111 protein-coding genes and 2 pseudogenes (1 of these 113 cut by a window edge) are annotated in these 110,083 nt (G+C 71.0%); 49 read left to right on the top strand and 64 right to left on the bottom strand.

What is annotated here, in order from left to right:
* Positions 1-89 precede the first annotated feature (89 nt).
* The gene (locus J5V16_RS19010; protein ID WP_208498526.1) at positions 90-1,280 is read right to left on the bottom strand and encodes an ROK family transcriptional regulator; all 1,191 of its coding nucleotides are present in this window, start codon (positions 1,278-1,280) and stop codon (positions 90-92) included.
* A 59-nt stretch (positions 1,281-1,339) separates the two neighbouring features.
* On the opposite strand from J5V16_RS19010, the gene J5V16_RS19015 reads away from it, so the two are divergent.
* Positions 1,340-1,966 (top strand): HAD-IA family hydrolase, encoded by a 627-nt coding sequence (locus tag J5V16_RS19015; protein ID WP_208498528.1) that lies wholly within the window; start codon positions 1,340-1,342, stop codon positions 1,964-1,966.
* On the top strand, positions 1,956-3,068 hold the full coding sequence (locus J5V16_RS19020) for an MFS transporter (protein ID WP_208498530.1): 1,113 nt from the start codon (positions 1,956-1,958) through the stop codon (positions 3,066-3,068). The genes J5V16_RS19015 and J5V16_RS19020 overlap by 11 nt, the downstream gene beginning before the upstream one ends.
* 44 nt (positions 3,069-3,112) lie before the next feature.
* Here the strand turns inward: J5V16_RS19020 and J5V16_RS19025 are convergent, their stop codons facing one another.
* The 9 genes and pseudogenes from J5V16_RS19025 to J5V16_RS19055 all read right to left on the bottom strand — a co-directional run bounded on the left by J5V16_RS19025 (position 3,113) and on the right by J5V16_RS19055 (position 9,712).
* Positions 3,113-4,117: a TerC/Alx family metal homeostasis membrane protein gene (locus J5V16_RS19025; protein WP_208498532.1), complete on the bottom strand. Its 1,005-nt coding sequence runs from the start codon at positions 4,115-4,117 to the stop codon at positions 3,113-3,115.
* Positions 4,118-4,285: 168 nt separating this feature from the next.
* Complete coding sequence (locus J5V16_RS19030; RefSeq protein WP_208498534.1) at positions 4,286-5,563, bottom strand: glycoside hydrolase family 1 protein; 1,278 nt, start codon at positions 5,561-5,563, stop codon at positions 4,286-4,288.
* Between the two features lie 40 nt (positions 5,564-5,603).
* Positions 5,604-6,173: a hypothetical protein gene (locus tag J5V16_RS24645; protein ID WP_243901464.1), complete on the bottom strand. Its 570-nt coding sequence runs from the start codon at positions 6,171-6,173 to the stop codon at positions 5,604-5,606.
* 85 nt (positions 6,174-6,258) lie between these two features.
* The gene (locus tag J5V16_RS24650; RefSeq protein ID WP_243901465.1) at positions 6,259-6,450 is read right to left on the bottom strand and encodes a hypothetical protein; all 192 of its coding nucleotides are present in this window, start codon (positions 6,448-6,450) and stop codon (positions 6,259-6,261) included.
* Between the two features lie 64 nt (positions 6,451-6,514).
* Positions 6,515-6,703: pseudogene (locus J5V16_RS25815) on the bottom strand (short-chain dehydrogenase); the annotation flags it as partial.
* A gap of 20 nt (positions 6,704-6,723) precedes the next feature.
* Entirely contained in the window at positions 6,724-7,284 is a 561-nt protein-coding gene (locus tag J5V16_RS19040; protein ID WP_307793019.1) for a TetR/AcrR family transcriptional regulator, read from the bottom strand.
* Positions 7,285-7,378: 94 nt separating this feature from the next.
* Positions 7,379-7,783 carry a YchJ family protein gene (locus J5V16_RS19045; RefSeq protein ID WP_208498536.1) on the bottom strand — a complete coding sequence of 135 codons (405 nt, stop codon included), beginning with the start codon at positions 7,781-7,783 and terminating at the stop codon, positions 7,379-7,381.
* A gap of 171 nt (positions 7,784-7,954) precedes the next feature.
* Positions 7,955-8,767, bottom strand: coding sequence for an SGNH/GDSL hydrolase family protein (locus J5V16_RS19050; protein ID WP_208498538.1), 813 nt, complete (start codon positions 8,765-8,767; stop codon positions 7,955-7,957).
* 123 nt (positions 8,768-8,890) lie between these two features.
* The gene (locus tag J5V16_RS19055) at positions 8,891-9,712 is read right to left on the bottom strand and encodes an SGNH/GDSL hydrolase family protein (RefSeq protein WP_208498540.1); all 822 of its coding nucleotides are present in this window, start codon (positions 9,710-9,712) and stop codon (positions 8,891-8,893) included.
* Positions 9,713-9,969: 257 nt separating this feature from the next.
* Between J5V16_RS19055 and J5V16_RS19060 the strand changes: the two genes are divergently transcribed.
* Entirely contained in the window at positions 9,970-11,001 is a 1,032-nt protein-coding gene (locus J5V16_RS19060) for a LacI family DNA-binding transcriptional regulator (RefSeq protein WP_208498542.1), read from the top strand.
* Between the two features lie 17 nt (positions 11,002-11,018).
* Here the strand turns inward: J5V16_RS19060 and J5V16_RS19065 are convergent, their stop codons facing one another.
* Positions 11,019-12,182 (bottom strand): MFS transporter, encoded by a 1,164-nt coding sequence (locus J5V16_RS19065; protein WP_208498544.1) that lies wholly within the window; start codon positions 12,180-12,182, stop codon positions 11,019-11,021.
* Between the two features lie 76 nt (positions 12,183-12,258).
* Between J5V16_RS19065 and J5V16_RS19070 the strand changes: the two genes are divergently transcribed.
* From J5V16_RS19070 to J5V16_RS19080, 3 genes are all read left to right on the top strand, one after another.
* Positions 12,259-13,029 carry an AraC family transcriptional regulator gene (locus J5V16_RS19070; protein WP_208498546.1) on the top strand — a complete coding sequence of 257 codons (771 nt, stop codon included), beginning with the start codon at positions 12,259-12,261 and terminating at the stop codon, positions 13,027-13,029.
* A gap of 203 nt (positions 13,030-13,232) precedes the next feature.
* A complete protein-coding gene (locus J5V16_RS19075; RefSeq protein ID WP_208498548.1) occupies positions 13,233-15,476 on the top strand; it encodes a rhamnogalacturonan lyase family protein in 2,244 nt (747 codons plus the stop codon).
* 126 nt (positions 15,477-15,602) lie between these two features.
* Complete coding sequence (locus J5V16_RS19080; protein ID WP_208498550.1) at positions 15,603-16,190, top strand: TIGR03086 family metal-binding protein; 588 nt, start codon at positions 15,603-15,605, stop codon at positions 16,188-16,190.
* Positions 16,191-16,288: 98 nt separating this feature from the next.
* On the opposite strand, the gene J5V16_RS19085 is transcribed toward J5V16_RS19080, so the two are convergent.
* The 4 genes from J5V16_RS19085 to J5V16_RS19100 form a co-directional block, all read right to left on the bottom strand.
* A complete protein-coding gene (locus J5V16_RS19085) occupies positions 16,289-17,995 on the bottom strand; it encodes a DUF6055 domain-containing protein (RefSeq protein WP_208498552.1) in 1,707 nt (568 codons plus the stop codon).
* 291 nt (positions 17,996-18,286) lie between these two features.
* Positions 18,287-18,817: a hypothetical protein gene (locus J5V16_RS19090; RefSeq protein WP_208498554.1), complete on the bottom strand. Its 531-nt coding sequence runs from the start codon at positions 18,815-18,817 to the stop codon at positions 18,287-18,289.
* Between the two features lie 227 nt (positions 18,818-19,044).
* Positions 19,045-19,866, bottom strand: coding sequence for a formate dehydrogenase accessory sulfurtransferase FdhD (gene fdhD, locus J5V16_RS19095; protein WP_208498556.1), 822 nt, complete (start codon positions 19,864-19,866; stop codon positions 19,045-19,047).
* A 231-nt stretch (positions 19,867-20,097) separates the two neighbouring features.
* Positions 20,098-22,419 (bottom strand): FdhF/YdeP family oxidoreductase, encoded by a 2,322-nt coding sequence (locus J5V16_RS19100; protein WP_208498558.1) that lies wholly within the window; start codon positions 22,417-22,419, stop codon positions 20,098-20,100.
* 229 nt (positions 22,420-22,648) lie between these two features.
* On the opposite strand from J5V16_RS19100, the gene J5V16_RS19105 reads away from it, so the two are divergent.
* Positions 22,649-23,314 carry a cellulose binding domain-containing protein gene (locus J5V16_RS19105; RefSeq protein WP_208498560.1) on the top strand — a complete coding sequence of 222 codons (666 nt, stop codon included), beginning with the start codon at positions 22,649-22,651 and terminating at the stop codon, positions 23,312-23,314.
* On the opposite strand, the gene J5V16_RS19110 is transcribed toward J5V16_RS19105, so the two are convergent.
* The 4 genes and pseudogenes from J5V16_RS19110 to J5V16_RS19125 form a co-directional block, all read right to left on the bottom strand.
* A complete protein-coding gene (locus J5V16_RS19110) occupies positions 23,311-24,516 on the bottom strand; it encodes a glycosyltransferase (RefSeq protein ID WP_208498562.1) in 1,206 nt (401 codons plus the stop codon). The two genes, J5V16_RS19105 and J5V16_RS19110, sit on opposite strands and share 4 nt — an antisense overlap.
* Positions 24,517-24,815: 299 nt before the next feature.
* A complete protein-coding gene (locus J5V16_RS19115; RefSeq protein ID WP_208498564.1) occupies positions 24,816-25,427 on the bottom strand; it encodes a hypothetical protein in 612 nt (203 codons plus the stop codon).
* A 228-nt stretch (positions 25,428-25,655) separates the two neighbouring features.
* Positions 25,656-25,886, bottom strand: a pseudogene (locus tag J5V16_RS19120) (alpha/beta fold hydrolase); the annotation flags it as partial.
* Positions 25,887-25,923: 37 nt separating this feature from the next.
* Positions 25,924-26,658, bottom strand: a complete 735-nt coding sequence (locus J5V16_RS19125) for a YqjF family protein (RefSeq protein ID WP_208498568.1) — start codon at positions 26,656-26,658, stop codon at positions 25,924-25,926.
* A gap of 60 nt (positions 26,659-26,718) precedes the next feature.
* On the opposite strand from J5V16_RS19125, the gene sigJ (J5V16_RS19130) reads away from it, so the two are divergent.
* Positions 26,719-27,561 carry an RNA polymerase sigma factor SigJ gene (gene sigJ, locus J5V16_RS19130; RefSeq protein WP_208498570.1) on the top strand — a complete coding sequence of 281 codons (843 nt, stop codon included), beginning with the start codon at positions 26,719-26,721 and terminating at the stop codon, positions 27,559-27,561.
* Positions 27,562-27,620: 59 nt separating this feature from the next.
* Positions 27,621-28,745 (top strand): NAD(P)/FAD-dependent oxidoreductase, encoded by a 1,125-nt coding sequence (locus tag J5V16_RS19135; protein ID WP_208498572.1) that lies wholly within the window; start codon positions 27,621-27,623, stop codon positions 28,743-28,745.
* Here the strand turns inward: J5V16_RS19135 and J5V16_RS19140 are convergent.
* Positions 28,740-29,888: an erythromycin esterase family protein gene (locus tag J5V16_RS19140; protein WP_208498573.1), complete on the bottom strand. Its 1,149-nt coding sequence runs from the start codon at positions 29,886-29,888 to the stop codon at positions 28,740-28,742. The two genes, J5V16_RS19135 and J5V16_RS19140, sit on opposite strands and share 6 nt — an antisense overlap.
* A 141-nt stretch (positions 29,889-30,029) precedes the next feature.
* Between J5V16_RS19140 and J5V16_RS19145 the strand changes: the two genes are divergently transcribed.
* Entirely contained in the window at positions 30,030-30,590 is a 561-nt protein-coding gene (locus J5V16_RS19145; protein WP_208498574.1) for a DinB family protein, read from the top strand.
* Between the two features lie 4 nt (positions 30,591-30,594).
* On the opposite strand, the gene J5V16_RS19150 is transcribed toward J5V16_RS19145, so the two are convergent.
* Entirely contained in the window at positions 30,595-32,517 is a 1,923-nt protein-coding gene (locus tag J5V16_RS19150; protein WP_208498575.1) for a glycoside hydrolase family 3 protein, read from the bottom strand.
* A 334-nt stretch (positions 32,518-32,851) separates the two neighbouring features.
* On the opposite strand from J5V16_RS19150, the gene J5V16_RS19155 reads away from it, so the two are divergent.
* The 5 genes from J5V16_RS19155 to J5V16_RS19175 all read left to right on the top strand — a co-directional run bounded on the left by J5V16_RS19155 (position 32,852) and on the right by J5V16_RS19175 (position 38,838).
* Positions 32,852-35,233, top strand: coding sequence for a sialidase family protein (locus J5V16_RS19155; protein ID WP_208498576.1), 2,382 nt, complete (start codon positions 32,852-32,854; stop codon positions 35,231-35,233).
* A gap of 246 nt (positions 35,234-35,479) precedes the next feature.
* On the top strand, positions 35,480-36,151 hold the full coding sequence (locus J5V16_RS19160; RefSeq protein ID WP_208498577.1) for a GPP34 family phosphoprotein: 672 nt from the start codon (positions 35,480-35,482) through the stop codon (positions 36,149-36,151).
* Between the two features lie 51 nt (positions 36,152-36,202).
* On the top strand, positions 36,203-37,696 hold the full coding sequence (locus J5V16_RS19165; protein WP_208498578.1) for an APC family permease: 1,494 nt from the start codon (positions 36,203-36,205) through the stop codon (positions 37,694-37,696).
* The gene (locus J5V16_RS19170) at positions 37,686-38,261 is read left to right on the top strand and encodes a GNAT family N-acetyltransferase (RefSeq protein ID WP_208498579.1); all 576 of its coding nucleotides are present in this window, start codon (positions 37,686-37,688) and stop codon (positions 38,259-38,261) included. The genes J5V16_RS19165 and J5V16_RS19170 overlap by 11 nt, the downstream gene beginning before the upstream one ends.
* A gap of 148 nt (positions 38,262-38,409) precedes the next feature.
* Complete coding sequence (locus tag J5V16_RS19175; RefSeq protein ID WP_208498580.1) at positions 38,410-38,838, top strand: YkvA family protein; 429 nt, start codon at positions 38,410-38,412, stop codon at positions 38,836-38,838.
* A gap of 2 nt (positions 38,839-38,840) precedes the next feature.
* Here the strand turns inward: J5V16_RS19175 and J5V16_RS19180 are convergent, their stop codons facing one another.
* Positions 38,841-39,050, bottom strand: a complete 210-nt coding sequence (locus J5V16_RS19180; RefSeq protein WP_208498581.1) for a hypothetical protein — start codon at positions 39,048-39,050, stop codon at positions 38,841-38,843.
* 59 nt (positions 39,051-39,109) lie between these two features.
* Positions 39,110-39,490 (bottom strand): MarR family winged helix-turn-helix transcriptional regulator, encoded by a 381-nt coding sequence (locus J5V16_RS19185; RefSeq protein ID WP_208498582.1) that lies wholly within the window; start codon positions 39,488-39,490, stop codon positions 39,110-39,112.
* Between the two features lie 212 nt (positions 39,491-39,702).
* Here J5V16_RS19185 and J5V16_RS24660 point away from each other — a divergent pair, with 212 nt between their 5' ends.
* The gene (locus J5V16_RS24660; protein ID WP_243901468.1) at positions 39,703-40,749 is read left to right on the top strand and encodes a GNAT family N-acetyltransferase; all 1,047 of its coding nucleotides are present in this window, start codon (positions 39,703-39,705) and stop codon (positions 40,747-40,749) included.
* On the opposite strand, the gene J5V16_RS19195 is transcribed toward J5V16_RS24660, so the two are convergent.
* From J5V16_RS19195 to J5V16_RS19205, 3 genes are read right to left on the bottom strand one after another with little or no spacing between them, the layout of a single operon-like run.
* Complete coding sequence (locus J5V16_RS19195) at positions 40,746-41,474, bottom strand: VOC family protein (protein WP_208498583.1); 729 nt, start codon at positions 41,472-41,474, stop codon at positions 40,746-40,748. The two genes, J5V16_RS24660 and J5V16_RS19195, sit on opposite strands and share 4 nt — an antisense overlap.
* Positions 41,471-41,920, bottom strand: coding sequence for a MarR family winged helix-turn-helix transcriptional regulator (locus J5V16_RS19200; protein WP_208498584.1), 450 nt, complete (start codon positions 41,918-41,920; stop codon positions 41,471-41,473). Before J5V16_RS19200 ends, J5V16_RS19195 begins: the two co-directional genes overlap by 4 nt.
* A 37-nt stretch (positions 41,921-41,957) precedes the next feature.
* On the bottom strand, positions 41,958-43,139 hold the full coding sequence (locus tag J5V16_RS19205) for a MalY/PatB family protein (protein WP_208498585.1): 1,182 nt from the start codon (positions 43,137-43,139) through the stop codon (positions 41,958-41,960).
* 160 nt (positions 43,140-43,299) lie between these two features.
* Between J5V16_RS19205 and J5V16_RS19210 the strand changes: the two genes are divergently transcribed.
* Complete coding sequence (locus J5V16_RS19210) at positions 43,300-44,406, top strand: NAD(P)/FAD-dependent oxidoreductase (protein ID WP_208498586.1); 1,107 nt, start codon at positions 43,300-43,302, stop codon at positions 44,404-44,406.
* 100 nt (positions 44,407-44,506) lie between these two features.
* Here the strand turns inward: J5V16_RS19210 and J5V16_RS19215 are convergent, their stop codons facing one another.
* On the bottom strand, positions 44,507-44,995 hold the full coding sequence (locus J5V16_RS19215) for a MarR family winged helix-turn-helix transcriptional regulator (protein ID WP_208498587.1): 489 nt from the start codon (positions 44,993-44,995) through the stop codon (positions 44,507-44,509).
* Between the two features lie 282 nt (positions 44,996-45,277).
* On the opposite strand from J5V16_RS19215, the gene J5V16_RS19220 reads away from it, so the two are divergent.
* The 3 genes from J5V16_RS19220 to J5V16_RS19230 all read left to right on the top strand — a co-directional run bounded on the left by J5V16_RS19220 (position 45,278) and on the right by J5V16_RS19230 (position 48,724).
* The gene (locus J5V16_RS19220) at positions 45,278-46,990 is read left to right on the top strand and encodes a cellulase family glycosylhydrolase (RefSeq protein WP_208498588.1); all 1,713 of its coding nucleotides are present in this window, start codon (positions 45,278-45,280) and stop codon (positions 46,988-46,990) included.
* Between the two features lie 283 nt (positions 46,991-47,273).
* A complete protein-coding gene (locus J5V16_RS19225) occupies positions 47,274-48,101 on the top strand; it encodes an SAM-dependent methyltransferase (protein WP_208498589.1) in 828 nt (275 codons plus the stop codon).
* A gap of 86 nt (positions 48,102-48,187) precedes the next feature.
* Positions 48,188-48,724 (top strand): hypothetical protein, encoded by a 537-nt coding sequence (locus J5V16_RS19230; protein WP_208498590.1) that lies wholly within the window; start codon positions 48,188-48,190, stop codon positions 48,722-48,724.
* A gap of 44 nt (positions 48,725-48,768) precedes the next feature.
* On the opposite strand, the gene J5V16_RS19235 is transcribed toward J5V16_RS19230, so the two are convergent.
* Complete coding sequence (locus J5V16_RS19235) at positions 48,769-50,553, bottom strand: hypothetical protein (protein ID WP_208498591.1); 1,785 nt, start codon at positions 50,551-50,553, stop codon at positions 48,769-48,771.
* Positions 50,554-50,778: 225 nt separating this feature from the next.
* On the opposite strand from J5V16_RS19235, the gene J5V16_RS19240 reads away from it, so the two are divergent.
* On the top strand, positions 50,779-51,414 hold the full coding sequence (locus J5V16_RS19240) for a LysE family translocator (protein WP_208498592.1): 636 nt from the start codon (positions 50,779-50,781) through the stop codon (positions 51,412-51,414).
* Between the two features lie 294 nt (positions 51,415-51,708).
* A complete protein-coding gene (locus tag J5V16_RS19245) occupies positions 51,709-52,998 on the top strand; it encodes an extracellular catalytic domain type 1 short-chain-length polyhydroxyalkanoate depolymerase (RefSeq protein ID WP_208498593.1) in 1,290 nt (429 codons plus the stop codon).
* A gap of 58 nt (positions 52,999-53,056) precedes the next feature.
* Here J5V16_RS19245 and J5V16_RS19250 read toward each other — a convergent pair whose 3' ends face one another.
* Complete coding sequence (locus tag J5V16_RS19250; protein WP_208498594.1) at positions 53,057-54,025, bottom strand: alpha/beta hydrolase; 969 nt, start codon at positions 54,023-54,025, stop codon at positions 53,057-53,059.
* A gap of 63 nt (positions 54,026-54,088) precedes the next feature.
* On the opposite strand from J5V16_RS19250, the gene J5V16_RS19255 reads away from it, so the two are divergent.
* Positions 54,089-54,643 carry a TetR/AcrR family transcriptional regulator gene (locus J5V16_RS19255; protein WP_208498595.1) on the top strand — a complete coding sequence of 185 codons (555 nt, stop codon included), beginning with the start codon at positions 54,089-54,091 and terminating at the stop codon, positions 54,641-54,643.
* Between the two features lie 65 nt (positions 54,644-54,708).
* A complete protein-coding gene (locus tag J5V16_RS19260) occupies positions 54,709-55,155 on the top strand; it encodes a PaaI family thioesterase (RefSeq protein ID WP_208498596.1) in 447 nt (148 codons plus the stop codon).
* 109 nt (positions 55,156-55,264) lie between these two features.
* Here J5V16_RS19260 and J5V16_RS19265 read toward each other — a convergent pair whose 3' ends face one another.
* The 8 genes from J5V16_RS19265 to J5V16_RS19300 form a co-directional block, all read right to left on the bottom strand.
* A complete protein-coding gene (locus tag J5V16_RS19265) occupies positions 55,265-55,573 on the bottom strand; it encodes a YciI family protein (protein WP_208498597.1) in 309 nt (102 codons plus the stop codon).
* Between the two features lie 5 nt (positions 55,574-55,578).
* Entirely contained in the window at positions 55,579-56,322 is a 744-nt protein-coding gene (locus J5V16_RS19270; protein WP_208498598.1) for an AfsA-related hotdog domain-containing protein, read from the bottom strand.
* The gene (locus J5V16_RS19275) at positions 56,319-56,594 is read right to left on the bottom strand and encodes a phosphopantetheine-binding protein (RefSeq protein ID WP_208498599.1); all 276 of its coding nucleotides are present in this window, start codon (positions 56,592-56,594) and stop codon (positions 56,319-56,321) included. Before J5V16_RS19275 ends, J5V16_RS19270 begins: the two co-directional genes overlap by 4 nt.
* Positions 56,588-57,322 carry an SDR family NAD(P)-dependent oxidoreductase gene (locus J5V16_RS19280; protein ID WP_208498600.1) on the bottom strand — a complete coding sequence of 245 codons (735 nt, stop codon included), beginning with the start codon at positions 57,320-57,322 and terminating at the stop codon, positions 56,588-56,590. Before J5V16_RS19280 ends, J5V16_RS19275 begins: the two co-directional genes overlap by 7 nt.
* Positions 57,319-58,668 carry a class I adenylate-forming enzyme family protein gene (locus J5V16_RS19285; protein WP_208498601.1) on the bottom strand — a complete coding sequence of 450 codons (1,350 nt, stop codon included), beginning with the start codon at positions 58,666-58,668 and terminating at the stop codon, positions 57,319-57,321. The genes J5V16_RS19280 and J5V16_RS19285 overlap by 4 nt, the downstream gene beginning before the upstream one ends.
* A gap of 235 nt (positions 58,669-58,903) precedes the next feature.
* A complete protein-coding gene (locus J5V16_RS19290) occupies positions 58,904-59,551 on the bottom strand; it encodes a 4'-phosphopantetheinyl transferase family protein (protein ID WP_208498602.1) in 648 nt (215 codons plus the stop codon).
* A 60-nt stretch (positions 59,552-59,611) separates the two neighbouring features.
* Positions 59,612-60,310, bottom strand: a complete 699-nt coding sequence (locus J5V16_RS19295) for an HAD family hydrolase (RefSeq protein WP_208498603.1) — start codon at positions 60,308-60,310, stop codon at positions 59,612-59,614.
* Between the two features lie 11 nt (positions 60,311-60,321).
* Positions 60,322-61,080: a helix-turn-helix transcriptional regulator gene (locus J5V16_RS19300; RefSeq protein WP_208498604.1), complete on the bottom strand. Its 759-nt coding sequence runs from the start codon at positions 61,078-61,080 to the stop codon at positions 60,322-60,324.
* A 419-nt stretch (positions 61,081-61,499) separates the two neighbouring features.
* Here J5V16_RS19300 and J5V16_RS19305 point away from each other — a divergent pair, with 419 nt between their 5' ends.
* Entirely contained in the window at positions 61,500-61,808 is a 309-nt protein-coding gene (locus tag J5V16_RS19305; protein ID WP_208498605.1) for a helix-turn-helix domain-containing protein, read from the top strand.
* Positions 61,809-61,909: 101 nt separating this feature from the next.
* Here the strand turns inward: J5V16_RS19305 and J5V16_RS19310 are convergent, their stop codons facing one another.
* From J5V16_RS19310 to J5V16_RS19320, 3 genes are read right to left on the bottom strand one after another with little or no spacing between them, the layout of a single operon-like run.
* Complete coding sequence (locus tag J5V16_RS19310; protein ID WP_208498606.1) at positions 61,910-62,479, bottom strand: DUF2165 family protein; 570 nt, start codon at positions 62,477-62,479, stop codon at positions 61,910-61,912.
* Between the two features lie 17 nt (positions 62,480-62,496).
* Positions 62,497-63,114 (bottom strand): hypothetical protein, encoded by a 618-nt coding sequence (locus tag J5V16_RS19315; RefSeq protein WP_208498607.1) that lies wholly within the window; start codon positions 63,112-63,114, stop codon positions 62,497-62,499.
* Positions 63,111-64,367, bottom strand: a complete 1,257-nt coding sequence (locus J5V16_RS19320; protein WP_208498608.1) for an MFS transporter — start codon at positions 64,365-64,367, stop codon at positions 63,111-63,113. Before J5V16_RS19320 ends, J5V16_RS19315 begins: the two co-directional genes overlap by 4 nt.
* A gap of 62 nt (positions 64,368-64,429) precedes the next feature.
* Between J5V16_RS19320 and J5V16_RS19325 the strand changes: the two genes are divergently transcribed.
* Positions 64,430-65,062, top strand: coding sequence for a TetR/AcrR family transcriptional regulator (locus J5V16_RS19325; RefSeq protein WP_208498609.1), 633 nt, complete (start codon positions 64,430-64,432; stop codon positions 65,060-65,062).
* A gap of 158 nt (positions 65,063-65,220) precedes the next feature.
* Here J5V16_RS19325 and J5V16_RS19330 read toward each other — a convergent pair whose 3' ends face one another.
* The 9 genes from J5V16_RS19330 to J5V16_RS19370 all read right to left on the bottom strand — a co-directional run bounded on the left by J5V16_RS19330 (position 65,221) and on the right by J5V16_RS19370 (position 74,942).
* On the bottom strand, positions 65,221-66,030 hold the full coding sequence (locus J5V16_RS19330; RefSeq protein ID WP_208498610.1) for an isocitrate lyase/PEP mutase family protein: 810 nt from the start codon (positions 66,028-66,030) through the stop codon (positions 65,221-65,223).
* 65 nt (positions 66,031-66,095) lie between these two features.
* A complete protein-coding gene (locus J5V16_RS19335) occupies positions 66,096-66,797 on the bottom strand; it encodes an alpha/beta fold hydrolase (RefSeq protein WP_208498611.1) in 702 nt (233 codons plus the stop codon).
* Between the two features lie 34 nt (positions 66,798-66,831).
* On the bottom strand, positions 66,832-68,166 hold the full coding sequence (locus tag J5V16_RS19340) for a metallophosphoesterase (protein ID WP_208498612.1): 1,335 nt from the start codon (positions 68,164-68,166) through the stop codon (positions 66,832-66,834).
* Positions 68,167-68,169: 3 nt separating this feature from the next.
* Positions 68,170-68,313, bottom strand: a complete 144-nt coding sequence (locus J5V16_RS19345) for a hypothetical protein (RefSeq protein WP_208498613.1) — start codon at positions 68,311-68,313, stop codon at positions 68,170-68,172.
* 286 nt (positions 68,314-68,599) lie between these two features.
* Positions 68,600-72,571, bottom strand: coding sequence for a type VII secretion protein EccCa (gene eccCa, locus J5V16_RS19350; protein ID WP_208498614.1), 3,972 nt, complete (start codon positions 72,569-72,571; stop codon positions 68,600-68,602).
* A 1-nt stretch (position 72,572) separates the two neighbouring features.
* Entirely contained in the window at positions 72,573-73,904 is a 1,332-nt protein-coding gene (gene eccD, locus J5V16_RS19355; protein WP_208498615.1) for a type VII secretion integral membrane protein EccD, read from the bottom strand.
* A gap of 22 nt (positions 73,905-73,926) precedes the next feature.
* Positions 73,927-74,286 (bottom strand): hypothetical protein, encoded by a 360-nt coding sequence (locus J5V16_RS19360; RefSeq protein ID WP_208498616.1) that lies wholly within the window; start codon positions 74,284-74,286, stop codon positions 73,927-73,929.
* Positions 74,274-74,576, bottom strand: coding sequence for a WXG100 family type VII secretion target (locus J5V16_RS19365; protein WP_208498617.1), 303 nt, complete (start codon positions 74,574-74,576; stop codon positions 74,274-74,276). Before J5V16_RS19365 ends, J5V16_RS19360 begins: the two co-directional genes overlap by 13 nt.
* Before the next feature lie 15 nt (positions 74,577-74,591).
* Positions 74,592-74,942: a hypothetical protein gene (locus J5V16_RS19370; RefSeq protein ID WP_208498618.1), complete on the bottom strand. Its 351-nt coding sequence runs from the start codon at positions 74,940-74,942 to the stop codon at positions 74,592-74,594.
* Between the two features lie 270 nt (positions 74,943-75,212).
* Between J5V16_RS19370 and J5V16_RS19375 the strand changes: the two genes are divergently transcribed.
* The 8 genes from J5V16_RS19375 (at position 75,213) to J5V16_RS19410 (ending at position 83,405) form a co-directional block, all read left to right on the top strand.
* A complete protein-coding gene (locus J5V16_RS19375) occupies positions 75,213-75,530 on the top strand; it encodes a hypothetical protein (RefSeq protein ID WP_208498619.1) in 318 nt (105 codons plus the stop codon).
* Between the two features lie 22 nt (positions 75,531-75,552).
* The gene (locus J5V16_RS19380) at positions 75,553-78,093 is read left to right on the top strand and encodes a TPR repeat region-containing protein (protein ID WP_208498620.1); all 2,541 of its coding nucleotides are present in this window, start codon (positions 75,553-75,555) and stop codon (positions 78,091-78,093) included.
* 29 nt (positions 78,094-78,122) lie between these two features.
* Positions 78,123-78,860, top strand: coding sequence for an RICIN domain-containing protein (locus J5V16_RS19385; RefSeq protein WP_208498621.1), 738 nt, complete (start codon positions 78,123-78,125; stop codon positions 78,858-78,860).
* 34 nt (positions 78,861-78,894) lie between these two features.
* The gene (locus tag J5V16_RS19390; RefSeq protein ID WP_208498622.1) at positions 78,895-79,719 is read left to right on the top strand and encodes an RICIN domain-containing protein; all 825 of its coding nucleotides are present in this window, start codon (positions 78,895-78,897) and stop codon (positions 79,717-79,719) included.
* A gap of 115 nt (positions 79,720-79,834) precedes the next feature.
* Positions 79,835-80,743, top strand: a complete 909-nt coding sequence (locus J5V16_RS19395) for an ABC transporter ATP-binding protein (protein ID WP_208498623.1) — start codon at positions 79,835-79,837, stop codon at positions 80,741-80,743.
* Between the two features lie 19 nt (positions 80,744-80,762).
* A complete protein-coding gene (locus J5V16_RS19400; RefSeq protein WP_208498624.1) occupies positions 80,763-81,497 on the top strand; it encodes an ABC transporter permease in 735 nt (244 codons plus the stop codon).
* Positions 81,488-82,765 (top strand): sensor histidine kinase, encoded by a 1,278-nt coding sequence (locus tag J5V16_RS25605; protein ID WP_208498625.1) that lies wholly within the window; start codon positions 81,488-81,490, stop codon positions 82,763-82,765. Before J5V16_RS19400 ends, J5V16_RS25605 begins: the two co-directional genes overlap by 10 nt.
* Positions 82,755-83,405, top strand: coding sequence for a response regulator (locus J5V16_RS19410; RefSeq protein ID WP_208498626.1), 651 nt, complete (start codon positions 82,755-82,757; stop codon positions 83,403-83,405). Before J5V16_RS25605 ends, J5V16_RS19410 begins: the two co-directional genes overlap by 11 nt.
* Here J5V16_RS19410 and J5V16_RS19415 read toward each other — a convergent pair.
* Positions 83,402-83,887 carry a cupin domain-containing protein gene (locus tag J5V16_RS19415; protein ID WP_208498627.1) on the bottom strand — a complete coding sequence of 162 codons (486 nt, stop codon included), beginning with the start codon at positions 83,885-83,887 and terminating at the stop codon, positions 83,402-83,404. The two genes, J5V16_RS19410 and J5V16_RS19415, sit on opposite strands and share 4 nt — an antisense overlap.
* A 99-nt stretch (positions 83,888-83,986) precedes the next feature.
* Here J5V16_RS19415 and J5V16_RS19420 point away from each other — a divergent pair, with 99 nt between their 5' ends.
* Positions 83,987-84,712 carry a carbon-nitrogen hydrolase family protein gene (locus J5V16_RS19420; RefSeq protein WP_208498628.1) on the top strand — a complete coding sequence of 242 codons (726 nt, stop codon included), beginning with the start codon at positions 83,987-83,989 and terminating at the stop codon, positions 84,710-84,712.
* A gap of 4 nt (positions 84,713-84,716) precedes the next feature.
* Here the strand turns inward: J5V16_RS19420 and J5V16_RS24670 are convergent, their stop codons facing one another.
* Positions 84,717-85,055, bottom strand: a complete 339-nt coding sequence (locus J5V16_RS24670; protein WP_307793020.1) for a winged helix-turn-helix transcriptional regulator — start codon at positions 85,053-85,055, stop codon at positions 84,717-84,719.
* 140 nt (positions 85,056-85,195) lie between these two features.
* On the opposite strand from J5V16_RS24670, the gene J5V16_RS19430 reads away from it, so the two are divergent.
* The 3 genes from J5V16_RS19430 (at position 85,196) to sigJ (J5V16_RS19440) (ending at position 88,333) form a co-directional block, all read left to right on the top strand.
* Positions 85,196-86,011, top strand: a complete 816-nt coding sequence (locus J5V16_RS19430; protein WP_208498630.1) for an NAD(P)H-binding protein — start codon at positions 85,196-85,198, stop codon at positions 86,009-86,011.
* Between the two features lie 185 nt (positions 86,012-86,196).
* Positions 86,197-87,387, top strand: coding sequence for an NAD(P)/FAD-dependent oxidoreductase (locus J5V16_RS19435; protein WP_208498631.1), 1,191 nt, complete (start codon positions 86,197-86,199; stop codon positions 87,385-87,387).
* Between the two features lie 10 nt (positions 87,388-87,397).
* The gene (sigJ, locus tag J5V16_RS19440; protein WP_208498632.1) at positions 87,398-88,333 is read left to right on the top strand and encodes an RNA polymerase sigma factor SigJ; all 936 of its coding nucleotides are present in this window, start codon (positions 87,398-87,400) and stop codon (positions 88,331-88,333) included.
* Between the two features lie 72 nt (positions 88,334-88,405).
* Here sigJ (J5V16_RS19440) and J5V16_RS19445 read toward each other — a convergent pair whose 3' ends face one another.
* The 6 genes from J5V16_RS19445 to J5V16_RS19470 form a co-directional block, all read right to left on the bottom strand.
* The gene (locus J5V16_RS19445) at positions 88,406-89,269 is read right to left on the bottom strand and encodes a phosphotransferase family protein (protein WP_208498633.1); all 864 of its coding nucleotides are present in this window, start codon (positions 89,267-89,269) and stop codon (positions 88,406-88,408) included.
* A 64-nt stretch (positions 89,270-89,333) separates the two neighbouring features.
* On the bottom strand, positions 89,334-89,999 hold the full coding sequence (locus tag J5V16_RS19450; RefSeq protein ID WP_208498634.1) for an alpha/beta fold hydrolase: 666 nt from the start codon (positions 89,997-89,999) through the stop codon (positions 89,334-89,336).
* The gene (locus J5V16_RS19455) at positions 89,992-90,972 is read right to left on the bottom strand and encodes an EamA family transporter (protein ID WP_243901469.1); all 981 of its coding nucleotides are present in this window, start codon (positions 90,970-90,972) and stop codon (positions 89,992-89,994) included. Before J5V16_RS19455 ends, J5V16_RS19450 begins: the two co-directional genes overlap by 8 nt.
* A 55-nt stretch (positions 90,973-91,027) precedes the next feature.
* Positions 91,028-91,657 (bottom strand): LysE family translocator, encoded by a 630-nt coding sequence (locus J5V16_RS19460; RefSeq protein WP_208498635.1) that lies wholly within the window; start codon positions 91,655-91,657, stop codon positions 91,028-91,030.
* A gap of 130 nt (positions 91,658-91,787) precedes the next feature.
* Positions 91,788-91,913: a hypothetical protein gene (locus J5V16_RS19465; protein WP_307793021.1), complete on the bottom strand. Its 126-nt coding sequence runs from the start codon at positions 91,911-91,913 to the stop codon at positions 91,788-91,790.
* A 19-nt stretch (positions 91,914-91,932) separates the two neighbouring features.
* A complete protein-coding gene (locus tag J5V16_RS19470; RefSeq protein WP_208498637.1) occupies positions 91,933-92,799 on the bottom strand; it encodes a Scr1 family TA system antitoxin-like transcriptional regulator in 867 nt (288 codons plus the stop codon).
* A gap of 468 nt (positions 92,800-93,267) precedes the next feature.
* On the opposite strand from J5V16_RS19470, the gene J5V16_RS19475 reads away from it, so the two are divergent.
* The 5 genes from J5V16_RS19475 to J5V16_RS19495 all read left to right on the top strand — a co-directional run bounded on the left by J5V16_RS19475 (position 93,268) and on the right by J5V16_RS19495 (position 96,554).
* Positions 93,268-93,474: a hypothetical protein gene (locus J5V16_RS19475; protein ID WP_208498638.1), complete on the top strand. Its 207-nt coding sequence runs from the start codon at positions 93,268-93,270 to the stop codon at positions 93,472-93,474.
* A complete protein-coding gene (locus tag J5V16_RS19480) occupies positions 93,467-93,733 on the top strand; it encodes a hypothetical protein (RefSeq protein ID WP_208498639.1) in 267 nt (88 codons plus the stop codon). The genes J5V16_RS19475 and J5V16_RS19480 overlap by 8 nt, the downstream gene beginning before the upstream one ends.
* Before the next feature lie 274 nt (positions 93,734-94,007).
* On the top strand, positions 94,008-94,388 hold the full coding sequence (locus J5V16_RS19485) for a hypothetical protein (protein WP_208498640.1): 381 nt from the start codon (positions 94,008-94,010) through the stop codon (positions 94,386-94,388).
* 71 nt (positions 94,389-94,459) lie between these two features.
* A complete protein-coding gene (locus tag J5V16_RS19490) occupies positions 94,460-95,239 on the top strand; it encodes an SDR family NAD(P)-dependent oxidoreductase (RefSeq protein ID WP_208498641.1) in 780 nt (259 codons plus the stop codon).
* Positions 95,240-95,348: 109 nt separating this feature from the next.
* On the top strand, positions 95,349-96,554 hold the full coding sequence (locus J5V16_RS19495) for a sulfotransferase family protein (protein WP_208498642.1): 1,206 nt from the start codon (positions 95,349-95,351) through the stop codon (positions 96,552-96,554).
* Positions 96,555-96,624: 70 nt separating this feature from the next.
* Here the strand turns inward: J5V16_RS19495 and J5V16_RS19500 are convergent, their stop codons facing one another.
* On the bottom strand, positions 96,625-96,939 hold the full coding sequence (locus tag J5V16_RS19500) for a hypothetical protein (protein WP_208498643.1): 315 nt from the start codon (positions 96,937-96,939) through the stop codon (positions 96,625-96,627).
* A 120-nt stretch (positions 96,940-97,059) separates the two neighbouring features.
* A complete protein-coding gene (locus J5V16_RS19505; protein WP_208498644.1) occupies positions 97,060-98,103 on the bottom strand; it encodes a glycoside hydrolase family 43 protein in 1,044 nt (347 codons plus the stop codon).
* A 182-nt stretch (positions 98,104-98,285) separates the two neighbouring features.
* Between J5V16_RS19505 and J5V16_RS19510 the strand changes: the two genes are divergently transcribed.
* Positions 98,286-99,032: an SAM-dependent methyltransferase gene (locus J5V16_RS19510; RefSeq protein WP_208498645.1), complete on the top strand. Its 747-nt coding sequence runs from the start codon at positions 98,286-98,288 to the stop codon at positions 99,030-99,032.
* Between the two features lie 62 nt (positions 99,033-99,094).
* Here J5V16_RS19510 and J5V16_RS19515 read toward each other — a convergent pair whose 3' ends face one another.
* Genes J5V16_RS19515 through J5V16_RS19530 form a run of 4 tightly spaced genes read right to left on the bottom strand, consistent with a single transcriptional unit; the run spans position 99,095 to position 102,193 of the window.
* Positions 99,095-99,997, bottom strand: coding sequence for an ABC transporter substrate-binding protein (locus tag J5V16_RS19515; RefSeq protein WP_208498646.1), 903 nt, complete (start codon positions 99,995-99,997; stop codon positions 99,095-99,097).
* Entirely contained in the window at positions 99,994-100,719 is a 726-nt protein-coding gene (locus J5V16_RS19520) for an ABC transporter permease subunit (RefSeq protein WP_208498647.1), read from the bottom strand. Before J5V16_RS19520 ends, J5V16_RS19515 begins: the two co-directional genes overlap by 4 nt.
* A complete protein-coding gene (locus J5V16_RS19525) occupies positions 100,716-101,384 on the bottom strand; it encodes an ABC transporter permease (RefSeq protein ID WP_208498648.1) in 669 nt (222 codons plus the stop codon). Before J5V16_RS19525 ends, J5V16_RS19520 begins: the two co-directional genes overlap by 4 nt.
* On the bottom strand, positions 101,381-102,193 hold the full coding sequence (locus J5V16_RS19530) for an ABC transporter ATP-binding protein (RefSeq protein ID WP_307793022.1): 813 nt from the start codon (positions 102,191-102,193) through the stop codon (positions 101,381-101,383). The genes J5V16_RS19525 and J5V16_RS19530 overlap by 4 nt, the downstream gene beginning before the upstream one ends.
* 217 nt (positions 102,194-102,410) lie before the next feature.
* Here J5V16_RS19530 and J5V16_RS19535 point away from each other — a divergent pair, with 217 nt between their 5' ends.
* Positions 102,411-103,229 (top strand): NmrA family NAD(P)-binding protein, encoded by an 819-nt coding sequence (locus J5V16_RS19535; protein WP_208498650.1) that lies wholly within the window; start codon positions 102,411-102,413, stop codon positions 103,227-103,229.
* Positions 103,230-103,380: 151 nt separating this feature from the next.
* Positions 103,381-105,357, top strand: coding sequence for a potassium transporter Kup (locus tag J5V16_RS19540; protein ID WP_307793023.1), 1,977 nt, complete (start codon positions 103,381-103,383; stop codon positions 105,355-105,357).
* A 50-nt stretch (positions 105,358-105,407) separates the two neighbouring features.
* Here the strand turns inward: J5V16_RS19540 and J5V16_RS19545 are convergent, their stop codons facing one another.
* Positions 105,408-106,274, bottom strand: coding sequence for an SDR family oxidoreductase (locus tag J5V16_RS19545; protein WP_208498652.1), 867 nt, complete (start codon positions 106,272-106,274; stop codon positions 105,408-105,410).
* Between the two features lie 98 nt (positions 106,275-106,372).
* Between J5V16_RS19545 and J5V16_RS19550 the strand changes: the two genes are divergently transcribed.
* The 3 genes from J5V16_RS19550 to J5V16_RS19560 form a co-directional block, all read left to right on the top strand.
* A complete protein-coding gene (locus J5V16_RS19550) occupies positions 106,373-106,765 on the top strand; it encodes a winged helix-turn-helix transcriptional regulator (protein ID WP_208498653.1) in 393 nt (130 codons plus the stop codon).
* A gap of 62 nt (positions 106,766-106,827) precedes the next feature.
* Positions 106,828-107,937 carry a PP2C family protein-serine/threonine phosphatase gene (locus J5V16_RS19555; protein WP_208498654.1) on the top strand — a complete coding sequence of 370 codons (1,110 nt, stop codon included), beginning with the start codon at positions 106,828-106,830 and terminating at the stop codon, positions 107,935-107,937.
* Positions 107,938-108,176: 239 nt separating this feature from the next.
* A protein-coding gene (locus tag J5V16_RS19560) for an RICIN domain-containing protein (RefSeq protein WP_208498655.1) crosses the window boundary here: on the top strand, positions 108,177-110,083 show its 5' portion. Its footprint extends 1,039 nt past the window's final position; the window shows 1,907 of its 2,946 coding nt (coding positions 1-1,907); its start codon is at positions 108,177-108,179; its stop codon lies beyond the right edge, outside the window.

The following is a 110,083-nucleotide window of genomic DNA, read 5'->3' on the forward strand; positions in this document are numbered from 1 at the left end:
TGTGGGCGGTTCTCCCCCCACGGGTCCCCCCCGGCCCTCTGTCCTATCCTGCGCGAACGGGTTTCAGGTGTACTCCGGCGCCGCATCGCCTAGTCCGAGCGTTCCTCGGTCCAGGCGGCGATGCCGCCTTCCGTGAGGATCATGTCCCAGGCGGCTTCGGCCGCACCGAGAATCGGGGCGTCCGGGCCGAGGGCCGAGGGCACCACCGGTGGCGGGTCGTCGCGGCGGAAGCCCATCAGGCCCGCCCGGTAGGCGCCGCCGAAGGACTCGGGCACGGCGCGGCGCAGCTCCGGCGCCAGCCCTCCGAGACAGACGATCTCCGGGTCGAGGATGTTCACCAGTCCGGCCGTCCCCCGCCCGAGCACCGTCGCGCATTCCTCCACGGCCGCACGGGACTCGGGGTCCACCAGCGACTCGATGAGATAGGCGCGCGGGTCCTCCGGCTCGGCTTCGCCCTTGAGCCTCGCCACGGCGCGGCCGTCGACCGCGACGTCCCAGCATCCCGCGGCGCCGCAGGGGCAGGGCACGGCCGGGTCGCCCAGGGGCGCGTGGCCGAACTCGCCGCCCGCGCCGGTCGCGCCCGTGACGGCATGGCCCTGGTCGACGAAGATGCCGCCGATGCCGACCTCGATCGTCAAATAGAGGACGCTCTGGCCGGGGTGCGAGAGGCGGGCTTCGGCGAGGCCCGCCAGGGTCGCGTCGTTGCCGAGGGCTTGGGGCACACCGGGAAGCAGGGGTTCGACCTCCACATCGCGCCAGCCGAGCACACTGGACTGGACGATGGCGCTGCGCCGCACCGTGCCCGTCGCCGACATCGAGACCGCTCGGACGCGGCCGCCGTACCGGTCGGCGAGGTTGCCCGCGGCTTCGCGGAGGTCCGCGAAGACCCGGTCGGGGCGTTTGGAGGCGTGGCGGCCGGTGGTCGATTCGACCAGGGTCCCTTCGAGGTCGGCGATGGCCACGGTCCAGTCGGCGTAGCGGACGTCGACCACGGCGGCGAGCGGCCCGTCGGGGTGGGCGTGGAGCACGGTGGTCGGGCGGCCGCGCCCCGTGGGCGGGGCGGGGGCTTCGGCGATGAGGTCGAGGGCGCGGAGGCGGGCGGCGATCTCGGTGGCGGTGCCGCTGCCGACATGCATCTCGCGGGCGGCTTCGGCGCGGGTGACGCCGGGGCGTGAGCGTACGAGCCGCAGGAGGTCGAGCGCGCCGCTCCAGCGGGCGGCCTCGGCGCGGCCGATCTTGGCGGGGCCGGGCTCTTCGGCGGCGGGGGTTGCGGCTTGCACTCGGGGACCTCCAGGAATTATCCTCGCGTTACGAGTTTATTTCTACCCCGGAGGGCTTCATGCGAAGCTACAGCAACCCCGAAGCCGTCCTGCTGGACATGGACGGCACCCTGGTCGATTCCGACGGCGCCGTCGAACGCGCCTGGGCCGCATGGGCCGTCGAGTACGGCGTCGCCCCCGCGCATGCGCTCGCCGACATGCACGGCAGCCCCGCGCACCTCACCGTCGCCCGCCTGCGGCCCGACCTCGACGCCGCCGGCGTCGAAGCCGCCGCCCAGCGCCAGCTCGACCTCCAGTACGAGGACCTCGCCGACGTCGTCCCCACGCCGGGCGCCGTCGCGCTGCTCGCCGCGCTCGACCGGATCGGCCTGCCCTGGGCCGTGGTCACCAGCGCCGACGACCGGCTCGCGAAGGCCCGCCTCGCCGCCGCCGGGATCGTCCCGCCGCTGCTGTTCACGTTCGAGGACGTGGAGCGCGGCAAGCCCGACCCCGAGGGGTATCTCCTGGCCGCCAGGGCGCTGGGCGTCGATCCGGCCGCGTGCCTCGTCGTCGAGGACTCCGAGCCGGGCCTCGCCGCGGGCCGCGCGGCGGGCGCGATGACCGCGTCCCTGCGCGGCCTCGACGCCGACGTGCGTCTGCGCGACCTCGGGCACCTCGCGGAGCTGCTGGTGCCCGATGGCCGTTGACGTTCGCGCCGCGCCCGAGGCGGACGCGCAGGGCGTGGCCCGCGTGGTCGCGTTGGCGCAGATCGGTCTCGGTCTGCTCGTGTCCTCGTACGGGCCGTACCTCGCCGGGATCGCGGCCGAACTCGAGCGGCCGCGCGGCGAACTCGTCTGGCTCACCATGACCTTCGGTGCGGGGCTCGTGCTCGCGGCGCTCGTCGGCCCGGCGGTGCTCCGCGCGGGGGCGGGCCTGGTGATGCGCGTGTCGTGCGCGGGTATCGCGGTCGGCGCGGTCGCCATGGCGGCCTCGCCGCGGCTCGCGCTGGCCGGAGCCGGATCGGTCATGGTCGGCTTCGGGTGCGCGGCGATCGGATTGACGACGCCGTCGCTGCTGCGCGGTCCGGGGGCGGCGAAGCGCATCGCGGTCATGGTCGGGCTCGCCAGCGCCGCGGGGGTGTGCGCGCCGCTGGCGTTCGGGGCGCTGGAGGCGGTGGGCGTGCCGGGCCGGTGGGCGCTGTTGAGTGCGGTCCCGGTGCTGGTCGCGGCTGTCGTGCATCGCACGGTTCGCGGTCCGCTCGATGATGGGGGCGGGGACGGTCCGGTGCCGGTGGGTCCGGCTTCGCTGGGGTGGGCGCGGATCGTCCTGTGCGTCGGGGTGGAGTTCTGCTTCGCGATCTGGAGTGTGGCCCGGTTGGTCGATACGGGGGTGGCGTTGGGGACGGCTTCGGCGCTGGGCGCGTCGTTCGGGATCGGGATGGCGGTGGGTCGGCTGGTGGGGCCGCGGTTCGTGGACCGGTCGTGGGCGGTGCCGGCGGCGCTGGGGACGGTCGCGGTCGGGACGGTGGTGGTGTACCTGGGGCGGGATCCGGGTGTGGTGACGGCGGGGATCGCGGTGGCGAGCCTGGGCATCGCGCCGTTGTATCCGATCATGCTGGGCCGTCTGGTCGGGATTCCGGGTTTGAGCGGGCGGCATTCGGCGTCGATCGGTTCGCTGGCGTCGGGGACGGCGATCTTGGCCGCGCCGGCGGCGTTGGGTTGGCTGGACGGGCAGATCGGGTTGCGGGAGGCGTTCTTGCTGCCGTTGCCGCTGCTGCTGGTGCTGCTGTTCCTGGCGAGGCGCGCCTAGGGAAGCGGCCCCGGACCGGCGTGGTCCGGGCCGCTTCGTGCGCGCTAGCGCTCTTCGGGTTCTTTCTTCCTGGTGGCCGAGAGCGAACCGGCGTGGGCCTTCTCCTCGGGGCTCATGCGGGTCTTGATGAGGCTCGCGATGGTCACGACGACTAGGACGCCGATGACGACGGCGAGGCTGACCGGGGTCGAGACTTCGGGGATCGCGGGGTCGATGTCGACGTGGCCCCAGTGCAGGATCAGCTTCACGCCGATGAAGAGCAGGATGATCGACAGGCCGAGCGAGAGGTAGACGAGCCGGTCGAGCAGGCCCTTCACGAGGAAGAACAGGGCGCGCAGGCCCAGCAGCGCGAAGGCGTTCGCGGTGAAGACGATGTACGCCTCCTGGGTGACGCCGAAGACGGCCGGGATGGAGTCGAGGGCGAACAGCAGGTCGACTGAGCCGATGGCGATGAGGACGATGAACAGCGGGGTGAACAGCCGCTTGCCGTCCACTTTGACGTGGAGTTTGCCGTCGACGTAGTCGGGGGTGATGGGCAGGAAGCGGCGGGCGCCGCGGACCATCACGTTCGATTCGATGTCGGGGTCTTCGTCGCGGTGGCGGAACAGCTGGATCGCGGTGTAGACGAGCAGGAGCCCGAACAGGAGGAACATGAAGGAGAAGGAGTTGATGAGGGCCGCGCCGAGGGCGATGAAGATCGCGCGCATGATGAGCGCGAGCACGATGCCGAAGGTGAGGACCTTGTGCTGGTGGTGGTCGGGGACGGCGAAGGTGCTCATGATGATCACGAACACGAAGAGGTTGTCGACCGAGAGGCTCTTCTCGATGATGTACCCGGCGAAGTACTCGGTGCCGGCGGCGTTGCCGTACTGCATGCCGAACCAGACGCCGAACCCGATCGCGATGGCGATGTAGAAGACCGACCAGGCCGTGGCCTCTTTGAACCCGACGTGGTGGGGGCGCAGTGCCGCGAGGATCAGGTCCACCGCCAGCAGGGCCACGATGAATCCGATGGTTACGGCCCAAGTGAGAGGGCTGATATCGAGCAACGCTTCCTCCGTCAGATTGCCATCATCACGACTGCAGGACTGACATCAGACCCGCAGTGCCCGCATCCTAACGGCCGCGTGCCCCGTTTGTCACGACCACCCTGTCGAGCGTGACCTCGACCAAAGCATGATCATGGCCACTGCGCAGCGGAAACGGCGATTCGGCCCTCAGGACGCGGGCACGAGGCAGCTCAGCGGCGGGTCGATGAGTGAGCACACGGACGCTCGCACGACCGGCTCGTAGTCGGCGGGGACGCCGCCGTCTGCGATGACGGCGGTGTAGGCGGCGACGCCGTCGGTCGCGCGTCGTTCCAGGTCGGGGTCGGCGAGGGCGTCCACGGTGTACAGCCCGAAGCGGGGGGTGTAGGAGCCCCATTCGTAGTTGTCGGTGAGGGACCAGTAGTTGTAGCCGATGACGTCGATGCCGTCTTGGGCGGCGCGCTGGATCCAGTAGACGTGGTCCTCGATGAACTCGGTGCGGGAAAGCCCGTCGGGCCGCTCGGCGTTGTCGTGGGTGGCCATGCCGTTCTCGACGATGTAGAGCGGGAGGTCGGGGAATTTGCCGCCGTAGTAGCGGAGGGCGTAGTAGATGCCGTCGGGCTGGGCGTCGGCGAGTTCGCCGGTGAGGGCGCGGGCGGCCGTGAGGTTGTCGAGGCTGAGGCCGAGGTAGTAGTCGATGCCGACGAAGTCGAGCCGGTTGCGGATCTTGTCGATGAACGCGGCGTCGAACAGCCACGGCGAGAGGGGGATGAACGCGAGGTTGGAGGTGACCATGGCTGCGGGGTTCGCCGCGTGGATCTGGTCGTAGGCGGCGTTGTGGGCCTTGGCGAGCCGGTCGAAGATCCAGGGCGCGTCGAACCAGGTCGCGGCCCCGTTGTCGATCTCCTGGTAGACGTACAGGGTCGCTTCGTTGAAGGTCACCCACATGGCGCCGGAGTCGGCGTACCGGGCGACGATCCGCTCGCTGTAGGCGGTGAAGTCCTCAAGGGTCTCGTCGCTCTTCCAGCCGCCCTGGTCGGCGACCCAGCCGGGGTGGACCCAGTGGTTGAGGGTGATCATCGGGGTCATGCCGGCGGCGGTGATGTGCGCGACGACGTCGTCGTAGTAGGCGAGTTCGGTCGCGTCCCACTCGCCCGGCGCGGGTTCGACGCGGGCCCATTCGATGCCGAACCGGTAGACCTCGACGCCCATCGCGGCGGCGAGCGCGATGTCCTCGGCGTACCGGTGCCGGAAGTCGACGGCGTTCCCGACGGGCTCCTTCTCCTGGGAGTAGCGGAGCCAGTTCGAGTCCGGGTTGGACCCTTCGGATTGGAAGCCCGATGACGAGACGCCCCAAAGGAAGTCGTCGGGGAGCGGCGCGACCGGCTCGGCGGCGTTCGCGGGGGCGGCCGCGAGGAGGGAGGCGGCGACGATGAGGCAGGCCAGGAGCCGACTGAAAGCACGCATGGGGGAATGCTCCGTTTCTCCCCCGTTTTGTGCCTCAACATCATAGGCACGGGAAGGCCCGCAGGGGAATACCGGACGGTAACGAGGCGAAGCCGGCGAGCGCGGCGGTCTGGGCGGCGGTGAGCCGGAACCCCTGGACGGCGGCGCGCGGGTGGATCTCGGCGGCGTGCCAGTGCTCGGCGCGGACGCTGGTGGCGACGCCGATGCGGCGCATCTCGGCGCGGAGCTTCTGGGCGAGGTCGAAGGCGTCGAAGAGGTAGACGTGGTCGATGCCCCAGGGCCGGTGCGCGCGGGGGTGGGCGGGGCCGCGCGGGCCGGTCATGACGAGGTAGTACTCGAGCTCGTCGGAGTCGGTGAGGTCGAGGAGGCCGTCGCCGCGGGTGTAGTGCTTGATGTTGACGGTGCGCCCGGCGAGCGGGCCGGAGCGGAACCAGCCGTCGACGGCGCGGTGGGCGGCGGGCGCGAGCTCGATGTCGAAGATCTGCGCGCCGATCCAGTCGGAGAGGTGCCCGTGGACGAGGGGACGGCCGACGATGTCGGTGATGCGCGCTTCGATCTCGTTGCGCGCCTGCAGGAGCATGGCGACCGACTTGAGTCCGTCTTCGTCCATCGGCGCTCCTCGGGTCGGCCCACGCTCCTCATCGTACCGAGGGGCCGCCGGGGGCGCCGCCGTCGCCGGGCGGCGCCCGGGAGCCCTAGACGGCGGACCAGCCGCCGTCGCTGGGGAGGACGACGCCGTTGACGTTGGCGGCGTCGTCGCTGAGGAGCCAGGCGATCGAGTTCGCGAGGACGTCGGCGGTGGCCGGGGCCGGGATCACGACCTGCAGGATCGGGCCGACGCGCTCGCCGGCGAGCGGGGACTTCATCGTGCCCTCGATGTTGGTCATGACCGGTGAGGCGCATCGGCGCGGTGACGTTGATCGCGAAGACCCGGTCCCAGGTGGCGTCGTCGACTTCGGCGGCGGGCAGGAAGCCGTCCATGATGCCCGCGACGTTGGCGAGGCCGTTCACCTTGCCGTCGGCGGCGGCCACGACCCGGTCGACGACGTCGGCGGCGGTGAGGTCCCCGGCGACGGGCCGGACGTCGATCTCGGCGGCGAGCTTGTCGAGCGCGTCCTGGTTGACGACCGTTCGCGGCATTCCCGCAACCGAGGTGTGGGCTAGCCCGCCGCGGCGGCCAGGGCGTCGGCGAGGAGGCGGCCGACGGCCTCGAGCCGGTCGGCCATGGCCTCGGGGTCGAGCGGGTCCTCCCCGGAGACGAGCCAGGCGCTCATGAGGGCGGTACCGCCGCCGGTGACGAACACGGCCAGGTCGTCGGCGGTGCGCGCCGGGAGCGCGTCGCCGAAGCGGGCGAGGAGGGCGTCGCGCCGCAGCGGCGCGAGCAGCTCGGTCACCACCCGGTTGAGCGCGAACGCGCTCGCCGTCGCGAACATCGCCCGGTAGAAGCCCTGGTGGGCGCAGAAGTGGCGGGCGACCGCGAGCGCCCGCTCCCGCCCGAACGCCTCCCCCGGGCTGTCCTGCCACGGCTCGGTGAGCTCGCGGCGCGCGAGGTCGAGGGCCGCCTCGAGCAGGAGGTTGTCCCGGTCGCCGAAGTGGAGGTACACGAGCTGGCGGCTGACCCCCGCGGCATCGGCGATGTCGGAGACCGGGACGTTCGCGGTGCCGCGCGCGCTCACCAGCGCGGTCGCGGCGCCCAGGAGGGCGGCGCGGGTTCGTCGCACCCGGCGGTCTTTGGCGGGCGGCGGAGGGTCGAAACTCACCCGACGAGGTTAGGCACTCCCCGCACCTTCGACAAGTCGTTCGACGGCCGGGAGCCTACGCGAAATCGATCGCGTCGACGTAGAGCCAGTTACCGCCGATGCGCTCGAAGGCGCTGTGCTCGGTCTGGGAGCCGGGGCCGTCGGCGTCGGTGTAGTCGGCGCGGAAGCGGACGGTGCCCTGGGTGTGGAGGGCGGTCCCGCCGGTCGTCTCGAGGATGCGCAGGCCGGTGAAGCGGCGGCCGTCGTCGGCGAGGTCGAGCCGCTCGGGGCGGGTCTCGGGGTGCCAGGTGCGCATGAGGTAGGCGGCGTCGCCGAGGGCGAAGGCGCTGTAGCGCGAGCGCATGAGGGCTTCGGCGGTGGGGGCCTTGGCGGTCCCGGCGTGCAGCGGCCCGCAGCAGGCGGTGTACGCGGCGCCGGAGCCGCACGGGCACGGGCGGGACGGGCGGGAGCGTTTCGGCATAGGGGGATTGTGCCGGAGCGCCGCACCGGCCCGGGGGGGGGGGGGGGGGGGGGGGCGGGGCGCAGGCCGCGGGGGGGGGGGGGGGGCGCGCCGGCGGGGGCGTCGCGTTTCGGCATTGGGGGCTTGTGCGGGAGCGCCGCACGGGCCCGGGGGCCGGTGCGGCGCGCCTTGCTAGCAGTCCTCGAGGTACGGGGTGACGACCTCGGCGTACGCGGCCTGGCCGGCGGCGTTCGCGTGGAACGACTCGATGTTGCCGGTGTAGCCGAGGATCCACGGGTCCGCGGAGCAGATCTCGTGGCCCGCGAAGGCGTCGCGGACGTCGGCGAACTCGTAGCCGTGGTCGGCGGCGACGGCGGCCGTGGTGTCGGCGAGGAGGTCGGCGGTCTCGTTGAGCAGCGCCTGCTCCGCCGGCGTGATCGCGAGGGTCCCGGAGCAGCTGGTCTCGTTGAACAGCTGCGGGTTGCCGACGACGGTGACGTCGGCGAACGGGGCGAGGTCGCCGACCTGGGTGTAGAGGTCGTCGAGCTCGGCGGGGAGCGTGCCGGTGATGACGGCCTGCGCGTTCGCGACCGCGCCCTGGCAGAGCGCGGTGTCGGTGCCGGCGCAGGCGCCGAGCACGTTCGAGAAGCCGGCGTCGTTGCCGCCCACGCCGATGGTGACCTCGCGGGTGCGCCAGGTCAGGTTGCCGAGCTGCTCGGCGACGACGTCTTCGACGCGGGCGCCGGAGCAGGCGTCGAACGACAGCCGCGCGCCGACGCTCGCGGCCACGAGCTGCGGGTAGGCGTTGGCGGAGCGGTAGCAGTCGGTGCCGTCGTCGGCGTAGTCGCCGGCGCCCACACCGGACACATAGGAGTCGCCGAGGGCGACGTACCGCGGCGACCAGGTGCCGGCGGCGGAGGCCGGGGCGGCGAACGAGGCCGCCGCGATGCCGGCGACGGCCGCGGCCGCGAGGGTGCGCGCGAGGCGCTCAGTGGATCGGGTCATGGGTCTCCTTTTGATGTGTCGGGTCGGGCGGGTGGCCCGGCCCGTGGGGTCCCGGGGACGGCCGTCGAAACGGGACGACCGGCCCCGAGGAGAAGACTCCCCCGGGGCCGGTCGCGGTTGCCTCTAGTAGTCGAGCATCGGAAGGACGACGTCGGTGTACGCGTCCTGGCCGGCGGCGTTGGGGTGGAACGACTCGAGGGTCCCGGTGTAGCCGAGGATCCACGGGTCGGCCGAGCACACGCCGTGGCCGTCGAAGGCCGCGCGCGGGTCGGCGAAGTCGAAGCCGTGGTCGGCGGCGACGGCCGCGGTGGTCTCCGCGAGGAGATCGGCGGCGTCGTTGAGCAGCGCCTGCTCCTCCGGGGTGATCGCGAGCGCGCCCTGGCAGGCGGTCTCGTTGAACAGGCGCGGGTTGCCGACGACGACGATCTCGGCCGAGAACGCGCGGTTCTCGACGCGGGTGTAGAGGTCGTCGAGCTCGGCCGGGAGCGAGTCGGTGATGATGCTGCGCGCGTTGGTGATCGCGGCCTTGCACAGCGCGGTGTCGGTGCCCGCGCAGGCGGTCAGCACGGAGGAGAAGCCGGCGTCGTTGCCGCCCACGCCGATCGTGACGTGCTCGGTGTTCACCTCGTAGAGGTGGTTCAGCTGGTTGGCGATGACGTCCTCGACGCGCGCGCCCGAGCAGGCCTCGAACCAGAGCCGTTCGCCCAGTTCGACGCTGGCCTGCTTGGCGTAGGCGTTCGCGGAGCGGTAGCAGTTCGTGCCGTCGTCGGCGTAGTCGCCCGCGCCGACGCCCGAGGCGAACGAGTCGCCGAGTGCCGCGTACTGCTGGATGGTGATGTCGGCCGAGGCGGGAGCGGCGAGGCCGGCGACGCCGAAGCCCGCGATCGCCGCGACGGCGGCGGCGCTGGCGAGGACGCGGCGCGACTTGCCTTCCTTGAAGGACACAGGGTCTCCTTGTTGTCGACAGGGCCGGCGGGTGGACCGGTGGGTCCCCCGCCGGAGGACCGCGTCATTATAGACAGGGAAGTCCATTGTGTCGCAATAAGAACGGTGCGTGACGACGTGTCGCGCGGCGTCCACTGTAGCCCGTCTCCGCACCGCGGGATGCAAAACAGTTTCAAGGAAGTTTACGGAACCCGGTCGGAAACTGTTTCCTCCTGGGGCTAGAATGGGCCGCACACGGAGGCGAAGAGGTGCAGCAGATGAGCAGTCGGGCGACGCTGAGCGAGGTGGCCGCGCGGGCGGGCGTCTCCAAGGCAACGGCCTCCAAGGTGCTCAACGGCCGCCCCGGCGTCGCGGAGGCGACCCGCAAGGCCGTGCGCGACGCCATCGCCGCGCTCGACTACGTGCCGACCACCGGCCCGCGCGAATCGCCTGCGCCCCAGACGATCCACGTCGTCTTCGACACGCTCCTGAACATGTACGCGGTGTACGTGCTGGACGGGATCATCAGCGGCGGCCGCGAACTCGGCGTCGAGGTCGTCACCAGCTCCCTGGAGGCCGAGACGCCCGGGCACAACGACCCGATCGGCGTCGACCGGATCAAGGCGATCGCCGCGCAGGGCGCGGCCGGCCTGGTCCTGGTGACCGCGCAGCTGACGACCGCGGAGCGGGACATGTGCGAGCAGCTGGGCCTGCCGCTCGTCGTCGTCGACCCCGCGAACCCCCTCGACGAGCGCGTCACCAGCCTCGGCGCCACCAACTGGGCCGGGGGCGTGCAGGCCACCCGGCATTTGCTCGACCTGGGGCACACCAGGATCGGCTTCGCGGGCGGCCCGCCCGGTTCCCTGCCCGCGCGCGAACGCCTCCACGGCTACCGGGAGGCGCTCGAGTCCGCCGGGATCGACGTGGACCCCTCGCTCACCGGCTCGGGCACGTTCTACGCCGAGACCGGCGCGGTCCTCACCGAGCGGATGCTCGACCTCGACGACCCGCCGACGGCGGTCTTCGCCGCGAGCGACAGCATCGCCGTGGGCGTCATCCGCACCGCCCGCAAACGCGGCCTCGACGTCCCCGGCGACCTCAGCGTGGTCGGCTTCGACGACACCTACAACGCGATGTGGGTCGAGCCGCCGCTCACCACGGTGCAGCAGCCGCTGCGCCAGATGGGCCGCGTCGCCGCCCGCACCGTGCTCGACCTCGCGGCGGGCAAGGTCCCCGACTCGCACCACGTGCAGCTCGCGACCACGCTCGTCGTCCGCGAGTCCACGGCCCCGCCGCGCCGCAAAGCCTGAAACCACCGGTCGGCGGGTCAGGGCCTCTTGAGGAACAGCCCCAGGACGACGGCGGTCAGCGGTACGGCGCAAAGGACGGTGAAGACCCCTTCGGGGCCTTGCCGTTCGGCGATGAGCCCGAACACCGGGGCGAAGAGGCCGCCCACGCTCATGGCCAGCCCGAGGGTGACCCCCGCGGCGGTGCCGGGACGGGTCGGCAGGTAGTCCTGCGCGAGTTTGACCAGCACCGCGAACGGGATGTTGATCGCGACGCCGACGGCGAGGGCCAGGACCAGCGGTGCGTACTCGCCAGGGGTGATCCTGAGCAGGACGAGCAGCGGGATGATCAGCACCCCGCCGAGCCGGGTGATCGCGATGGCGCCGAAGCGGTCGGCGAGGCGCCCGCCGAGGAGGGTGCCGATCACGCTGCCGAGCATGAAGCCCGCCAGGGCCGTCCCGGCGACGGCGTGGCCGGCGCCGAGGTGGCGGATCCAGTACAGCTCGATGAAGGTGATGATCCCGACCCAGAGGATCGAGCGGACCACCTCGATCGCGGTGAGGACCGCGAAAGGACCCCAGCGGTCGGTGCCGGTGCGGACTTGGGGCGGAGCCGCTTTCACGCGGGTGTGCTTGCGGAGCATGACGAAGGCGATGAGCACGGCGGGCGGGATGAACAGCGCGGTGGCGCCCACGCCCATGGCCATGAGGGCGGGCGTGGCGAGGACGGGGGCGAGGAAGAAGCCGACCGAGCCACCCGCGGCGAAGATGCTCATGCCGGTGGCGCTGTCGCCGGCCGCTTCGCGCGCGCCTTTGCCCGCGGCGGGGTGGAACATGGCGACGCCGAGGCCCGAGAGGAAGACGAGGGCGAGGACCAGGGAGTACGGGCCGGCGAGTCCAGCGAGGCCGAGGCCGAGACCGGCGAGGGCGACGCCCGCGGGGGCGAACCAGTCGAGGCGGCGGCGGTCGACCAGGAGCCCGAAGAGCGGCTGCGGGATCGAGGCGCCGAGGGCGGCGGCGAGGGTGAGGCCGGTGGCGGCGACGTAGCCGTAGCCGCGGTCGAGCACGAAGTAGGGGACGACGGCGGGCACGAGCCCTTGGTAGAGGTCGTCCACGGCGTGGGCGGTGCCCCACAGCCACATGCGCCGCAGCGGCGAGGGCGAGGCGTCCCGGCGGGGCGCGGTCGGGGCGGCGGTCTGGGTCATGCGCGGTGCTCCTTGTCGGTTCGTCCCAAGGATTCCGACTCGCCGCGGGCTCCGGCTAACGGTATTCTGCCGAGTTATGTCGATCGACGGCCATGTTGACGGGCGGATCATTCCGAGTTCGCCGATCCGGATGCTCTCGCACCTGGAGCGGATCGACCGGCACCGCCACGACGGGCACCAGCTGATCTACCCGCGGCGCGGGGTGCTGCGGGTGTTCACGGCGTCGGGGGTGTGGGTGGTGCCGCCGTCCCAGGGGGTGTGGATGCCCGCCGGGACGGACCACGCGCACCGGGCGTGCGGGACGACCGAGATGCGGGCGATCCTGTTCGCGACCGACGGCCCGGGGCCGTTCATCGCGCGCCCGACGGTGCTGGCGTTCACGCCGCTGCTGCGCGAGGCCGTCACGTGCCTGACCGACGACGCCGGGCTCGCGGCGGACACGCGGGTCCATCTCGAGCGGGTCGTGCTCGACCTGCTGCGCGGTGTCGAAGCGCCGCAGCGGTTCCTGCCCGCGCTGCCGGATCCGCGGCTGCGCGAGGTGGTGGCGCTCCTGGAGGACGATCCGGCGGACCGGCGGACGCTGGCGCAGTTGGGGACGGCCGTGGGCGCGTCGGAGCGGACGCTGAGCCGGCTGTTCCGGGAGCAGGCGGGGATGACCTTCGCGCAGTGGCGCGGGCAGTTCCGGCTGCACCACGCGCTGGTGCTGCTCGCGGAGGGGCACCAGGTCACGCGCATCTCGGGAGCGTGCGGGTACGCGAGCCCGAGCGCGTTCATCGGCGCGTTCCGGGAGGCGTTCGGCGTGACGCCGGGCGAGTATGTGAGAAGCGAGCCCGACCTTCGGCTGTAGGGCGGCCATTGCCTTGATGGCGCTTGCGGGCTATCCTGAACTCCCGTCATTATATCGATTCAATTCGATATTTCAATATGTCCTGCAGACGGCCGCGGTCGCCCGGCACGCCGCCCGGCCCCTCACCTCACCTCACCCTGTGCCGATGCGCGCCTTCGCGTTCCCTGGTCTGGCGCGCCCTCACCATCAGATACGGAGTGAACATGAAGCAGTCCACCTCCCCCCGGGCGAGACGCCTCCGCGCACCGGCGGCCGCCGCCATAGGGCTGGTCGCCGTCGCCGCAACGATGTGGGCGATGACCGACGCGAACGCCGCCACCGTCCGCTACGAGGCCGAGACCGCCCCGGCCGTCTGCGACGGCACGATCGACTCGAACCACACCGGCTACTCCGGCAGCGGATTCTGCAACTCCACCAACGCCTCCGGCGCCGCCGCCCAGTTCACCGTCAACGCCGCGAGCGCCGGCACCGCCACCCTCGCGATCCGGTACGCCCACGGCGCCACCGACTCCCGCCCGGCCGACATCGTCGTCAACGGCGCCACCGTGGCATCCGCCAGCGCGTTCGGCGCGACCGGCGCGTGGACCGCCTGGTCGACGAAGACGGTCGCGGTCCCGGTGAACGCCGGGAGCAACATGGTGCGACTCGTGGCATCGTCGGCGGCCGGTCTGGCGAACATCGACTACGTCGAGCTCACCGACGGGTCGGCGGCGCAGACCGGTCCGATCATGGAGGACCTGGGACGCGGGGTGACGGTGGTGCCCTCGGGCGGCGGGAGCCTGGTCAGCTGGCGGCTGCTGGGCACGGACACGGCGAGCACGGCGTTCAACGTGTACCGCAACGGGACGCTGCTGAACGGCAGCCCGATCACGGGCGCCACGAACTACCTCGACGCGGGCGGGAGCGGCACGTACACGGTCGCGGCCGTGAACGGCGGGACGGTCGGCGCCCCGTCGGGTGCGGAGGCGGTGTTCAACTCGAGCGGGTACCGGGACGTCCCGATCCAGCGGCCCGCGGGCGGGACGACGCCGTCGGGCGAGGCGTACACGTACAGCGCGAACGACATGAGCGTGGGCGACCTGGACGGGGACGGCCAGTACGAGTACCTCGTGAAGTGGGATCCGAGCAACGCGAAGGACAATTCGCAGTCGGGCTACACGGGGAACGTCTACATTGACGCGTACCGGCTGAACGGGCAGCGCCTGTGGCGGATCGATCTGGGCCGCAACATCAGGGCGGGTGCGCACTACACGCAGTTCCAGGTGTACGACTACGACTCGGACGGCGACGCGGAGATCGCGATGAAGACCGCCGACGCGACGGTGTCGGGCACGGGCCAGGTCGTCGGGAACGCGGGCGCGGACCACCGCAACAGCGGCGGGTACATCCTCACGGGCCCTGAATATCTGACGATCTTCAACGGCGCGAACGGCGCGATCCTGGACACGATCGACTACCAGCCGCCGCGCGGGACGGTGTCGAACTGGGGCGACAACTACGGGAACCGGGTGGACCGGTTCCTGGCGGGCACGGCCTATCTGGACGGTCGGCGCCCGAGCATGGTCTTCTCGCGCGGGTACTACACACGCAGCGTGATCTGGGCGGTGGACTTCAACGGCACGGACCTGGTGTCGCGCTGGGTGTTCGACTCGAACAGCGCGGGCGGCCAGTACACGGGGCAAGGGGCGCACAGCCTCTCGATCGCGGACCTGAACGGCGACGGCCGCCAGGACGTGGTGTTCGGTGCGATGGCGGTCGGTTCGAACGGGCAGGCGCTGTACAACACGGGGTTCGGGCACGGCGATGCGCTGCACGTCTCGGACTTCGTGCCGGGCCGGGCGGGCCAGGAGGTGTTCATGCCGCATGAGAGCGCCAGCCAGCCTTCGTCCAGTTTGAACGGGTCCAACGGGTCGATCCTGTTCCAGACGCCGGCGAGCGGCGACAACGGGCGCGGCGTGGCCGCGAACGTCCTGTCGGGCAATGCGGGCGCCGAGTACTGGTCGTCGAACGTCAGCGGCCTGCTGAACGCGTCGGGCGCGAACATCGGCGCGAAGCCGGCGTCGATCAACTTCGTGTCCTGGTGGGACGGCGACGGCGAGCGCGAGCTGCTGGACGGCACGGCGATCACGAACTACCCGTCGGGGACGCTGCTGACCGGTGCCGGCGTGGCGTCGAACAACGGCACGAAGGCCACGCCGGGGCTCTCGGCGGACCTGTTCGGGGACTGGCGGGAGGAGGTGGTCTGGCGGACGGGCGACAACGCGGCGCTGCGGATCTACGCGACCCCGTCGACCACGAACCTGCGCATCGCGACGCTGATGCACGACCCGCAGTACCGGGTGGCGGTCGCGTGGCAGAACACGGCGTACAACCAGCCGCCGCATCCGAGCTTCTACATCGGCAGTGATGTGACGAGCTATCCGTTCCCGGCGATCTCGACGCCTTGATCTCCCCCACGATGCCGGGGCCCGCGACGCACGTCGCGGGCCCCCGCCTTTTCAGGTCCGATGAATTCTGGCGGGCCGCGTCGTCTCCATGGCGAGAAGTGCATCCGATCAGAGGAGCGAAGACGCATGGCGCACACCGATGTCAACTTCAAGCCGGTCGCTGACCTGGTGGCGGGGCTGATCGACGGCGTTGAGGACGACCGGTCGGCGGGTCCGACGCCGTGCGGTCGCTACACGCAGGCGCAGCTGCTCAACCACCTGCTCGGCCTGTGCCTGGCGTTCACGGCGGCGGCGCGCGGCGAGCGCGGCCCCCACAACGACGCCCCGCCCGCCGAGCCCGCGACCGACCTCGAACCCGAGTGGCGCGGCGAGCTGCGGCACCGTCTCGACACCCTCGCCGAGGCATGGTCCTCGGAGGGCGCATGGGAGGGCCACGCGGTCGCCGGCGGCGTCGTCCTCCCGGCGGCGATCATGGGCCTCGTCGCCCTCAACGAGCTCGCCGTCCACGGCTGGGACCTGGCCCGCGCCACCGGCCAGGACTTCGACCTCCCCGCGGACACCGTCGCGACCCTGGTCGAATTCGTCGCCCGAGACGCCCACGACCAGTCCGCCCGCGAAGGCATCTACGGCCCCGTCGTCGCCCTCCCCGCCGACGCCGCCCCCCAAGACCGGCTCATCGCCCTCACCGGCCGCGACCCGGCCTGGCGCCCGTAGGCCGGGCGCGTTCGCGAGCGACCGGCCCCGCAGCGATCGCGGCGGGGCCGGTCGGTGTGTCGGGCCGCTGCACCCGCGGGCGGGCGCTGCGGTGGTGGTCAGGACGGGGTGGCGCCGGTGATGGTGAGCTCGTAGGGGAAGGGATCGCCGACGCCGGTCTGCCACATCGTGTAGTTGCGGTGCTGGGAGGGGGTGGCGGCGACGACGAGCATCATGTGGGTCTCTCCGCTTTGGAGGGAGAAGTTCGCGGTCTGGCCCGGGGTGTAGAGGGGGCTGTAGCGGACCGAGAAGTCGGCCTTGACGGCGACGAGGCGGAAGCGCCAGTCCGCGCCGGTGAGACTGGAGGCGCCGGTGAGTTGGACGCCGACGCTGCTCGCGGTCGGGTTGAGGCGGATGATGTTGTGGCCGTACTGGTGCGGGGCGTCGGCGGCGCCGATGCGGTACCGGTTCGAGCCGAGGCCGGTGAGCGGGTCGGTGTGGAGCGGGCGGTAGCTGCCGCCGCCGCGCCACAGGTCGGTGCGCATGGCCGCGCCCTGGTCGAAGTCGTAGACGACCTGGCGGGAGGTCATCTCGCCGATCAGGGTGGCGAACTCCTGGTGGTCGAGTTGGAGGACGCGTTTGATCGTGTCGATCGGGTGCTCGCCCTGGCGGGCCTCGAACCAGAGGCGGTCGACGGCTTCGGCGCCGTAGAGTTCGGCGATCGTGTCGAACATCAGCCAGTCGCCGTAGTAGGTCTCCTGCGCGAGCCAGCGGAAGTGCTGGCGCTCCAGGTAGTAGCCGGAGCCGAGGACGACCTCGGGGCGCTGCATGCGGGCCATGTAGTTCGCGTGCGCTTCCCAGACCGGCCCGGCGACCGGGTTGCCGTGGCCCCAGCCGCCGCCGTTCCCGTTGGCGTCGTTGATGTCGCTCGCGTAGGACTGCATGATGTGGTTGAACTCGTGGGATTCGACCCAGTCGTCCCAGATCTTGTCGTACGGCAGGCACATGTGGCCGACGCCGATGTCGTCGGGCCCGGCCCAGTTCGCGGGCGGCAGGAACCCGTTCGACCAGGTGCCGCACAGGTACAGGTTGATCCGGTACTGGGAGCCGACGGCGTGGTCGGCGGGGTCGACGAAGCCGACCCGGTTCACGTAGTAGTCGTAGATCTCCTCCATGTGGTTCGCGACCCACTGCGGGTAGTTGCTGTAGCCGCGCTGCTGGCCCCACGCGACCACGTCGACCGCGTCGCCCCAGCGGACCGTGAAGTTCGCCGAGTTGACGAAGTTGTCGGTCTCGGCGCCCGCTTCGATGAGGAACCGCGGGGTGCGGGTCTGCTTCTGCTGCTGCGGGTTCCCCGTCGGCGTCTCGGTCGGGGCCGAGGTCGGCGTCGAGGTGGGCGTGGACGATCCGCCGCACGCGACCCCGTTGACCTTGAACGAGGTCGGGATCGTGCCGGTGCCGGTCACGGTCAGGCCGAAGACCTCTTTCGTCTGCCCGGCGGCGATCTGGGCGTTCCAGCCGACATCTTCGCCGGTGAAGTGCGCGCCCGACTGGGTGTGGTCGACGTTCCAGGCGTTCTGGACGCTCGACCCGGACGGCAGGTCGAACTCGACCTTCCACCCGTTGATGGACTCCGAACCGGCCTTGATGGCCACCGCCGCATTGTGGCCGGTGCCCCACTGGGACGTGATCGAGTACTGGACGGCGTCGCAAGCGGCGGCAGATGCCGGGACTGCCGCCACCACTGCGACGGACGCGGCGACCACCGCGCCCACCGCCAAACCGACTGCTCCGAGCCGGCGTCTCCGGCTGCGTGTGACTTCCATGAGGTGAGCTCCTTCGCTCGGGCGCAACCGTTCCGGCGCGCCCACGGCCGATCCCGCGACGGCATTCGGCCTGCTAGCGCAGGCCATGACGCCGACCGCAGCTAATATTTACGGACGTAAATATTAGATCGCGCACGGCGGCGCGGGCACAAGCGAATGGAATTTCAGAAACGAACCGCCCATGTCATGACACGGCCGACTTCCTACTCACGAAACTCTCTTGGCCACAACCGTCACAGTCGTCCCGGTCGACTCGGCGGCGGACCGGCGCCGCCGAGCCGACCACGGCGGTCAGCCGCCGCGTGGGCGGTGGCGCCTGGCGTCGGCGCGCTGGTAGGCGTTGACGGCCGCGTTCACGGCGGCGGTGCGGCGGTGGAAGCCCTGGTCTCGCGCGGTGCGCAGGTCGTCGAGGCTGAGGCGGCGCCGGACCAGGGACTGGCGCAGCCAGGCCTGCCAGGCGGGCGTCGCTTCGATGCGGCCCACGGTCTCGGCGCTCCAGAGGGACATCGGGCGGCGCGACCCTTCGTAGTGCGGGTTCGTTTTGTAGCGTTCGGGTTCGGGAAGGAAGTCGCGGATGGCGGTGTCGGTCCAGCCGCGGGTGCGGAGGATCGGTTTGGTGACCCAGATCTGGGTGCTCATGCCCGCGTGCGGGTTGCCGCCGAAGTAGCGGCGCTTCCGTTTCTCGTTGCCGCGCTGGCCTTTGCGGTGGTCGGCGCGTGATTCGGCGGGCGGCAGCGGGAAGCGGGCGCGCCCGTCGGCCGCGGTTCGGAGGACGAGGGACGTGATGCGGGCCTTGACGTCTGCTTCGGTGGTGTCGTCCATGGCTGCAGCCTCCGTTCAGTTGTCGCTTGCGGACGAACGTAGCGAGGCCGGAAGTTACTTTCCGGTAACGACACGCCGCACGGCGGCCTCGTCGCCGCCCGCACCGGAGACGATCGTGCCGCCGACGGACTGCGATCCGCCTTCGTCGTCGGTGAACCACGCGTCAGGGAACCCCAGGCCGCGGCCGAATGCCGCGGTCGTACTCGCGGCTACCGGCGAGTGACGGGTCAGGCGATGCGGTCGGCGCGGGCGTAGAGGTTCATCGTGTCCTCCCGGACGAAGCCCGCGAGCGTCAGCCCCGACTCCTCCGCGAGCTCCGCCGCGAGCGACGACGGCGCCGACACCGCGGCGAGGGCCGGGACGCCGGCCATGACCGCCTTCTGCACCAGCTCGAACGAGGCCCGGCCGGAGACGGCCAACACGGTGCCGCGCAACGGGACCATGCCCTCGCGCAGGGCCTGGCCGAGGACCTTGTCGACCGCGTTGTGCCGGCCGACGTCCTCCTTCGCGGTGATCAGCTCCCCCGCGGCGGTGAACAGCCCCGCGGCGTGCAGGCCGCCGGTGCGGTCGAAGATCTTCTGCGCCTTGCGGAGCCGGCCCGGGAGGGACGCCAGGACGCCGGCGGCGATCGCCGTGTCGTCCTCGGCGACGCTCCAGGCCGCCTTCGTACGCACGTCCTCCAGGCTGTCCTTGCCGCACACCCCGCACGCCGAGGTGACGGTCGTGTTCCGCGTCGCCGACTTCGGCGGGGCCGCGACGTCGGCGGCAAGGACGATGTCGAGGAGGTTGTAGGTCTGCTCGCCGTCCGCGTCCACGCCGGCGCAGTAGCGCATGCTCACGATGTCGCGCGGCCGGGTGATGACGCCCTCGGCGAGGAGGAAGCCGGTCGCGAGGTCGAAGTCGTCGCCGGGCGTGCGCATGGTGACCTGCAGCGATTCGCCCCCGACCCGCAGTTCGAGGGGTTCTTCGACGGCGAGGGTGTCGACGCGCTCGGAGCGTCGGTCGCCGGCGAGGCGGGTGGTCTTGCGGCGGACGGTCACGCGGCCCATGTCGCTTCAGGTTCCCTTCAGGTGGCTTCAGCTCCCCTTCAGGTTCGCCGAGCTGTACTTGCCTGTATAGCGCGGCGGGCCCCGGAGTACGAGGAAGGAGGAGGAAGGAGGTCGGAACTCACGACCGGAGGGCCTCGGCGCCGACGCTCGAGCGTCGGCGCCGGAGAACCCGAAGGCTCGCAAGATTCGGGTGGGCGGGGCAGGGGGCGGGGGGGGAGGGGCCCCAGGAGGTCAGGACGGCGAAGCACCCGAGGAGTCCGGCTCGAACCGCACCACGATCGACTTCGAGGTCGGGGTGTTGCTGGTCTCGGCGACCGAGTCGAGCGGCACGAGGACGTTCGTCTCCGGGAAGTACGCGGCGGCGCAGCCGCGCGCGGTCGGGTAGTGGACGATGCGGAAGTGCGGGGCGCGGCGGTCCCTGTCGGCCCATTCGCTCACCAGATCGCAGTAGGCGCCGTCGGCGAGGCCGAGCTCGGCGGCGTCCTCGGGGTTGACCAGCACGACCCGGCGGCCGTCGTGGATGCCCCGGTAGCGGTCGTCGAGCCCGTAGATCGTGGTGTTGAACTGGTCGTGGCTGCGGAGGGTCTGCAGCAGCAGCCGTCCCGGCCCTGCCTCCGGCGAGGTCACGGGGTTGACCGTGAAGTTCGCTTTGCCGGTGGCCGTGGGGAACACGCGCCCGTCGCGCGGGGCGTGCGGCAGCGCGAAACCGCCGGGGACGCGGGCGCGGGCGTTGTAGTCGTCGAAGCCGGGCACGACCCGTTCGATCCGGTCGCGGATGAGGTCGTAGTCGGCCGCGAACTCCTCCCACGGCACCGGGTCGTCCGGGCCGAACACCGCGCGGGCGAGACCGGCGACGATCGCGACCTCCGAGCGCATGTCCGCGCTCAGGGCCGGAACGCTGCCGCGCGAGGCGTGCACGATGCCCATCGAGTCCTCGACGGTCACGAACTGCTCGCGCCCGCCCGGCGCGTCGATGTCGGTGCGGCCCAGGGCCGGGAGGATGAGCGCCCGCGCTCCGGTCACCACATGCGACCGGTTGAGCTTGGTCGAGACGTGCACGGTGAGGCGGCAGCGGCGCATGGCCGCCTCCGTCGCCGCCGTGTCCGGGGTGGCCGCGACGAAGTTGCCGCCCATCGCGAAGAAGACCTTCACCTCGCCGTCGCGCATGGCGCGGATCGTGCCGACCGTGTCGAAACCGTGGTCGCGAGGCGGCGCGAAGTCGAACTCGGTGCCGAGCGCGTCGAGGAACCGGTCGGGCATCCGCTCCCAGATGCCCATCGTGCGGTCGCCTTGCACGTTCGAGTGCCCGCGCACCGGGCACACGCCCGCGCCGGGCTTGCCGATGTTGCCGCGCAGCAGCAGGAACGCGACGACCTCGCGGATGGTCGGCACGGCGTGCCGGTGCTGGGTCAGGCCCATCGCCCAGCACACCACGATCCGGTTGGCGGTCAGCACCATGTCCAGGAGCGCCTCGATCTCCTCCGCCGCGAGCCCCGTCCGCTCGACCGCGTCGGCCAGCGCGGCGGCGTCGCCGGACTCGTCACGGGCGCCGTGGTGGGCGGCGAAGGCGTCGAAGCCGTGGGTGTGGGCGTCGATGAAGTGGCGGTCGATCGCGGCGGGGTCGGTTTCGGCGGCGCGGAGGACGAGGCGGTTGAGGATGCTGAAGAGGGCGAGGTCGCCGCCGACCTTGATCTGGAGGAAGAGGTCGGTGAGGTCGGTGCCGCGTCCGGCGAGGCCGCGGGCGGTCTGGGGGTTCTTGAAGCGCTGCATGCCGGCTTCGGGGAGGGGGTTGACGGTGGCGATGCGGGCGCCGGCGCGTTTGGCCTTCTCAAGGGCGGTGAGCATGCGCGGGTGGTTGGTGCCGGGGTTCTGGCCGGCGACGATGATGAGGTCGGCTTGGTGGAGGTCGTCGAGGGTGACGCTGCCTTTGCCGATGCCGATGGTCTCGGCGAGGGCGGCGCCGGAGGACTCATGACACATGTTGGAGCAGTCGGGGAGGTTGTTGGTGCCGAGTTTGCGGGCGAGGAGCTGGTAGAGGAAGGCGGCTTCGTTGCTGGTGCGGCCGGAGGTGTAGAAGGCGGCCTGGTCGGGGTGGTCGAGGGCGTCGAGTTCGGCGGCGATGAGGGCGTAGGCGTCGTCCCAGGTGACGGGCTGGTAGTGGGTGGCGCCTTCGGGGAGGTAGGCGGGGGTGGTGAGGCGGCCTTGCTGGCCGAGCCAGTAGCCGGACTTGTCGGCGAGGTCGGTGAGGGGGTGGGCGGAGAGGAAGGCGGGGTCGACGCGGCGGCGGGTGGCTTCTTCGGCGAGGGCTTTGGCGCCGTTCTCGCAGAATTCGGCGGGGTGGCGGTGGGCGGGTTCGGGCCAGGCGCAGCCGGGGCAGTCGAAGCCGCCGGCCTGGTTGACGTCGCGGAGGAGGGGGAGGCCGCGTTTGAGGCCGGTCTGGGCGCCGATGTGGCGGAGGGAGTTGGTGACGGCGGGGAGTCCGACGGCGTGGTGCCTGGGGCTGCGGACGTCGGGGGTGTCCTGGGCGGGGTCGGTTTCGGGCGCCTTGCTCATGCGGAAAGTGTAGGTGGCCGGGGTGCGGGGGCGGGCGGGCTTGCGGGCGGTGTCGGGCCGGATTCGCCGCGAATCGGCATGTTCTCGGGTTGAAATCCCAGTTCAGTGGGTATCGGGGCGAATCGGCGCGGACTGTCGGGGCGTCACGGTCCGGGTACGCTGAACGGCGGACCGGCGCGGGTCCACCGTCCCGGTCCCGCGAGGGGGTCCGCAGTGGAAGGCGGTGGCGATGGGTGGGGCTGCTGGCGCGCAGGACGATCCTCCGGCTGGGCGGGGGCGGCTGCACGGTCGTCTGCTGCAGGTGCTGGGCGGGGTGTCGGCGGTGGCCGCCGCGGTGGCGTTGTGGCAGTTCGGGGTGTTCGGCGAGGACCCGGTGGGTGAGGCCGTCGACGTGATCGAGGGTCCTGAGGCGCCGTCGATTCCGGATGGTGCGGGCGAGTCGAGCACGGGGGCTCCGGCGTTGGCGACGAGCGCGTCGGCGGCGTCGCCTTCGGAGTCGACGGCGGCGCCGACCTCGGAGGCGCCGTCGAGTGCGGCCCCGACGAGCACGGCCCCGAGCGAGTCGGCTACTGCGGTGGAGGAGTCGGGCGGGCCTTCGGGGTTGTCGTGTTCGGCGAGCCTGACGGTGAAGCAGGAGTGGGACGACTCGGTCGAGGTGTCCGTCGAGGTGGTGAACTCCGGGGGTGTCGCGTTGGAGTCGTGGGAGGTCGACCTCGACTTGCGGGACGTGGACATCTACCACTACTGGAGCATGCGGGACCTCGGCGGCGGCCGGTTCGGGAGCGAGGACTGGAACGCGCGTCTCGATCCGGGTGAGAACGCGGTCGCGGGGTTCCAGGCGGAGCTCGGCGACCGGGCGGATCTGCCGGGGTCGGTGTCCTGCACGGCCGTTTAGGGATCGAGGAGGAGCCTGGCGGCGGTCTCGGCGCCGTCGGTGCGGGTCGCTCCCGCGATGGCGGCGGCGCGTGCGCGGACCTCGGGCCGGAGTGCGGTTTCGATTGCGGCGGCGAGGGATCGGGTGGTGAGGGCCGGGCCGAGGTGGGCGGCGCCGATGCCGAGGAGAGCAACGCGTTCGGCCCAGTAGGGCTGGTCGACGATGTGCGGGACGACGACTTGGGGTGCGCCCGCGGCGGCTGCGGTGGCGGTGGTGCCCGCGCCGCCGTGGTGGACGACGGCGGCGGTCCGCGGGAACAGGGCCTGGTGGTTGACGTCGGCGACGGCGATGCAGTCGTCGCGGTCGTCGATCGGAGCGAGCTCGGCCCAGCCGCCTCCGAGGATGAGGCGGCGGCCCTGCCTGCGGGCGGCGCCGATGCCGATGCGGGCGAAGTCGTCCCGGGGCCGGACGGGGATGCTGCCGAATCCGATGTAGACCGGCGACGGCCCGGCGGCGAGGAACGCCTCGAGCGCGGGCGGGAGCGGGCGTCGGTCGGGGAGGGCCCAGGCGCCGGTCTGGATGACGGGATCGGTTGCGGGCCAGGGGTTCAGGAGCGGGTCGGTGGCGAGCCAGGGCCGGGCGGTGAGCACGTGGTCGCGGACGTTCCCCACGGGCGGCAGTCCGTTCGCGGCCCGGACGCGGTTGACGGGCTCGCCGTAGAGGGCCTGCATGCCGGCGGCGTCGTGGTCCCAGAGCGCCTCGTTGTCGCCGACGCCGGGTGGGAGTGGCCGCCCGGGGCGGGCGGGCGGCGGGTGGTGCTTCGACGGCAGGAGCGTCGGCTGGAGGCTCACATGGTGGAAGCGGAGCCCGAGCACGTCGGCGACGGTCCGCGCGGCGGCCGCGACCGGGAAGGTGCCGGTCGCGACGATCGCATCGCATCCTGTTGCGGCCGTGCTGATCTGCGCGAACTGCGCGTCGAGGATCGCGGCGGTCCGGGCCGCGAGGGCTCCGGTCGGCGGCGGTCCGGTCCCGGTCACCAAGGGGCGCACGGCCTCCCCCGCTGCCACCATCGGCACTCCCGCATCGGCGAGCAGCCGCGCGAACTCGCGATCCGGCGGGGCGCACACCACCGCCTCCCCGCCGAGCCCGCGCAGGGCCACCGCCAGCGCGGCCATCGGCTCGACGTCGCCGCGCGAACCGTAGGTCGAGAGCAGGACGCGCATCGGTTCCCCGTTCGAACGGTTTCGGCTGGAGCCGCCCATTCTGGGGTGCGGATGCAAGGCCCTCGACGGATTCGCGGGCGCGCGCGGCGGGGTGGCGTAGATTGGCTCGCACGATGTTCAACGAAACGAGCATGCGGGGTTCATGACTCGGTCCGGCGGGCACGCGACTGCGGCCTCTGCGAGCAGGCGCGGGCATTGCACTGCATTTGCTGCCCACCGGGGTCACCAGCACCGATTTGCCGGCGGGGCTCCGACTTGTTGCATCTGTTGTGCGGGAGCAAGATGCTTCTCTGCACCCCCTAGGCCTGGCTCCAGAGGGTGATGTTCAGCCGCCCTTCGGCGGTCGCGCCGTTCCATGACAGGGAGTCGACGGTGACCGAGGCGATGTGCCCGGCGGTGGTGTACAGGCAGCCTTCGTCGGTGGTGGGGTCGCTGGGGTTCGCGGGGAGTTCGAGGTAGGTGCCGGTCCCGATCCCGTCGGCGCATCTGGCGGCGTCTTGGCTCCCGCCGGCGACGACGGTGGTCGATGAGGAGGTGAACCCGTACGCGTAGCCCCAGTACCCGCCGCCGCACGAGGACCAGGTGAGGTCGGCCCAGTCCGCGTACTCACCGTGGACGGTGGACTCGGAGGCCCCGGCGTCGTCCAGGTCGAATTGCAGCTCAAGGCATTCGCCGTCCTCCCAGGTGTTCGGCAGCGACACCTGGTAGGTCTGGACCTGAACCCAGCCGGAGGTGTCGACGGCCTCGGTCTCGTAGTCCTCGTCGCCGTACCACCCGCCGGTGTCGGTGTCCTGCGGCGTGTTCGCGTCCTGCTGAGCGGCCTGCTGCAGCTGCATGATGGCGACCACCGCGCTGACGACGCCCGCGGCGGTGCCCAGGAAGATGAGGAACGCGGAGGACTCCCTGCTCATGAGCTGAGCGTAGCGACCTCCCGGCCCTTGCGGGGTCCGTGCACCGATCCAGTGCGCCCCAACGAATCCCGGCATTTCCACGGAATTTCGGCTTTCAGCGCGGTAACTGTCGCCCATCCGACAGAACCGGGTCGCCCGTCATCGACCGGCTCCCCGACGCACGGCCTAGTGCGGGTCGGGGACGAGAGGCGCGCATCATCTCGTAGAGGCGGCGCACCACGTCGGGGTCGCGGGCCCGGTGTCGAGGTGGCGCAGGAGGGCGGCGAAATCGTCGCCGTGGCGGTACGGGCCGGAGGCGTTGGAGGAACGGCCGTGCCCGCGGGCGTCCGGGGCGATGACGCGGTGGTCGGCGGCGAAGGCCGGGATCTGGTCCTCCCACATGCGGTGGTCGAGGAAGCCGCCGTGGAGGAAGACGGGAAGCCGGCCCGATCCCGTGTCGTGCCAATGCAAGTCGCTCATGGGGTCCACGGTGCCGCACGCCGGCGCAGGGCGCGGTTCAGGCGTTCGCGGGGCGGCCGAAGCGGACCGGGACGCCCGGCGAGTAGAGGACGCTCATGGGTGGGCCGCTGAGGCCGGGTAGCCCCGCTGCGGCGAGCAGGGTCTCGTCGCATTCGAGGAGTTCGGCGCGGCGCAGGGGCCAGCGCGGGTGGACGTTCCGGAGGTAGCGGAGGCGGCCGGCGACGGTGTGGTGGAGTCCCCAGCGGGCGGTGAGGAAATGCTCGAGCGGGGTGGGGTCGGTGACGGGTGCGCCGATGCGGAGGGTGATGCGGGAGCGGGCGGTGCGGGGCCCGGGCCAGCGGCGGGCGCTGATGTAGGTGCGGGTGTCGCCGCGCGAGTGGAGGCGCATGCGGGACCAGGCGTAGGGGAGGCGGAAGCCGGTGCGGGCGGCGAGCACGGGAAGGAGCCGGGAGGCGTCGAGGGAGCGGAAGGCGACGCCACGGCGGCCCTGCTCGTCGACGGTGTAGAGGCGGACGTTGGTCTCGGGGAAGGTGCCGAGGTAGGGGATGCCGGGCAGGTTGAACCAGCCGACGCGGTACATGCGGAAGGGGACGAGGCCGACATAGGTCGCGCCGCCGAACGTGTCGGGGACGGTGCCGGCCGGGAGGAGGCGGGCGGCGTCGTCGGGGTCGATCGCCCAGTGGAGGAAGGCGAGGTCGAGCCAGGATTGGGTGAGCAGGGGGCGGGTGACGGGCCGGAGCGGCTCGGGCGTGACGGGTTCGGGCGGGTGCATGCCTCCAGGATCGCAGGGCCGGGCTGGTGCGCGCGGAGGTTCGGCGCTTACGCTGCGGCCGTGGAGATCTTCGAAGACCGGCGCGGGCTGCTGCAGGCGGTGGCGTACCGGGTGCTGGGGACGGTGACGGACGCCGAGGACGTCGTGCAGGAGGCGTGGCTGCGCTGGAACGGCGTGGACGCGGGCGCGGTGGAGGATCCGACGGCGTACCTGGTGAAGGTGACCACGCGGCTGGCGATCGACCGGTTGCGGTCGGCGCAGGTCCGGCGGGAGTCCTATGTGGGGCCTTGGCTGCCGGAGCCGGTGCCCACGGGCGGGGACGTGGCGGACGATGTGGCGCTGGCGGACACGGTGTCGTCGGCGATGCTGCTGGTGCTGGAGGCGCTGTCGCCGCTGGAGCGGGCGGTGTTCGTGCTGCGGGAGGCGTTCGGCTACTCGCACAAGGAGATCGGTGAGATCCTGGATCGCAGTGAGGCGTCGGTGCGGCAGACGGCGATGCGGGCGCGGGAGCATGTGGAGTCCCGGCGGCGGCGGTACGACACCGATCCGGTGACGCGCCGCCGCGCCGCGAAGTCCTTTATGGAGGCATCGGCGGGCGGGGACCTGGCGGGGCTGATGGCGATCCTGGCGCCCGATGTGACGCTGGTGTGCGACGGCGGCGGGCTGGCCCCGGCGCCGCGCAAGATCATCGAGGGCCTGGAGCTGGTGGCGCGGGCGCTGGTGACGTTCGCGGGGCGCATGCCCGAGGCGCCGCGCGTGGAGTTCGCGGAGGTCAACGGCGGCCCGGCGATCGTGGTCCGGTCGGGCGAGGCGGCCGCGGCGGTGGTCATGCTGTACCTGGTGGACGGCGTGGTGGAAGAGATCCACCTGGTCAGCAACCCTGAGAAGCTGGTCGCGATCTAAGGAATCGTGACGGTCGTCACTGTTCCTCACGTTCGGCGGGGCCGTCTCGTCCTTGGGGCATGACTGACATCCTCGTTATAGGCGCCGGCTACACCGGCATGATGGCCGCCCACGGCATCGCCCGCCGCAGCAGGCACGCGCGCGTCACGATCCTCAACCCGACCGACCGCTTCGACGAGCGGCTGCGCCAGCACCAGGCGGCGGCCGGGCAGGCGCTCGGCGTCCACCGAATCTCGGACCTCGCCGCGCCCGCCGGCATCCGGTTCGTCGAGGGCCGGGCCGCCGCCATCGACGCCGAGGCCCGCAAGGTCGCGCTCGACGACGGCCGGGCACTCCCTTACGACTTCCTCGTCTACGCGATCGGCAGCTCGACCCGGCGGGTCGAGCACGCCTTCACCATCGACGACCCGTCCCTCGCCGAGCGGCTGCGCGAGCACCCCGAGGGCACCCTCACCGTCTGCGGGGCCGGGCTCACCGGCATCGAGGCCGCGACCGAGATCGCCGAGGCCTACCCGCGCATGCGGGTGCGGCTCCTCAGCCGCGGCGAACCCGGATCGATGATGGGCCCCAAGGCGAAAGCGCACTTGAGACGCGCCCTCGACCGGCTGGGCGTCGACGTCCGCACCGGCGTCACCGTCGCCGAAGTGCGGCCCGGCGCGGTCGTACTCGAAGGCGGCGAACGGCTGCCGACCGACACGACACTGTGGACGACCGGGGTGCGGGTCGCGCCGCTCGCCGCGCAGGCCGGGATCGCGACCGACGACCTCGGCCGGGTCCTCGTCGACCCCGGCCTGCGCTCGGTCTCGCACCCCGAGGTCTACGCCATCGGCGACGCCGCCGCGATCCGGCAGGGATACGGCGTCGTCCACGGCACCTGCCAGAGCGGCATCCCCTCGGCCGCGCACGCCGCCGAGTCGATCACCCGACGGCTGCGCGGCAAAGACCCGAAGCCCTTCCGCTTCGGCTATATCCACCAACCGGTCTCGTTGGGCCGCAAGGACGCCGTCATCCAGTTCACGCACCCCGACGACACCCCTAGCCGCTGGTACCTCAAAGGCAGGGCCGCCATCGCGTACAAGGAGGCGGTCAGCTCGAGCCCCCTCAAGTTCTACCGGTCGAAGCGCGCGATCCCGGCCCGCATGACCGGCCGGACCGGGGGCCGACGCAACCGCCTCGCGTCATGACGCCGGTGCCGGCGCGCGGCCCTCGCTCACGTGCAGGACCGCGTCGGCGCCCGCCAGCACCGCCCGGTCCAGCGGGAACGGCCCCTGCGGGGACGCGATGTCGGTGCGCTCGGCCGCCGCGGGCAGGCCCGCGGCGGCGACGAGCCCCCACGATTCGATCCGCCCCTGCAGCCGGCCCTCATGCGTCCCCGGGTCAGGGGCGGGCAGCCCGATCCCGTCGCTGCGACCGAGGCTCCCGACGATGCACGCGTACCGGTCGCCCAGCAGCGACGCCAGGATCGCGCCCGTCCCGAACCACGTCAAATCCATGCCGCCCATCGACATCCGGCTCGCACTCCGCTGCAGATGCAGATTGTGGCCATAAAGGAGCGTCGGCCCGCGGTCGGCCTCGAGCGAGCGGATGTCGAGCACGTTCTGGGCCATCACCGCGTCCCGCACCGCGCCCAGGCGGCTCCACCGGCGCGCGTCCTCCCCCGACCGGGCCGCCTCGCGGTGGTAGCGGAGCAGGGCCAGCGCGGTCGTGGCGTTGACGCGGGCCTCGTCCCAGCGGACCCGCGCAGCGCCCGCGGCGAGCTCGGGGGCGCGGGCGTACAACTCGGTGAGCAGGTCGTCCGCGATCACGCGCAGCCGCATCGCCTCCGGACCGTCGCCGGGCGACCGCACCGGATCGGTGACGGCCTCCATGCTGCTCCACCGCTCGTCCTCCCCCGCGAGACCCGCCACATCGAGGTCGAGTCCCAGATAGTCGCGGACGTGCTCGATATAGCGGCGGGGGCTTTCGGCCGTGAACTCGAACGGCGCGTCGATGCCGTGGAACGCGAGTCGCTCCGGCTCGGGCCGGTCCGCGTTGTACTCGCGCATCCACTCGACCAGCGCCCGGTTCGCCGGGAACGCGCCGAAGCCGTGCGAGAAGCCTTCGGCCATCGTCTCATCGAGGGTGCCGACTCCATGTTGGACGTAGGCGTTGACGCGGAGGCCGGCCGCCCGGTCGGACTCGTACGCGATGGACCGGAAGCCGCGCTCGGCGAGCTGCGCGAACAGCTCGTTGCGGATCTCGGCGAACGCGGGCTCGCGGTGGTCGGGCTCGCCGAGGGCCACCAGGTCGTGGGAGTCGTTGACGAAGTCGCGAATGTCTTGAGTCATGGCCTCAAACATAACCTTGAAAGATCGGTTGAGACTTGCAACGGGTCCGGGCTCGGCGGAGCGCCGCGGAGTCTCAACCGGCGGTCGAATCGTCGTGTCGGCGGCGCGGCCGGTGTCGGTCCGCTGCCCTAAGGTCGGGGCATGGCAGTGCAATGGCCCGGACTCATCCTCGGGCAGCTCGAGTTCTACTGGGACTTCCACCTGCGGCCGCGGCTGGAGGGGATGACCGACGACGAGTACCTGTGGGAGCCGGTCGCCGACTGCTGGAGCCTGCGGGCCGGCCCCGACGGCGCGCTCGAGATGGAGCACGCCGACCCGGCCCCCGACCCGCCGCCGGTCACCACCATCGCCTGGCGCATGGTCCACATCGGACGAGACGTGCTCGGCGTGCGCGCCCGCGCGTTCTTCGGCCCCCACGAGGGCCTCGAAGACGCGGACATGTGGGACCTGCGGCTGTGGCCCGACCCGCTGCCCGGCACCGCCGCCGACGCGATCGCCATGGTCGAGGCCGCCTACGCGCACTGGCGCGACGGCGTGCGGGCGCTCGACGCCGCGGCCGTCGAGCGGCCGCTGGGACCGAAGGGCGCCTGGTTCGCCGACGACTCCATGGCGGCCCTCGTCCTCCACCTCAACCGCGAGGTGATGGCCCACGGCGCCGAGATCTGCCTCCTCCGCGACCTCTACCGCGACCGGGAGCGGTGACCGCTCACGCGGTCGCCAGTCCGAACCCGAAGGGGTACAGCGGGTCGTAGGCGGTGTCGCCGACGTTCATCGGCTCCTGGTCGTTCGCGCGCGGCCACGTGACGGGCAGGCGACCCCCGTACGGCGCCGCGCCGAACAGCGGATCGGCCACGCCCGCGCCTTCACTACCCGGCAGCCACGCGGCCACGAGCGCGTCGACCTCCGCGAGATGCGACGTGAGCTCGATCGGGCGGCCGGAGACGACGATGACCACGCAGTCGACTGCGGCGCAGACAGTGTCGATCGCGGCGGCGTCCGCATCGGACACCCGCATGTCGTGCACGCCCACGCCCTCGTCGCCGATGCCCTCGGCGTACGGGTCCTCGGCGACCACGACGACGCCGACATCGGCGTCCCCGATCGGCTCGGAAGCGTTCTCGCTGAACGTGATCGCCGCGTCGGGCGCGACCGCCGCCATGCCCTCGAGGATCGTGGTGCCCTCCGTGACCGCCTCGACCGAGCCCTGCCAGGAGGCGGTCCAGCCGCCGAGCTGGCGGCCGAGCGAGTCGGCGCCCGAACCGGCCACGTAGACCGACGCGTCGCCGGCGAGCGGCAGGAGGTCGTTCTCGTTGCGCAGCAGCGTCTGCGACGCGGCCGCGGCCTGGCGGGCGACCTCGCGGTGCGCGTCCGAGCCGATGTCGCCCGCACCGGAGGCGTCCGCGAACGGCTGCTCGAACAGGCCGAGTTCGAACTTCTGCGTGAGGATGCGGGCGACCGCGTCGTCGATCCGCTCCTCGCTCACCCCGCCGTTGTCCACTTCGGCCACGAGTGTGTCGATGAAGCGGCGGTACTCGAACGGCACCATCACCATGTCGACCCCGGCGTTGATCGAGAGGCGCACGGCTTCGGCGTAGTCGTCGCTGACCTGGTCCACCGCCTGCCAGTCGGAGACGACGAAACCGTCGAACCCGAGCTCGCCCTTGAGGACCTCGTTGACGAGGTACGAGTCGGCGTGGGCCTTCACCGGGCCCTCGCCCAGGTCGGTGGAGGAGAACGAGGCCATCACCGAGCCGACTCCCGCGTCCACCGCTGCCTGGAAGGGCGCCAAGTGGATCGAGCGGAGCTCCTCCTCGGTGAGGGTGGTGACGCCCTGGTCGAGGCGGTACGTGGAGCCCGGCGGGAGCAGGTCGTTCGGGGTGGTCGAGGTGCCGTACGCGGTGCCGCCGTCGCCCACGAAGTGCTTCGCGGTGGCCAGGACGCTCGTGTTCGCGGCCAGGTCCTCGCCCTGGTAGCCCTGCACGACCGGCCCGGCGTACTCGGCGGCCAGGCCCGGGTCCTCGCCGTAGGACTCGTACGTGCGGCCCCAGCGGTTGTCGCGGGCCACGCACACGCACGGCGCGAACGTCCAGTGCACACCGGTCGCGCGGGTCTCGGCGGCGGTGATCGCCGCCGCCTGAGCGGCGAGGTCCGGGTCGTGCGCGGCGCCGAGGCCGATGTTGTGCGGGAAGACCACCGCGCCGGGGAGGGCGCCGTTGCCGTGCACCGCGTCGATGCCGTAGACGAGCGGGATTTCGAGGCGCGACTCCATTGCCTCCCTTTGGAAGCCGTCGATCATCGCGGCCCAGCCCTCGGGGGTGTCGTGGAGGGCTTCCGCGCCGCCGTTGAGCAGCGAGCCGATGCCCAGCAGGCCGATGTCGGCCGGGATCCGCTCGATCGCGGGCACGGCGACCTGCGTCATCTGCCCGACCTTCTCCTCGATCGTCATGCGGCCGAGCAGATCCGCCACGCGGTCGGCGACCTCGGCGTCGGCGTCGCGATAGGACGCCCCGCGCCCGCCGCCGGCCGGCACGACCACCAGCACGGTGATCACGGCGGCCGCCAATGCGGCGATGAGGGCGGTCCAGAGGACGGCCGGACGGCGCAGGACGGCGGGCAGGTGTGCGCCCATGGGGCTCCTTGAGGGATGAGCGATCGACTACGGCCCCAACCTGACTCGACTGTAGTGGAAGAGCGCTCCCATGTCCAGTGGCCCGGGAGGCGCACGGGGTAGTACGTGACATGGCACGTGGCACCGACGGGAGTCGGCGACCGCCGCTCGATCGCGGCCGGGAGTAGTACATGACATGGCACATGTCATGTACCGCAGGACGGACCGAAAAGGTTTCGCCGGCGTATTGCGGGGTGGACCGCCCCCTGTTATGTTGGGTCTCCAAACTAACCCTCCGGCGGCCCGCTCCCACGGGCCGAAAACCCTCACTTCCCTCTGTCCCCTAGGAGCACTCGTGCGACGACGCACATTCACCGCTTCCCTCGGCGCCGCCGCGGTGGCGGCCACCGCCGTTCCCGGCGCGGCCGCGGCCGCGACCTCCCGCCGCTGCGACGACGCCTACACCTGGCGCAACGCCGTGGTCAACGGCGGCGGCTACGTCCCCGGCATCGTCTTCAACGAGACCGAGCCCGACCTCATCTACGCCCGCACCGACATCGGCGGCCTCTACCGCTGGCAGGAGGGCACCCAGTCCTGGCTGCCGCTGCTCGACTGGATCGGCTGGGACCAGTGGGGCTGGACAGGCGTGGTCTCGGTCGCCACCGACCCCGTCGAGACCAACCGCGTGTACGCGGCGGTCGGGACCTACACGAACGACTGGGACCCCAGCCCGGGCGCGGTCCTCTACTCCGACGACAAGGGTGCCACATGGGGCGTCGCCGAGCTGCCGTTCAAGCAGGGCGGCAACATGCCCGGCCGCGGCATGGGCGAACGCCTCGCCGTCGACCCGGCCGACAACGCGAACCTGTACCTCGGCACCCCGAACGGCAACGGGCTGTGGAAGTCCGCCGACTTCGGCCGCACCTGGGCGAAGGTCGAGTCGTTCCCGAACGCGGGGAACTTCGTCCAGGACCCCGGCAGCGACTACTCCGACGACAACCAGGGCGTCGTCTGGATCGACTTCGACCTCGCGGGCGGGCGGACCTTCGTCGGCGTCGCCGACCCCGACGACCCGCTCTACGTCTCCTCGGACGGCGGTGCGACCTGGCAGGCCGTGCCCGGCGCGGCCGCCGCCCTCGGCACGGCCGACGGCAACCGCACCATTCCCAAGCAGGCCGCGTTCGACCACGAGAACGGCCACCTGTTCATCGTCACCGGCTGGGATCCCGGCCCATACAACGGCGCGCCCGCCTCGGGCCGCGGCGGCTCGGTCCAGCGCCTGACGCTCGCCACCGGCGAGTGGACCGACGTCACCCCGGGCCACAACCCGATCGGCGCGATCCCCGGGTTCGGCGGCCTCACCGTCGACCGCAAGCGCCCCGGCACGCTCATGGCCGCCACGCAGAACAACTGGTGGCCAGACGAGATCATCTACCGCTCCACCGACTCCGGGCAGACGTGGGAGACCAGCTGGGACTACGTGTGGGACGCGAACTGGTCGTGGCCGCCCGCGCGCACCGACCGGTTCACCATGGACGCCTCCGGGAGCGAGTGGCTGTCGTTCGGGCACACCGACGACGGCCCCGCCTACGCCGTCAAGCACGGCTGGATGATCGACGCGCTCGCGATCGACCCGCACGACTCGGACCGGATCATGTGGGGCACCGGCGCGACGATCTGGGGCACCGAGCGGCTGACCGAATGGGACGGCCAGGGCCCGCTCGTCGGTTGGGACGCCGAGGCCGGGCATCAGGTCACGCTGCCGGTCGAGCCGTTCACGGTCGCGGTGCGGGCCGAAGGGCTCGAGGAGACGGCGGTCCAGGACATCGCCGCGCTCGGCGGGACGCTCGTCTCGGCGATGGGCGACCTCGGCGGGTTCGTGCAGACCGACCTCGGCCGGGCCGGGACGCAGATCCGCCGTCCGAACTGGACGTCGGGCCGCGGCGTCGACTTCGCCGGGCTACACCCGGATGTCGTCGTGGGCACCGGCGACGTCGAGGGCGACGCCGACGGGCACGTGGGCGTCTCGACCGACGGCGGCGCCACGTGGCTGACCACCGCGCGCCTCGAAGGGGTCGCGGGCGGCGGCAACGCCGGGAGCGTCGCGGTGAACGCCGACGGCTCGGTCGTCGTCTGGTCCCCCGGCAACGGCACCACCGCGCCCGTGTACTCCACCGACCTCGGCCAGACCTGGACCCCGGTCGAGGGCCTCCCGGCCGGGGCGCTCGTGCGCTCCGACCGCTCTGACCCGAACCGCTTGTACGCCTTGGCGTCCGGCGTGTTCTACGCGAGCGTCGACGGCGGCACGACCTTCGCCGCGACCCCCGCGACCGGGCTGCCGGCCGAGGGGAACGTCGACTTCCGGGCCGTGCCCGGGAAGCGGCGCCACCTGTGGCTCACCGGCGGCAAGACCGATGGGGTGTACGGGATGTGGCGGTCCACGGACGGCGGCAGGTCGTGGCGGCGCATCCGTGACTTCGAGGAGGCCGACGCGGTCGGCTTCGGCAAGGGCCGCGGGCGGCGCGGGTACCCGGCGATCTTCACGTCCGCGAAGGCCGGCGGCAAGCGCGGCATCTGGCGCTCGACCGACGAAGGCCTGAGCTGGCAGCGCGTGAACGACGATGCGCACCAGTGGGCCTGGACCGGGAAGGCGATCTCGGGCGACCCGGAAGTGTACGGCCGGGTCTACATCGCCACCAACGGCCGCGGTCTCGTCTACGGGGACATCGCGGAGTAACGACTGTCCATTCAGCACCCCGTTGGACGCTCTCTGGGGAGCGATCGCGCCGGTCGCGGGACCACCGTTCGGTCCCACGGCCGGCGCATTTCTTTCATCGCGGCGTGCGACGCCTGGGGCGCGGCAACGCTTCCACACAGTAAACGGTCCGCTGGCATGAACTGTCGGTAATGCCCAATACGAACGCCTGAATGGCAGCGGTAAGGTAATCGCATGAATAGCCCTGTATAGGAAGGACTACTTCCGGTGCCCGACGCGCCTTCCACTCGTCTGGTCTACGACACCCTCTTGATCACCTCCCTCGACGACGTGTACAAGCCGGCCACGAGCACCCGCGTGACCGGACTGGGCATCGGTGCGGCGCTCCTCGCGGAGCTGGTGCTCTCGCAGCACCTGACGGTGTGGGCGAACAAGGGCGTCGACCTCCTGTGCTTCGACGAGCGGTTCCGGCCGCCCTCGGACTCCCTGGCGCTGTGGCTGGTCGAGCACGTCCGCGCGGAGCGCACCAGCCTGAGCGTGCGCGACTGGCTCGAGTTCCTCTCGGCCGCGGACGTGTACACGAAGACCGCCGAGCACATGGTCATGCTCGGCATCATGGTCCGCCGCGAATACCGGTCGCGGTGGCGCCAGCGCGTGGAGGTCGGCTACGAGCCGGCGGACGCGCTCATCGCGAACGCCGTGTTCTCGCGGCTGCGCCGCCATCTGTCCACTTCGGAGCCCTCTATTTCCGTGGAGGACGCGTTCCTGCTGGCGCTCACCGAAGCCGTTGGGCTCGCCAAGCCGCTCTACCACCAGTTCCCTTCCGGCGCACGCGTGTACGCCGGACAGCGGCGGCAGGCGCTGCCGGCCCCGCTGCGCGCCGTCCTGGCGCACTTGGCGGCGACGGTGGCGGACATCGCCATCACCGGCGGCCGCTGACACCCGTTCCCCGACGCCCGCAACTCCCCGTCAACCGAAGAAGGAGTCCCCATGCCCGCTCCCTCCTCACGCCCCAGTGCGGTGCAAGCCGTCCTGGCGCGCGACAAGCTCGGCACCCTGAGCCTGCTGCACTTCTCCCTGACCGCCGCGACGCCGTTGACGGTGATCGCGGGCGGCGTCGTCGTCATGTTCGCCCTGGCCGGGCAGATCGGCATCCCGCTGGGGTACCTCATCATCGCCGCCTGCCTGTGGCTCTTCAGCGTCGGCTACACGACGATGTCGCGGCACATCACGAACGCGGGCGCGTTCTACGCGTTCATCGCCCGCGGCATCGGCCGCATCCCCGGGGTCGCGGCCGCATGGGTCGCGGCGACCGCCTACTGCGCCATGCAGATCAGCCTCTTCGGCCTGCTCGGACTCACCGCGGAGGGCGTCATGGCCCGGATGGGCCTGGACGCGCCGTGGTGGGCCTGCGCGCTCGTCGCGTGGCTCCTCATCGGTCTCCTGGGCACGCGCGCGGTCGACATCAACGCGAAGGTGCTGGCGATCCTCCTGCTCGTCGAGATCGCCGTGATCCTGCTGTTCAGCGCCTCGAACTTCGCCAACGCCGCCGACGGCGTCCCGCTCGCGGCGATGTCGCCGTCCACGCTCGGCGGCGAAGCGGCCGGGGCCATGCTGGCACTGGCGGTCACCGGCTTCATCGGGTTCGAATCGCCCACCGTCTACGGCGAGGAGGCGAAGGACCGGCGCCGCACGGTCGCGCGGGCCACCCTCGCCACCGTCGGCATCCTCGCGTTCATCTACATCGCCTCGTCGTGGTCGATCATCGCCGCCGTCGGCGCGGACAACGTCGTGGAAGCCGCCATCGCGGACCCCTCGCTCATGTTCACCCTCGCCGGCGACCAGCTCGGCGCCCCGTGGGCGGTCATCGGCGAGGTGATGCTGCTGACCTCGGTCACCGCCGCCGCCTTGAGCTTCCACAACACCACCGCGCGCTACCTGTTCGCGCTCGGCCGCGAGCGCGTCGCGCCCGCGTGGCTGGGCCGCACCTCGCCGCGCACCTCCTCTCCGGCTGCCGCCTCGCTCACCCAGACCGTCGTCAGCGGCGTGGTCATCATCGCCTGGGCGGCCCTGGGCCTCGACCCGCTCGTGCATCTGTTCTTCTACATGAGCACGTCGGCGGGGATCGGCCTGCTCGCCCTGATCGCGACGTGCGCGGTCGCGGTCGTCGTGTACTTCGCGCGCGACCGGCGCGGTGAGTCCCTGTGGGCCACCAGGATCGCGCCGGTGCTCGCGGTCGTCGCGCTGCTGTGGGTGCTGTACCTCTCGGTGCTGCACTTCCACACACTGCTGGGTGTCGAGAAGGGGTCGACGCTGCCGGCGCTCGTCCCGATCCTGTTCGCGGGGTTGGCGGTCCTCGGCGCGGCCTGGGGCGCGTACCTCAAGTGGGGGCGGCCGGACGTGTACGCCGGGATCGGGCACGGCGCGAAGGCCGCGCTCGTGACCGAGGCGTCCGAACCGGTGGGAGTGGCCGGTGGCCGCTAGCGCCGCACCCGTGGCGGGGATGATCGGCGAGGCCTTCGTGGACGTGCCGACTGCAGTCTGGCTCGTCGAGGACCCGGTCGAACGCGTTGCGGCCGTGGGAGGCCAGTTCGCGATCGTGGTCGAGCACGCCCTGGCCCACGGCGGCGTGCTCACCACCGGGCCGGGCGATGCGCCCGAGGGTGCGCTCGTCTGGTTCGACCGGACGAAGGACGAGCCGCCGATCCCCAACTACGACGCGCGCCTGCGCGCGGCCTGCGGGCGGCACTACGAGGCGTTCGCCGAGCTCGACCGGATCCTGGCAGAGCAGCACCCGGCCGAGCCGCACCTGTACGTAGCGCTCGTGGGCGTGCGCGCCGACGCGCGCGGCCGCGGCATCGCGGCGGACCTGTTCCGCGACATCCACAAGGGACTCGATGAGTCCGGTACGGCCGCATACCTGGAGGCGGTGTCGCCGCGCACCGCGGCCCTGTACGCGTCCTTGGGCTACCGGCCGCACGGCGAGCCGTTCCCGATCGGCGCGGGCGGCCCGCCGCTCTACCCGATGTGGCGTCCCGCGGGAGGATAGGCCTCATCCCGCGCTGCGCTTCGGCCCTCCCGATACCTCGCCGGTATCGGGAGGGCCATTCTCGTGTCGTGTGGGGCCATCTTCGTGCGGCGGAAGCGGACTCGGACACCGCCGCTCAGTGATCTAGAGTCGGCGGCGGAGGTGTGCGATGACCGACTGGTGGTGGCTGGACCTGCTGCTGGCGATCGCAGGTGGATTGGCGCTGCTGTGGATCGCGCTGATCATCGCCCTGGCGGTCGCCGGACCGCGCGGACCGCTCCTGCGCGAGGCGCTGCGCCTGCTGCCGGACCTGCTCCGGCTGCTGCGGCGCCTCGCCGCCGACGGCGGCCTGCCGCGGGGCGTCCGCGTCCGACTCGTCCTGCTCTTCGCTTACCTCGCATTGCCTTTCGATCTGGTCCCCGACTTCATCCCCGTCCTCGGCTACGCCGACGACGCGGTCATCGTGGCCCTCGTCCTCCGCTCGGTCGTCCGCCGCGCCGGGATCGAGGCCGTCCGCGCGCACTGGCCCGGCACCGAGGACGGCTTCGACGTGCTGTGCCGCCTCGCCGGACTCTCCCTGCCGCGCAACGAGAGCTGAGGTCAGCGCCAGTCCTCCGGCGGAACGGCGCAGGCCACCGGCTCGGCCCGGCCGAACCGGTGCAGCCGCGCCCGGACCGCGCCGCACACGCACCGGGTCCACACGATCTCCCCTTCCGAGGTGCGGTGGCGCGAGACGACCGCTTCACTGCCCTCGTCGGTCCAGCCGCACGCCCAGCACGTCACGGCCCCTGCGCGGGCGCGGTCACCCATGACCGCCTCCTCCGGCCGCGGCGAGGCTTCCCGCCTGCGTGACCGGGCAGTCCGCGCCTTCACGAATGCACGCTGCGGCGGCACAGCAGCTCGCCGAGAGCATCGTCCGGCACGCGCCCGGCACGCTCGGTGCGGTCGTAGACCGCGTGCAGGACCTTCTCCAAGAGTGTTTCCAGCGCAACGCGTTCCGAGGGGTCCAGGGACTCGACGATCGGTCGCAGGACCTCCTTGCGGCCCTCGAGGATGCGCGCCGCTTCCTGTTCGCCCTCGGCCGTGAGGTGCACCGCGACCGCACGGCCCGTGCCGGCGCGACGCTCCACGAGGCCGCGCTGCACCAGGCCGTCCACCATGCGAGCGGCCGCAGGCTGACTCAGGCCGATGTACCGGCCGAGCGTCGTCACAGCGAGGCCCGGGAACTCGTCCACGGTCAGCTGCGCCACGCACTGTCGCCCAGGTCAGCGGCCTTCCGGTGCGCTTCGGCGACCAGATCGGCCACGTTCAGCGCGGTCGCGCCCGGCAGGTTCGCCAATCGATCATGCATGACTCATGCAAACCCGCCGGTGTGTCGGGCAAACCGCAAAGCACTGGCGGATCCGGGACCTGCGTGAGAGGGTGTCGCGGTGCCCCACTCCTCCCCCGCCCAGGTCCGCCGATGACCTACCTGACCCTCGTGCGCCGCGTCCAGAACCCGGGCCTGCCGCTCGGCCTGCGGTATGCCGCGCTGCGCTCGGCCGTCGAGTACCGCCGGCGCATCGGGTACCACGCGACCTGGGAGTTCATCACCGGCACCGACTCGCGCAAGGCGCAGCCGCTCGACGGGCCGGCCCTCCTCGAAGCCGTGGCGCGCATGGAGACGTCGCGAAACACCTGGCTCGCCGAGCTGAACGCCTACGCCGAGCGCCGGACCGCGCTCAAACGCGACGGCGTCCCGGCCGACCGCGAAGAGAGCCTTTACCGTCGGGGCCGCCGCTGGCCCGGCCCGGACTCGCGCGCCGCCACCGTCATCGCCGTCGCCCACCAGTGGACGCCGGACTGGCGATTCGACGGTCCTGCCGAGCTCTGGGAGCCTTACGCGCCGCTCAAACACGAACTCGCAGGATTCGTGGACGCCTTTCTCGGCGTGGGTCTCCACGCCGCGCAGCGGCGGCGGCTCCCGGCCCTCGCCGCGCGCATCGACGACGTCCGCCGCGAACACATGCGCCACTTCAACCTGTGGATGCCGACCGCGCGGCTCGGCAAGACCGCCGAGCTCATCCGCTTCGAGACGCTGCCGCTCGTGCGGCGAGGCTGGAGCGGGGACGCCGAGGCGATCACCGCGATCTTCTGGGCCGCCCGATCAAGGATGAGCTACCTGCCCGCGCTCCATACGTTCGAGCAGACCCGCTGGTGGGTCGCGAACATCATGGCCCCGCAATCAGAGCTGTGGGTCGCCGAGATGCGCGGCGTCCCGGTCGGATTCGCTGCACTGCAAGGCGACTGGCTCAACCACCTCTACCTCGACCCGGCGCACCAAGGCCAGGGCATCGGGGAGGCGCTGCTCGCGAAAGCGAAATACCGCCGCCGCGAGCTGCGGCTGCACGTGTTCGAGCAGAACACCGGCGCCCGCGCCTTCTATGCGCGGCATGGATTCACCGTCGTCGGCGGCGGCAGCGACAACGAGGAGGGCCTCCCTGACCTTGAGATGCGCTGGCGGCGCTAGCGCTGCTTCGCCAAGTCCGCGGCCGTCGCGAGGGCGCCCGCGGCGGCGTCGCGTTCGGCGTCGGTGAGTGCGGTGTCGTCGACCTGTTCGAGGAGCGCGGCGGCCTTCGCGTCGTCCCCTTCGCGCAAAGCGAGTTCGGCTCGGTAGACGAGCGCGTCGAGCAGTTCGGGCTTCGGGGCGTCGCCGCTGTGGCGGGCGAGGGTCGAGTCGAGGAGCTTCACCGCTTGCGCGGTGTCGCCTTTGGCCTCGCCGAGGATGACCGCTTTGACGAGGGTGCGGCCCAGTTTGCTCTGCGGCGCTTCGGCTTTCTCGGCGTCGTCTTCCTGCGGGAAGAACCGGATGACATTGCCGCTCGGGTCGGTCAGGGAGAACCCGGCCCGGTTGCCGGTGTTGCCGCGTTTGCGCGGCCGGGTCACGCGCGGGATCCCCGAGACGAGGACTTTGACGTGGACCGTGCGCATTCCCGCCGCGAACTGGTCCCACAGCGTCCCCGTGTCGGGCACGAACACCAGGCAGGTGCCGTAGTTGGTCTCGGGGTCGAGGGCGTCGACGCCGAAGAAGTGCAGCTGCCAGTCGTCGCGGGCCATGACGATGTACGGGTTCGGCCGGGTCTGGTGGTGGGTGCGGCGGAAGCCGAGCATCCCGTAGAACTCGCTGGCCTCGTCGATGGACCTGCATGGCAGCAGCGGAATGGTGACAGTGCCGGAAACAACGGTGCCGCTCATCGGCTTCCTTCCGGTTCGAGCGCGTCGGTGAGTGCGCGCAGGGCCGCTGTGGCGGCCGCGATTTGGGACGGGGCAAGGGAGGCCGCGAGGGCGTCGGCCCAGACGGCATGGGCGCGTTCGACTTCGGCCAGCGCGCGGCGTCCCGCCGGGGTCGGGTCGAGGAGCTTCGCGCGGCGGTGGCGCGGGTTGTCCGCGTAGGCGGTGAGGCCGTCGGTGACGAGCGCGTCCGCGGTCTGCTGGACGCTCTGGCGGCGCAGGCCCATCGTGCGGGCGATGTCGGCGACCGTCGCCGGGGCGTGGTCGATGACGCCGAGGACCTGCCAGCGGGCGCTGGTGAGTCCGGCGGGCCGGGCGAGGGCGTCGCCGGCGGCGAGGAGGGCGCCGTTGGCGCGGAAGACCTCGATGGCGAGTTCGGACACGGCGAGGCCTCGGGGGCTGAGCTTCATGCCCCCGAGGTTAGACAATTTGACAGGTACCTGTCAACTAGGTGAGTGCGGCGGCCATCCGGTCGACGGCCTCGGTGATGATCTCGGGCGAGGTCGCGTAGTTGAGGCGCACGTGGCCCGCGCCGCCCGTGCCGAAGCGGTGGCCGGCGTTGAGGGCGACGCGGCCGCGTTCGAGGAAGACCGCGGCGGGGTCGTCGCCGAGGCCTAGGGCGCGGCAGTCGAGCCAGGCCAGGTAGGTGCCCGGTTGCGGGCGGTAGACCACTTGCGGCAGTCGGGCTTCGATCGCGGCGGCGAGGTGGCGGCGGTGCTCTTCGAGTCCGGCGAGGAGGGCGTCGAGCCAGGCGCCGCCTTCGCGGTAGGCGGCGGTCTGGGCGATGGCGCCGATGTGGCTGGTGCTGCCGCTGAGCTCGCCTGGCATGCGGGCGAGTTCGACGGCGGAGGCCGGTCCGGCGACGGCGAGGGCGGCGCGCAGGCCGGGCAGGTTCCAGGCTTTGGCGGCGGAGGTGAGTGCGAAGCCGTTCTCGCCGCCGGGGACGGTGAGATAGGGCGTGAATGCGGTGCCGGGGGCGCAGAGCGGGGAGTGGGCCTCGTCGACGATGACGCGGACGCCGTAGGAGTCCGCGACGCGGGCGACCCGGGCGAGTTCGGCCGCGGTGTGGACGGTGCCGGTCGGGTTGTGGGGGCTGCAGAGGAGGTAGGCGGCGCGCCTGCCGCGGCCGAGGGCGACTTCGAAGGCCTCGGCGAGGGCGGCGAAGTCGATGCGGTGGTCGGGGCCGAGCGGCGCTTCGATCACCTTGCGGCCGTTGAAGGCGCAGAAGTCGTAGAACGGCGTGTATACGGGGCTGTTGACGATGACCGCGTCGCCGCGGGCGGTGATGAGGTCGAGCATCGCGACGACCCCGAGCATGACGTCGGGGACGGGGCGGACGCGGGCGGGGGTGAGGTCGCTCCAGTCCCAGCGTGCGGCGGCGAACTCGGCGAAGGACTCGGCGTAGGCGGTGCCGTGGGGGTAGCCGGTGTCGCCGGCGGCCATGGCGTCGGCGACTGCCTTGGTGATGGGTTCGGCCAAGGGGACGTCCATCTCGGCGACCCAGAGGGGCAGGACGTCGGCGGGGTGCTCGCGCCATTTGCTGCTGGTGCGCTGGCGGAGCTGGTCGAGGTGGAGTTGCCGGAGCGGGTTGCCGGGCAGGTCATTCGAGGCATTTGTGACGTCGCTCATAGCAGAACGGTAGCGAAGTTTCTCCGCTGTGTCACCTAGCGGCGGTTGCACTCTCGCGCGTGAGGGGTGTCACGGTACCGAATCGGGCCCGATCCTTGTAGTTCGCGATACGAACTATTATGGTTCGTTGTACGAACTAGTTTTCCGGAAAGGGAACGACATGACGCAGCAGGGGAAGACCGTGGCGATCATCGGTGGCGGGTACGGCGGCGCCGCCCTCGCCAAGGCGCTCGACGAGCACACCGACGTGGTCCTGATCGAACCCAAGGACGCCTTCGTCCACGCCGCCGGATCGCTCCGGGCCGTCACGCAGCCGGACGAGTTCGCGGCGCGGATCTTCTACCCTTACGAAGGATTCATCAAGCGCGGCAAGCAGATCCGCGAATACGCCGCCGGTGTCGACGAGCGGGGCGTCACCCTCGCCTCGGGCACCCGGGTCGACGCCGACTACATCGTGGTGGCCACCGGCTCGGGATACCCGTACCCGGCCAAGACCCGCACCGACTCCACCGACGAGGCACTGGCGCACTTCAAGGCGACGCACGCCGAACTGGCCGGGGCCGGTCGCGTGCTCATCGCCGGGGCCGGGCCGGTCGGCCTGGAACTGGCCGGCGAGATCAAGGCCGTGTGGCCCGAGAAACAGATCACCATTGTGGACCCGTCGGACGAGCTGATGCCGGGCTACGAGGCCGAACTGCGCACCGAGCTCCACGCGCAGCTCGAGAAGCTCGGCATCGAGGTGCGCCTCGGCACGAGCCTCGACGACGAGCCGGCCGTCGAGCCCGGCCGCGCCGGGGCCGTCTCGGTCACCGCCGAAGGCGAGCGCATCGAGGCCGACATCTGGTTCCAGGCCTTCGGGGCCAGCACCAACTCCGGGTACCTCGAGAACGGCATCGCGCCGCTGAACCGCCGCGGCCAGCTGCCCGTCACTCCCAAGCTCAATGTGGAGGGACACGCGCACGTGTACGCGATCGGCGACGTCACCGACGTGAACGAGGAGAAGCGCGCCGCGTCCGCCGGTCGGCACGCGGAAGTGGTGGCCGCCAACATCATCGCGCAGATCAACGGCGAGGCGCCGAAGCAGGAGTACGAGCCCTCGCCCGTGCGGGTCGCGATCGTGCCGCTCGGCCCCGGGCTCGGCGTCGGCCAGATCCCGACCGAGAACGGCCCCGCGGTGTTGCCGCTCGAATCGGTCATCGAATGGAAGGGCCGCGACCTCATGACCGGCTACTTCGATGCCGCGTTCCGGCTCGAACCGGCCGCGTAGCGAGACTCCCCCGTCCGCCTGATCGTCACAGGACGGGGAAGGCCCCCGCCTCGACCCGAGGCGGGGGCTTCGTCATGCCTGGGAAACGCGCTGGGCGCCTTCAGCCCTCGGCGCAGGTCTGGTTCGCGGAAGGGCAGCCGGAGTCGGTGAAGACGACCGGCACGTGGTTGTCCACGACCACCCGGCTGAGCAGGCCGGCCAGGACCTCCTGCTCGGCGGCGCTGAGGCCGAGCGGGAGCTCCGCCACCCGCTTGACGGTCTCGTCGTGGAACTGCTCGGCGAGCTGCGCGCCCTTCTCAGTGAGGGCCACCCGGAACGCCCGCCCGTCGGCGGGGTCGGCCTCGCGGCGCACCAGGCCGTTTTTCTCGGAGCGGTCGACGAGCCCGGAGATGCTCGACTTCGCAAGGTTCAGGGTCTTGGCCAGCTCGAACATGCCGAACGGCCGGGCGATGAGGACGCACAGCAGCTGCGCCTGTGCCATGGTGAGGTCGAACTCGCGCACCGAGTCGGCGTACACGGCGTCGACCAGGAACGCGGTCCGCACCAAGGCGGTCCCCATGCTCATCGGCTCGCCCGCGTGCTCCTCCATAGACCAAGCTTACCCGCAGGCCACGCCCGGTGCCCGGTGTCATCGGCCACCTCGCTCACCCGGACAATGCCCGCACCGGCGGCGCCGGACCCGTGCTGACAGGCAGTTTCTTTGTTGTTACAGGTGACCGAAAGATTGACATATGTGGCTCGCCCTGGAATCATTGCCGGAGCGTTTCGACCCCGCAATACGGGATCTTCCCGGCAAATTCCATTCAACGCGCCAAGCATGGGAGGCCGACCCGGCATGCCCTCCCGGGGCGCATAGAAAGAGTGATCACCCTTGCGACGCAAACCGATCCGGCTCCTAGCGGCCGCGGTCGCGGTCGCGGCCGCCGCCGCTGCCGCGTTCACCGTCAGGACCGCCTTCGCCGAACCCGAGGCCGAGCGCGCGGACGCCGCGCAGCTCAGCGCCGCCGAGACCGTCGCGGCCATGCAGCCCGGCTGGAACCTCGGCAACTCGCTCGACGCCGTCGGCGAGGACGAGACCGCCTGGGGCAACCCGCGCATCACCCCCGAACTGCTCGACTCGATCCGGGCCCAGGGCTTCAACTCGATCCGCATCCCCGTCACCTGGTCCGCGCACCAGGACGAGGCGGCCCCGTACGCGATCGACACCGCGTACATGGACCGCGTCGAAGAGGTCGTGGACCTCGCCCTCGAGGACGGCTTCTACGTCCTCATCAACATCCACCACGACTCCTGGCAGTGGGTCAACCAGATGCCCACCCAGCACGACGCGGTGCTCGCCCGGTACGACGCGGCGTGGACCCAGATCGCCGCGGCCTTCGCCGACGCCCCGCCGGAACTCGTGTTCGAGAACATCAACGAGCCCCAGTTCGCCGACGTGAGTGAGGAGGAGGGCGACGCGCTCCTGCACGAGCTCAACACCTCCTTCCACGAGATCGTGCGCGGCTCCGGCGGCGGCAACGCCGAACGGCTCCTCGTGATCCCGACCCTGCACACCAGCAGCGAGCAGCCACGCCTCGACGCCGCCGCCGAGAGCATCGCGTCCCTCGACGACCCGATGATCGCCGCGACGGTGCACAACTATGGGTTCTGGCCCTTCAGCGTCAACATCGCCGGCTACACCACCTTCAACGACGAGGTGCGCGCCGACCTCGAAGGGGTCTTCGACCGCGTCAAGGCCACCTTTGTGGACAAGGGCGTGCCGGTCATCCTCGGCGAGTGGGGCCTCCTCGGCTTCGACAAGCACGTGGGCGTCGTCGAGCAGGGCGAGAAGCTGAAGTTCTTCGAGTACCTCGGCTACTACGCCGCGAAGACCGGCGTGACCACCATGTGGTGGGACAACGGCCAGCACTTCGACCGCACCGCTCACACCTGGAAGGACCCCGAGCTGTTCGCGCACGTCGCGGGCGCCTGGGAGGGCCGCTCCGGCACCGCCGCCACCGACCTCGTGTACGTGCCGGCGGGCGAGACGCCGGCCGCGCAGACCATTGCGCTGCAAGAGAACGGCCTCGAGTTCACCGGGCTCTCGCACGGCGACGCCGAACTGGCCGAAGGCACCGACTACACCGTGGGCGCCGACGGGCTGACCTTGAGCGCCGACCTGCTGGCCCGACTCGTCGGCGACGGCGGGCTCGGTGAGCGGGCCGTGCTCGAAGCCCGCTTCTCCTCGGGCGTGCCGTGGCAGCTCCACGTCATCTCCTCCCAGGCCCCGGTCGCGCAGGACGCGAGCGGGACCACCGCCGGGCTCGACGTGCCCGTGGCGTTCAACGGCGACCAGCTCGCGACCATGGAGGCGGTCTACGCCGACGGGACCCCGGCGGGTCCGGCGAACTGGACCCCGTACCAGGAGTTCGCCGTCGCGTTCGAACCGGACTACGAGGCCGGCACGATCGCGCTCACCGAGGCGTTCTTCGCGGCCGTGAACGACGATTCGACCGTGAACCTCACCTTCCACTTCTGGAGCGGAAAGACCCTCGAGTACACCGTGGAGCGTTCCGGCTCCGGCGTGGCCGGCAGCGCCGCATAGCGACTCGCCCTATATAAACAACCGCGCACACGGGGCGCCCGCTCGCCGGGCGCCCCGTTTCGGCCCTATGTTGGGAGCGTTTCCCCAGTACGGGGGCACGGAAGGGGACGCCCCGACCGGTGTGCACTCGCTCGTGTTCGACTCCCCAATGGGCTAGTCTGGAGCGGCGTCCCGCACCGGCGAGGGACCGCTCGCGCGCACCAGCGCCGGGCGCGGCGCTACTGTCCGAAGCGACGCCCCCGCTCCCCTGACACCTGCCCATTCAGTGCCGATTGGATAGTTCTTGAACGAGCCAGCAGCCAAGTGGCCGCCGCGGGGGATCGACCCCACCGTCCCCTCCACAGCGCGCGTCTACGACGCCGCCCTCGGCGGCAAGAACAACTTCAAGGTCGACCGCGAGGCCGTCGAGGTCTTCGAGCGTCTGATCCCCCAGGTCCGCGAGGCGACCTGGCTCAACCGGAAGGCGCTCATCCGCGGCATCCAGTACCTGGTCCGCACGGCGGGCATCGACCAGATCCTCGACATCGGCTGCGGTCTGCCGACCGAGCAGAACACGCACCAGGTCGCGCAGGAGATCAACCCCGACACGCGGGTCGTCTACGTGGACAACGACCCCATGGTGCTCTCGCACGGCCGCGCGCTCCTCGCCGACAACCGCACCACCACTGTGGTCACCGCGGACCTCCGCGACCCGAAAGGCATCCTCGCCAACCCCGAGGTGCGCGAGCACCTCGACTTCGCCCGGCCCATCGCCCTGGTCATCGTCGGCATGATCATGCAGATCCACGAGAACGAGAAGCCGGACGAGATCATCGCCACCCTCATGGAGCCGCTCGCGCCCGGCTCGCACCTGTTCCTCACCGCCTGGCCCGACACCGGCGACGAGGCCCAGCGCGGGCTCTCGCAAGGCTGCCTCCAGACCCTCGGCAACGGGTGGATCCGGCCCGTCGAACGCCTCGAACGGCACTTCCAGGGCATGCCGATGGTCCCGCCCGGGCTGGAATACGTCTCGCGCTGGTACCCCGAGGAGCCGGACCGGAAGGTCCCCTCCTTCGAGGAGTTCGAGCCGTACGAACGCACCCAGATGGCCGGGATCGCGGTCAAGCCCTGACGAAACCCTCCGGCGAGGCGGCGGCGGCCAAGCCGTAGATTGGTACCGCGCAGCGTGTTCGAGAAGAGAAGAGACCGCCTATGCCCATGCTCGAGATCCGCCGGCACAGCAAGCGCAACGGAGACGAGGCCGTCCACCTCTCTCAGGAAGGCGTCGAGCTGGCCCGCTGGTCGGGCACCCTCATGGGACCGTTCCAAGTGGTCGCAACGAGCGTCGCGCCGCGCGCTCGCGAGACCGCGATCGCCATGGGGTTCGCGGTCACCGTCGAACTCCCCACCCTCCCCAACGTCAACGGGTTCCTGCAGGAGTCCCAAGCCGCCACCTACGACATCGGCGCGCCGTTCACCCGCCTCGCGCGGCTCGTGAACCGGCGCGGCAGCACCGCCTCCGACTACGCGCACGCCCTCGCCCGGCAGTGGTCGGAGCTCATGGCGCCGCTCGGGCCCGGTGACGCGGCCCTCGTGATCGGCCACGGCGGCCACATCGAATGCGGCCTCGTGACCCTCTTCCCGGAAGCCGACCACGACGAGTGGGGCGCGCTGTTCGGGTACATGGAAGGCGCACGGCTGCACTACGACACGGCCGCGCGCCGCTTCCACGACATCGAGTTCGTACGCGGCTGAGCCGCTGAGGTGAAGCGGGGGCCGACCGCCGTCGGCCCCCGCTTTCAGTCTTTCCCGGTGCGGATCGCCAGGCGCGGCAGGTACCAGACCGCCGCGGCCGCCGCGGCGAGCGCGTACAGGACCACGAGCGGGACCGGGAACCCAAGGGCCACACCGGACTGCTCGAACTCCAGGTTCTCCAGGGCCGAGATCATCGGGCCGGAGGAGAGCATGTCCTGGAACGTCAGCTGCTGCCAGAACAGGTCCTGGGCGTTGACGAGGAGCAGCGCCATCCCCATGAGCGCCACCATGGGCCAGGCCTCCTTGAAAAACGCAACGCGGGCCTCGCGGGGCTCGGCCCCGCGCATGAGCGCGGCGCGGCGGCGGTCCTCCAGGCCCCAGCACAGGGCCGTGAAGACGAACAGCAGCGGGACCGCGACCCAGGCGCGGGCCGGGAACGACCCGATCACCATGTACTCCCCCTCGCCCGCAACGGCTTCCAGATTCGCCGCACCGAGCGGCCCGGAGCCGGTGAAGAGCCACGGCGCGAACGGCAGCAGCAGCCAGCGCGAGGCGTTCCCCAAGGGCCGCAGGCAGCCGAGCGCGTAACCGCCGGCGACCGCGATCGGAAGCGCGACGGCGGTGGTGATGAGCGGCGGCCCCCACGTGCGGCGGATCGCGAGCCAGAGGTCCGCGCCTTCGCTGGTGTCCTCGCCCATGCGGGCGAGCCAGGGCAGCAGGAACGCGCCGACGGCGGCGAGCAGGAGCACGAGCGCGATGGCGCCGGCGACCGTCGCGGCGGGCCTGGCCGGTGCCGGGTCGACCGGGCTGACGTCGATCCTCGTGCGGGCGGCGATGAACACGAGGGCGGCGGCGATGCCGAGTGCGGCCAGGATCGCCATGAGCAGCACGGACTTCGCGGCCGAGATGCCCGGGGAGATGCCGGAGTAGAGGCCGCTGAAGATCTGGGTTACGGGTGTGGCGGGTTCGAGGCCGCTGATGGTGCTGTAGGCGAAGGTCTGGAGGCCGCACGCGGTGACGGCGAGCGCCGTCAGGCAGGCGGTGACGGCGACGCCGGTCTTGCCGCCGGTCTCGGTGCCGCGCATAGCGGCGAGCACGGCGAGAACGCCGAGGCCGACCACGACGCCGGCGATGAGGCCCGGCCAGTCGTAGAGGCTCGCCGGACGGTCGCTCCCGGCGACGACGCGGTCGATGAGCCGGGCGACGGTGAGCGCGGCGGGGGCGAACGTGATCGCCGCCAGGCTCCATACGACGCGGGCGGCGGTGCTCAGGCGGGTGCCGGAGCGGTGGAGGAACCAGGCCGCGATCGGGGCGAGGACGGCGCCGGCGAGGACCATCGCGAGGATCGGACCGGCAAGGGCGGCAAGGCCTTCGGTGAAAGCGCCTTCGGCGGCGACCTGGTCGTAGTTGGCGGGGCCGATGGTCTCGGCGGAGCCGAAGACGCTGAGGCCTTCGATGCGGCTGAGCTGGATCGTGCGGAGGGTCGGCAGGAGGTAGGCGGTGACGGCGGCGGTGACCGGTGCGGCGAGCAGAAGGAGGGCGAGCGCGATGCGGGCGGTGTCGCTCTGGGTCTGCAGCAGCGTCGCGTAGGCCGGATCGATCTCGATGCCGCCGCTCGAATGGCCGCTCTCGTTGCCGCGCAAGGGTTCCGATCGGCCGTTGGGGCTGGCGCGGGAGCCGTTGGCGCGGATGCCGCCGGTTGAGCCGCCGGTGCCGTCGGGTGGCGCGGCCGGGTTGCGGTTGGGGGCGGGCAGGAACTGGGGCGCGATGCGGGCGGGGGCGGATGGGGACGACGGGGGCGGTCCGCCGGCGCTGGGCGGCTGGTCCATGAACACTCCTGAATGGATAAAGGGTGGGAGCTCACGAAAATTATGCGCCACGTCACCTGAACGAAACCAGGCGGGCATGGAGGCATGCAGCAGCTACCCACCGGCCTCAGTGATACGTCACATGTCATGCGTGACGCGCTATGCAAGTCCCCCGCGAACAGGCCCCGCAGGGCCCGACCGCTTATGGGGTTGCCCCGGGCCGGGACCGGGTGCTTTGATCGGACCATGCCGAGCACCGCGCAGTTCCTGGCGTTCATCGTCGCCTCGCTGATCCTGATCCTGATCCCGGGCCCGTCGGTCATGTTCACCGTCAGCCGGGCGCTCGTGTACGGCCGCAGGCAGGCGGTGCTCACCGCGTGGGGCAACGCGTCGGGCACGTTCCTGGCCTCGGCGCTAGCGGCGGTCGGGCTCGGCGCGCTCATCCAGGAGTCGGCGGTGGCGTTCGCGATCGTGAAGTACGCGGGCGCGGCGTACCTGGTGTACCTGGGCGTGAAGGCGCTGCGCGACCGCAAGGGCCTGATGGCCGGGCCGACCGACGAGTCAGGGAGCCCGAAGCGGGCGCTGGCGACGATGGCGGAGGGGTTCGTCGTGGGGCTGCTCAACCCGAAGACGATCCTGTTCTACCTGGCGATGCTGCCCCAGTTCATCAACACGCAAGCCGGTTCGGCGACGGCCCAGATGCTGCTGCTCGGCGCGATCTTCGCGATGCTCGCGGCCCTCTGCGACACGGTCTGGGGCCTGGTCGCCTCGGCCGCCCGCGACATCCTCCGCCGCCCGCGCGCCAAACTCGTACTCAACCGCACCGGCGGCACCGCCCTCATCGGCCTCGGCATCGCGGCAGCAGCGGGAGAACGCGCCTGACGCCACTCTCGACGCCTCACGCGGGCGGCCGTTCGAAACGTTGACACCCGAGCCCCCTGTCGCACCCCCGAGCGATCGTTGATTCGGGGGGCGCCGCGTTCCGACACACCCGACCTCGGGGGTCGGCGACCTCCCTTGGGAGCGCTTGTATATCGAAACTCATGGATATATAGTGTGTGGACCCTCCCCGCGATCCCTAGTTTCTCCGGCTCGCCGCGGCCCGCCCCCCGGGTCGTCACGACGCCTCCGGCAGCGTCCAGAGAGGACTCCATGTCAGCCTTCACCCTCCCCCGCATGCGCAGAGGCATGATCGCCGCGGCCGCCGCGGCGTTCGTCGCCGCGGTCGCGCTCGTCGCGGTCCTGGTCCCCAAGCCCGCCAGCGCGGCGTCGCTCACCCAGGTCACCAACTTCGGGAACAACCCGAGCAACCTGCAGATGTACCTCTACGTGCCCGACAACGTGGCACCCGAGCCGGCGCTGGTCCTCGGCATCCACTGGTGCGGCGGCGACGCCAACGCGTTCTACAGCGGCACCGAGTGGGCCCGCCTCGCCGACCAGTACGGCTTCATCGTGGTCTACCCCTCGGTCACCCGCTCGAGCAAGTGCTGGGACGTCGCCTCGGCGGCCTCCTTGAGCGGCACCGGTTCCGACTCGGTCGGGATCAAATCCATGATGGACTGGACGATCGCGCAGCACGATGTGGACACCGATCGGATCTTCTCGACCGGCATCTCCTCCGGCGCGATGATGACCAACGTGATGCTCGGCGTCTACCCCGAGGTCTTCGAGGCCGGCGCGGCGTTCTCCGGTGTCCCCTACACCTGCTTCCGCACCACGAACGGCTCCGAGTGGAACTCGCAGTGCTCGCAGGGCCAGGTCAACCGCACCCCGCAGGACTGGGGCAACGAGGTCCGCACGACCAACCCGGGCTACAGCGGCCCGTGGCCGCGCATGCAGATCTGGCACGGCACCAATGACGACGTGCTGTTCTACCAGAACTTCCAAGAGCAGATCGACCAGTGGACGAACGTCAACGGCACCGACCAGACGCCCGAGCTCTCCGACACGCCGCAGGCGAACTGGAACCGGACCCGCTACGGCGGCACCGGCACGCAGGCGCCGGTCGAGGCGATCAGCCTGCAGGGCGTGGGCCACAACCTGATGGCGAACGGCATGGCGGTCAAGGCGCTCGAGTTCTTCGGGCTCGACATGCCGGTCGACCCGACCACCTCGCCGACGACCGGTCCGACCGACCCGACCTCGAGCCCCACGGGCGGCCCGGCGACCGGGTGCTCGGCGGTCATCAAGGTGGTCAGCACTTGGAACTCCGGTTGGCAGGCCAATGTGGACGTGACGGCGGGCAGCGCCGCGATCAGCGGCTGGAAGCTCACCTGGACGTGGCCGAGCGGCCAGACCATCGCCAGTTCGTGGAACGCGGGCGTGACCTCCTCCGGGTCGTCGGTCACGGCGCTCGACGTCGACTGGAACGGCTCGGTCGCCGCGGGCCAGACCCGGACCTCGGCCTGGGGCTTCATCGGCACCGGATCGGCGGTGACGCCGACGGTGACCTGCACGCCGAATTAGCGTTCCACCCCGCTCGATCCCCGGGCCGCGGCCGCACACACGGCTGCGGCCCTTTGCGCTAGCGCGCCGAGGCGTTCGCGCGCAGGCGGGTGCGCAGGAAGGCGAGGATCTCACGGCGCGCGGGCCGGGCGGCCGGGACCAGGCCGGGGACGCTCATGAACTTGTGGACCGCGTTCGGGTACCCGCTGTAGCGGGCGTCGTTGCCCGCGGCGCGCAGGCGCCGGACGTACTCGCGGGCGTGGTCGCACACGGGGTCGAGCTCCCCCGCCACGGCCAGCGTGGGCGGCAGGCCCGCCAGGTCCGCGGTCTGCAACGGGGACAAGGGATCCGGGTCGAGACCGGCCGGGAGAGCGGTCCTGCGCGCGAGGCCCAGTTCGCCGGCGGAGAGGCCCGGCCGGCCGATGTTCCGTTCGACCGAGGGGTAGTCCGTCATGGTCGCGGTCCAGTCGAGGGCGGCGTAAAGGAGGACCTGCGCGCTGACGGCCGGGCCGGACTCGCGCGAGCGCTGGGCGAGGAGCGCGGCGATGGTGCCGCCGGCGCTCTCGCCGACGACGGCGATGCGGGCCGGGTCGATGCCCCAGCCGAAGGGGTCGTCGGCGAGGCGGTCGAGCGTGTCGCGACCGTCGTCGACGGGCGCGGGGAGCGGGTGCTCGGGAGCGAGGCGGTATTCGACGGCGGCCACGACGGCGGGGAGCGCTGCGGCGAGGCCGCTGTTGAGCCAGTCGTTCTGGGCCGCGGTTCCGGTGATGAAGCCGCCGCCGTGGAAGGAGAGGACGAGCGGGAGCCGGTCGCGGCGGGCCTCGGGCCGGTGGACGCGGAGGGTGACGCGGCGGCCGGGCAGGTCGAGGGCGTGCTCCTCGATGCGGACGCGGCGGTCGGGGCGGCCGGCGATGAGGCGCATGGCGGGTGAGCGGAGCATGCGGGCGAGTCTGGCGCGCCCGGCGATGATCTCGTCCGGGGTGACGGCGTCCCAGTCGGGTCGGTCCTTGAGGAAGAGGCGGGCGCCGAGCGGGGCGTTGACGGTCATGGTGTCCTCCCGGGTCTAATTACGCTACTCCCAGTAGCATAATTGACAGGATAGCCTGTCCTCGTGCAGGAATCCACTTCACCGGGAGCAGGACGTCCGCGCGCGGACGTCACCGCCGACGTGTTCGCCGCGACCCTGCGCTCGGTGCACGAGTCCGGGTACGCGGGCGCGACGATGGACCGGATCGCGGTCGCCGCAGGCGTCGCCAAGACGACGCTGTACCGGCGCTGGCCGTCCAAGGGCGCCTTGATCACCGCATGCCTCGTCGACGCGTTCGGCCCCGCGCCGCTCGTGGGCGAGAGCCGGGAGGAGGTGCTGACCACCGCGATCCGCTGGGGCGCGGCGAAGATCGGCGAGCCGGGTGTCGGCGCGGCCTTCGCGGGCGTGTTCACCGACGCCGTGAGCGACCCGGCCCTGCGCGAGATCCTCACGAACGAGCTGCAGGCCCCGTACCTGCGGGTGCTGCAGGACGCACTCGGCGAATCCGAGCAGCGCGTCCGGTTCGTCATCGACGTCGCCATGGGCGCGCTGCTGCACCGCATGGGGATCTCCGGCGAGCCCATGGCCGAGGACGACGTCGAAACGCTCATCGCGATGGTCATCGGCGTCTTCCGCTGAGCGGCGGGCGCCGACCTAGACTGGGCGGGCACATCGCAGCGCAGGACAGGAACGGAGCGCCCGAGATGACCGAGTTTCCCGCCGAGGTCCGCGACCGGTTCGCCGGTGCGGGCATGGACCTCGACCAGCTGTTCTCCGCCGGGGAGCTCGGCGACCGCATGGGGATCGACGTGCTCGAGGCGGCCCCGGAGCGGGTCGTGGCGCGCATGGTCGTCGAGGGGAACCGGCAGCCGTACGGGCTGCTCCACGGGGGCGCGTCGGCGGTGCTGGCCGAGACGCTCGGCTCGATCGGGTCAATGTTGCACGGCGGCCCCGAGAAGATCGCGGTCGGCGTGGACCTCAACGTGACCCACCACCGGGCGGTCCGCTCGGGGACGGTCACCGGGGTCGCCACCCCGATCCACCGTGGACGGTCGACCGCGACGTACGAGGTCGTCGTCAGCGACGAGGCCGGCAAGCGCGTGTGCACCGGCCGCCTCACCTGCATGATCCGGGACGCCCCGCACGCCTGAGACGGCGTGCCGCAGGCACCGCGGTTCCAGCGCGCAGCGCAGAAGACCGGCGCCCCGCGTGCCGCGACCCCCTGGTGCGCGGCGCGCAGGGCACCGGTGTTCGTGCGGCTCAGTCGGTTTCGACCGGGAGCTGCACGGGCGCGTTCGCCGACTGCCGGAACCGGTGGACGCGCACCTCCTGCCACACCCCGCCGGTGCGGAACGGATCGGCGTCGATCCACTCCAGCGCCGCGGCGCGGTCGGGGACGTCGACGATGAAGAGGCTGCCGATGCCGCGCTCGCCGTCATCCGACAGCAGCGGTCCGTAGACCAGCGGCTTCGGCGAGGCGGTCCGCAGTCGGGCCGAGTGCGCGGCCATCTGCTCGGTTCGGCGCTCGGCCCCGTCGTCGCCGTCGAGGCAGTGGATGGTGAAGAGCACGGGATTCAGACTCCTGTCGGTACGCGCGGCGTGGTCTCGTCGCGCAGCGTCTGGCGGGCGGCCATGGCCTCCTGCTTCTCGGCGAACCGCTCCGGGATCACCCGGATCTCCGCCTCGAACCGGGCCGAGATCCGCCCGGTCTGCTGGATCTCCACGGTGAACGCGATGACCTGCCCGACCGGCCCCTGCTCCTTGCTGCGCAACCGGTACTCGAGCTGCGCCGGGATCGGGAAGACGAAGTTGAGGAACGTCGAGTTCACGTGGCTGATGACGAACCGCGACTTCGGCTCCGGCTCGATCAGGTACCGCTCGGTGACGGCGGTCCAGGTCTGCCGGGCGGCCTCCAGCAGAGTCACCGCCGGGATGTGCAGGCCCGTGAGGTGGTCCTCGAGGACCTCGACGCGCTCGTCGAGGACCAGCGGGGTCCGGTAGCGGCCCTCGCCGACCCGCTCGAGGTCGCCGATGAGGACGTTCTTCTCGTAGACCTTGTGGGTCACCGAGCGCTCCACCGGCTGCGGCACGCGGTCTTGAGTGGACAGTACACAGCGGCCGGTCTCGGCGAACTTGTCCAGCTCGGCCAGCTGCTCCCCCGTCAGACCCTGCCCGACGGTGATCTTGGGCGGGCCGTCGCCGGCGCCGATGCGCAGGAACTCCAGCATCGCGCTCACCCCGATGGTGCCCGGATGCGTCAGGAACTCCTCGAACCGGTCGCCGACGACCATGACCGACCGCTCGTGCGCGGCGCTCATACCGCCACCCCCTCGCTCACGGCCGCGGCGTACGCGTCGGCGAGCTCGCCGACCGTGCGCACGTCCGAGATCACCAGGTCGCCTTCGCCGAACGGGTCGGCGCCGAACTCGATCTCGAGCTGGATGATGAGGCGCGCGAGCAGCAGGGAGTTGAGCCCGACCGCGTTCAGCGCCTCGGAGCCGTCGATCGCGCCGTGCTCGACGCCCGCCTCTTCGAGGAGGTCGATGACGTGGGTGCGGACGGTGTTCAGGGCTTCGATCTTGTCTAGCATGTGATTCCTCCGTCGACGATGATGTTCTGTCCGGTGATGAACGAGGCGCCGGGCGAGGCCACGAACAGGACGGCGTTCGCGATCTCCTCGATGTCGGCGAGGCGGCCCAGCGGGGTGCGCTTCTGGATGCGCGCGCGGTTCTCGGCGGTGACGTCGGCGGTCATGCCGCTGTCGAAGAAGCCGGGGACCACGGAGTTGACGCGGATGTTGAGCGGCCCGAGCTCGCGGGCCAGGCTGCGGGTGAAGCCGTCCAGGCCGGCCTTCGCCGCGGCGTAGACCGCGACGCCGCGGAAGCCGCGGATCGCGTTGATCGAGGAGACGTTGACGATCTGCCCGCTGCGCTGCGCGCTCATGACCTTCGCGCAGGCCTGCGCGAGGGCGATGGGCGCGGTCAGGTTGAGGGCGATCAGGTCCTCGATGCGGCGGCCCGGCACGGTCAGGAACAGCTCCTGCTCGGTCAGGACGCCGGCGTTGTTGACGAGCAGGTCGATCCGGCCGAACCGGCGCCGGGCCCCGACCGCGAACCCGCGCAGCGCGGCGGTGTCGGCGAGATCGACTGCGGCCCAGTGGAAGTCCTCCGGGTGCTTCTCGGCCATGGCCTCGGTGAACTCGCTCGCGGTCCGGCTGAACGTGGCGATCCGCCAGCCCTGGTCGAGCAGCCGCTCCGCCAGGACCATGCCGAGGCCGCGGCTGCCGCCGCTGATCACGGCCACCGGCGCGGTGCTCACGCCGCGCCCCGGATCTTCTTGAACCGGTCCGAGTGCTGCCGGTCGCCCGAGACCTGCACGACCGCGGGGACTTTGAACGACTCGAGCTTCTCGCGGCAGTGGGCGCGGATGCGCTTCTGCATCACCCCGGGGTCCTCGTCGGAGTCGGGGCTGAGGAGCACGGTGGCCTTGACGACCATGCCCGTGACGTGGCTCGGGTGGCCGCTCACGGTCACCTCCGCGACGCCGGGCACCTCGAGGACGGTGTTCTCGACCTCGCTGGGGTAGACCTTCTCGCCGCCGACGTTGATGATCTCGGAGCGGCGGCCGAGGATGCGGATCCACTCGCCGTCCGTCTCGACCACGTCCTGCGTGTTGAAGAACCCGTCGGCGTCGAACGGCGCGTCGGCGTTGAGGTAGCCGAGCATCGCCATGTCCGAGCGGATCCACAGGATGTCGTCGATGATCTTGTGCTCGAACCCGGCGTCGCCCAGCTTGACCCAGAGCGTGTCGTCGCCGCGCGACTTCGTCGGCAGGATGCCGAGCTCGGAGAGGCCGTACGTCTGCTTGAACCGCACGCGCGGCAGCGCGGCCGCGAGCCGCTTGAGGGTGCGGATCGGCATCGGCTCGGTCCCGTACGTCACCAGTTGCAAAGAGCTGCTGTCGAACCGCTCCAGGACCCCGGAGATGAGGACCATGTTCAGGAACGTCGGCGTCGTCGGCAGCACCTCGACCTGGTGGCGCTCGACCGCGGCGAACACGGCCTCCGGGCTGCGGTTCGCGATCGTGATGACGGTGCCGCCCTGGACGAGCGTGTGCAGGAGCGTGTTGATCCCGCCGATGTGGTCCAGGCTCAGGAACGAGAGGATGCGCTGGTCGCGGCCTTTCGCCCGGTAGCGGGCGAGGACCTTCTGGAAGTCGAGCACCGAGGCCTTGCTGCGGCCGGTGGTGCCGGAGCTGAAGAGCACCAGGCCGGGGTGCCCGACTTCGCGCAGCGCCCGGTAGTGCGCGTGGTCGGCGCTGACGCCGGTGCGTTCCAGGGCGCGGACCCCGTTCTCCTCGACCGAGACCACGAGCTCGACCTGGGCGACCTCCAGGAACTCGGCCCGCTTCGCCGCCGGCAGCGCGCTCAGCGGCACGACCACGACGCGGCGCTCGATGAGCGCGAGCAGGCCCGCGCACAGCAGCGGCGAGAACGTCCCTTCCAGAGCGACGACGCTGCCGGGGGCGACGTCGTGGCCGTCGAGGAATCGCTGCCAGTCGCCCGCCATTTCGACGAGCTGCCGATAAGTGCTGCCGTGGCCGTGGAATACGACGGCCTCACTGTCGCCGTGTTCCGCGAGTTGTCTCACAATGGCAATGTTCATGACGCCTCCCTGTAAGCAGGAATGCGACGACGCAGGCCGCGATGCCGGGTGCCGCATAGCAGGTTCGCCTCGAACGGTGGTGCCGGTGCAGGAGCGGAAGTCCTGATGGCCGCCGGTTCGAGTTCCTTTGCGGGCAAGCCTATGCAGGGGATCGGCGGCCCGCAATATCCACTTTCGGGCTGCGCGGATGGTGTGCCCGAACGGGTATACCCGTCCATTCACGAGTGTGAAGACGTTATTCGGCGGTGACTGCGGTGACCACGATCGCGCCGTCAGTATGCCAGCGTCCAGTGAAAGACGGAACCCGCGACGGCCCTTTTTCACGAGTGAGGAGGAGGTCGGCGGTGAATGCGCCGGCGGGGTCGAAGCGGAGGCGGGCGTCGAGGAATCCGAGCCAGCGTCCGGTGACGGTGAACCAGGCCTTGTAGAGGGCTTCCTTGGCGCTGAAGGCGACCACGGGCCAGTGGACGGCGGGGTCGGCGGCGGCGAAGTGCGCGAGGTCGGCGCGCTCGTCGGGCAGGAGCACGGTCGCGTGGAGCTCTGGCGGGAGCGGGCGGTGGACTTCAGCGTCGATCCCGATGGCCGCCAACCGATCTTGCCTGGCCGCGACGGCGGCGCGGTAGCCGTCGCAGTGGGTGATGCTGCCGACGACGCCGTCGGGCCACAAGGGCTGGCCCCGGTCGCCGGTCGGGATGGCGGTGGCGGGCAGGCCGAGTCGCGTGAGGGCTTGCCGGGCGCAGTGGCGGCCGGCGGCGAACTCGCGGCGGCGGGAGGGCACGGCCCCGCGGACGTGGGCCTCCTCCTCGGGGAAGAGGCGCACGTCCGCGGGGTCGGTCGTGGTCCAGGCGGCGGCGACGCCGTCCGGGAGGATCCGCTCGATCAACGGCGGTCCCGGCGTCCGGTCGCGGTCACCGGTTCGATGGGGCGCGTGAGCGGTCGGCGGTCACGCGGCGCCCGGCGGCTCCGGGAGCGGGCCGGGGGTCGCGGGGAGCCGGGTCCAGCCGAGCCGCCCCGCGTGTTCGGCGAGCACCGGGTCGGCGCCGATCACGCACGGGTGGCCGACCTGCTGGAGCATGTCGAGGTCGCTTGCATGGTCGCCGTAGCAGAAGCAGTCCGCGGCGTCCAGGCCGTAGGCGGCGATGGTCTCCTGGACGGCCAGGGCCTTGACCTCGCCGATCATGGGGCGTTCGATGTCGCCGGTGAGCCGGCCGTCGGCGCCGACGATCGGGACGGTGCCGAGCGCCAGGTCGACGCCCAGTTCCTCGGCGAGCGGCGCGAGGCAGGCCTCGAACGAGCCGGAGACGAGGACCGTCATGTCACCGTCGCGTCGGTGCGCCCGTATCGCGTCCATGGTGGCCCGGACGAAGGCGTCGGGACGGAGCCGGTAGGCCGCATACCATTTGCGGCCCTCCTCCAGGAGGTCGTCGTAGGAGGTCCCGGCGAAGCCCCGGTAGAAGGCGCGGTTGACCTCGGAGCGGGGACGGCCCGCGGCGGCGAGCGCGTGCAGTTCGGCGGTGGCCGCTTCGTAGGTGCGCTGGTCGTCGCTGTGCTCGAGCCAGTGGCGGAGGAAGTCGAACATGCTCTTGACGCTGATGACGGTCTCGTCGACGTCGAAGAACGCGGCTCGGGTGCGGTCGGTCATGCCGGTGCCTCTCAGGTGGTGTGCTGGCATTCGAGGACGTAAGGGTCGGGTGCCGCCACCGGTGGCAGCGGCTCCTCGTCGAGGTGCGCCTCCCGTGGCGCACGCGAGGTGTGCAGGCCTTCGCGGAGGATGCGGGTGACCGCGAAGGTCCTGTTGGGAGAGTCGAGTTTGGCCATGATGCTGCCGACGAGGCGTTTCGCACCGTGCTGCGAGATCTCGAGGCGGCGCGCGATCTGCTTGTTGCTCATGCCTTCGACGAGGAGCGGCACCACTTCGCGTTCGCGCGGAGTGAGCCGCGGCGGCCGTCTGGTGTCGGCGGTCTTGGAGGTGAGGAGCCGGTGCGCGAGCCGCGCGGGGATCGGGAGTTCCCCGATCGCGATGCGCTCCAGGCAGTCCCGGACGGCGTAGGGGGACAGGTCCTCGGCGTCGAGGATGCCGGCGCTGGGTATGCGGGCGATCTGGGCGAGGTCGACGTCGGCGGTGCGGGTGACGAGGAGGACGGAGCGGAGGTCGCTCTCGGCGAGCATCGCCACGGCGGCGGGCCGCAGCTCGTCGAGGACGAGGAAGACGAGCGCGGGGCCGAGCGGGTCGGACCGCCCTGCGGCGCTGTGGATCGCGGTCTCGGGGCTCTCGTGGGTGGTGACGGTCCGCACGAGGTCGAGCCTGGTGAGTATTCGTTCGAGTTCCGTGCGGAGGTGTCCGCCGCCGATGCCCAGGGCCACGTTGAACACGGCCTCGGACCATACCTGCCCTGGTGGTCTGTCCAGCATGTCTGCCCGACTCCTGTCTCTCGATCGCAGGGGGTGTTTCGTCGCCGCGGTGCCGGAGGAAGCGCTGTTACTTGAAGCTCTGAGTAATTGGCGCATTCGGCCACTGGACCGGTGCTGCCGTAGCGCTTTCCGGGACCTGGATGGAGGGAGATCGATATGTCGGCGAAAAGGTTCCCGTCGGTTCCGTGGGGTCCGGATCGGAGGGAAAGTGCCGAGTCGATGACGGTGGCGACGTTGCCGCGATCCATCGTTGCCCGGCTCATCCCGGATTGTCAACACCGGATGTCCGGATTCGGACACGAAGAGTGAGACGGGTCGTTCGAAGGACTCGGGCGGTTTGCGCGTCCACGTATCATCCGTAGGAACTTCCGTCCCCACCGCACAGCCGGTTTCCCTATGCGACAAGGAAGGTCACCACAATGACAACCCCGGAACACCCCCCGCGGGCGCCGAAGTCGACGCCTCGGGACAGGGAAGTCATCGCGCATCTCATCGCCGCCCCGGACCAGCAGACGGCCGCGGAATGGCTGGGAATCACCGACCGGCACCTGCGCCGGAGGGTCGATTCGATCATGCGGCGATTCGGCGCCGAGACGACGCTGCAGATGGTGGTAATGGCCACTATTTACGGTGATGTGAATCCGAAGGCGGTGCCCGCCAACACGCCCGCGTTCGCACTCCTCACCGAAGCGTTCGAACGGCGGGGCAGCGCTTCGGGATCGCCTTGAGAATGGCGCGCCACGCGTCCGATTCGGACCGACCCCGTTGTCGGAGTGCCGCGGCCCCCTGAGCGCGCAGGGGGCCGCGGAGCATCGGACGGCCCTGGCCGCTACACCCGGGCGCGGGGCTGGAGGTTGACCACGATCACCGCGAGGATCGAGATGATCAGGCCGGTGAGGTGGACCATCTGGACCGGGCCCATCTTCATCCAGTACCCGAACCACATGCCGCCGCAGAGGAACACGACGAACAGTCCGGCGAACGCGGACAGGCCGAGGTTGGCCGCGCGGAGGGCGCGGGCCGGGAGCGCCGGCTCGCGCCGGAGCAGTGCCCTGATGGCGAACACGGCGCCGCGCCACAGCAGCACGATCGTGAGCAGCTGGTAGGCGATGACGCCGATGAGCGCCGGGACCGCCAGGCCCTCGGGGATCGCGCGCCACTCGATGCCGTTGCCCAGCACCGTGTCCGCGTCGAGTTCGTCCATCGTGAACATGCCCGCGATGAGCGCGCGGTTCGTGCCGAAGTCGTTGATGTTGTTGGTGACGACCAGGGTCAGCCAGGCGGCGGCCCAGGTGAGGATCAGGGTCTGGAAGAGGATGATCCCGGTGCCGCCGGAGCGCTCGGGCTCGTCGACGAGGCGCAGCGGCGCCGGCTCGGTCTTGACCGTGGGGGTAGACAAGGGTCTGTTCCTTTCGTTCAGTGTGCGGTGGCGTAGGGGGGCTCGGGTTGCGGGCCGAGCCCGTCGTGGGCGGCGATCCACTTGTCATGGAGCCACATCGGGGTGCCGCGCCGCGCGCGGGCGGCGTCCCAGCTGATGCCGCGCTCATAGGTGAGAACGGTGCCGCCGGGGCCGACGACGGCCCAGGTGTAGCGGCCGTCGGCGTGGCGGGTCTTGACCTTCATGCCGGTGACCGCCCGGACGGATCCGTCCGCTTCGGCGACGGTCTCGTCGTGCCGCTTGATCCACTGCACGGCGAGGTCGTCGGCGTAGGCGCCGGCGGCGCGGCGGATGAGGTCGAATGCGGCCCTGCGGCTTTCGGCCCGGTCGAGGAGGTCGGCCGGATCGTTCGCGCGGAGGCAGGTGTAGCCGAGGAGGCGGCCGTCCCGGTCGGCGACGACGGTGGCGTGGGGGCCGCCGAGGCGGTAGCCGTCCGGTTGGCGGCGGACCACGGTGACCGGCAGGCCGTCGTGGTCGCCCTCGCGGACGTCCACTATGTCCCAAGTGGACGGGACGCTGAGGCCGGTGCCGAAGAGCGCCTGGCGCTCGAGGGTGCGTGCGGTGTGGGTGTCATCGCGGGTGTCGGTTCGCGTCATCTGGCTTCCTGGGGGTAGAGGCCCGGTAAGGCCATGCTGTTCCTGGTACGGCGCGCAGCGAGGGCGATCATCGACCCCGCGGCGAGAAGCGTTCCGGCGGCGACGCAGACGCCCGCGAATCCGGCGGCGTCGGCGAAGGCCGCCAACTGCGGGCCCAGGCTCGCCCCGATGAACAGGACGAACGTGTACAGCGCGGTGGCGGCGGCCCTGGCCGGGCCGGCGACCGAGCCGACGGCCTCGATGAGCCCCGGCGCGGCGAGCGCGACGCCGCCGACGAACTCGAGCAGGCACACCGCGATCGCCCACACGCCGAGGCCGGAGACGGCGGCGGCGAGGAAGGCGCTGGCGGCGGCCACGGCCAGCGCGCCGACGACGCGGGTGGTCGGGGCGTACTTGCGCAGGCGTCCGGCGATCCACGGCGCGGCGAGGAACGCCGGGAGCGCGGAGGCGCGCAGGAGGAGCATCGCGGTCGGGTTGCCCGCGACCGCTTCGGGGCCGACGGTCTCGAGTCCGGTGTAGACGGCGACGAACGAGGAGAGGACGGTCGCGGTCGCGAGGTAGAGCAGGAGGGTGTCGCGGCGGCGAAGCAGCGTTCCCATGGCGCGCAGGGGATTGGTGCGGGTGGTGCCGTCGCGGGCGGGGTCGGGTTCGAGGACGGAGTAGAGGATGGCGGCGAGTGCGAGGACGCATACGGTGCCGCCGAAGAACGGGGACTGCCAGCCGAAGGCGGGCAGGAGGAGGGTGGCGGCGGCTTGGGCGATGATCGCGGAGGCGATGAAGCCGCTGGTCATCGTGGTGAGCGCGATGGGCCGGCGGGGCGGGGCGATGCGTTCGGCGACGTAGGCGAGGGCGGCGGGGGCGAAGAACGCCGACGTGAACCCTTGGATCGCGCGGAGGGTGAGGCCGGAGGCGAGGTCGTCGGCGAGGCCGACGGCGCCGGTGGCGAGGGCGGAGGCGACGAGGCCGATGAGGAGGACGCGGCGGCGCCCGAACCGGTCGGCGGCGGGGCCGGAGAAGAGGAAGCCGGCCGCGTAGGCGAAGCCGAAGGCGGTGACCATCCAGGCGGCTTGGGCGGTGCCGGCGCGCCAGCCGGCGGTGAACTCCCCGAGGAGGGGGATCACCACGTAGAGCTGGCCGACGACGAAGACGCCGGCCGCGGCCAGCGGGACGATGGTGCGCCCGGTGGGGGCCCATCGCGGTTCGGGGTCCGGGCCGGGCGTCGCGGCGGGGCGGACTTGGGCTTGCTGGCTCATGATCCCATTAGACCACCAACTCGTTTGTTGGTCAACATCGGAGTTGGAGTATTATTACGTTCATGTCGGATTCACAACTTCGCACTTACGACACCGGGGCGGCCGCGGCGCCGCTGACCACCCGGGAGAAGCTCCTGCGCGCCGCCCGGGAGGTGTTCGCCGAGCACGGGCTCGCCCATACGCGCATCTCCGACATCGCCGCCCGCTCGGGTGTCAACCGCGAGCGCGTCTACGGGTATTTCGGCAGCAAGGAGGGGCTGTTCGACGCCGTCGTCAACGACGCGCTCGACGAACTCGCCGAGGCGGTGCCGCTGACGGCGGGCGAGGACCTCGTCGAGTACGTCGACCGGGTGCACGAGTTCCACCGGCTGCACCCGCAGCTGCTGCGGCTGCTGCTGTGGGAGGCGCTGCACTACCGGACCGAGCCGCTGCCGGGCGAGGAGGAGCGGCAGGGGCGCTACCGCGAGAAGGTCAGCGCGCTCGAGCAGTCGCTCGGCGCGGCCGAGGGTCACCTGCAGGCGGCCCCGACCCTGTTCATCCTTATCGGACTCGCCGCATGGCCGAGCGTCGTGCCGCAGCTCGCGCGCCTCATCATGGGCGCCGACGAGAGCGAGAACCCCGAGATCATGCGCGAGCACGTGCTCAGCTTCGCCCGATCGGCCCTGCGCCCGACGAAGGAAGAAGCCGGGGCTTGACGCACGGGCACCGGCCTCCGGCCGGCGCCCGATTCATCCCTCCCCCGCGGTCGGGTGCGGCATTTCGCAGCGCCCCCGAAATATCCAGGGTGGCAGGTGGGTACGACAGGTCCGGCCGGGGCGGCGAACGCCGCCCCGGCCGTTCTCGTGAGGGTTGCTCAGGCGAGGAGGTCGTTCATCGTGCCGTAGGCGATGCCACCTTCGACCGCTGCGTACGAGTCCGCCTCGAAGAAACCGACCGCCGCCTTCCTGGCGACCTCGTATGCGGCCATGGCGACGCTCGAGCCGAGGCTGATGCGGGCCACGCCGAGGCGGTCGAGTTCCGACGGCGCGGGAGCGCCGGGTCCGGCAAGGATGTTGAGCGGCAGGCGGATCGCCTCCACCAGCTGCTCGATCACCGCAGGGTCGGTCACGCCGGGCACGAAGATGCCGTCGGCGCCGGCGTCCGCGTAGGCCTTCGCGCGCGCCACCGTCGCCTCGAAACGCTCCGACTCCTCGCCGATCCCGGCCAGGTACATGTCGATGCGCGCGTTGATGAACAGGTCAGGCCCCGCGCCCTCGCGGGCCGCGCCGAGCCGTTCCACCTGGTCCGCGAGATCACGCAGGGACCCCGGATGCTCGGCGACCGTGTCCTCGATGTTGACGCCGACCGCGCCGGCCTCGGCCACCGCCGCGAGCGTCGCGGCCACCTCCTTGGGGGTCGCGCCGAAACCGGACTCGATGTCGGCGGTCACCGGCACGTCCACGGCCCGTACGACCCGGGCGATCGCCTCCAGTGCCGCGTCGCGGTCGATCGCGTCGCCGTCCGGGCGGCCGAGACTCCAAGCGACACCGGCGCTCGTCGTCGCGATCGCCGGTGCGCCCGCGGCGGCGATGACCGCCGCGCTGGCGGCGTCCCAGCAGTTCGGGAGGCGCAGGGCCGGAGTGGTGTGAAGGGAGCGGAAGCGGGAAGCGGTCGTGTTCGTCATGCCCCCATCTAAGCCGTGATGTCGCCTCGTGGCTGGCCACGAAACGACATCACCGTCAACACGCGTCAGGCGCGGCCGACCGCCGAGACGAGCGCGTCGGCAAGCTCGGCCGGCTTCGTGAACTGCGGCCAGTGCCCGGTCGGGAGGTCGATGTACGAGACGTCCTTGACCGCCGCGATCTCCCGCACGAACGGCACTTCCTGCTCGATCCACGCCCGCACCATCGCGCTGCTGAACTCGCAGCAGACGAGCGTGATCGGCACGTCGAAGCGGCGCTCGTCGCCGAGCACCTGCTTGTCGAACGCGACGCCCTTCGGCGAGGGGATCGCCTTGGCGCGGAAGGCCTCGCGGAGGTCGTCGTCGAGGTCGACCAAGTCCTCGTCCTCGAACACGTCCCAGTCGGGCAGCGGGATCTCGCCGTCGACGACAGGCAGCTCGTCGTTGATGACCCCGCCGGGGCCGAGCGGTGCCGAGTCGACGTAGACGACGCGGGCGATCCGGTCGGGCCGGGCGTCGGCGACCGCGTGCGCGACCGCGCCGCCGCCGGAGTGGCCCACGAGGACGACCGGGCCGTCGACCGCGTCGACGGCGGCCACGACCGCGTCGATGTGGTCGCGCAGTCCGATGCCGGAGCGGTCGGCGTCGCGGGATGCCATGCCGGGCAGGGTGATCGGGTGGGTCCGGTGCCCGGCCTTCTCGAGCGCGGGCGTGATCTCGCTCCACGACGACGCGTCGAGCCACAGACCGGGGATGAGGATGATGTCCATCGCCCGACCATAGCGGCGGGCACCGACACCGGCGCTAGTTTCCGGCGCGGAGGGTCATCACCGTGATGTCGGCGTCCGCGCCGACCCGGATCGGCGGGCCGTTCGTGCCCGCGCCGTTCGTGACGTACACCTGCGTGTCCCCGTGCCGTTCGAGGCCGGTGAGCTGGCCACTGCGGATGAGCGACGCGTAATGCACGGGCCACATCTGGCCGCCGTGGGTGTGGCCCGAGAGCTGGAGGTCCACGCCGTAACCGTCGATGTAGTCGACCGCGTTCGGCTGGTGGGCCATGAAGACCACCGGCCGGTCCGGATCCCGGTCCCCCAGGGCCGCTTCGAAATCCGGGCCGGTCTCGCTCTCGAAGCCGCGCTGGACGACGATGAGGTCGTTGACGCCCGCGAGGTCGAAGCCGGGCAGTTCGACCCGGGTGTTCGGGAGGCCGTGCATGCCGAGTTCGGCGACGCGGTCGTACCACTCGTCGGCGCCCACGTAATGCTCGGCGTTGCCCGCCACGAAGAAGGTCCCGTCGCGCGCCTCGAGGCGGGCGAGCGGGTCGACGGCGTCCCGGACCTGGTCGACCTCGTTGCTGGCGAGGTCGCCGACGAACGCGATGAGGTCCGCTTGCGCGCGGTTGATCTGCTCGACCACGCGCTCGCAGTATTCGCGCCCGCGGATCGCAGAGAAGTGCGTGTCGCCGACGACCGCGATCCGGTAGCCGTCGAACTGCCGGGAGAGGCGTTCGAGGCGGACCGTCACCGGCTTGAGCGGAGGGGTCCGGTAGCCCTCGTACAGGCCGTGCCCGACCGTCGCGACGGCCAGCGCGGACGCCCCGAGCCCGATCGCCCGTGACATCATGCGGCGTCGTGTGTGAACGGTGACGTGTGACGTACTACCGGGCGCCGCCGATGCACCGGTCGCCGGTGCCGACTCGGCTGCGGCGGAATTCGGGTCGGTCGCTTCGGCGAGCTCAGGTTCACGCGTTCGCTTGCGACGTCGGCGCCACTGCCGCAGCCAGTCGCGGACGAGCGCCCAAGGCGGTGGCTCGGATGGTACCCCCTTGCGGCGCAGGAGGAACCATCGCAGGGGTTCGGTGACCACGAGGAGGCCGAAGAGGTAGAGGAAGACGCCGAACCAGATCAGGCCGGGGTAGCCGACGGCGGCCTGGACGTCGATCGGGGCATCGGAGGGCGTGAGGAACCGGGCGAGGAGCCCGAAGACCGCGAGGACGCCGAGCGCGATCGCACCGATCGGCCGCCACGCGGATCCTGGTTTCGTCGTGTCGCGGCACAGCCGCCACCACAGGTACCCGTGGAGGACGGCGAAGCCGACCGTGACCGCGAGGAATCGGACGACGAACCAAGCGGTGGCCATCGGCTAGCGGCCGGCCGGCGAGTCGCCGAGGGATCGGATGAGCGGGGCGGTGACGTTGCCGCCTTCCGGGGCAGCGAGCCGGTGCGCGAGGGAGGCGTTGACGTGGCCGATGCCAGTGCCGCCGCCGGCAGCTGCGGTGCGCGTCATGGTTGGCCTCCTTGTGTCTCGGTCGCTGCGATGCTAGCTCGCTCGCGGTCCGCGGGTGCGGGGCGTCCTGGCGGCGGGGCGGAGTCCCGTGCGCGCGTGCGGCGCGGGGGCGCGGCATCGTTCCGTGGCCGCGCCTCGAGTGCCGCCGTGGGCGCGGGTGTTCGCCGGTTCGCGGCGTCCCAGCGGCGAGAGGGAGCATCAGCCGCCCCGGAGCGCGGCGCGCCGTTCCGGGGCCGCGGGTGCCGCTGCGCGCGTTGCTGTTCACTCCGCCGTCGGCCTTGCATCGTCAGGGGCGGGCGATTTGGACGAGGTCGGGGTTCTGGCCGCGGCGGGCGAGCAGGGCGCGGCCGGGTGGGAGGAGGCGGCTGGCGGTGCCGTTGACGAGGCGGCCTTCGAGGCGGTCGCCGGAGAAGAGGAGGCCAGGGCTGGACATGTCGCAGAGCTGGCGCAGGAGCGGTTCGTAGACGGCGCGGCCGGCGCCGCCGGTGCGGCGGGCGAGGATGAGGTGGAGGCCGAGGTCGGCGCCGTGGGCGGCGAGTTCGGTCAAGGGCGCCAAGGGGTTCCCGGCGCTGGTGGTGACGAGGTCGTAGTCGTCGACGACGACGAAGACCTCGGGGCCGGTCCACCAGTCGCGGTCGCGCAGCTGCTGCGGGGTGACGTCGGGTCCGGGGAGGCGCTTCTTGAGGGCCTCGGCGAGCTCGGCGGCGTTCTGGGCCGCGTGGGCGGCGGTGTTGCAGTAGGTGATGAGGTGGTCCTCAGGGATCTCCTCGAGGTGGGAGCGGCGGTAGTCGACGAGGAAGATCCCGGCCTCGGTGCCGGGGCGGCGCACGATCTGGCGCATGATGGCGCGCAGGAGCGTGGTCTTGCCGGTCTGGGTGTCGCCGAAGATGACAAGGTGCGGGTCCTTGTCGAAGTCGATGACGGCGGGGCCGAGGTCGCTTTCGGCGACACCGACGACGGGCGCGAGCGCGTACGGGTCGCCGGTAGCCGCGGGGACGGGCGGGACGAGTTCGCGGAGGGCCACGTCGACGGGGAGGGCTTTGACGGCGGTGACGCCGGGTCCGGGCCAGCGGCGGCGGACTTCGGCGGCGAGCTCCGCGAACCCGTCAGAGAGGTCCTCTGTGGAGTCCTGGTCGTCGATGCGGGGCAGGGCGATGTGCCCGAACCGCTTGTCGGCGGTGAGGACCCGGCCGGGGACCTCTTTGGGGAGTTCTTCGATGAGCTTGCGGTCGATGCCGGAGTCGAAGGCGTCGGCGAGGCGCAGTTCGATGCGGCCCGAGAACGACGCGGCGAGGCGGGCGCGGACTTGCGCGGAGTTGACGGCGGTGAGCACGGTGTGGACGCCGAGCGCCGGACCGCGCGAGGCGATCTCCATGAGCAGGTCGTTCGCGTCTTCGTTCGCTTCGGTGAGGCCGCCCCAGCCGTCGATGGCGAGCAGGAGGTCGCCCGGGACGTCCACTGTGCCGTCGGCGGCGGAGCGGCGCAGCCCGGCGGCGGAGTCGATGCCGTTGCGGCGCATCAGGTGCTCGCGAGCGTCGAGGAGGTTGCGGACTTCGGCGAGGGTGCGGGCGACGAGTTCGGGTTCGGCCCGTCCGGCGGCGACGGCGACGTGCGGGAGGGCCGTGAGGCCGCCGAGCGCGCCGCCGCCGTAGTCGATCACGTAGGCGGCCAGGGCATTCGGCGGGTAGCGGAGGGCGAGGCCGGCGATGAGGGTGCGCAGGAGCGTGGATTTGCCGGAGCCGGGCGCGCCGAGGACGACGAGGTTGGCGTCGGCGCCGGCGAGGTCCCATTCGAGGGGGCCTTGGCGCTGCTCGCGCGGGTGGTCGAGGAGGCCGAGCACCGCCTTGACCGTGCCGGTTTCGCCTACTTCGGCGCCGATCCGGTTGAGCGGCAGCGCTTCCGGGAGCGGCGGGAGCCAGACGGGGCGGACCGGGTCGATGCCCTCGGTCGCGGTGGCGGCCGCGAGGGAGGCGACGAGGACGCGCAGCACGCTGTGCTCGGCGTCCGGCATCTCCCCCGTCCCGCGCGCGGCCTCGGCGGTCATGGCGTCGAGAACGCTGACGACCGGCGGCACCGGCCAGCGCAGCACCGGGAGGGTGCGTTCGGCCTCTTCGCGCGGCGGCGTGTACTTGCCGGAGACCATGGCGGCCTTGAACCTGGTGAAGATCGTGGTGTCCACTTTGAGGTATCCGGAGCCGGGTTCGGGCGGGAGGCGGTAGGCGTCGGGGACGCCGATGGCCTCGCGGCTCTCGGCTTCGGAGAAGGTGCGCAGGCCGATCCGGTAGGACAGGTGCGATTCGAGGCCGCGCAGGTGCGCCGACTCGAGCCGCTGGGTGGCGAGGAGGAGGTGGACGCCGATGGAGCGGCCGATGCGGCCGACGGCGACGAACAGGTCCGAGAAGTCGGGCTTGGCGGTGAGGAGTTCGGAGAACTCGTCGATGATGACGAGCAGGTGCGGGAGGGGTTCGAGGCCCGGGTCGTGTTGGCGCAGTTTGGCGTAGGAGTGGACGTTGGGGAGGTTCCCGGCGTCCTTGAGGAGCTGCTGGCGGCGGCTCATCTCGCCGTAGAGGGCTTCGGCGAAGCGGTCGACGAGGCCGAGGTCGTCGGCGAGGTTGGTGATGGCGCCGGCGCTGTGCGGGAGGGCGTCGCAGTCGGCGAAGGTCGCGCCGCCTTTGAAGTCGACGGTGAGGAGGGCGAGGCGTTCGGGCGGGTGGCGCACGGCGAGGGCGGCGACGAGAGTGCGAAGAGCCTCGGACTTGCCGGAGCCGGTGGCGCCCACGATGAGACCGTGAGGTCCCATGCCGCCGAGCGCGGACTCTTTGAGGTCGAGTTCGACGGGGCGGCCGTCGGCGTCCACGGCGAAGGGGACGCGCAGGAGCGCCGATTCGTCGCGGGGCGCCCAGGTGCGCTGCCAGTCCACTTCGGCCGGATCGGCGACGCCGAGGATGTCCGCGAGGCCGTGGACGCCGGAGAGGGCGCGGGAGACGTCGTCGAGGGCGAGCCGCCAGGGGCTCAGCGCCCGAGCGATGGCGGCGAGGTCGGCGGGGTCGAGCCGGTCGGGGCGGCCGACGCTCGTGGTCTCGCTGACACCGCCTTCGGTGCGTTCGATGCGGGTGACCGCGACGGTGTCGGCGTCCACTTTGATGCGTGCGGCGGTGTGCTCGGGTTCTTGGCGCTGTTCGGCGACGAGGGTCCAGCAGTGGACGCCGAGCAGTTGGGGCGCCTCGTCTGCGCCTTTGAAAACCGTGGCGAGGAGGCCGGGGAGGGAGACCTGGTGTTCGCCGTCGACGATGACGAGGAGGCGGCGCGAGCCGGGGCCGGGCGGGCCGCCGCGGCGGCGGCGCAGTTCGGCGGCGCGGAGCGCGAGGTCCTCGGCGAGGCGTTCGGTGAGCTCGGCGGTGCTGGGGCAGATGAGCGGCACGGGCGCTTCGCCGTCGCCGGGGTCGGCGAGGAGATGCGGGAGCCACGAGAGCCTTGTCCACTCCGGAGCGACCGAAGGGTGGGCGACGACGGCGACGCGGAGGTCCTCGGGGGCGACGAGGACCGCGAGCTGGGCGAGCATCGCCTGCGCGGCGGCGCGGGTGCGGGCGTACTCGCCGATGATCGCGGTGTCCCCGACCGCTCCGAGCTCGAGGGTGAGCGGCTGGTCGGCGAGGCGCGCGTACTGGTCGACGAGTTCTTCGGCGCCGGACTGGCAGACGGGGTCGTAGACGGTGAGCGGGTGCTGCTCGTCGATCTTCAGCGAGAGCGCGCGACTCAAAGGCACCGCGGCGAGTCCGCATCGGACGGTGAGGAGGTCGGCGTCGGTCGCGCGCCGCTCCCAGCGGCGGCCCGGGTCGCACGCGAGGCCGAGCAGCAGCCCGGGGTGCGGGTGGCGGCGGGCGGCGTGGTCGCGCTGGACCTTCACGGCCTCGCGGATGGTGTGCCGGGCGTCTTCGAGGTAGTCGAGGTAGCGTTCGCGCTCCTGCCGGAGCTTCCGCCTCGGGCCCGAACGCATCGCGGCGAACAGGACGATGCCCATCGCCACGCTCGCCACGAGCATGAGCAGGCCCGCCGTCGCGTACAGGGGCCGCTGCAGGTTCGACAGGACCATGATCATCGCGCCCGAGCCGGACATGAGCGGCATCATGAGCATCGGCGCGCCCATCGCCGCCGACGGCGGATCGCCCAGGGCCGGCGGGGAGGCGAGCGTGATCGGCTCGGTCGAGACCTCGGGTGCGGGGCGCCGCGCGGGGCGGCGGACGACGTCGGTGCCCATGTCAGACCCCGGCGACCATCGCGTACAGGCCGGCGAGGTGCCCGGCGAGGACGATCATGCCCGCCACCAGGATCGTCTCGGCGACCGCCACGACCCGCCGCCACCACGCCGCCGACACGGCCGAGCGCGACACCGACGCGACCGAGACGTACGCCAGCCCGGCCAGCACGGCGAGCGCCGGGAGCCAGGCGAGCAGGGGCTCGGAGAGGCCGATCCACCGCCATGCGGCCCAGGCGAGCGCGGACATCCCGGCCAGGCGCAGGGGCGCCACATGCCGGATGAGCTCGTATATCCGGGAGCGGGTGAGGAGGGCGAGCGCGGCCCCGGTGCCCATGAGCGCGGCCCACGTGTCCCCTTGGGCGGCAAGGAGGACGGCGGCCGCGCCGGTGATCGCGGCGATGCCGCAGACCGCGCCGGTGAGGCGCGCGTCGGTCGCTTCGAGGCGGCGCGCGAGGTGCATGTCCGTGGTCGGGTCGCCCGCGCGCACCTCGCGGTCGAGTGCGAAGAGCCCGGCCGAGGACATGGCGAGGCGCGGCACGAGCGCGAGCACGAACAATCCGATGAGGACGATGAGGCTCTGGGCGCGGACCGCGCTGAGCCCCAAGTGCGCCCACAGCGCCCAGGCGAGGGCCGCGAGGGCGAGCGCGCACGCGATGCCGACCGCGTACGCGGTGGCGAGCCGCGCCCCGGCGCGGGCGGCGGTGATGAGGAGGAGCGCGGCCAGCCCTGCGCCGATCAGGCGCGTGGCCGGGTGGGCGCCGCCGTCGGCGGCGAGCACCTCCACGGCGCTGTAGCCGACGCGCCCGGCCCACAGCGCCCCGCCCGTGAGCGCGAGGTGCGTCATGAGGTCGTGCTGCCGCGCCGACCACCAGGACATGAGCACCGCGAGGAGGCAGACCAGGCCGCCGGTCAGGAGGATCGCGGGGTCCGCGCCGGGGCTGAACGCGGCCGCCGCGACGAGCAGCCCGGCCGTGCCGATCGCGAGGAGGCGGCCGGTACCGGGGTCCCAGCGGGCGCCGCCCGCGTCCACGGCGTCCTCGACCGCGTCGCGCACGTCCTCCACGGTGTCGGGGAGCGCGGCGGCCGTGGCGTCGTGCAGCAGGAGCACGCCGCCGTCGGGGACGGTGCGGTCGGCGAGGGTCTCGGCGGGCGCGAAGGTCGCACCGTCGATCGTGGACAGTGCCCAGCCGGTGCCGCCGTCGTCCGGCGCCTCGGGTCCGGTGTGCCGCAGCAGCTGCGGGAGGAGTTCGGCGACGGGCAGGTCGTCGGGGAGCGCGAGGTCGCGGGTGGCGCGGGGGCCGACGACGGTGACGGTGCTGTATCGACCGGGCAAGACGGGCCTTTGCGGTTGGGGTTCAGGGGGTTTCGACAAGCACGGCGGCGGGAGGGGCGCTCCGGGCGTTCCGTTCGGCCTCGGCTTCGGCGTCGCGCTGCTTCTGCTTCTCGAAGGCGTTGGCGACGGCGAACGCGGCGACCACGAGGGCCACGGCGATCACGCCGATGAGGGCCGCGGGCCACAGCGGCTGGCGCTGCCGCCAGCTCCGCGCCGAGCCGTAGAGCACGGCGGCGCGGAGCTGGCGGCGGCGCAGGGCGGCGGCCTGGAGCACGTAGCGCTCGCTCTGGCCGGTGCGCCGCATGGCCATCGGGGCGAGGTCGGTACCGGGTTCGGCGGACCTCGCCGGGACGTCAGTGGCCTCCGAGGTCACCCGCCCCACCGGGAGTTGATGCGCGTCATGGTCGTCGACCAGTTCGTCGCCGAGTCCTCGGTGGCCGAGGCGAGCTTGTTGAAGGCCGCCTGGATCTCCGTGAACTCGCCCTCGGAGGTGGTGTTGAACGTGCCGAAGCCGTCGGTGCCCGCGCCGACCCACTGGCCCTGCACGGTGCTGACGTGGCCCTTGATCTCGCCGAGGATGGCCTCGAAGCGGCCGCGGTAGGTGTGCTGGACGCCGGCGAGGTCCTGCAGGTTGCCGACGTTGCCGTAGAGCTCGAATCCGGAACCAGGCATAGTGGAGGGTCCCTTCTAGATCTGGATCGTGATCGGCTTGATGCCGGGCAGGTTGCCTTCGGCGCCGGTGTAGCCGCCGACGTTCTGGTCGTCGGTGGTGAAGCCGTCGTCGCTGGTCGTGCCCTGCGCGAGCGCGCTGAGCCCGTATTTGTTCGCCATGTCGTTGTACGACTCGATGAACGCGGCCTTGGCGCGCTGGAAGGCGGCGAGCGAGGCGCCCTGCTGGGCGTCGACGTCCGCTTCCATCTCGGCGATGAGGGCCTGGAGGTCGCCGGTCAGGCTCTCGACGGAGATGCCGTGGTTGTTGGCGCTGGTGGTGAGGGCGTTGGCGGTGGTGAGCCCGAATTCCGTTCCGATTCCGGCCATGTGGGGTGCCTCCTAAGGAGCTGTGGATGGCCCGTGCGGGGGGAGCGTATCGGATCATGTTGACACGGCGGTGAAGTGAAAGTAAAGGGCTCCGGCCACCACTCTGGATCGCTGCGGCCCCATCCCGCAACATGATCAACTTCCACCACTGTCGTTGTGGCGCAATGGCAGACAGTTCACCTGATGTTATTCCAATCCTCATTGATTCCCGATACGCTGACCGCAGCCAAGAGTCCGCACCCCCCTGGAGGACCAATGGACCGCATCGGCATGAACCCTGACGAAGCCAATTTCAAGGGCGGCCAGACGATCGCGTCGGCGGAGTCGTTCGGGACGCTGCAGGGCGAGCTGCTGAGCATCGTCGAGAAGTGCGTGACCGCCGCCGGGGAGCCCGAGGTCGTCACCGGCTACGACGAGTTCGGGGCCACCTGGTCGACCGACCTGGCCAAGACCGCCGCGCACGGCGAGAGCGTCGGCGCCACCACCCACCTCACCGTCGGCGACGGCGTCGGCACCGATGCCGCGAACGCCGGCCTGCAGAGCGTCGAGGCGCCCGCGCCGAGCGCCCCCGGCATCAACCTGGTCTAGCCCGCTCGAAGGAGAACCCCCAATGCCGAGCATTCCCACCGCGGCCAGCCTCAACGTCCCCGAGTCCAAAGCGGACGTGCCGTCCCTGCGCGAGGGCGCGACCGAGTTCGAGTCCAAGTCCGGCACCATCATCGGCCGCGGCGGCGACGTCATGGCCCAGATGAACGCCACCGCCGTCGAGTTCACCGAGCTCGTCTCCGAGCAGCTGCGCTCCAAGGGCGCCGAGTCCATCGAGGCCGCCCGCAAGGCCATGGAGGGCTCGGTGTGGGGCAGCGCCGTCACCGGCAAGTGGGCCGACGCCGCCGAGACCTACCAGCAGCTCGCCGCGAACTACACCGCGCTGTGGTCGGAGGCGGTGAGCAGCGGCTTCGGCGTCACCGCCGAGTCCGCCGGGGTCACCGGCGGCATGCCCGGCGACGTCGCCTCCCGGGTCATGGACAACGCCATGGCCGAGGCCGGGGCCGAGCGGCTCGCCGGCATGCAAGGCGTCGTCAACGCCGCGTACGAGACGTACAAGGCCGAGGCCAAGACCGCCGGATCGCACCTCAAGCAGGGGCCGACCCCGGCGAACCTCAAGGCCCTCGCCGCGGGCGGCACCACCACATGGGCGCTGTTCAACGTCTTCGGCGCCAAGGCGGGCGTCCCGCCCCTCGACGGCGCCGAGGGCAAGCGGCTCGCCGAGGCCATGGTCGACTACCTCGCGGGCAAGGACGGCGACATCCCGCCCGCGCTCCTCGCCAAGATCAAGGCGCTCCTGTCGCTCGGCCTGCACGCCCAGGACCTCCAGGGCCAGCCCGGCAAGCAACTCGCGCCCGCGCAGCTCGACTTCCTCGAGCAGCTGTTCAAGGGCATGGACATCCCCTGGAACGACAACGACCCCAACGCCGGGAACCTGCTGTACATGCTCCCCGCGTGGCTCAAGGACCGCGAGGTCCCGGCCGGGGACCAGTCGCTCATCCTGGGCGCGTTCGGCGGCGGCCTCCTCGCCGCCTCGAACGAGAAGCTCGGCGGCGGCTTCGGCCGCCTGCCCGAGAGCCTGCGCAACACCCTCGGCTACTACACCGGGAAAGTGGACGACTTCAGCGTCCCCGAACTGCACGACCAGCTCATCGGGCTCGCCCCGATGCTCGGCGCGACGGACGACAAGGGCGTGGGTCTCGGCAGGCTCCAGGGCGGCAAGGAGTTCTCCGCCTCGCTCACCCTCGCCGTCTCCGACTTCTACTCCGACGTGATGGCCCGCCGCCCCGCATACTCGGTGCCCTACACCGATCTCGAGCAGTACGTCCCCGACCTGCTGGGCGCGAGCACCCGCAACCACGAGGCGAACTACGAGCTCCTCACCGGCAAGTTCCAGCACCCGGACCTCGGCAAGGACACCCCGGAATACCTGGTGCGCAGCCTGTTCGGGCACCAGTGGAAGGACGACGGCAAGGCCGCCGCGGGACTCATCGACTGGATCGGCACCGACGCCGGATCGAAAGACCAGGCCACAGCGGACCGGGCCACCGAGGCCGCGTACGCGCTCTTCACCACCGTCACCGACCGCGACAACGCCTCCGGGATCTGGAAGGAGTCGGCGTACGACTTCTTCACCGACTCCTACGGCAAGATCGGCAGCTTCGAGAAGGCCCCGATCGGGGCCGCGAACGGCGCGATCACCTATTCGATGGCCAAGGCCGCCGTCCCCTACCTCGACTACTTCGCCGAGACCGACACCGGCGGCAAGGACCAGCTGTTCATGTCGAAGGACCCCAGGGCCGCCGACATGTACCTCTCGCAGCAGACCCGCGAGGACTTCGTCGAGCTCATCATGGGCGGCGACGCCTCGCGCGACAAGTTCGGCGCCGAGGTCTACCGCAACGTCCTCCTCGACGCCCACTACGCCGACGGCTGGAAGGACACCGAGGAGGCCAACGACGAGGCCATGCGCACCGGCCGGCTCATGGGCCTGCTCGACACCGGCTTCCAGCGCGTCTTCGACGACGCCAATGTGGACGCGAACGCGAGGACGACCGAGTCGACCCAGCACGCCAACTGGGCGCGCGCCGGCGCGGCCGCCGTCAAGGAGGTCGTCACCGAACTGCCCTTCGTGCGCGGCCTGGGCCGCGGCACGCAGCAGATCATCCGGCAGGTCGCCGAGAGCTTCAAGTGGACGCCGGGCGTCTCGCAGTCCTACGACCTGATCTGGGAGAAGGGCGTCGCGCCCAAGCCCGAGGACTTCGACCGCAAGGGCGACCCCAGCTACGAGCAGTTCAACTTCGCGGTGACCCACACCGTGATCGAGCAGCAGCTCAAGGACGCGAACTCGGGGCTGACGATCGAGGACGTCCGGAAGACTGACGCCCGCCTGGTTGAGCAGGACGCGAACGGCAAGTGGCAGCTGCGGTCCGCCGCCGAGCTGATGGAGCTCAACGAGCCGTCCGGCAAGGCCGCCGACAAGGGCATGTACACCTACAGCGACGCCGAGCGCCAGCTCCACCGCCTGCTCGAGGACAAGCTGAAGACGAAGGTGGACAAGTTCAACGACACCTTCAACAACCAGCGCAAGGACACCGGGTCCTAGCGCCCCGCCCACTATGCATTGAGGACGTCTTGACCCGAACCGATCCGTCTCGGCGAAGCCCGCGAGGCGTCAATGAGCAGAGCACCCCCCAGCGCGATCTGCCCGACCGCATCCACCACGGCCTCGAAGGGCTCCGCGACCGCATCGGAGCGAACAAGGCCGTGGCCGCGACGGCCGCCGTCGTCGCGGTCGTGCTCCTCGTCGCGATCGTCGCCGCCGTCATCGCCTCCACCAGCGGCGGCGACGAGGACGGCGGCATGCCTGGCACGGCCGAGACCTCCTCGGCTGCAACGGAAGACCAGGCCGCACCGACCCTGCCCGCCGACGGCGCGTACCTCGCGCGCCAGGAGGCCACGGGCCTGTGCGTCACCAACGGCCCCGAGCCGGGCAACCCCGAGCGCAGCGTCATGGTCCTCGGCGATTGCGCCGCAACGTACCCGGCGGGCCTCGCGTTCGCGTCGCAGGGCGCGGGCGTGTACACGGTCGGCCTCGACTTCGCCGCGGACGCATGGCAGGCCTGCTGGGGCGCCGACGAACCGGCCGACGAGGCCGGGTACCTCACCGCCGGGCAGGACTGCGCCGACACCGACCTGCAGCGGTTCGAGCTCACCGGGGTCGGCGCCGACTCCTACACGATCGCCGTCGTCGCCTCCGGACTCTGCCTGGGGCTCTTGGAGGACGCGGCCGCCGAAGCGGGCGCGGCCCTCGCCACCGCCCCGTGCGAGCCTGACGACCCGACCCAGCGGTTCGCGCTGCTGGTCCCCTGACCCGAATCCTCATCCCTCCTCAAAGGACCATTCGGTGGCACAACGTGATCCGCGCGTCCCTCGGCACTCGGCCGGGACGGACCTGCCCGCGAGGCTCCGCGACATCGCGGAGAAGGCCCGGCTGCGCCTGGGCTCCAACCAGGCCATGGCCGGCGTCGCCGCCGTGGTCGCGCTCGTCCTGACCGTCGCCGTCGTCGCCGCGGTCATGGCCGCGGGCGGCGGCGAGGACGATCCCGAGCCGGTCGCCGCGAACGAACCGGCCGCGACCTCCGTGGCCGCGACCTCGACGCCCTCCGCCTCGCCCTCGCCGAGCCCGAGCGCTTCGGCCGCACCGAGCGCCGAACCGTCCGCAGAGGACGAACCGGAGGAGCCGGCCGAGACCGCCGAGCCGACCGAGGCCGCCCCGCCCTCGCCCGCCTACCCCGATGACGGCTGGTACCAGGTGAAGCAGGAGGCCAGCGGGTTGTGCCTGAGCACCGGCCCCGAGCCGGGCAACGAGGGCCGCACGGTCGTCGTGCTCGCCGGGTGCGGCTCGGCTCACCCGTCCACGATCCAGGTCGTGGCCTGGGACGAGGGCGTGTACGTCTTCAACCTGCACTTCTCCGACTGGAGCGCGTGCATGGGCGCCGACGCCCCCGCCGACCAGGAGGGGTACCTCATGGCCGCGTACGGGTGCGAGTTCACCGAGACCCAGTTCTGGGAGCTCGAACCGCAGGGCGGCGGCGTTTACACGATCGCCACCAGCGCCTCGGGGATGTGCGTCGGCATGCTCGAGGGCCGCTCCTCGAGTTCGGGCGAGCCGACCGCCACCGACACGTGCGACGCCGGGGACGCGACCCAGCGGTTCACCCTGACCTGATGAGCGATCAACCGATCGGTTGATCCCCGGGATCAACCGGCGGCTCCGACGCGCGGCCGATGCCGCGCCGCCCCGATCTTGCGAGTGTTGACGTACACGAAGCAAGGAGGCGGCGATGGCGATCATCGAAGTGCGGGACCTGGTCAAGACGTACGGCACTCACCGTGCGGTGGACGGGATCTCGTTCGAGGTGGGCGAAGGCGAGATCTTCGGCATCCTCGGCCCCAACGGGGCGGGCAAGACGACCACAGTGGAGTGCGTCGAAGGGCTGCGGTCCCGCGACGGCGGCAGCGTCAAGGTGATGGGGCTCGACCCCGAGAAGGACGGCGCGGAGCTCAAGCAGGTGCTCGGCATCCAGCTGCAGGAGTCCCGCCTGCCCGACCGCATCCGCGTCGGCGAGGCCCTGGACCTGTACGCGTCGTTCTACAAGGAGCACGCGGACACCGACCGGCTCATCGAGAAGCTGGGCCTGGGCGGCAAGCGTAAGACCCCGTTCGGGAAGCTCTCCGGCGGCCAGCAGCAGCGACTGTCGATCGCGCTCGCGCTCGTCGGCAACCCGCGCGTGGCCGTCCTCGACGAGCTGACCACCGGCCTCGACCCGCAGGCGCGGCGCGACACGTGGGACCTCATCGAGCAGGTGCGGAACTCCGGGGTCACGATCATCCTGGTCACCCACTTCATGGACGAGGCCGAGCGGCTGTGCGACCGCATCGCCGTGGTCGACTCCGGGAAGATCGTCGCGCTCGACACCCCCGCCGGGCTCACCGCCCGGGTCAGCGAGGAGCAGCGGGTGCGGTTCCGGCCCTCCGCCGAGTTCGCCGACGCGCTCCTGCTCGACCTGCCCGAGGTCGCCCGCGTCGAGCGCCACGGCGCGCACGTGGTCGTCACCGGCGGCGAGAACCTCCTCCAGGCCGTCGTGTCCGTCCTGGCGCGCAACCAGATCGTGGCCGCGGACCTGCGCGTCGAACAGGTCAGCCTCGACGACGCGTTCGTGGCCCTCACCGGAAAGTCCCTCGAGAACTAAGCCCCGCAAGGAGAACCAGATGTCCGCTCTCGGCAAACTCATCCAGATCGAAGCCCGCCTGTTCGTGCGCGACCCCATGACGTTCGTCGTCGGGCTGCTCCTGCCCACCGTCGTCCTGCTCGGCCTCGGCGCCGTCCCGATGCTCCGCGAACCCGCCGAGGACATGGGCGGGCAGCGATTCATCGACTACTTCGCGCCCTCCGTCATCGTGATGGCCGTCGGCGTCATCGGCCTCACCAACCTCCCGGCCGTCCTCGCGGCCTACCGCGAGCAGGGCGTGCTGCGCCGCATGCGCACCACCCCCGTCCACCCGATGAAGCTCCTGGTCGCGCAGCTCGTGGTCAACCTCGGGGCGTCGCTGCTGTCGGCCGCGCTCGTCGTCGCCGCCGGGAACCTCGTGTACGGCGTGCCGCTGCCGAAGCACGCCTGGGGGTTCGCGATCGCGTTCGTCCTCGGCATCACCGCGGTCTTCGCCCTCGGTATGCTGGTCGCGGCTTTGGCGCCAACCGCCCGGGCCGCCTCCGGGCTCTCGACGGTCCTGTTCATGCTGGCCATGTTCTTCGGCGGCGTGTACCTCCCCCGGTTCATGCTGCCGGACGCGATCGCCCGCGCCGGCGACTTCGTGCCGCCGGGCGTGCAGTCACTGCTCGACGCCTGGACCGGTACGGCCCCCGCCGTGGTCCCCCTGGCGGTCATGGCCGCCACCGCGGTCGCCGCCGGAGCGGTCGCGGCCCGAATCTTCAAGTGGGAGTAGCAGTCATGGAGCCGGTGGCGTACACCCCCGAGGAGCTGTCCGAGCGGCACTCCAAGATCGAGTCCGTCTACCACCGGCTCCTCGACTGGATGCCGTACGCGACCCTCGCCTTGAGCGCGGCGCTGAGCCTCCTCATCAACCCGCGGCCGCTGGACCAGCAACTCCCCCTGCTGGGCCTGGCGGCCGCGGCCGTCGCCTGGGTGTACTTCGCGTACACGCGCCTGCCGTCGAAGACCGAGGCGTCCGACGCCCGGCTCGCGGTGCACCTGTTCGTGATGCTGGCGATCGGCGCGGCGCTGGTCGTCCAGGACCTCCTGTTCTTCATCTTCGTCGTCACCGGGTTCTTCCACGCCGGGTACTTCAAGTCGATGGGCATGCTCACCGCCGGGATCGGCGCGACCTCCCTTGTGGTCAACTCCAGCATCGTCACCGCCGACCCGGACGCCCAGGCGTTCGTGATCTACACGATCGTCGTCCTCGTCCAGACCGGCGCCATCAGCTCCGGGTTCCTGCTCAACGAGCGGCTGGTCCGGCTGCGCAACCAGCGCGAAGAGGCGATCCTCGCCCGCGAGGCGGCCCTGGAGGAGAACGCCGGCCTCCACATGCAACTGCTCACGCAGGCAAGGGAAGCGGGCGTCCTGGACGAGCGGCAGCGCATGGCCCGCGAGATCCACGACACCGTCGCCCAGGGCCTGGCCGGGATCATCGCGCAGCTCCACGCCGCCGACGGCACCGACGACGAGGCCCAGCGCCGCCGCCATTTCGACAGCGCCGTGGAGCTCGCCCGCGACAGCCTCGCCGAGGCCCGCCGCACCGTCCAGGCCATCGGTCCGCCCACACTGGACTCGGCCCAGCTGCCCGAGGCGCTGGCGGAGGTGTCGGCGAAGTGGTCGGAGGCGCACGCGGTGCCGGTGGAGCTGACCACGACCGGGGACGCGAAGCCCATGCACCCCGAGATCGAGGTGACGCTCCTGCGGGTCACCCAGGAGGCGCTGCAGAACGCCGCCAAGCACAGCCGGGCCCGCCGGGTCGGCATCACTCTTTCCTATATGGAGGACCAGTTGGCGATCGACGTGCGCGACGACGGCATCGGCTTCGAGCCGGGGAAGACGAAGGCGTCCAAGGAGCACGGGTACGGGCTGGCCGCTATGCGCCAGCGCGTGTCCCGCCTCGCCGGAAGCCTCTCGATCGAGTCCGAGCCCGGCGCGGGCACGGTCGTCTCGGCGATCGTCCCGGCGGTGCCGCAGGCGGTGGCCGATGCCGCCTGAACCGATCCGCGTGCTCATCGCCGACGACCACCCGGTGGTGCGCGACGGCCTGCGCGGCATGTTCGACCGGGCCGAGGACATCGAGGTCGTGGGCGAGGCCGCGGACGGCCGCGAAGCCGTCGACCGGGCGCTCGCCTTGAACCCGGACGTGGTGCTCATGGACCTGCGGATGCCGGGAACCGATGGGGTGACGGCGATCCGGGAGCTGGCCTCGCGCGGCGCGGCCGCGAAGGTGCTGGTGCTGACCACGTACGACACCGATTCCGATGTGCTGCCGGCGATCGAGGCGGGCGCGGCCGGGTACCTGCTCAAGGACGCCTCGCCCGCGGAGCTGCAGCGGGCCATCAGGACCGCGCACGAGGGCGGCACGGTGCTCGCGCCGTCGGTGGCGTCGCTGCTGATGGCGCAGGTGCGCCGGCCCGCGCCGAGCACCGGGCCGCTGAGCGAGCGGGAGCTGGAGGTGCTGGCGCTGATCGCGAAGGGCCGCAGCAACAGGGAGGCTGCGGCCGAGTTGTTCATCAGCGAGGCGACGGTGAAGACGCACTTGATGCACGTGTACGCGAAGCTCGAGGTGAACGACCGGGCCGCCGCGGTGGCGGTCGGGTACGAGCGGGGGCTGCTGCAGGCGAAGGGCCGCTAGGCCTCTTCGACCCAGTAGTTGTCGTGCTCGATGAAGAACGCGGCACGCTCCTCCTCGGTCATCTCGCCGATGGTCGCGATCCCTTCGAAGTAGGGTTCGCGCACCGCGCCGGGGGTGAAGAGCAGGAGCATCGAGGCGGGCTCGTCAGTGTCGTTGCGGAAGCCGTGCAGGCCACCCTGCGGGACGTACACGAAGTCGCCCTTGCTCATCGGGGCCCACTCGTTGCCGTTGTAGATGGTGATGGTGCCGTCGAGGATGTAGAAGGACTCCGAGATGGTCTTGTGGTAGTGCGCCCCGGGGCCGCCCTTCTTGGGGCCCATGTTCCAGCGGTAGAGCCCGAACTCGCCGCCGGTGGCCGCGCCTTTGGCGAGGTAGTCGGCGTGGCCGTTGTCGAAGAGGAGGTCGGCGGGCGAGTCGTTCCGGCGGACGACTGCGGTGGCCTCTCCGGTGTCGCCGAAGTACTTCGATTCGGGGTAGGACATCGAAGGTCTCCTTCTCATCACGGTGGGGTTCCTGGAGCCTACTGCGGTCGGGGACGCGGCCATTGGGGGAGGTGGGCGGCGCCCGGATACGCTCGTCGCATGCACCTCGCGCCCTTGACCGTCGCCGCCGCGCAGCCCGATCTGCGCCCGGGCGACCTCGCGTTCAACGCCCGCGCGCACGCCGAGGCGGTCCGTTCGGCAGAGGCCCGGCTGGTGGTGTTCCCAGAGCTGTCGCTCTCGTCGTACGCGATGGCCGCTCCGGCTGTGGCCGTTCACGATCCGGCCCTGGAGTCGATCGTGAAGGCATGCGCCGAGACCGGTTCGGTCGCGCTCGCGGGCGCGCCGCTGCGCGAGGGCGGCGCGGAGTACATCGCGATGCTGCGCATCGACGGCTCCGGTGTGGCGGTCGCGTATCGGAAGATGCACCCCGACGAGGAGGAAGCGCGGCGCTTCCGGGCGGCGTGCGATCCGGTGGTGCTGGAACTGGACGGGTGGCGGCTCGGGCTGGCAATCTGCCGCGACACGATGATGTTCGAGCACGCCCCGGCTACCGCGGAGTTCGCGAAGCGGTCGGGCATCGGCGGGATCGACGCGTACGTCGCGGGCTCGCTGTACACCCCGCAGGGGCTCGTGCGGCGTGACAAGCGGATGCCGCAGCTCGCGCGCGGCTACGGCATGTGGGTCGTGCAGGCGTGCTTCGCGGGGCCGGGCAGCGACTACCCCGAGGCCGTGGGGAACTCGGCGGTCTGGGCTCCGGACGGGACGGTCGCGGCGCGAGCCGATGAGCAGCCGGGCCGGATCGTCAAGGCCGAGCTGCGGTTCTAAGGGGCTAGGCCTCGGCCTTCGCGCGGGCGTCCATGATGGTCTCGGCGTTGCCCCTGATCCAGTCGAACATGCCGCCGAGATGGCGGGCGGTGCCTTCGCCGAGTTCGGTGAGGCCGTAGGTGACCTGGGGCGGGACGGTCGGTTCGACGTGCCGCCACACGAGGCCGTCGCCCACCAGGTTCTTGAGGGTCTGCGAGAGCATCTTCTCGCTCACGCCGTCGACCCGCTCGCGCAGCTCGAAGAAGCGCAGCTCGCCTTCGTTCAGGGCGAGCAGGACCCAGATGCCCCAGCGGCTGGTGATGTGGTCGAGCACCTGCACGGCCGGGCACTGGCGGTGAAACACCTCACGCTCGCCCCGAGTGCTGGGCCAAGCCACCTGATTTCCTACGAGCACGACATGAGCTTACTTCGAAGTGCGTTCTTCCGGAACCGCTCCGAGCCTCCTAGCTTTGGCTTCACCACTGAATCAAGGAGAAAGCCATCATGATCACCGTCACCGGAGCCACCGGCAACGTCGGCCGCCCGCTCATCGAACGCCTCATCGCCGCAGGCGAGAAGGTCACCGCCGTCTCCCGCAGCGCCGCCGAGTTCCCCGAAGGCGTCGCCCATGTCCAAGCGGACCTCTCCCGGCCCGAGAGCCTCGAGCCCGCATTCGCCGGCTCCGACCGGCTGTTCCTGCTCACCCGCGACTCCGACCACGACCTCGTGCCGGTGCTCGCCGCCGCCAAGGCCGCCGGGATCGGCCGCGTCGTGCTCCTGTCGAGCCAGCGCGCCGAGACGCGGAATGACGCGTCGCAGCTCGTCTACGAGAACGCAGTCAAAGACTCGGGGCTCGAATGGACCTTCGTGCGCCCCGGCGCGTTCCATTCCAACGCGTTCATGTGGGCCGACGCCGTGCGCGGCGACCGCGCCATCGCCGCGCCGTTCGGCGACGTCGGCCTGCGGTTCATCGACCCGGACGACATCGCGGCGGTCGCGGCGCTCGCCCTCACCGAAGACGGCCACGCCGGGCGGGCGTACACGATCACCGGTCCTGAGGCGGTGACCCCGCGCGAGCAGGCGGCCGCTATCAGCGCGGCGATCGGGGAGCCCGTGCGGTTCCACGAGCTCACCCGCGACGAGGCGTTCGCGATGTTCACGCAGTTCTGGCCCGCCGAGATCGTCGAAGGCGCCTTGGACGCGCTCGGCAGCCCGAACGCCGCCGAACTCGAACCGAACTTCGAGGTCGAACGCCTCCTCGGCCGCCCCGCGACCTCGTTCGCGGCGTGGGCGAAGCGCAACGCAGCCGCGTTCCGCTAAGCCGGTCCGGCGCGACGCGGCGGCGTTCCGCCAGCTCCGATCCAGCGCGACGCCCCGCGTTCCGCGCTGAGACCCACGCCTTACACGCGGTGACGCAGGACATACTCCGCTCCTGTCATGGATTCGGCGGCCATCCCGTTCAAAGGGCATCACCGAACCACGGCGAACCAGACAGGAGCGAGACCATGCAGCACCGCATCATCGTCCTCGGCGCGGGGTACGCCGGCACCTTCGCGGCCGGCTACCTCGCGCGACACCTCCACCCGGCCGACTTCCAGGTCACGGTCGTCAACGCCGAACCCGACTTCGTCGAGCGCTTCCGCCTCCACCAGGTCGCCGCCGGGCAGACGCTCAAGCACCGGCCCCTCGCGAAGATCTTCGCGGGCACCGGCGTCGAGGTGAAGATCGCGCGCGTCACCGCCGTCGACGCCGACCGCAAATCGGTCACTGTGGACGGCGGCTGCGGCCTCGAACGGCTCGAGTACGACACGCTCGTCTACGCGCTCGGCAGCACCGCCGCCCACCACGACGTGCCCGGCGTCGGCGAGCACGCCCACCACATCACCTCCCGCGCCGCCGCCGTCCGCCTCAGCGAACGGCTCGACGCCATGGGCGGCAAGGGGACCGTGCTCGTCGTCGGCGGCAACCTGACCGCGATCGAAGGCGCCACCGAACTCGCCGAATCCCACCCCGACCTCAAGGTCGTGCTCACCACCAGCGGCGAACTCGGCGGCTGGCTCGCCCCGAAGTCCCGCGCCCACCTGCTGCGCGCCTTCGATCGGCTCGGCATCGAGGTCCACGAGCACACCCGGATCGCCCGCGTCGAACCGAACGGCGCCATCGCCGCCGACGGCTCCTTCCACGCCGCCGACGCGACCGTGTGGGCCGCGGGCTTCGCCGTCCACCCGATCGCCGCCGCCAGCGGCCTCGCCGTCGAACCGAACGGCCAGATCACCGTCGACCGCCAGATGCGCTCGGTCTCCCACCCCGGCGTCTACGCCGCGGGCGACGCCGCGTTCGTCATCGGCGAGAACGGCCGGCCGCTGCCGATGTCGTGCGCCTCGGCCGGGTTCACCAGCCAGCAGGCCACCGCCGCGATCATCGGCGACCTCACCGGCGGGAAAGTCAAGCGCACCGGACTCGTCTACGTGGGCAACCACATCAGCCTCGGCCGACGGGACGGCATCCTCCAGGTCGTCGACGGCGACGTGCGCTCGCGGTACGCCGTCACCGGCCGCACCGCCGCGCGCGTCAAGGAACTCGTCCTCAAGACCGCCACCTGGGGCGTCGCGAACCCGACAGCGAAACTCCCGGCCCGCAGCCACCACATGGCGGTCGACGCCGAGGTCCGCCGCACCGAGGCGGTGCCCGCTTAGAGTGGCGGTCATGGACTTCGCCACCGTCGCGCGCTTCGAGGCCGGCCGACCCAGGCTGGCCTCGCTGGCGTACCGCCTGCTCGGCTCGGCCGCCGACGCCGAGGACGTGGTGCAGGACGCGTTCCTGCGCTGGCAGGCGGCCGACCGCGAAATGATCGAGGTGCCCGAGGCGTGGCTGACCAAAGTGGTCACGAATCTGGCGCTCGACCGGCTCCGGTCGGCGCGGGTGCGGCGCGAGCGGGCCGTCGGCGCGTGGCTGCCCGAACCGCTGCTCGACGGCGACCCGATGCTCGGCCCGGCCGAGACGGCCGAACAGCGCGATTCGGTGTCGGTCGCGGTACTCATGCTCTTGGAGCGGCTGCCCCCGATGGAACGGGCCGTGTACGTGCTGCGTGAGGCGTTCGACTACAGCCACAATGAGATCGCCGAGATCCTCGACATCTCCGAGTCGGCCAGCCAGCAGCATGCGCTGCGCGCGAGGCGGCATGTGGCCGCGGGCCGCAGCGCCGGTCACGTCAATCGCCGCACCGCCCGCCGCATCGTTGAGGCTTTTGTGGAGGCTGCGGCCTCAGGCGAGACGGAGCGGTTGGTGGCGCTGCTGACCGAGGACGCCACGGCCGTGTCGGACGGCGCCGGGCTCATGGGCCGGCCTTGGTTCGAGACGGTGCCGGCGCGCATCGCCGCGACCTTCCGCGCGGCGTTCAAGCCGACCCCCGCGAAGCGCAAGCTCGCGGGCGGCAGCCCGTCGATCCACGCCGGGATCGTCAACGGCGCGCCTGCGATGATCGCGGTCGTCGACGACCGGGTGGCGGGCGTGGTGGTCCTCCATCAGCGCGACGGCAAGATCGCGGCCCTCCACGGCATCGCGAACAAGGATTCGCTCACCCGCGCCACCGAGCAGTGGAAGCGCACCGACCACGGCGAACCGCTCATCGCCTCCTGGTGACGCGTCTTGGTCAACCGGGCGTGTCGTGACTCGGCACGGGCTGCGGCAGCCCGAGGGCCGCTGCCGGCCACTTCAGGTTGATCGACGCGAGGTCGACGAACACGCGGCGGAGCCAATCGGGCTGCTCGATCGCACAGGCGCGCTGCAGCGACGGCCCGGCAAGCCTCGCGATGAGGGGTGCGGGTTCGATGCACACCTGCCATGGCGGCGGACCGCCTCAAGGTGCAGCGTGGGGAGCAGCTGCACGAGGTCGTGCAACTCGTGGCCGGTGCCGGCGTGCGACCAGTCGACGACGCGGCATTCGCGCTCGCCGACGCTGCCGACGATGCACACGTTGTCGCTGCGGAAGTCGCCGTGCACCAGGCGGGTGCCGGGCTCGAGAGCGGTGTCCGCCGCCGCATCGACAGCGGTCAAGGTCTCGGCATTCGCCTCGAGCCAGCCGCGGATGACGACACCGGCATCGACAAGCCGGTCGGCCAGCTCGATGACTCGCGGCCACTGTGGTCCCGGCCGGCTGGGGGTCCGCGGCAGATCGGCAGGAACCGGGACTCGGCGCAAACGGTCGAGGGTGCCGCGGAGAACGTCGATGTCGCCAGGTCGCCAGAGCGTCGACGTGCCACCGCTCGGATGTCTGACGCCGGCCGCAGGCCAGTAAGCGTCGGACAGGTCCTCCATCACCGGCAACGGGTGTCCGGTGCCGTCGTCCTGCCGGCCGAGAGCTTCGGGCGAGAGACCGGTGCCGCGCAGGAGACCGAGGATCCGGTGCTCGTTGGGCAGCCAGCCCGCAGTCTCTTCGCTGGTCGCGCCTTTGACGAACGCGGCGCTGCCGTCGCGGAACGTGACGACGAGCCGGTCCGCACCCGACAGCCCGAACTCAGGCGTACGCCAGGCCGTCGCAGTCTTGCCGAGCAGCGATCCGACCGTCTCGGCGATCACCGGCGTTCTTGCAGCTGTCACCACCTAGAAATAGCAGGCGTCTTCGAGGGCCGACGCGAGCCGATCAACGCGGCAGCTCGGCCCAATACCGGTGCAGCCGTTCGGCGAGTTCGCGCGGGCGGGCGAGGGCGATCATGTGGCCGCCGTCGATCTCGTCGGGCGCGAAGCCGAGCCGGTCGCGGACCACGCCGCGCATGAACAAGGGCGGGAAGAAGAGGTCGTCGCGGCACAGCAGGAACCGCGTCGGCACCTCCGGCCAGGCCTTGAGCGGCGACGGCTCCCCGTCGCGCTCCCCGGTCTGCTCGCGCCCGCGCGCGGTGCACTCCTCGGCCAGCGCGGCGGGCACGCCGTTGTAGAACGCGTCTTCCACTTCGGGGAACTGGAGGTCGCTGAAACCGGTCGCAGCCCACCAGTCGTTCGGCGGCTCGCCCGGAGCCGGGACCATCGCGGTCACCAGCACCAGCAGCTCGCTCTCGACGCGGGAGCACACGATCGGGGCCACGAGCCCGCCCCACGAATGCGCGACCACCGCGAGGTTCGGCCGGCCTTCGCAGGCGGCCACGACCGCGTCGGCGTACTCGGAGACGCCGTTCGCGGCGTCCTCGATCGGCAGGTCGACGGCGATCACTTCATGGCCCAGCTCCCGCAGGACCGGCTCCACCAGATGCCAGTCCCAGCTCGTACTCCCGCCGCCGTGGATCAGTACGAACGTCGCGGCCCCGTCAGCCATGGTCGGGCTCCTTCACACTCGATGTCTTCCGTTGCGGGCGTTCGGTGCTCACCACGAGTACGACGGCGGCGACGACGATCGCGCCGCCTGCGACGATCGGCACGGTCACCGCCTCTGACAGCACCAGCCAGCCGAGCAGCACCGCCACCAGCGGGTTCACGTACGCGTAGGTCGCGACCAGCGAGATGTTCGCCGCCTGCAGCAGCCACACGTACGCTGAGAACGCGACGACCGACCCGAACACCACCAGGTATACCCAGGCGCCCCACGCCCGCAACGAGTATTCGGCGGGCGCGAACCGCTCGCCCCCGGCCAGGCCGACCACGAGCAGGAGCGCTCCGCCGATCGCCATCTCGTAGACGGCCGCCACGAACGCGTCCTTCGGCATCCGCAGCCGCGGCTGCAGCCACGACCCGAACGCCCACGACGCCGACGAGAAGAGCACCAGCAGCAGCGCCCAGAACGGGAAGCCGCCGCCGATCCCGTTGGCGGCCAACAGCACCGCCAGACCGGCGAAGCCCATGAGCACGCCCGCGACGGTCGTCCGCTTCGGCCGTTCCCCGGCCAGGACCCGGTACAGGAGGACCCACAGCGGCACCGCCGCGATCAGGAGCGCGACCAGGCCCGAGGGCGCGCCGCCGCTCTCGGCGATGGTCACGAGGCCCTGCCCGAGCACGGGCAGCAGCAGGCCGATGAGCGCGCACGACCACACTTCGGCGCGGGTCAGGGCGAGCCGCGCCAGCCCGCCGCGCACCATCAGGATGACCGCGAGAATGACTGCGGCACAGAGGAATCGGCCTCCAGCGGCGATCATCGGCGGCATGTCCTCGACCATGATGCGGATGCCGAGGTAGGTCGATCCCCACACGATGTAGACGATGGCGAGCGCGACCACCACGAGGACGGGCCGCGACGGCATCAAGCGCCGCGACCTTCCACCGGAACCCGGCTCGACTGCTGTTGCTGCGGTCATGCCATCACGGTAGGCGGCGGACGCTCCTAGGGAAAGTGAAAAGTGCCCTGGAGCTTCAGCGCTCGACCGCGAGGGTCACCCCTAGGCCGATGAACACGGTCCCGGTCGCCGCGTCCATGCGGCGCTGCACGGCTTCACGGCCGCGGAGCCACCCGCCGATCCGGCCCGCGAGGACGCCCACGGTCCCGTCGGCCAAGAACTCCAGGACGATGAGGACCGCACCGAGCACGGCGAACTGCAGCCAGACCGGAGCTGCCGCAGGATCGATGAACTGGGGCAGGAAGGCGGCCATGAACGTGAACGTCTGCGGATTGGCCATCGAGGAGACCGCGCCGTTGAGGAATGCGCGCCGGCCGGACAAGCCGCCGCTCGCGACCGGATCCGCCTGCGGCCGCTTGCGGTTGCGGATGATCTGGACGCCCAGGTAGACGAGGTACGCCGCGCCCGCGATGCGCAGCACGGTGAACACGACGGGGAACGCGGTGAGGAGCACGGCGAGTCCGGCGGCGGCCGCGACGATGTACAGGGCGTCGCCGGTGACCACGCCGAGCGTGGCGAGGAGACCGGCGCGGGCGCCGCCGCGTATGCCGCAGCCCAGGACCATCAGCATGTCGGGACCGGGAGTCACCAGCGCGACGACGGTCGCGATCGTGAAGACTGCGAGCAGGTGCGGGTCAACTGGCATCCGCAGATCCTCTCACCCAGCACGCCAAGGCTGCACCTCGATTCGGGACCGGGTATACGAAAACGCCCCCGACTCCGGGACGGGAGTCGAGGGCAGAGTCTGCGGCAGCGGGGCGCTGCGGCCGGGTTTGTCAGCCTCGGTCGGCGACGCGGAGGAGGCCGGTGAAGTCCGAGGCGGTCAGGTCGAAGACCGGGGAGTCGTGCCCGAGTTTGGAGTCACGGACCTGGAAGCCGGCGTCCGTGTTCCGAGCCTCCACGCAGTCGGTCTGGCCTGAGTTATTGCTGCGAGTGCTCTTCCGCCAGCTGGTGTACTCCACCATCGAGGAACCTTCCAATACCTTGCGAGTTTGATCGCAGGAACCTGCGGGCTTGATCATACAAGCCGATTTTCTCCTCATCGACCACGTGGCGGCTCTGGTCGAGCTGTTCCACGTAGACAAAGGCAGGCCCCGCTGGGGTCTGCTCATCGGATTCGAACGTGTCAAACGCGTAGGTCGCGAAATGGGGCGGCTCGACCACACGCACCTCGCAGCCTGGAAGCGAGTCAACCCAGCGAAGCCGTTCGATCTGGGCGGTCTTCTCCTTGGGCGTGAGCAAGGCAAGATCCGCGAAAGCGCTTCCAGGCACGTAGAACTCAGCTCGAGGATGGCTCTGGTCCTTGAACCGGGCGAAGAATCTCTTGGAACGCCGCTCCTTGCGCCGCCAGTTCCTCACCTGGTTTGCGGGATCTTCCATCGGCCCAGCAAGCACCTTCATGTGGTACGGCTCAATCTGCAGGAGCGCAGATAGCAGAAGCGGGTCCCACTTGACATGAACCGGATAGGTCCGCTCGCCGCTCTCCACGATGTAAAGGTTGCGCTCGTCGAGGTCGGAGATCAGCTCGGAGTTCGTGAGAAGCTGTTCGCTGACATGCAGGATGAACCGCTTACGATCCGGTTCGACCTCGGCCAGGTCGCAAAGAAGTGAGAGGTTGCCCTTGTCGGGGATGCGGCTGCCGTCGAGCCATGCCCGGACTGTGGTGGAGCTCTTGCTCATCACTCTTGCGAACTTGTTCGGGGTCCAGCCCGCGTCTTGCGAAATGGTGTTGACCTCGGCGGTCAAGTAGGCCCGAGCGAACTTCTGGTACACGACCGTGCCTGCCATCCGATGCTCCCTGCGCTGCGCGAATAACGGTTTGTAGCGATGATCGCATGAACCGCCCCAACCTTATTCATCACGACTCGGCCCAATTTCGGTGCACCGTAACGGAGCCTCCATTACGGTGCACCGAAACGGGATACCCATCATGGAGCGTCGTTCCGGAGCGTCGAAACAATATGGGATACATAGCAATTGACCAGGCAAAACATCGCCTATGTTGGATTCATCGCGGGTCGCCTCCCGGCTCGCGAACGGTGGGGATGCCGGGGAGTCTTTGCCTCGCAGTGCATCTGTAGGTCTCTTCGTGGGTTCCTCGGCACTCCCACTGTCGGCTATCCGACACACTCTGCAATGGAGGTTGCGATGTACGGCACAACCGATCCGAGTCCGTTGGAGCGGGGGCAGTTCAGCGATGGCCGAAGGGTCTTCGTCGTCCGCGCTTCGAGCGTTCAAGCATCCGACTCGTTCCTCGTGCACACCAAGGGAAACCAGTCCGATGTCATCCTCGTCGTCTCCGGCCTGAGCTCCGGCGACCTCCACGCCACCTGGAGCGACGAATGGCGCTCCGCCACCCCCGAATGGCGCGAGTGGGCGCGCAACAACGCCTTCAAGGCCTTCCACACCGTCACCCCCGCCGAACCGGCCGCTCCGGCCAAGATCAGGTTCTGCCGTGGCTGAGGGCGAGCACTGCCTCGGCAAGTTCCGCCGGCACCCGGTCGAGTTCTCCGTCATCTTCACCGCGACGCCGCCCGGCACGCCCGTCGTCTACCGGGTGGACTGCGATGACGGCGTCGGGCCGCACGAGGTCTGCCGCTTCGGCGACGACCCGGACCAGCCCGTGGTCTGGCGCGGCGCGTGGCAGGGCGACGAATGGTGCCCATGGATTGTTCAAAACGCCCGCGAGTTGGTCACCAATCCCAGTCGCTTCGACTTCTAGACTTGACACCGAGGCCGGTCGAACAAGGTGGAGTTCGACCGGCCTCACTCCGTTCCCCATCGGGCGCCCCCTCCTCATCTTCGGCTCGAAGCCACTGAGGCCCAAAAACATCGCTGCCGATATATATCTAGGAAGTCCATGATCCCGGTGCGAGAGGCAAATACAGCGATGATCAAGCCCGGCTGGAGACTCGATAGGACAGTGCCGCTCAGACCACGCAGCGTGCTCGGATATATTGGGGCAGTTGAGAACCAAGCGGCTCAAGAGGAGAGAAATGCGTAAGACCTGGATGACCCGGATCACCCTCGCGGGAGCCATGGCAATGGCCATGGTGGGCCTGATGGCGTCTCCCGCCTCCGCGGATAACAAGTCGCTCGGGGACTCCCACGGGAGCTTCACGTTCATCGACGACGGCGATATGTTCGAAATCTGCGATGAGAAGGCCGACGGCCACGGTGTCATCGGGCGGCTCGTGCTCGTCAAAGCCGGGATCGACGGTTCCTTCAACTACGTCCTGATCCTCGACGACGGCGGCGACGCCGGATGCGACAAGCAGGGCTTCAACATCGGCAACCTGCACTCCTACCGGCTGGAGTACTGGTGGGAGGGCAACAAGGGGGACACCTTCCAGGCGACCGGCTGGTTCAACGAGTAGCCCCGAGCCCGCCTCGTCCGTCCGGCGAAACCCTCAGTGCTCCAGCACGAGCATCGAGTTAGGGTTCGGGCATGAGCGCACAGGACTACCTCGCCGAGCTGTTCTCACTCGAAGGGCGCGTCGCCGTCGTGACCGGCGGGAGTTCCGGGATCGGGAAGGGCATCGCCACCGCACTGGCGCGCGCGGGCGCGAAGACCGTGGTCGTAGCGCGTGGACGGGAAGCCTTGACCGCCACTGTGGACGAGTTGACCGCGCTCGGCTGCGAAGCGGCCTGGGTGACCGGTGATCTCAGCGGACGCGACGCCATCAGGGAGGCAGGCGAGGCCGCGGCCGCGGTCTACGGGGAGCCTGACATCCTCGTCAACTCCGCCGGGATAAACCTGCGCCCGCCCATGAGCGAGATCGACGAAGGCGTCTGGGACGCGACCATGGCGGTGAACCTGGAGGCGCCCTTCCTGCTCGGGCAGCGGTTCGGGCCGGGCATGGCCGAGCGCGGATTCGGGCGGATCATCCACGTGACCTCGCAGCAGGCGCACCGCGCGTTCGTGCAGAGCGGCGTGTACGGCGTCTCGAAGGGCGCCTTGGAATCCCTGGCCCGCTCGCAGGCCGAGGCGTGGTCGCCGCACGGGGTCACCTGCAACACGCTGGTGCCCGGCTTCGTGATGACGCCGCTGAACGAACGGCTCGCATCCGACCCCGAGAAGGTGGCGGCCCTGGCCGCGCGCACCATGACCGGGCGCAACGGGCTCGCCGAGGACTTCGCGGGGGCGGCCGTGTACCTGGCGAGCCGCGCCTCCGCGTACGTGACCGGGCAGGCGCTGTTCGTGGACGGCGGGCTGTCCGTCCACTGATGCCGACGGGGTTCAGCGTGTGCTTCGCGGTGCCGCCGGAAGCCACCGGGGGTAGTCTGTCGGGGCCAGCTGTCGCCTTGCGGGCCTTGCGCTCCGAAAGGAACCCCCCATGAGCCGGACCACCCTGACCGCCAGCCTCGTCAACGCGGTGCTGCGGCCCTCCTTCAAAGGCCGCAACCGGCCCCTCGAGACCTGGCAGCGCACCGTCGCCGCGATCGAGAAGTCGACCGGATGGTCGACCGCCGGGGACGAGGAGTTCACCGCGGACCTGGGATTCCATCTTCGATGCCTCGCCAAGGAGCCGCAGTTGACGCCGCTCGGCTGGCAGTCGGGCATCGAGGACGCGGCGAAACGCCAGGAGAACCGGCTGCGCATCCGGCAGCGGCTGATCGAGCACCCGGAGATAGCCGACGAGCGGATCGTGGCCCCGGTGTTCGTCGTGGGCCTGCCGCGTACGGCGACCACGTTGGCGCACAAGATCCTCGCCGCCTCTGATGCGCATCGCGGCCCGCTGATGTGGGAGATGATGCGCACCGACATCCCCCAGCACCGGGCCGAGGCCGACAATGCGATCAAGAAGCTCGAGTCGGGGACCCGCATGATGGTCAGGTTCTCACCGTCGTGGGAGGTCATCCACCCCATGAGGGTGCATTCGCCCGAGGAGTCGATGCTCATCCTGCCGCACGGGACCTATCACCTGATCCTGCGCGGGACGCTGCCGAAGTACCGGCGGTGGCTGGAGGAGCGCGACCGCACCCCCGACTACCTGTACCTGAAGCGGGCGCTCCAAGTGCTCCAGTATCAGCGCGAGCCGAAACGCTGGATGCTCAAGTACCCGGCGCACCTCAACGACATGGAGGTTATCAAGCGAGTCTTCCCTGACGCGACCTTCGTCTGGACGCACCGCGACCCGACCACCGTCATGGGCTCGGTCTGCTCGCTCATGGAGACCTCGTGGTCGCTGTACCAGCGCCGCCTCGACTTCGAGTCGATCGGGCAGGTGGCGTTGAGCCTGCTCGTCGAGTCGATCGAGGCGGGCCGGAAGGCGCGCCTCGCGCTTCCGGCTGAGTCCATCGTGGATGTCCCCTACCACCGGCTCAACTCGGACCCGGCGAACGAGGTCCCCAAGCTGTACCAGGCGATCGGCGCCGAGTGGACCGCCAAGGACGCGGGCAACCTCGAGAACGTCCTGGCCCGGCCGGTGCGCGACCGCCGGCACGAGTACTCGCTGTCGCGTTACGGCCTGTCCATTCAGGCCGTCGAGGACGCCTTCGGCGACTACATCCGCCTCTGCGGGACGCTCAACTCGCGCTGACACCCGCACTTGGACGAGCCGCGGGACCCGTGCATCTTCCTGATGCACCGGCCCCGCGGCGATTCCCGGCCTACAGGCCGGTCTGGTTCCGGAAGTCCTCGATGGACCCTTGGACGCCGTCGGCGCCTTCCTGCGCTTGGCCTTGGGCGTTGTCGAAGCCCTCCTGCACCTGGCCTTGCGCGTCCTGCACCTGGTCCTGCGCGTTCTGGACGCCGTCCTGCGCCTGCCCCTGCAGGTCTTCCGCCGCACCGCCGAACTGCTCGCCGAGCTGGTCGACCGGCGCGTCCGCCGCGCCGCCGATCATCTCCTCGGCCTTGCCCTTGACGTCTTCGACGGCCCCCGAGAACATGTCCTTCAGCTCATTGAACTTGTCCGCAAAACCCATGGTGTACCCCCTTGTTCGCGTTGGCCCCTCCAACTATAGGGGTTTGCCCCGAAAACCCGAAATGCACTGACACGATGTGTCACGGTCCACCTCTTGCAAGCGGGTGCGCGGCCCGCCGGGTCAGTCGCCGTCGAGGTCGGTGCGCTGCCGCACCACGCGGAGGTCGTCGCCGTCCCAGGCCATCTCGTAGAGCTTGCCGCGCGCTCCGGTGAAAGGGCGGTGGAGGACGAGCATGAGATCGCCTTCGAAGGTGGTGAAGAGCATCCCGTGGCCGGAGTCGCCGCGCACGAGCGGTTCCCTTTGCTCCCAAGGACCTTCGAGGCGCCCGGAGGGGGACACGGCCCAGGTCTGGACGTAGTCGCCGTCCACACCGCCCGGGGTGAGGCGGTTCTTCTCGTAGGTCGACCACAGGCACACGAGGGCGCCGCCGGGGGCGCGGACCAGCTGCGGGCCGTCCGTCACGTACGGCGCGAGCTGGTGCGGGACCCCGGCCGGGATCTCGCGGGTGAGCCAGGGGGCGTCCGAGCCCTTGAAGAGCATCACCGCGTCGCCGGCGACCGCGTCCAGGCGGTCGTTGAGCGGGAACGCCTCAATGGTGCCGTCGATGCGCTGCAGCCACTCGTTGGCGTAGACCATCCACGGGCGGCCGTCGTCGTCGGTGAACAGCGTGCCGTCGAGGATCATGAGCTCGGGCGGCAGGATCGGCGCGTCGGGCTTGAGCATCCGGAACGGGCCGGTCGGCGCGTTGGCGACTGCGACGATCGTGGAGCGGCGGTAGTTCGGGACCGGGAACGGCGTGCCGTACTCCCCCGGCCCGGGCACCGGCAGCGGCACGTCGGTGTTGTGCAGGGTGGTGAACAGGTACCAGCGGCCGTTCCAGCGGTGCACCTCGGGCGCCCACGCGCCGTGCACCGCCCACGGCGACTCCTCCTCGGCGACAAGGAAGACCGGCACCGGCTCGGCCCAGTTGAGGAGGTCGCGGGACCGGTAGCACATCGTGCCGACCCCGGCGTCCGAGAGCGGGCCGGTCGCCGTGGCGGTGAAGCCCTGGTTGGCGGTGTAGAGGTGGTAGAGGCCCGACTCGGCGTCGGCGACCACGTACGGGTCGTGCAGCGGCATCTCGGGCAGGCGCAGCGGGAAGGCGGACGGCATCGGCTCGCTCATGTCGAAAACGCTATCAGGGCGATATCCGCTCGACACGACGGTCGCTCGGGTCGTACAGTGCGGCGGTCAACGCAGGTCCACGAGCTTTGGAGATGATTTTTTGAAGGTCCAGGCGCACGCGGTCGGAGTCCGACCGCTCTACGACACCGTCAACAGATCATCGACACCAAAGGACTTCCATAGTGGACCTTCCACAGTCATTCGTCATCGCCGAGAGCAGCCACCGCATCCACAACCCCTTCGATAGGCGCAAGCTGGCCCAACTGGGCGAGGCACTGCGCCTCGCGCCCAGCCTGACCATGCTCGACCTCGCTTGCGGGTCGGGCGAGATGCTCTGCGCCTGGGCGCGGGACCACGGCATCGGCGGCACCGGGGTCGACATCAGCACCGCGTTCACCGCGCGAGCCAAGGCCCGCGCCGCCGAACTCGGCGTCGCCGACCGCTGCGAGTTCCTGCACGGCGACGCCGCCGGGTTCGTCGCGGACACGCCCGTCGACATCGCCGCGTGCATCGGCGCCACCTGGATCGGCGGCGGCGCCGCCGGGACGATCGCGCTCCTCGAGCAGAGCCTGCGGCCGGGCGGCCTCATGCTCATCGGCGAGCCTTACTGGCGTCAAGACCCGCCGGACGAGGCGACCGTCAAGGGCTGCTACGTCGGCGCCAAGGGCGACCTGTTCGATCTGCCGGGCCTGTTCGAGCACTTCGGCGCCCTCGGCTACGACGTGGTCGAGATGGTCCTGGCCGACCAGGACTCCTGGGACCGGTACTCGGCCGCGCAGTGGCTCAACATCCGCCGCTGGCTCGACGACAACCCGGGCCACGACCTCGCGGAGGAGATGCGGCACAAGCTCGATGTCGGCCGCCTTAACCATGTGCGCTACCAGCGCGACTACCTCGGATGGGGCGTCTTCGCCCTCATGAAGCGGTAACGGCATGACGAGAGGGCCTGGCATCCGCCAGGCCCTCTCGCGTTGCGCGCCGAACGATGACGCTAGCCGAGGTTCGCCTGGGCGAGCCAGTCCTTCGCGATCGTCTCGGCCGGCAGCTCCTCGTCGACGCTGCGGGCGTTCATGGTGAGGAGGGCTTCGGGGGTCATCGCGGCGCTCACCGCGTCGATGACCGCGGCCGCCTCGTCGTTGACGTTGTCGCTGGCGAGCGGGACCACGTGTGAGGCCAGGAACAGGCCCTTCGTGTCCTGAAGGGACACCAGGTCGTTAGCGGCGATCGACGGGTCGGCGGTGTAGATGATGGCCATCTGGATGTCGCCGTCGTTGAGCGCGGCGACGGTGAGCGGGCCGCCGCCGTCCTCGATCGGCGTGAAGCCGACCTCGATGCCGTACGTGTCGAGCAGGCCCTGCGGGCCGTTCGGGCGGCTCTCGGCCTCGGAGTTGGCGCCCATGGTGATCGGCACGCTCACGTTGGCCAGGTCGTCCACTGTAGTGAGGGACCATTCGTCGGCGAACGCGCGGGTCACGGTGTAGGAGTCCTGGTCCGTGGCGGGCGACTGGGCGAGCACGCGCAGGCCGTCGGGGGTGGCCTCCTGCAGGGCCGCATAGACGTCGTCGCTCAGGCGGGCCTCGGTGTCGGGCACCCAGTACTGCAGGAGCGGGCCGGTGTACTCGGGGAAGAGGTCGATCGAGCCGCCCTCGATCTCGGGCAGATAGGCCTCGCGCTGGCCGATGCGGAACTGGCGTTCCACGGTGAACCCGGCGTCCTCGAGGGACTGGGCGTAGACCTCGGCGATGATCTCGCTCGAGTAGTAGTCCTGCGAGCCGATGACGATGGTGTCGCCGTCCGATTCGCCGCTGGAGAGCGGGTCGCCGGACGAGCAGGCGGAGGCGGCGAGGGCGGCCGCTAGCGCGACCGCGCCGATGGCCTTGGTGCGGGTGTTCATACGCGTTCCTTCTCTCGGGGAATCTCGGGCAGGTCGGCGGTGTCTTCGGCGGTGTCTTCGGCGGGCGCGGTGATGCGCTGTGCCGCAATGCGTTGCGCGGCGGCGAGGAGCAGTTCGAGCAGGAGCGCCAGGGCGGCGACGAGGAGGGCCCCGGCCAGCATCTCGGCGTAGTCGCGGGATTTGAGGCCGGAGAACAGGTAGCGGCCGAGGCCGAAGTCGGCGGTGTAGGCGGCGAGGGTGGCGGTGGCGACGACCTGGAGGACGGCGGCGCGCAGGCCGCCGATGATCACCGGTGCGGCCAGCGGGATCTCGACTTGGAAGACCACTTGGCGCGGGCTCATGCCGATGGCGCGGGCGGCGCCGGTGACCTCGGGGTCGACGTTCTGGACGCCCGCATAGGCGCCCGCGAGGACCGAAGGGACTGCGAGGACGATGAGCGCCAGGAGCGGTGCGCCGAGGCCGATGCCGAGGGCGAGGCCCAGGAGCGTGAGCAGGCCGAGGGTGGGGATCGCGCGGGCGGCGCCCGCGATCGCGCCGACGAGTCCGGCGCCCTTGCGGGTGTGTCCGATGAGGACGCCCGCGGGGAAGGCGAGGACCGCGGCGGCGGTGACCGCGGCGAAGGTGATGGCGAGGTGCTGGAGGACGCGGGTGGGCACGCCGCCGGGGCCGGTCCAGTGGGCCGGGTCGGCGAGCCAGGCGAGGGCGTCGAGGAAGAGGTTCATGTCGTCTCCGCTCGCGGGAGCAGGCGTTCGCGGCGCTTGGCGGTCCAGGGGGTGAGGGCGCGCCCGGCGGCGATGAGGAGCGCGTCGAAGAGCAGGGCGAGGGCCATGGTGGCGATGACGCCGGTGGCGACTTCGGCGGGGATGCCGCGCTGGAACCCGTCGGTGAGGAGGGTGCCGAGGCTCGGGACGCCGATGAGGGCGCCGATGGTCACGAGGCTGACGGTGCTGACGGCGACGACGCGGACGCCTGCCAGGAGCACGGGGACGGCGAGGGGCAGGTCGACGCGCCAGAACACGCCCAGGGGCGAGTGCCCTACGGCGACAGCGGCTTCGCGGACGCGGGGGTCGACGGAGCCGAAGGCGTCGGCGGCGGTGCGCACGAGGAGCGCGAGGCCGTAGACGGTGAGGGCGATGATCATCGTCGCGGGCGAGCGCAGCGGGATGCCGAAGAGCACCGGGATGATGATGAGCAGCGGCAGGGCGGGGATGGCGTAGAGGAGGCCGGCCGCGCCGAGGACCGCGCCGCCGAGGCGGGGGCGGCGGTGGGCGAGTCGTCCGATGGGGACGGCGAGGAGCACGCTCAGCACGATCGCGGGGGCGCTGAGCAGCAGGTGGTCGCGGGTGAGTTCGATGACCTGCGGCCAGTTGAGGGTGAGCCAGTTCAAGGCGCGAGCACCCCCACGGGGCGCCCCGAGCCGTCGACGGCGACGGCCCGGCCGTCGATGTCCATGATGGAGAGTTCGCGTTCGGCGCGGTCGGCGCCCACGAAGTCGCGCACGAAGTCGTCAGCGGGCGCGCCGAGGATCTCGGCGGGGGTGCCGCGCTGGGCGATCACCCCGCCTTCGCGCAGGACGACGACCTCGTCGCCGAGGAGGAAGGCCTCGTCCACGTCGTGGGTGACGAACAGGATCGTCTTGTGCAGTTCCGCTTGCAGGCGAAGGAGTTCCTCCTGCAGGTCGCGGCGCATGATCGGGTCGACGGCGCCGAAGGGCTCGTCCATGAGCAGGATCTCGGGGTCGGCGGCGAGGGCGCGCGCGACGCCGACGCGCTGCTGCTGGCCGCCCGAGAGCTGGCCGGGGTAGCGGCGGCCGAGCTTCGGGTCGAGCCCCACGCGTTCGAGCAGTTCGCTTGCGGCCGTGCGGGCCTCGCGCTTGGCGATGCCGTTGAGCACCGGAACGGTGGCGATGTTGTCGAGGACGCTGCGGTGCGGGAGGAGCCCGCCGTGCTGCAGGACGTACCCGATGGAGCGGCGCAGGGCCACCGGATCGCGCTCGCGCACGTCCTCGCCGTCGATGAGGACGCGGCCCGAAGTGGGCTCGACCATGCGGTTCACCGTGCGCAGCAACGTGGACTTGCCCGAACCGGAGGAGCCGACGAGCACCACGCTGCGGTGCGAGGGGACGACCAGCGAGAACTCGGCGACGGCGGCGGCGTGGCCCGGGTAGGTCTTGGACACTGATTCGAACTCGATCACAGCGACTTCCCCTGACATGGGCAAAACGGTCACGGTCAGTCTATACAGCGAACCGAAGCGCATATTCGAACTGGCAATCGAATTGCGGGTCTTAGGACCAGCGGTGTACCCGCGGCGCGGCTCTGGTCCGATGGCATTGCGCCCCTGGGGTTCTAGCGTTGGCCCGGTCACCACAGGGACCGTGCCCGCGGCCCCGGCGAACCGAGAGGGAACTGCGATGACCATCCTCGTCACCGGCGCGACCGGCAATGTCGGACGACACCTCGTCGAGCAGCTGCACGCCGCGAACCACCCCGTGCGGGCGCTCACCCGCGACCCCGCCAACGCGCACCTGCCGGCCGGCGTCGACGTCCGCGTCGGGGACTTCACCCACTTCGCGAGCCTCGAAGCCGCGCTCGAAGGCGTCACCGCGCTGCACCTCATGACCACCTTCGGCCCCGGCAACACCACCGTCCCGAACAGCCGCGACCTCGTCGACGCCGCCGTCAAGGCCGGGGTGCGGCGCGTGACCCTCCTCTGGAACGGCTACACCGGGCCGGTGGAGGAGGCCGTCGAGGACTCCGAGCTCGAGTACACGCACCTGCGGCCCGGCGAGTTCATGTCGAACGCGCTCAGCTGGGCCGGGATGATCCGCGCCGAAGGGGTCGTGCGCGAGGCCTACGGCGAGGTCGGCCACTCCCCCGTCGACGTGCGCGACATCGCCGCCGTCGCCGCCCGCGCCCTCACCGAGGACGGCCACGCCGGACAGGCCTACATCCTCACCGGCCCCGAAGTGCTCACCGTCCCGCAGCAGGTCGCGGCCATCGCCGCCGCGCTCGGCAAGGAGGTGCGGTACGAGGCCGAAGACCCCGAGGGCGCGAAGGAGCGGATGCGCGCCATGGGCATCGAGGAGCACGCCATCGACTACGTGCTCGACTGGCGCGCCAATCCGCCCCAGTTCGCGCGCGAGGTCTTCACCTCCGTCGCCGACGTGACCGGCCGTCCCGCCCGGACGTTCGCCGAGTGGGCGAAGGACCACGCCGAGTCGTTCCGGTAGGAACCCGGCCCCGGCGGCGCCCGGGGCCGACTCCCAGGTCGCAAGGTGTCCTGGATTACGCCACTTGGTGGTCGGGAACCCATTTCGCGCGGTATCGTCCATCGGTCGGATCGGACCGATGGTGCCCGATCCCCGAGAAGGAGTAACCGTCGTGACCGCCCAGTACGACGCGAGCACGTCCGATCCCGCCCCGGAGTCGCAGCCCGCGCCCGCCAGATCCGCCGCCGCACCCCGCGGCACCCTCAGGCCCGCCCTCGCAGTGGGCGCCCTCGGCGTCGTCTTCGGCGACATCGGCACCAGCCCGATCTACGCCCTGCAGACCCTGTTCAACCCGGCCGACCCCCACCCCGTGCCGATCAACGACAACAACGTCTTCGGGCTCATCTCCCTCATCTTCTGGTCGATGATGATCATCGTCACGATCTTCTACGTCATGCTCGCCATGCGCGCCGACAACGACGGCGAGGGCGGCATCATGGCCCTCATCACCCTCATCCGCCGCCACAGCGGCGGCCGCGGCCGCAAGACCAGCCTCGTCCTCGCCGCCCTCGGCATCTTCGGCGCCGCCCTCTTCCTCGGCGACTCGATGATCACCCCCGCGATCTCCGTGCTCTCCGCCGTCGAAGGCCTCAAGGTGATCGACCCCGGCTTCGACTCCTTGGTCATCCCGCTCACGGGCGTGATCATCGTGCTGCTCTTCGTCTTCCAGCGGAAGGGCACCGCCAGCATCGGGCGGCTCTTCGGGCCCGTCATGATCGTCTGGTTCCTCACCCTCGCCGTGCTCGGCATCGGCGGCATCGCCCACCACCCCGACATCCTCAAAGCCCTCAACCCCCTCTACGCCGTCGACTTCCTCTTCGGCCACTTCCACATCGGGTTCTACGCGCTCGCCGCCGTCGTGCTCACCTTCACCGGCGCCGAAGCGCTCTACGCCGACATGGGCCACTTCGGGCGCAAGAACATCACCGCCGGCTGGATCTTCCTGGTCTTCCCCGCGCTCCTGCTCAACTACATGGGCCAGGGCGCGATGATCCTCGAGAGCCCCGCCAACGTGAGCGGCCCGTTCTTCCTCCTCGCCCCCGAGTGGGGCCGCATCCCGCTGCTCGTCCTCGCCACCGCCGCCACCGTGATCGCCTCCCAGGCCGTCATCACCGGCGCGTACTCCGTCGCCTCCCAGGCCTCCAAGCTCGGGTACCTGCCGCGCCTGCGCATCTCCCACACCTCCGAGCACGAGATCGGGCAGATCTACGTGCCCTGGATCAACTGGCTGCTCATGATCTCGGTGCTCACGCTCGTGTTCGCGTTCCGCAGCTCCGCGTCGCTCGCGTACGCGTACGGCATGGCCGTCATCGGCACCATCACCATCGTCACGCTGCTGTTCTTCTACATCGCCCGCACGCAGTGGCACGCGCCCCGCTGGCTCGTCTTCACCGGCGGCGGCCTCCTGCTCGCCTTCGACCTGCTGTTCCTCGCCGCCAACAGCACCAAGATCGTGCACGGCGCGTGGCTCCCGCTCGTCATCGGCGTCACCGCGTTCACCATCATGGTCACCTGGCAGCGCGGCCGCGAGATCGTCACCGCCGAACGCATCCGCCTCGAAGGCCCGCTGCGCGAGTTCCTCGAGCGAGTGCGCGCGGGCGAACCCAAGGCCGCCCAGGTCCCCGGGACCGCCGTCTTCCTCAACCGCGGCGCCGAGACCGCCCCGCTCGCCTTCCGCGCCAACCTGGAACGCAACCATGTGCGCCACGCCCAGATCGTGATCCTCTCCGTCGAAACCCAGCCGGTGCCACGCGTCCCCGAGTCCGAGCGCGTCCTCGTCGACGACCTCGGTTCCACCCAAGGCGGCATCACCCACGTCACCGCCAGGTTCGGTTACATGGAATCCCAGGACGTTCCGGCCGCTCTGCGCCTGGTCAAAGCGCGCCAGTCCGGGGGCCGAAAGCTCAATCTCAAGGACGCGACCTACTTCCTCTCGACCATCCAGCTGCGGTACGGTCCGGAGCCGACCATGGCGAAGTGGCGCAAGCGCCTGTTCATCGCCACGTCCTACATCACCGCCGACGCCGCCGACCACTTCAAGCTCCCGCGCGAGCGAACCGTCACCATGGGCGCCCACATCGAGGTGTGACGCGACAACGGCCCGCGGGGACCACCCCGCGGGCCGTGCTTCTTGCCGGTTTACGCCTGAGCGGCCTGCAGGCCCTCGGTGATCGAATGCGAGATCGGGGTCGTCGGACGCCCGATGAGCTTCGACAGGTCGCCCGTCTGAACGGCCAGCAGGCCGCGCGAGATCGCGTCCTCGACGCCGACGAGGATCGCCGCGAACGGGTCCGGGACGCCCGCGCCGACCAGGATCTCGCGGTGCGTCTCGCCCGGGACGCGGTTCACCGCGACGTCCTTGCCCAGCTGGCGCGAGACCTCCGCCGCGTACTCCTCGTACGTCCAGGCGTCGTCGCCGCTGAGCTCGTACTCCTTGTTCTCGTGGCCCTCGGTGGTGAGCACCGCGACCGCCGCCGCCGCGAAGTCGGCACGGGTGGCGCTCGCGATCTTCGCGCCCTCGGCCGCGCTGGTCAGGACCCCGCCGTTCGCGAGGACCTGGCCCAGGGCGCCGGTGTAGTTCTCGTGGTACCAGCCGTTGCGCAGCAGCACGTACGGGAGGCCCGAGTCGATGAGGTACCGCTCGGTGATCTGGTGCTCGCGGGCGAGCTCGAAGTCGGCGGCCGGGCCGCCGAGGATGCTGGTGTAGCCCAGGAGCGCGACGTTCGCGGCCTTCGCCGCGTCGATGACGGCCTTGTGCTGGGGGACGCGCTGGCCGACCTCGCTGCCGGAGATGAGGAGGACCTTCTCGCCCTCCTTGAAGGCGTCGGCGAGGGTGGCGGGCTCGCTGTAGTCGGCGACGCGGACCTCGACGCCGAGCTCGCCGAAGCGGACGGCCTTGGCGGGGTCGCGCACGACGACGGCGATCTGCTCCACGGGGACCTGGTTGACGAGGCCTTCGACGACGAGACGGCCGAGTTGGCCGGTGGCTCCGGTGACGACGATCATTTCAATGCTCCTTCAGCTGTCGATTGGGTCTACCATTGCACTTACCAAATGAAAGCACAATCAATTCGAAAGTACTGTAGTCGAGGTAACATCGCGTCATGAGCACCCAGCCCACCGAACTCTTCCCCGGATTCGAAGTGCAGGCCGAGGGCTGCGAATCGCGCGACATCCTCGACCACATCACCGGGCGCTGGGGCACGCTCGTGCTGCTCGCCCTGCACGACGGGCCGAAGCGGTTCAGCGAGATCAGGCGGGCGGTGCAGGGCATCAACGAGAAGGCCCTGGCACAGAGCCTCAAGCACTTCGAACGCGACGGCATCGTGGACCGGCTCGCGCCCGAAGAGGGCTACCCGTCCCGCGTCGAATACCGGCTCACCGAGGTCGGCGCCGGGCTCGAGCAGCGGCTGCGCGAGCTCGTGATGCACCTGTACGAGGAGATGCCGAAGGTGCTCGACTCGCATGCGGAGTACGACTCGCGCCGCGCGTCCTAATTCTTCACTCGACCTGTTCGAAATACCAGGTAGCGGGCGCGAGGCGGCCTAGACTCGGGGCCATGGCTGCGCTGGTCCCGCGAGCGGACGAACTGCGGCCGGGCACGGCCATTCCGAGGTGGGTCCGGCTGCTGCCGCTCGTGGCCCTCGGCATCGGCATCGTCACCCAGGTCCTCTCCCGCGATCCCCTGCACGCCGGGATCGCGGTGACGGTGGTCCCGCTGCTCGCCGCGTTCGTCCTCGGGCCGGGGTGGACCGCGCTCATCTCCGCGATCGCGTTCGCGCTCCTCGCCGCGCCCCTGCCGTTCACCGAGGGGTTCGACCTGGTCGACATGTTCGTGGTGTCGATCATCTTCATTACGGCCGTCAGCATCTCGTGGGCGCGCCAGCGCTTCGAGGCGGGGCTGGTGACGCTGTTCAGCGTCTCGCAGGCGGCGCAGCGGGCGGTGCTACCGGAGCTGCCCGAGCGGGTGGGCGACCTGGCGTGCGCGGGGGTGTACCACTCGGCGCAGCGGGGCGCGCGGATCGGCGGGGACCTGTTCGACGTGCGGCCGAGCCCGTTCGGGGTGCGGATGATCCTCGGCGATGTGCAGGGGCACGGGCTCGAGGCGGTGGGGACCGCTTCGATGGTGCTCTCGGTGTTCCACGAGGCGATCCTGGACGAGGCGGAGCTGGGCGGGGTGGCATGGCGGCTCGAGCGGCGAATGCTGGAGGACGCGAGGCACGGGTATGTGCCGGAGCTGTTCGTGTCGGTGCTGCTGGCAGAATTCGCGGAGGAGACGGGCGAGGTGCGGCTCCTGTCGTGCGGGCATCCGCCGCCGCTGCTGCTGCGGGGCGAGCGGGTGGAGGAGGTCGACCTGAAGCCCGCGCCGGTGCTGGGACTGCGGCTGGCGGATCCGGTGCGGCCGAATGGGATCGCCTCGGTGGCGTTCGGCGAGGAGGACACGCTGCTGGCGTTCTCGGACGGGCTGGTCGAGGCGCGCGACGAGGACGGGAACTACTACCCGCTCGCGCATCACCTCGACGGCCTGGTGGTGCCGTCGCCGCAGCGGCTGGTCGAGTTCGTGTGGGACGACGCGGAGCGGTTCGCGGCGCGCATGGAGGACGACGTGAGCATCTTGGCGATCACGCGGGTGGCGCGGAGCGCGCGGCGCTTGACGCAGGAAATGTGAGCGGAGGGTCTGCGCAAATCGGACATCGATGGGGCCGGCCTCAGCGAAGCATGCGAGCCGTAAATTCGCAAAAGCATTAACCCTGACCTAGGGGTACGACATCTCGGCGCCGCCCGCCGGTGCGGGAGCGGTGCCAGCGGCCATGTTTTTCAATCCGTTAGACAAAGGGTGTTCACAAGCGTTGGGTTTTGTGCAATATTCAAATAACTCGATTGCACCCCCCATTGAAGGAGACAACGATGTCATCTCCCCGACCGAGGCGCGGGCGCCCACTGGCCGCGGCCGGTGCGGTAGGCCTGGCCGCCGTGATCGCCGCGTCAGCGCTGCCGCTCCTCAATGCGGGCGCCAGCGCGCAGGAGAACGAGGCGACCGCCGTGCGCGTCGTGCTCGACCCCTCGTACCAGGGCCAGCAGTTCGAAGGCTGGGGAACGAGCCTCGTCTGGTTCGCGAACGCGACCGGCGGCTACCCGGACGAGATCCGGAACCAGTTGGTGGACATGGTCTTCGGCGACGAAGGCCTCAACCTCAACATCGCCAGGTACAACATCGGCGGCGGGAACGCCCCGAACATCGACAACGAGTACCTGCGCGGCGGCGCCTCCGCCGTCCCCGGCTGGTGGGCCGCCCCCGAGGGCACGACCCACGAGGACAAGGACTGGTGGGACCCGGAGAACCCCGAGCACTGGAACTGGGACGCCGACGCCAACCAGCGCTGGTGGATCGACCAGATCAAGGGCGATGTGACCCACTGGGAGGCGTTCTCGAACTCCCCGCCGTACTTCCAGACCGTCTCCGGTTACGTCTCGGGCGGGTTCGACTCGAACGCCGACCAGATCCGCGCCGACTCCGTCGACGAGTTCGCGACGTACCTGACCGAGGTCATGGAGCACGTCGAGGCCGAGCACGGCATCGAGTTCGACACCGTGGACCCGCTCAACGAGCCCAACACGAACTACTGGGGCACCCAGCTCGGTCCGGACGGCGTGCAGCCGACCGGCGGTCGCCAGGAGGGCGCGCACGCCGGGCCCGAGCTGCAGCAGCTGGTGATCAACGCGCTCGCCGCGGAGCTGTCGGCGTCCGAACTGGACACCGTCATTTCGGCGATGGACGAGACGAACCCGGGCAAGTTCGCGACGAACTGGAACGCGTACACCGAGGAGTCCCGGGCGAACGTCGAGCAGATGAACGTCCACACCTACGGGACCGGGCAGCGAACTGCCGTGCGCGACCTGGCCAAGGGCAGCGACAAGCCGCTGTGGATGAGCGAGGTCGGCGGCGCGTGGACCGACGGCCAGGACTACACGTCGATGGAGAACGGCCTGGGCATCGCCACCCGGATCACCGACGACCTGCGCGAGCTGGAGCCGTCGGCGTGGGTGCTGTGGCAGCCGATCGAGGACAAGAACGAGGGCCACAGCTGGGGCGAGATCCAGCTGCCGTTCGACTGCACGGCCGAGGACACCCTCGAGACCTGCAAGATCGAGACGAACACGAAGTACGACACGATCCGGAACTTCACGCACTACATCGAGCCGGGCGATTACATCATCGGCACGGACGACACCTCGACCACGGCGGCCGTCAAGGACTCCGAGGACGCGGCCGTCGCGGTGTACACCAACAACGCCGAGGCCCCGGTGCACGTGACGCTGGACCTGTCGAAGTTCGGGTCGGTCGACTCGGGCGCGACGGTGACCCCGGTGGTCACGAGCGCCGACGGTGCGCTCGTCGAGGGCGCGCCGGTGGTCGTGGACGGCACGTCCGCGACGCTGACGGTGCCGGCGAAGTCGGTGACGACCTTCAAGATCGACGGCGTCTCGGGCGTCAGCGAGGACGCGGCGCTGGTCCAGGACGGCCACGTGTACCGCTTCGACGGCGTCCAGAGCGGCAAGTCGATCGCGCCGTCCGAGGACGGTTCGGGGATCGTGCTGCGCACGGACGACGCTTCCAGCGCTGAGCAGCTGTGGGGGGTCGAGCGCCTGACCGACGGCGTCTCGAACCGGGAGCTGTATTCGATCGTGAACGCCGCCACCGGGACCCGCTTGGCGGTGTCCGAGGGGCTGGCGGTGCTGGAGCCTGCCGGGGACGACCCGTCCGAGGCGGCGCAGTGGTTCCTGTCGACCACGGGCAACGGCACGTATGTGCC

The sequence above is a fragment of the Glycomyces niveus genome, from assembly GCF_017592475.1.
Taxonomy (GTDB): Bacteria; Actinomycetota; Actinomycetes; order Mycobacteriales; family Micromonosporaceae; genus Glycomyces; species Glycomyces niveus.

What these genes read in the sequence shown, in the direction of transcription:
- J5V16_RS19490 (WP_208498641.1), top strand. Translation starts at nt 94,460, where the DNA reads ATGAGCGCACAGGACTACCTCGCCGAGCTGTTCTCACTCGAAGGGCGC.
- J5V16_RS19455 (WP_243901469.1), bottom strand. Translation starts at nt 90,972, where the DNA reads ATGACCGCAGCAACAGCAGTCGAGCCGGGTTCCGGTGGAAGGTCGCGG.
- J5V16_RS19315 (WP_208498607.1), bottom strand. Translation starts at nt 63,114, where the DNA reads ATGACGCGAACCGACACCCGCGATGACACCCACACCGCACGCACCCTC.
- J5V16_RS19370 (WP_208498618.1), bottom strand. Translation starts at nt 74,942, where the DNA reads ATGGCCGGAATCGGAACGGAATTCGGGCTCACCACCGCCAACGCCCTC.
- J5V16_RS19045 (WP_208498536.1), bottom strand. Translation starts at nt 7,783, where the DNA reads ATGCCGAAACGCTCCCGCCCGTCCCGCCCGTGCCCGTGCGGCTCCGGC.
- J5V16_RS19495 (WP_208498642.1), top strand. Translation starts at nt 95,349, where the DNA reads ATGAGCCGGACCACCCTGACCGCCAGCCTCGTCAACGCGGTGCTGCGG.
- J5V16_RS19420 (WP_208498628.1), top strand. Translation starts at nt 83,987, where the DNA reads ATGCACCTCGCGCCCTTGACCGTCGCCGCCGCGCAGCCCGATCTGCGC.
- J5V16_RS19295 (WP_208498603.1), bottom strand. Translation starts at nt 60,310, where the DNA reads ATGACCGACCGCACCCGAGCCGCGTTCTTCGACGTCGACGAGACCGTC.
- J5V16_RS19140 (WP_208498573.1), bottom strand. Translation starts at nt 29,888, where the DNA reads ATGACTCAAGACATTCGCGACTTCGTCAACGACTCCCACGACCTGGTG.
- J5V16_RS19275 (WP_208498599.1), bottom strand. Translation starts at nt 56,594, where the DNA reads ATGCTAGACAAGATCGAAGCCCTGAACACCGTCCGCACCCACGTCATC.
- J5V16_RS19380 (WP_208498620.1), top strand. Translation starts at nt 75,553, where the DNA reads ATGCCGAGCATTCCCACCGCGGCCAGCCTCAACGTCCCCGAGTCCAAA.
- J5V16_RS19240 (WP_208498592.1), top strand. Translation starts at nt 50,779, where the DNA reads ATGCCGAGCACCGCGCAGTTCCTGGCGTTCATCGTCGCCTCGCTGATC.
- J5V16_RS19085 (WP_208498552.1), bottom strand. Translation starts at nt 17,995, where the DNA reads ATGGAAGTCACACGCAGCCGGAGACGCCGGCTCGGAGCAGTCGGTTTG.
- J5V16_RS19430 (WP_208498630.1), top strand. Translation starts at nt 85,196, where the DNA reads ATGATCACCGTCACCGGAGCCACCGGCAACGTCGGCCGCCCGCTCATC.
- J5V16_RS19195 (WP_208498583.1), bottom strand. Translation starts at nt 41,474, where the DNA reads ATGAGCGGCACCGTTGTTTCCGGCACTGTCACCATTCCGCTGCTGCCA.
- J5V16_RS19080 (WP_208498550.1), top strand. Translation starts at nt 15,603, where the DNA reads ATGGCGCACACCGATGTCAACTTCAAGCCGGTCGCTGACCTGGTGGCG.
- J5V16_RS19325 (WP_208498609.1), top strand. Translation starts at nt 64,430, where the DNA reads ATGTCGGATTCACAACTTCGCACTTACGACACCGGGGCGGCCGCGGCG.
- J5V16_RS19180 (WP_208498581.1), bottom strand. Translation starts at nt 39,050, where the DNA reads ATGGGTGACCGCGCCCGCGCAGGGGCCGTGACGTGCTGGGCGTGCGGC.
- J5V16_RS19075 (WP_208498548.1), top strand. Translation starts at nt 13,233, where the DNA reads ATGAAGCAGTCCACCTCCCCCCGGGCGAGACGCCTCCGCGCACCGGCG.
- J5V16_RS19115 (WP_208498564.1), bottom strand. Translation starts at nt 25,427, where the DNA reads ATGAGCAGGGAGTCCTCCGCGTTCCTCATCTTCCTGGGCACCGCCGCG.
- J5V16_RS19245 (WP_208498593.1), top strand. Translation starts at nt 51,709, where the DNA reads ATGCGCAGAGGCATGATCGCCGCGGCCGCCGCGGCGTTCGTCGCCGCG.
- J5V16_RS19285 (WP_208498601.1), bottom strand. Translation starts at nt 58,668, where the DNA reads ATGAACATTGCCATTGTGAGACAACTCGCGGAACACGGCGACAGTGAG.
- J5V16_RS19305 (WP_208498605.1), top strand. Translation starts at nt 61,500, where the DNA reads ATGACAACCCCGGAACACCCCCCGCGGGCGCCGAAGTCGACGCCTCGG.
- J5V16_RS19065 (WP_208498544.1), bottom strand. Translation starts at nt 12,182, where the DNA reads ATGACCCAGACCGCCGCCCCGACCGCGCCCCGCCGGGACGCCTCGCCC.
- J5V16_RS19505 (WP_208498644.1), bottom strand. Translation starts at nt 98,103, where the DNA reads ATGAGCGAGCCGATGCCGTCCGCCTTCCCGCTGCGCCTGCCCGAGATG.
- J5V16_RS19515 (WP_208498646.1), bottom strand. Translation starts at nt 99,997, where the DNA reads ATGAACACCCGCACCAAGGCCATCGGCGCGGTCGCGCTAGCGGCCGCC.
- J5V16_RS19375 (WP_208498619.1), top strand. Translation starts at nt 75,213, where the DNA reads ATGAACCCTGACGAAGCCAATTTCAAGGGCGGCCAGACGATCGCGTCG.
- J5V16_RS19300 (WP_208498604.1), bottom strand. Translation starts at nt 61,080, where the DNA reads ATGCTGGACAGACCACCAGGGCAGGTATGGTCCGAGGCCGTGTTCAAC.
- J5V16_RS19345 (WP_208498613.1), bottom strand. Translation starts at nt 68,313, where the DNA reads ATGACGCGCACCGCAGCTGCCGGCGGCGGCACTGGCATCGGCCACGTC.
- J5V16_RS19435 (WP_208498631.1), top strand. Translation starts at nt 86,197, where the DNA reads ATGCAGCACCGCATCATCGTCCTCGGCGCGGGGTACGCCGGCACCTTC.
- J5V16_RS19230 (WP_208498590.1), top strand. Translation starts at nt 48,188, where the DNA reads ATGCTCGAGATCCGCCGGCACAGCAAGCGCAACGGAGACGAGGCCGTC.
- J5V16_RS19415 (WP_208498627.1), bottom strand. Translation starts at nt 83,887, where the DNA reads ATGTCCTACCCCGAATCGAAGTACTTCGGCGACACCGGAGAGGCCACC.
- J5V16_RS19270 (WP_208498598.1), bottom strand. Translation starts at nt 56,322, where the DNA reads ATGAGCGCCGCGCACGAGCGGTCGGTCATGGTCGTCGGCGACCGGTTC.
- J5V16_RS19165 (WP_208498578.1), top strand. Translation starts at nt 36,203, where the DNA reads ATGCCCGCTCCCTCCTCACGCCCCAGTGCGGTGCAAGCCGTCCTGGCG.
- J5V16_RS19125 (WP_208498568.1), bottom strand. Translation starts at nt 26,658, where the DNA reads ATGCACCCGCCCGAACCCGTCACGCCCGAGCCGCTCCGGCCCGTCACC.
- J5V16_RS19215 (WP_208498587.1), bottom strand. Translation starts at nt 44,995, where the DNA reads ATGGAGGAGCACGCGGGCGAGCCGATGAGCATGGGGACCGCCTTGGTG.
- J5V16_RS19500 (WP_208498643.1), bottom strand. Translation starts at nt 96,939, where the DNA reads ATGGGTTTTGCGGACAAGTTCAATGAGCTGAAGGACATGTTCTCGGGG.
- J5V16_RS19320 (WP_208498608.1), bottom strand. Translation starts at nt 64,367, where the DNA reads ATGAGCCAGCAAGCCCAAGTCCGCCCCGCCGCGACGCCCGGCCCGGAC.
- J5V16_RS24650 (WP_243901465.1), bottom strand. Translation starts at nt 6,450, where the DNA reads ATGACCAACATCGAGGGCACGATGAAGTCCCCGCTCGCCGGCGAGCGC.
- J5V16_RS19250 (WP_208498594.1), bottom strand. Translation starts at nt 54,025, where the DNA reads ATGACCGTCAACGCCCCGCTCGGCGCCCGCCTCTTCCTCAAGGACCGA.
- fdhD (WP_208498556.1), bottom strand. Translation starts at nt 19,866, where the DNA reads ATGGGCCGCGTGACCGTCCGCCGCAAGACCACCCGCCTCGCCGGCGAC.
- J5V16_RS19015 (WP_208498528.1), top strand. Translation starts at nt 1,340, where the DNA reads ATGCGAAGCTACAGCAACCCCGAAGCCGTCCTGCTGGACATGGACGGC.
- J5V16_RS19070 (WP_208498546.1), top strand. Translation starts at nt 12,259, where the DNA reads ATGTCGATCGACGGCCATGTTGACGGGCGGATCATTCCGAGTTCGCCG.
- J5V16_RS19145 (WP_208498574.1), top strand. Translation starts at nt 30,030, where the DNA reads ATGGCAGTGCAATGGCCCGGACTCATCCTCGGGCAGCTCGAGTTCTAC.
- J5V16_RS19395 (WP_208498623.1), top strand. Translation starts at nt 79,835, where the DNA reads ATGGCGATCATCGAAGTGCGGGACCTGGTCAAGACGTACGGCACTCAC.
- J5V16_RS19235 (WP_208498591.1), bottom strand. Translation starts at nt 50,553, where the DNA reads ATGGACCAGCCGCCCAGCGCCGGCGGACCGCCCCCGTCGTCCCCATCC.
- J5V16_RS19105 (WP_208498560.1), top strand. Translation starts at nt 22,649, where the DNA reads ATGGGTGGGGCTGCTGGCGCGCAGGACGATCCTCCGGCTGGGCGGGGG.
- J5V16_RS19555 (WP_208498654.1), top strand. Translation starts at nt 106,828, where the DNA reads ATGGCTGCGCTGGTCCCGCGAGCGGACGAACTGCGGCCGGGCACGGCC.
- J5V16_RS19535 (WP_208498650.1), top strand. Translation starts at nt 102,411, where the DNA reads ATGACCATCCTCGTCACCGGCGCGACCGGCAATGTCGGACGACACCTC.
- J5V16_RS19175 (WP_208498580.1), top strand. Translation starts at nt 38,410, where the DNA reads ATGACCGACTGGTGGTGGCTGGACCTGCTGCTGGCGATCGCAGGTGGA.
- J5V16_RS19545 (WP_208498652.1), bottom strand. Translation starts at nt 106,274, where the DNA reads ATGATCGTCGTCACCGGAGCCACCGGCCAACTCGGCCGTCTCGTCGTC.
- J5V16_RS19150 (WP_208498575.1), bottom strand. Translation starts at nt 32,517, where the DNA reads ATGGGCGCACACCTGCCCGCCGTCCTGCGCCGTCCGGCCGTCCTCTGG.
- J5V16_RS19200 (WP_208498584.1), bottom strand. Translation starts at nt 41,920, where the DNA reads ATGAAGCTCAGCCCCCGAGGCCTCGCCGTGTCCGAACTCGCCATCGAG.
- J5V16_RS19400 (WP_208498624.1), top strand. Translation starts at nt 80,763, where the DNA reads ATGTCCGCTCTCGGCAAACTCATCCAGATCGAAGCCCGCCTGTTCGTG.
- J5V16_RS19450 (WP_208498634.1), bottom strand. Translation starts at nt 89,999, where the DNA reads ATGGCTGACGGGGCCGCGACGTTCGTACTGATCCACGGCGGCGGGAGT.
- eccCa (WP_208498614.1), bottom strand. Translation starts at nt 72,571, where the DNA reads ATGGGCACCGACGTCGTCCGCCGCCCCGCGCGGCGCCCCGCACCCGAG.
- J5V16_RS24660 (WP_243901468.1), top strand. Translation starts at nt 39,703, where the DNA reads ATGACCTACCTGACCCTCGTGCGCCGCGTCCAGAACCCGGGCCTGCCG.
- J5V16_RS19330 (WP_208498610.1), bottom strand. Translation starts at nt 66,030, where the DNA reads ATGACGAACACGACCGCTTCCCGCTTCCGCTCCCTTCACACCACTCCG.
- J5V16_RS19110 (WP_208498562.1), bottom strand. Translation starts at nt 24,516, where the DNA reads ATGCGCGTCCTGCTCTCGACCTACGGTTCGCGCGGCGACGTCGAGCCG.
- J5V16_RS19100 (WP_208498558.1), bottom strand. Translation starts at nt 22,419, where the DNA reads ATGAGCAAGGCGCCCGAAACCGACCCCGCCCAGGACACCCCCGACGTC.
- J5V16_RS19520 (WP_208498647.1), bottom strand. Translation starts at nt 100,719, where the DNA reads ATGAACCTCTTCCTCGACGCCCTCGCCTGGCTCGCCGACCCGGCCCAC.
- J5V16_RS19550 (WP_208498653.1), top strand. Translation starts at nt 106,373, where the DNA reads ATGAGCACCCAGCCCACCGAACTCTTCCCCGGATTCGAAGTGCAGGCC.
- J5V16_RS19090 (WP_208498554.1), bottom strand. Translation starts at nt 18,817, where the DNA reads ATGGACGACACCACCGAAGCAGACGTCAAGGCCCGCATCACGTCCCTC.
- J5V16_RS19020 (WP_208498530.1), top strand. Translation starts at nt 1,956, where the DNA reads ATGGCCGTTGACGTTCGCGCCGCGCCCGAGGCGGACGCGCAGGGCGTG.
- J5V16_RS19135 (WP_208498572.1), top strand. Translation starts at nt 27,621, where the DNA reads ATGACTGACATCCTCGTTATAGGCGCCGGCTACACCGGCATGATGGCC.
- J5V16_RS19060 (WP_208498542.1), top strand. Translation starts at nt 9,970, where the DNA reads ATGAGCAGTCGGGCGACGCTGAGCGAGGTGGCCGCGCGGGCGGGCGTC.
- J5V16_RS19260 (WP_208498596.1), top strand. Translation starts at nt 54,709, where the DNA reads ATGACCGAGTTTCCCGCCGAGGTCCGCGACCGGTTCGCCGGTGCGGGC.
- sigJ (WP_208498632.1), top strand. Translation starts at nt 87,398, where the DNA reads ATGGACTTCGCCACCGTCGCGCGCTTCGAGGCCGGCCGACCCAGGCTG.
- J5V16_RS19460 (WP_208498635.1), bottom strand. Translation starts at nt 91,657, where the DNA reads ATGCCAGTTGACCCGCACCTGCTCGCAGTCTTCACGATCGCGACCGTC.
- J5V16_RS24645 (WP_243901464.1), bottom strand. Translation starts at nt 6,173, where the DNA reads ATGGACGAAGACGGACTCAAGTCGGTCGCCATGCTCCTGCAGGCGCGC.
- J5V16_RS19335 (WP_208498611.1), bottom strand. Translation starts at nt 66,797, where the DNA reads ATGGACATCATCCTCATCCCCGGTCTGTGGCTCGACGCGTCGTCGTGG.
- J5V16_RS19470 (WP_208498637.1), bottom strand. Translation starts at nt 92,799, where the DNA reads ATGGCAGGCACGGTCGTGTACCAGAAGTTCGCTCGGGCCTACTTGACC.
- J5V16_RS19210 (WP_208498586.1), top strand. Translation starts at nt 43,300, where the DNA reads ATGACGCAGCAGGGGAAGACCGTGGCGATCATCGGTGGCGGGTACGGC.
- J5V16_RS19340 (WP_208498612.1), bottom strand. Translation starts at nt 68,166, where the DNA reads ATGGCCACCGCTTGGTTCGTCGTCCGATTCCTCGCGGTCACGGTCGGC.
- J5V16_RS19485 (WP_208498640.1), top strand. Translation starts at nt 94,008, where the DNA reads ATGCGTAAGACCTGGATGACCCGGATCACCCTCGCGGGAGCCATGGCA.
- J5V16_RS19050 (WP_208498538.1), bottom strand. Translation starts at nt 8,767, where the DNA reads ATGACCCGATCCACTGAGCGCCTCGCGCGCACCCTCGCGGCCGCGGCC.
- J5V16_RS19030 (WP_208498534.1), bottom strand. Translation starts at nt 5,563, where the DNA reads ATGCGTGCTTTCAGTCGGCTCCTGGCCTGCCTCATCGTCGCCGCCTCC.
- J5V16_RS19365 (WP_208498617.1), bottom strand. Translation starts at nt 74,576, where the DNA reads ATGCCTGGTTCCGGATTCGAGCTCTACGGCAACGTCGGCAACCTGCAG.
- J5V16_RS19410 (WP_208498626.1), top strand. Translation starts at nt 82,755, where the DNA reads ATGCCGCCTGAACCGATCCGCGTGCTCATCGCCGACGACCACCCGGTG.
- J5V16_RS19205 (WP_208498585.1), bottom strand. Translation starts at nt 43,139, where the DNA reads ATGAGCGACGTCACAAATGCCTCGAATGACCTGCCCGGCAACCCGCTC.